Origin of the sequence: Candidatus Vallotiella adelgis, from assembly GCF_020541305.1 — a bacterium.
Classification (GTDB): domain Bacteria; phylum Pseudomonadota; class Gammaproteobacteria; order Burkholderiales; family Burkholderiaceae; genus Mycetohabitans; species Mycetohabitans adelgis.
In genome coordinates this window covers 1,038,087-1,153,429 of record NZ_CP047396.1, presented here as the reverse complement: position 1 = coordinate 1,153,429, position 115,343 = coordinate 1,038,087, and the positions used below count along the sequence as shown (strand labels likewise).

Below are 115,343 nucleotides of genomic sequence, written 5' to 3'. Positions count from 1 at the left end.
AAGGGGTGCCCCGATGATAAAGAAAGATACTCAACATAGCGCGCTTGTACTATTTTCTGGTGGGCAAGACTCAGCTACATGCTTAGCATGGGCTCTTTCTCGTTATGATCGCGTCGAAACAATTGGCTTTCAGTACGGGCAGCGGCACTGCATCGAGCTGGAATGCCGTGAGAGGTTCCGTGATGCGTTGATTTGTGCGTTTCCTCAATGGAAACCAGCAATTGGCGTCGACCAGCGTATTGATCTTTCGGTTTTGGGGGCGATTAATGAGTCAGCAATGACGCGCGAAATACGAATCGAGACACAGATTAATGGGCTGCCAAATACATTTCTGCCTGGTCGAAACTTAATATTTATTACCATAGCAGCAATGGTTGCGTACCAGAGAGGGCTAAGTGTGCTAGTGGGTGGTATGTGTGAAACGGATTTTTCCGGATATCCGGATTGTCGAGATGACACAATAAAAGCACTGCAAGTAGCGCTCAATCTAGGCATGGACCAACATTTTGTGCTTGAAACCCCACTGATGTGGATGAATAAGGCAGATACTTGGCGATTTGCACAATCAATCGGCAGCGAAGCACTAGTGGAGCTAATTCGTGTCGAAACACATACATGCTATGTTGGCGAGCGAACTGAATTGCACGATTGGGGATTCGGTTGCGGTGAGTGCCCGGCATGCCAATTGCGTGCGCGTGGATATTATATATTCCGACATGCCGGGCACGTTAATTCTGCATCGCTTTCACTTTGACCCTTTTAGGGCAAGACAGTGAGATGACGTACTCAGTCAAGGAAATTTTTTACACATTACAAGGAGAAGGTGCCAATACTGGTCAACCAGCAGTGTTTTGCCGATTTTCTGGTTGTAATCTATGGTCAGGTCGCGAACAAGACCGCGCAGATGTTATCTGTCAATTTTGCGACACGGATTTTATTGGAATAGATGGCGAGAACGGCGGAAAATATCGTGATGCTAATTCACTGGTAGCGAAAATTGCGTTACTGTGGCCATCTGGCGAGACAGAAGCGCAATACCGTTTTGTCGTTTGTACCGGCGGTGAACCAATGTTACAGCTTGATACTGCGTTGATCGACGCGCTGCATCGCGAGAAATTCATGATTGCAATCGAGACTAATGGCACTTTGCCAATACTACCTGGCATAGACTGGGTTTGTGTAAGCCCAAAGGCTGGTTCAGCTCTCGTAGTGAAGCACGGAAACGAACTAAAAATCGTGATTCCGCAAGACAACCAGCAGTTATCGAATTACGCGCAGCTAGATTTTGAGCACTTCCTCGTGCAACCGATGGATGGTCCATCGCGCACACTAAATACAAAGTTAGCTATAGATTGGTGTAAACAGCATCCAAAATGGCGCCTTTCGATTCAAATGCATAAGTACTTGAACATTCCCTAAACCAGACGTTAGACTATCGTGCTGACTATTACGCGAAAACTGGAATTCGATGCAGGCCATCGAATTCCAGATCACCGAAGCCAGTGCAGGAATTTGCACGGTCATCGATATGTGTTAGAAATAACCTTGCATGGTGGACTTATTAGTTTAGTAGGAGCGTCAGATCGTGGAATGGTAATGGACTTTTCGGACGTGAAGCGGCTAGCGATAGAACACTTGGTGAGTGTATGGGATCACGCGCTGATTCTCTATGAGAAAGATATAATAGTCCGTTCTTTTGTTGATACACTGCCCGGGCACAAGACAGTCGTGTTAAACGAGATTCCGACCGTCGAGAATTTGGCAGTTAAAGCATTTGAGACTCTAGACCATGTCTATAATGTACGCTACGGCATTAACCTTCAGCTAGTGAAGGTACGTTTGTACGAGACGCCTAATTGCTGGGCTGATATTACTCGCGACTAAACTAAACAGTCGTATAGTCCTATTATGATCACTGGCAGCACGAATAAACATACTGACTCATGCATTGACACCCTAAGAACCTCGGACGAGGATAACTAAGACTTATAATATACTGATACAGTGTATTACTTGATAGTTAACTTTGCATTAAGCGCTTTTGTCGCGCCACGCTCATCATCATTCCAGTGGCGATTCCGAGTGTGATTAGCGCAGTTCCGCCATAGCTCATAAATGGTAGTGGTACGCCTACTACAGGTAGAATACCGCTGACCATCCCGATATTGACGAAAGCATACATGAAGAAAGATAGTGCCAACGCCCCGGCCAGTAATCGACCGAACAGTGTTGCACCGTTGGCCGAAATGTACAGGCCACGCGCAACGAGAAGTAGGTACAAAAATAATAGCACAAGACTGCCGGCTAGGCCAAACTCTTCTGAGAAAACAGCGAAAATAAAGTCGGTATGTTTTTCTGGGATAAACTCTAGATGCGCCTGTGTTCCATTCAGCCAGCCTTTTCCGAAAACTCCACCAGAGCCGATCGCAATGACAGCCTGAATCGTATGAAATCCTTTGCCCAGCGGATCTGAACTTGGATTCAGCAGCGTGCAGACCCGGTGTTTTTGGTAGTCGTGTAGCAGAATCCATTGCGTATCCGGAAGGCAAATCCGGTCTGCAGTTGCTACTAGTGAGCTAATTCCCGCCACTAATACTAGCATTAGTGGCACAATTAGTCTGAAACTTAGACCAGCGAAATAAATTACAAATAATCCTGTGGATAATACCAGGATCGCGGTACCTAAGTCTGGCTGTTTAGCGATCAGCCCTACTGGGATTCCTAGAATGATTAGACCAATTACATAGTCGTACCATAATATAATGCCGCCGTGTCTCTGATAATACCATGCCAGCATTAGTGGCATCGCAATTTTCAGGATTTCAGATGGCTGGATTACGACGCCGATATTAATCCAGCGCTGCGCACCCTTCTTCGTTACACCAAACAGCGCTACAGCAATAAGTAGTGCTACGCCGAACGAGTAGGCTGGCACAGCGCAACGCATCAGCGTCTGAGGCGATACGTTTGCGACTGCCCACATTAGTACAAGCGTCAGTAGGATGTTACGGATCTGCTCCTCAACACGTACAAATGTATTCATGCTAGCGCTGTATAGCGTAAGCAGGCCGAGACATAGTAATAAGAAGACGAGCAGCGTAAGCGGCTTGTCGAATCCAGAGAACATCCGTTTTGCACGTCTAATCAGCATATAGGGCTCCGATAGGCATAAATGCTGGGGTAGTGGATCGATGCGCAACTAATAGGTCTGAGAGAAGTGTATAGGGATTATATTTATGATTGTTGGGCGGCCGACACGTTATCTATATGATTAATTTCTAGGTTAGAAGTACCATTTGCTTCACCGCAGCGTCTCTCACAAATGTGCCCGCTGTGTTTAGTGGGGATAGCATTAAGGCATAAATTCCGCTAAGCTCAATCAGCGATGCTCGCATTTCGAAGGGGTAGTTTCAGCATTGGACTGGACGCGGTTGATTAAGTAATGATCCAGCACTCTGCGAACAATCGGGCCGCCTGCGCGGGCTCCCCAGCCGCCATTCTCGACGATCAATGCAAGTGCAATCTTCGGGTGATCGACTGGCGCGAAAGCGATGAACAGCGCATGATCACGCAGGTGCTCGGCTAGCGCATGCGTAGGGTATTTCTGGCCCTGAAGAGAAAATACCTGGGCTGTACCAGTTTTGCCGGCTGACGTGTAGGATGCGTTACTAAATATTTGGTAGGCAGTTCCTGAAGGGGTATCCATTACGCTTTTCATTGCATGCTTGATGACGTCGATATCCGCTTGCGTAATACCCTGAATATAGCCAATAGGTTTGGGAGCCGTCAGCCGGAATTCGTGTGTGCTGGGGTTTACAACAGCCTTCACTAAGTGTGGTTTCATAATTACACCGTTATTCGCCAGCGTCGCGACAGCGTGCGCAAGTTGCAGCATTGTATATGAATTGTAGCCCTGGCCGATGCCGAGACTGATCGTCTCGCCCTCATACCAGCGCTGTTGCTCAGGCTGATGATAAACACGTTTTTTCCAGTCGGTAGATGGCAGTACGCCGCGTGCCTCACCTTCGACATCAATACCGGTTTGCTGACCAAATCCCCATTGCTTCATAAAATTTGCAATCGTATTGACGCCAAGATCATGTGCAAGCATGTAGTAATAAGTATCGTTAGATACAACGATCGAACGGTACATATCGATCCATCCCTGCCCCTGTGGCACGTCATTATGGAATGTGTGGCCACCGAATGTGTACGAGCCTGGATCCTGAAAGCTCCAGTTCGGTGTCCGCTTATGCGTGGCAAGAGCAGATAGCGCCATGAATGGCTTGTATGTCGAGCCCGGCGGATAGGTACTGCGTAGGGGTCGGTTTATCAGCGGTCGGTCGAGTGATGTGCTGAGCTCGTTCCATGTTAGTTGATCAATGCCTTCAACGAATAGGTTTGGATCAAAGCTAGGTGACGATACGAACATAAGCACGTCACCGGTTGACGGTTCGATAGCAACCAGTGCACCGCGCTTTCCTGAAAATGCCTGTTCCGCGCTTTTTTGCATGTCAATATCGAGTGATAGCTGCAAATTGTTGCCACATCTTCCCCGGGAATGTGACAGAGTGCGTACCGGACGGCCGCCAGCAGTTACCTCGACCTCTTCGAAGTTAGTTACGCCATGCAACTCAGTTTCGTAGCTCTGCTCAACGCCAATTTTGCCAATATAGTCGGTCCCACTGTAGTTGTTCGCATCAAGCCGAGGATCATAGTGTTCTGGGTCGCGGTCATTTTTCTCGCTGACCGCATCGATACGATCTTGGTCACGTTGTGAAATGCGACCGATATAGCCAATTACATGTGCCGCAGTTGTACCAAGAGGGTATTGCCGGAACAGGTGTGTACGCACCTCTACTCCCGGAAATAGGTAGCGCTGAGCGGTGAAGCGAGCCACCTCATTGTCGGTCAGTCGCGTGCGAATTTGTAGACTCTCAAAGTTTTTCGAATCTGCATACCGTCTTTTAAAGCGTCGGCGATCGCGCGAATTAATACTGACTACACTCGATAGCCGATCGATGAGTGGATCTAATGCTCCATGGATTGCCGATGGCATAATCTCTAAAGTGTAGGCCGAGTAGTTCCTCGCAAGTACCACACCATTACGGTCGATAATCATTCCGCGATTTGGTACGACTGGCGCAATCGAGATGCGGTTTTCATCAGATTGCAGTGAATATTTATGATAATTCCAAATCTGTAAGTATAGAAACCGACAGCTAATCATCATGAAGCATGCGAGTACGAACACGCGAGCGGCGGCTACGCGAAGTTTGAAGTTTATCAGTGCCTGTCGAGGATTATTAAACTCCGTCATCTTTAAAGGGGCTTGGTTAAAGCGATCAAATTGATCGCGTATCATCGAGGCTGGCTGCACGTTTCTGTGGTAACTGTAGCAACAGACTTGACGGCGCCCATAGCAGCGCACTTGCCAAGCTGTCCAACAAGCGTCCCCAGCCTGGAAACGCGCTGCCAGCTATCAGCTGAATTATGAAAGGCACGGCCTGCGCGACTACTAGCAGCGGCATGACGACGAAGATCTGCTGACCTAACGATAGACACAGTACGCGCCGTTGCATCATAATTGCGCTGTACGATAGCAGTGTATAAGCAAGTGCGTGCTCACCAAGCAGACTAGCATCGTGTACGTCAATCAACAACCCAAGCATGAATGCGATACCAATGCCGACTTTATGCGGTTGATGCATATTCCAGAACAGCAGAACAATCGCAATAAAATCAGGTACGATTATTCTTTTTTCATACGGCAGTAGATGCAGAAAAAACGCAGAAGCTAAGCTGAACGCAATGAAGTACGGATTAGCCGGTAGCAGGATATCATTGGGTCGATTCATGAATATGCTCTAGTTCGCGCAAGCGAAGGATCTCGGTCGGGTTTTACAGTGCCATGTTCAACAACTTCCTGCGCATGTTTCTTATCTATTCTTGAGTGGTAACTGCTATCTCGCTAGTGTTTATGTCTGTAGGGTGCGGTGGCATGCGTGCATCGTAGTGCAGTATCAACAAATAGCGAGCGCTCCGTACGGGCGCTAGCGGCTCGCAAATCACTCGGGCGAACGTGGTATCCTCTTGGTGGTCAACTCGAATTACTTGAGCTACTGGTAGTCCAGGCGGATAAATACCGTCCAACCCGTTAGTCACAAGTTTGTCACCGATTTGTACATCAGCACTAGTTAAGACGAACCTCAGATCTAGCACATCACCCTTAGGGGTGCCGTAGATTACGCTTCGAATGCCGGTACGCACAACCTGCACTGGCACTGCCAGGTCTTTATCAGTTAGCAATGTGACTTCAGATTGTAACGGGAAAACGCGTGTAACTTGCCCGATTACGCCTTGCTCATTTACCACTGGTGAGCCCGCTTGTACATTCTGCTGTCGGCCGCTGGCGATGATTATCTTCTGCGTGAATGGATCACGGGCTTCATATAAAATCTCTGTGGCCATTATCTGTATTGTTGAATTTTTCTGCAATTGCAGCAGCCTGCGTAGATGTTCATTCTCTGATAGTAATTGGGCTACTTTCGATGCATTTATAGATAATTTTAGGTTTTTGTCATGCAGCGCTTGATTTTCGCTGCGCAATAAATGGGTTGTGACGAGTAGATCAACCCCCTTAACAATTAGATCTCGCGGTACCAGAGCTGCGTGTTGTAAAGGATAGAGCGCTGTTCTGATTACTTCGCGCATAATTTCAAGCGTTTGGAAGTGCGCGTCGGTAATTAATAGAATAAGCGCGAGACTGACAAACACAAAAAAACGCACAAGAGCCGAAGAACCTTTTTTGAATAGGGGCGGCGAACTATATTTCATATTCTATTGTCGACGCCCAAAATATCGTTTACTGCAGTCAAATCATTCGTATGAGAAAATGCTGCCCAACTTGTCTATCCGCTCGAGCGCTATTCCGGATCCTCGCACTACGCACGTGAGCGGATCCTCGGCTACTAAAACTGGTAGCCCAGTTTCTTCTGCAAGCAGCCGATCTAGATCGCGCAGAAGTGCGCCACCTCCAGTGAGTAACATGCCTCGCTCAGCAATATCAGCACCTAGTTCTGGTGGAGTTTGCTCCAGTGCGATTTTGACCGATGAGACGATTTGATTCAATGGGTCCGTCAGTGCTTCTAGTATCTCATTGCTTGAGATCGTGAAGCTACGTGGAATTCCTTCGGATAGGTTACGACCCTTAACCTCTACTTCCTTTACTTCAGAGCCCGGGAATGCCGAGCCAATCTCTTTCTTGATTGCCTCGGCAGTTTGCTCGCCAATTAACATTCCGTAGTTTCGGCGAATATAGTTGACGATCGCTTCATCGAACTTATCTCCACCAACCCTTACCGAACCCTTGTATACGATACCGCCGAGCGAAATCACACCTACTTCGGTAGTACCACCGCCAATATCTACGACTAACGAACCAGTGGCTTCGGAGACTGGCAAGCCAGCGCCAATTGCCGCCGCCATCGGTTCTTCGATTAGATACACTTGCGATGCGCCTGCGCCGAGTGCAGCCTCGCGGATCGCCCGGCGTTCGACCTGCGTCGAGCCGCAAGGCACGCAGATGATAATCCTCGGCGATGGTGAGAACATCCTTGACTCATGCGCGGTTTTAATAAATTGTTTAATCATTTGCTCGGTAACGCGGAAATCGGCGATTACGCCATCTTTCATTGGGCGGATTGCTTCGATATTGCCCGGCACTTTACCAAGCATTTGCTTAGCTTCTCGGCCTACCGCCTGGATTGTTTTTTTTCCATTAGGCCCGCCTTCCTGGCGGATCGATACAACTGATGGCTCATCAAGAACGATGCCTTTGCCGCGCATGTAAATCAATGTATTAGCGGTCCCTAGGTCGATCGCCAGATCGTTCGAGAAATAGCTGCGGAGAAAGCCGAACATTAAAAATCCTATCTCGCGAATGCCGGTCGTGGGAAATGTACGCATGCTGTGCGTACGCGCCGGCAACGGGTAAAACAATAACCTCAGTGGGGAAGTCCCGGAAAGACGCGTCTACGCAGTCACGAAGCTGCGGAATAAAATTTTCCCGGCGCAAACAGTGAGCGTATCTGGGTAGCGCGAATTCCCCAGCCGGAGCAGTATGCACGTTTGAAGAACATTACTTAAGGATGATAGTACAAGTAGCTAATTTTAGAATGAACTGCTAATGATACCTTATAATCTGCTCTCATTCGAGGAAAAGCAGGCGATGTTTCGCCCACTTTTCCTCTACATTCCGGGTAGTTATATGATATTGACTTCTAATGACGTAAACCATATCGCACATCTAGCATGCATTGAACTTGGGCAGCTCGAAGCCAAGCATACGTTGAATCAACTTAACCAGTTCTTCAGCCTTATTGAACAGATACAGGCAGTTGATACGACGAGCATTGCGCCACTTGCGCATCCGATCGAGCAAATTGAGGATGTCACGCTCAGATTACGGCAGGACGTTGTGACTGATCGAGTACGGCGCGAAGATAACCAGCGCTGTGCGCCGTTAGTGCAAGATGGCTTGTATCTAGTACCAAAGGTTATCGAATAATACCGAAGCATAGAAAACCGTACAATGCATCAGAAAAACCTTACCGAATTGCGAACCGCTCTTGATACGAAACAGATATCGGCCCTCGAGCTTGCGCAATACTTCCTGCGACGTATAGAAAACGAGCATGAGCTAAATGCGTTCCTCGACATCAATCCACAACTGACACTAGACGCTGCAAAGGCAGCCGAGCAGAAGATCGCGCGCGGCGAGAAGGGGCCTCTTCTGGGGTTGCCAGTTGCGCACAAGGACCTTTTCGTGACCCGAGGATGGAAGTCTAGCGCTGGCTCTCGAATTTTGGCTAACTATGTGAGCCCGTTCGACGCAACAGTTGTCAAGCGGCTGTCATCAGCAGGTATGGTCACTCTAGGCAAGACTAATATGGACGAGTTTGCTATGGGCTCATCCAACGAAAATTCGTTTTTCGGCCCAGTACATAACCCGTGGGATCGTAATGCGGTGCCGGGTGGGTCCTCGGGGGGATCAGCCGCTGCAGTGGCTGCTGCACTAGTTCCTGTCGCTACCGGCACCGACACCGGCGGCTCAATTCGCCAGCCGGCGTCACTAACCGGTATCACTGGTATCAAGCCAACCTACGGCCGCGTTTCCCGTTATGGGATAATCGCATTTGCATCGTCGCTTGACCAAGGAGGCCTGATGGCGCGTTGGGCAGCTGATTGCGCACTCGTGCTAAACACGATAAGCGGTTTTGACCCGCGGGACTCGACAAGCGTGAAACGTGATGCAGAAGACTACACGCGCTATCTTAGTAAGCCGTGGCAAGATACCGCACCACGTACCGACGACCGCCCGCTTACCGGTTTGCGAATCGGTTTACCACGAGAGTATTTTGGCGCTGGACTGTCGGGTGATGTTAGAGCGGCGATCGATGCGGCTCTTCAAAAATATGAAGAGCTTGGTGCAATACTGGTAAATATATCGCTGCCTCAAACAGAGCTGTCGATTCCAGTCTACTATATAATCTCCTCAGCTGAGGCATCGTCAAATCTATCACGTTTTGATGGTGTACGTTATGGTTATCGAGCAACTGAGTACCGCGATCTACTAGACATGTACAAGAAGACACGCTCAGAGGGCTTCGGCGCTGAAGTAAAGCGACGAATCCTAGTCGGTACATACGTGCTATCACATGGGTACTATGATTCTTATTATCTGCAGGCTCAGAAGATTCGGCGGATGATTGCGCAAGACTTTCAGAATGCGTTTACACAATGCGATATGATCATGGGCCCAGTGTCTCCGAGCGTCGCTTGGAACTTGGGCGAGAAAATCAATAATCCACTGCAAATGTATCTAGCGGATATCTATACGCTGTCTACAAGCCTTGCCGGATTGCCGGGTATGAGCGTGCCATGCGGCTTTGGCACTGGTGCTCATGCAGCGCGGCCGGTTGGCCTGCAGATTATTAGCAACTATTTTAATGAAGCGCGGATGCTACAAGTCGCCGATGCGTTCCAGCGTGTCACCGACTGGTGCCAAAAAGCCCCTATAGGAGTCTAATGCATGCAGTGGGAAGTAGTAATTGGGTTAGAGACACACGTGCAGTTGTCTACTAAGTCTAAGATTTTTTCCGGGGCCTCTACCCGCTTTGGAGCCGAGCCGAACACACAGGCTTGTGTAGTTGATCTAGCTTTGCCTGGGGCGCTCCCCGTCATGAACTGGGGGGCTGTTGAGCGAGCAATACGATTTGGGTTAGCGATTTTCGCGCCGATCGCGCCGCGCAGCGTATTTGTACGCAAGAATTATTTCTATCCGGATTTACCTAGAGGTTACCAAATTAGCCAGTATGAGTATCCGATTATACAAGGCGGCTCAATTACTATCCAAGTAGAAGCAAAAAAAAAGACTAGTAGCTACACATACGAGAAGACTATTAGATTGATGCGCGCACACCTTGAGGAAGATGCTGGCAAGTTGGTACACGAGGATTCTACTAGAATGACCAGTATCGATCTGAATCGTGCTGGTATACCGCTACTAGAGATTGTAACTGAGCCAGACATGTGCAGCGCCGCCGAGGCAGTAGCCTATGCAAAGGCGCTACATGCACTTGTTGTCTGGCTGGATATTTGCGACGGAAATATGCAAAATGGATCGTTTCGCTGCGATGCGAACATATCAGTTCGCAGGCCTGGAGAGAAAGAATTCGGTGCGCGCGTAGAAATCAAGAATCTGAACTCGTTTCGGTTTTTAGAGGAAGCTATCCAACATGAGGTGAGTCGACAGATTCAGTTAATCGAAGAAGGCGGCACTATTGTGCAGGAAACCCGACTATATGACGAAAATCACGGCGAAACACGATCGATGCGCAGCAAAGAAGACGCACATGACTATCGTTATTTACCCGATCCAGATCTGATGCCGTTGATTATAAATAAAGAGTGGATCGCAGAGATTCGCCATACGCTGCCTGAATTACCGGACGCAATGAAGAAACGCTTTACCAATCAGTATGGTTTACCTGGTTATGCTACAGGCGTGCTTACTACATCACGGGCACTGGCTGTATACTACGAGCAAGTGGTATCTAAAATAGGTATTGCGAATGCAAAGATGGCTGCAAACTGGGTAATAGGCGAGCTTTCGTTTCAACTAAACCGCAATAGATTAGAAATTGGAGAGACGTTAGTCTCTGCCACACAATTAGCATTGGTGCTTCTTCGGATTGCCGATGGCACGATCTCGCATAAGATTGGTAAAGAGATTTTTTACACAATCTGGGAAGAAAAAGCTATCGATGATGCGGCAGCCGACCGCCTTATCGAGGCTAAGGGGCTCAGGCAAATATTAAGTAGCGAAACTCTTGGGGCTATCTTAGATGAGGTGTTCGCCGCTCATCCTCATTTTGTCGACGAATACCACGCCGGCAAGAACAAAGCTTTTAACGCGCTGATCGGTCAAGTGATGAAAGTTACACAGCAGCGGGCAAATCCGAAACAAGTGAGCGAACTGCTGAAAAAAAAGCTGTCCTAACCATATACATTAGTGCTGCATACCAGCAGATTTAAGCATTAATCTCGGCCTGATGTTTGTTGAAATCCTACTAGGATCACTATCGAGATTAGACCCTGCGATATTCTTTGGATCAGTATTCAACCAGATTCTCACGAGAATCTCTGGAGTGTTCTGAATATAGATGGGACTTTCTTGCCTTATCTGTCAACAAGGAAATCACAAATTGTGCTACGAGTTATAACTGCTAATCTAAATGGCATACGTTCTGCCGCAAAGAAGGGCTTTTTTGACTGGTTTAGTAAACAAAACGCCGATATCGTCTGTGTGCAAGAAATTAAGTGCTCGCCGGATGATATGATGCCCGGATTTCTTACGCCGCATGGCTACACCGGATATTTCTTGCATGCGCAGAAGAAAGGTTATAGCGGCGTTGGACTTTATACGAAGCATAAACCAGATAAGTTTATTACTAGCTTTGGAAGCAAGGTGTTTGATCATGAGGGGCGTTATAGCGAACTGCGCTACGGTAATTTGTCACTAGTGTCAGTCTATGTACCTTCAGGTTCAAGTGGTAAAGAGCGACAAGCAGTGAAGTACCTCTTTATGGACGATTTTTATGTACATCTAGATGAGCTTCGGCGGAATCGAGAAGTAATTCTCTGTGGTGATATTAATATTGTACACAAAGAAATCGACATTAAAAATTGGAAAAGTAATCAAAAGAACTCTGGGTGCCTACCTCAAGAGCGTGCGTGGTTAAGCAAGGTATTTGATGAGCTTAATTACATAGACGTCTTTCGCAGACTAGATTCTCGTCCAAAACAGTACACGTGGTGGAGCAATCGAGCTCAGGCTTATGCGAAAAACGTTGGATGGAGAATCGATTACCAGATTGCAACGTCGGGCATTGCTACAACAGCGAGGTGTACATCGATCTTTCGTGATATTAAGTTTAGCGATCATGCGCCGCTGATCATTGACTACGACTATGCGTGGAGGAGCTGTAAGGATTCCTGCTAAACAGTACCTTATCATCAGAAAACCCTAAATACGATTTAGGGTAACTATGCGTTATCAATTTGAACTGCATATATCGATTTTACTAATGACTAAAACAAAGATTATTCTCATTTGGTAGTCATTGACGGCTATCCCTAGTGCTTAGAACTATAACCTGATGCTCAAGTAGAATCGTAGTAGAATTGAGTTACGGAGCGTTTTTAAGATAACAAAAAGCACAGCTTTAGTCGAACGGTGTGGATCTAGAGCTGTTTGCCCTCGTCTATATGCCTATGTTTCAGTATTTTGAGTTACATATATACTATATCGATTCTGTAGTTGCTAGTATCTCCTCCATGGCGCAATCCGCGGAAGCAGCAGCATACCTGGGATTGCTAGAAGCGCGCACAGCAGAAAGAACTCAAACCATCCGATCTGGGCAACGATATATCCAGCTCCTGCATTAGCAAATGTGCGAGGTACTGATGCAAGACTAGTGAACAATGCAAACTGCGTTGCGGTATAGCGTGGGTCGGTAGTGCTAGCAATATACGTAGTAAACGCTGCCGTACCTAAGCCCGTGGCAAATGCCTCAAGACTAATAACAACAGCTAATCCAGGTAGTGTGTAGCCCGTCCTCGCAAGCGCTGCGAAACCAAGAACGGCAACTATCTGCGCGACCCCAAAAATCCACAGGCCACGCGCTGTGCCAATACGCATTAACCACATACCCCCAAAGATACCGCCGGCAATACTTGCCCAGAAGCTGCTAGTCTTAGACACTAGTCCTATCTCAGTTTTTGTGAAACCGATATCCAGATAGAACGACGTCGCTAGCGACGTCGCCATATTGTCACCGAGCTTATATAAAAAAACGAATGCTAGTACAATGAGTGCTTGTTTTATACCGTCTCGTGCAACGAATTCGCGGAACGGCATCACTACAGCCTCCTCTAACGTAGGGGGAAGTGTGCCGTGCACCTGCGGCTCTTGTACAACGAGAGCTGTCACTACGCCAGGCAACATGAACGCTGCGGTAACCGCAAAGACTGTTGACCATGCAAAGTGGTCTGCAAGGATCAACGACAGCGAACCGGGAACGAGAGCAGCTAACTTATACGCATTAACATGGATTGCTGTGCCGAGGCCTTGCTCAGTATCTTGTAGCAACTCACGTCGGTAGGCATCGAGTACAATATCTAAGCTTGCGCTAGCAAATGCCAGCGCAGCCGCAAGCACAGCTACCGTGCGAATAGAGTTGCTTTGCGACATAAAACCCATAGCTGAGACCAGCGCCAGAACACTAAGTTGAGTCAGCAACATCCAGCTGCGTCTACGTCCAGGGCGCCATGTACCAAATCCGGGCACGAAGCGATCCATTAACGGCGCCCATACAAACTTCCACGTATAGGGAAACTGCAGCAATGCGAATAGGCCAATGGTTTTAATATCGACGCCACCGCTACGCAGCCACGCCTGCATCAGATTGAGCAGCGTAAACAGCGGCAGGCCCGACGTAAATCCAAGAAACACGCAGATTAACATGCGCGTATTAAGATAGGCTTTCCATCCCGAGTGAGGATCGGGTGGAGCTAGTGTGCGGGCTTCGTGAGGCGGAGTGGACATAGGTCTGCGTTAAACGAAGGGAGCCGGTCAAATTGTCTTGAAACAATAACTAATAAAACTAGTACGACAGTTTTGTCTCAACCGGATCGGTTGATTGCCATGTAGTACATCTCGGCCCAAGGCTCTAATGCTACTCGCTGGAGCGAGTGATTGTAAGTTGCAGATCGTCAGCGCATGCATGTTTAGTGTATTGAATCTTTAATAAGAAAGTGCTTTTAGAATCAGCATGTTTTTATGGCGTACTACTATAATACAAGGCGATATTGCCAGGAGCTGAAATTTAGAAAAAATAAATATATTAGCAGGATTAGTTAAAACGTGTGTTTGTGTCTTTAAACAGGCGCGCACTGTTTTTTGAATTTTTCTGGATTGAGTCTATCATATAGCTGCGCTTTGTAGTTGCGCTGTAGCCGGACGAATACGTTATGCCTGATCATCTGCGATTTCCTCAGTCTTTAATACAGATTGACGCCGCAACCATAATAGCATACTAGTTTTCAACTATGGAAATTCCGATCTAGCAGACGCATCGGGTGGGCGACTTTGTTACCTCTATTTAGGGCCAACAATCCCACAGCATCGAGAAGAAGACTGCACAATATAAAGTGCGCTGCAAATATAAGATACTTTGGCCAGTATACGCATTCCGCCGAGCGAACAACTCATTTTTGCGGTAAAGCACTCGGTGTTGAAGTGATCGGCAACGAGCGCATGCATATCGCGATAGCTCTTTATCATGACCAGTGAAAATCGGCCCCCATATGGGGGCCGCGACTAAATAGGTTTTTATTAGCTCAGTAAAATCGAAGCGTGAAATCAGATTTTTTTCGTTAACTACGAAGAATTGATTTCTGTCGAGGGATTGGATTCGATTCAGCATATTATGCTAACAACATAGGTTTTGGGGCTGGTGTTTATACACCCTCGCTAGATGATGCTGCTCGTTTGGCACGTGATAGACAAGAGCCGAATTAAAACGTATAGCGTTAAAAACGCCATAAGTTTTAATCGATAGATCATAGCTGTCAAGTGACAGCTAATTTGGGGATGTTGGTGTTTCAGGGTGAAGTGTTTTTGAACAATGATTCCAAGAGAATCATATACAACTTATTTTCTTGTTGGTATTGTTTTTTGTTTCAGCAGGCGTGCGGATAGCAAGTCATGCTGAAATGTAATAGCGCTGTGTGTGTATTAACAAACATTCAGGAGTACTGATGACTGATTTAGTCAGATCTACAATGAACCACCCAAGTTCTCACACCTATAATGACGCTACCTAATTAGTTCGCAGTAGATAGTTTGCATGAAGGATCTTCAATATAAACAAAATTTTCTTATGGTGTAGACGGAATAGCATGCAGCTATTGAAGCAACAACTTGCCGTGCATTGGGTTTTCGAACACCTTATTAAAGCAGCTGTATACTAAAATTTTCTAGTATACAAGCTGAAGATAGAGTTCATGAGCGCGATGCTAGATGATTAGCTAAACAGCAAAGTATCAGCGAATCAGCGTATGCCAGATTTAAGCTCTAGCGCACTAATTCGTCTATACGTTCAGTACATGGCAGGTATCGAGCGTGATGCTGTACTAGCTAGCTGCACTGCGATCGAGGATGGTGGTGAATAGCGTTGTCTGACAGTATAAATTGTGTACGACTCAGATGATATGCTCAGGCGAAGTTACTATCGACTAGTCGATAATAGTACTCAGTACCTGGCCGGAATTCTTGAGTATAAGTGATGTGTCCCAGACTATTTCATAGTTTGTAGTTCTAAGAGCATGTAGAACTTTAAGAATAGATGACATGGTTATGCCACGCGAAGCAGTATGCTGCTAACTGCGCGAACTAGCATAGTTTAGTGAGATTAGATTATCGTGCCGAATAGCTGCTCATGCAGAATGTCGAGCAACACCGAGATACTGGTGCGTGATATGTCCGTTAATGATGCGTACGGAGCGGGCGCCGTTTTTAGTTGTACACAGCGCGTCGACATCTCCGGCCGCACACTACCGGGATTGTGCCATCGGGGAATAGTATATTGATACTATAGATAGATCGTAGGTAACATACCGTTCTTGTCTACGATTCCTGAGATGTTCGTCATTATCACTAGTCTTTCTGCATTCAACATGCTTGCTAGTTTAGCCACAACTAAATCCGCGTTAATATTATATGCGGCGCCCTGTTTCGCTGCAGCCAATCGGCAATATAACTGGGATAAATGCATCGTTCTGCAACGCTAGAACAACTGCTGGATTAATGAAGGTAACCTCGCCGACCCGACGCATGACAATAAATTTTCCTGGTTTTTCCGGATCCGCCAACCGAAGCCTGCGTGTATGGATTAATCTGTCATCTTTTTCAATTAAACTCACTATGTTGCTGCCAGTATGATGAATGAGTGTGACGATATCCTGTGGCACTTCTCCACCGCGCACCCATGCGACGACCCACATCGTTTCCTTATCTATCACTCGCATGCCTTACACCAATGTGTTTTGCTTGCCGATTTTCTTCAGCGCTTGGTCAATCTGCGGGCTGTCCCCTGGACTGTAATTGGATTCATGCCCACTAACTTTAGTAATGCCACGTCGCGTGCCAAGCTTCTCTTTAAGCTCTCCTTGGTTATTGCGTGTCCACCATACTTAATTACGACTATCTTGTCGTGGTATCGGAAGATGTCAGGAAAGCTCCCGCAAGGATATCGATCCTTAGATAGATGGAGTGGCATGCATATCATTAGCGATGGATATGGCACGAGCAGTCTGAGCAAAAAAACAACATGAATTTTACGAGACTAAAGTATCGACACTATGTCAGCATCTGGGCTTTTTCGATATGCCGATCGTTTTGACGTATTGTAGATAAAAAGCACTGATACACTAGCCATATGGCAAGTAATCGTGCCAATATTGCAGCATTGCGATGCTGGTCTGTACGAAATTTTTGTGTTTGCCTTGGCGAATACGCACTTCTTACTATAGTGCGCTAGCTTTTTCGTCATGGTATCCGTCCTCGAGAGTCATCGAGTTTCATTAGGCTTGAGGAATGATGCGCTCTAGCTGAGTTTCCCTGGATAGCATTGGGACAACCATTAGCCAGCGCCGTTGTATACCAGCCTATAGTGGAATTCTCTGCTCACCAAGACACTTATGATCATCACAGTAGAAGTAACTTTCACATTCTAAGGTAGATCTAGTCGACTTCAGTTAAGTTCGAATACATATCGAGCTGATAGGGTAGCTATGGGTTGACCTAGGTATGCTATCTGCGCTGCTTTTCTTTCTTACCCCGTTCGTATCACACTGTACCTGCTCCTCGTTAGCGATTGCGGTGGCAGTTTTGTCTAGGCGCCTGCCCTCCACAGCTCATATCGTTCGCCGTTGCCTAGCTAATTAGCTGCTTAATTTCAACTTATTGCTTTTAAGATAGATAGCTCTTGGGCGGCCCCGTTTAATTACTACCGAGCCAGATATAGGTAAACTGCATGGTCAGTGTCGGACTGACTTTATGGTTGTCTCTCACAATGTTGTCCGCACCGCGCTAAGGGCTCTGCAGCTTTAAAAAAGGTGTAGGAGAAGCTGTTTCACGATGAGTGGGTGGATGGCGCAGGAGTGTGGGTAGCTAAAAGGCGCTGCGCGCAAGATTGATGCCTTATTTCGACCATTATAAAAGTAGCCGAAGAATTGCATAAACTATTATATGCTGATTGGCTCTTTCATCTTACAGGCTCATTTTGACCTTCTTGTATAACAGCTAGAGTTGTGCGAGCTTAGCGCTCGCTCAGCTCCCAGTATACCGGCGCTACTTACTACCACTTGCTGGCCAGAACCCGGTAGATAAGTTAGCTAGACGCATTTATTAAGCAGCGGTAGCTGCGTTACCCTGCATGCAAATTTCTTGCAAATCAGCACCGCGGCTCTCCGACGTATCGGTCGCTGATGCTGTGGCCGATCTAGATAGATCTAGACTGTTTTGTTAGATGATAGAGCTCAGCTTAGTTACAAATATGAAAAGAATAAACTTCCTCAAGGTCGACGATGATTGGGTATTTGCTAGCGCGCTTACACGCGGTCTGAACCAGCGTGGCTAATACTTGTTCACTAGATAAATGACCGCGACAGCATGCTTTCAGCTGTACTGCCGTTCGGGCTAGGTTCTGGCTAGGTCACCATGGATTTAAATTTAGGCAATGATTCGAGGCTGTATTTCATTGAACCACTGCATAAACTAAAGCCTAAGGCTCGGATCAAGGAAGGAGCAAGCAGTTATCTCGCGAAGCTAGCTCGAGGTGTGCGCGATCGAGAATCTGATACTGTTTTCGGTAACTCAGCTTGAATTAGAGCATATTCAGCGCATATTGTCTGATAACAGTTCTAATATTCGGCGACCGCGCGTGCCGCCGATGAACCTGTATTGCCGTACGTTGTAACGCAATCTATCGAGATAACCGGTAAAGGCGATTGATAAGCTGTGCACGCATAGTGGAAAGCAACATTATAGCACATAGAGTGACAGATCTTCATTTTGCGAGGTATCGCGCAGTGCGTTATCTGCGTAAGCAGCATCAATCTTGACTGATTGACCAGGATGGCAGCCGGCCGAGAATGCAATCTCTTCAAGCAGTTTTTCAATCACTGTATACAACCGTCGCGCGCCGATGTTTTCAGTTTTTTCATTAACCGAAAAAGCGATTTCTGCTAGGCGCTTGATGCCATCTTCAGTAAACTCGAGTTGTACATGCTCGGTTGCAAGCAGTGCTTGATATTGCTTGACTAAGCTAGCGTCGGTGCGAACTAGGATCGATTCGAAGTCATCAACCGATAGTGAATCGAGCTCGACCCGGATTGGAAACCGCCCTTGTAGTTCGGGAATCAAATCGCTCGGTTTAGCTAAATGAAACGCCCCGCTAGCAATAAACAAGATATGGTCAGTTCTTACCATGCCGTACTTAGTATTAATTGTTGTGCCTTCTACAAGCGGCAACAAGTCGCGCTGTACGCCCTGACGTGATACCTCGTTATTGCCAGCCTCTTGACGAGATGCAATTTTATCGATTTCGTCGAGGAAGACGATGCCATTTTGTTCGGCGTTCTGCACGGCACGGATCTTGATATCCTCTTCGTTGACCATCTTAGCAGCTTCTTCGTCGGTCAATAACTTCAAGGCTTCTTTAATTTTGACTTTGCGGTGCTGTTTTTTTCCACTACCGAGATTAGCAAACATCGAACGAATTTGCTCTGTCATTTCCTCCATGCCGGGCGGGCCCATAATGTCCATATTAGCGTGTGGTGCCTCAATGTCGAGCTCAACTTCTTTATCGTCAAGCTGACCCTCGCGTAGCCTTCTACGGAATGTCTGACGGGTTGCGCTCTCGCAATCACTTTCCTCACTACTGGTCGGGCTAAAGTCGACAGGACGTGCCTCCGGTAGCAAGATATCCAAGATGCGATTTTCCGCCCGGTCTTGTGCTTTTGTGCAAACCTTGCGCATTTCTGATTCGCGTGTTTCCTTGACTGAGATATCAATCAGATCACGCACGATGCTATCAACATCGCGACCGACATAGCCAACTTCTGTGAATTTTGTAGCCTCGATCTTAATAAATGGTGCATTAGCGAGCTTAGCCAGGCGTCGCGCGACTTCGGTTTTGCCTACGCCAGTCGGTCCGATCATTAGAATATTTTTCGGGGTGATTTCCTGTCGCAATGGGTCTGGAACCTGCTGACGTCGCCAGCGGTTGCGAAGCGCGACCGCGACGGCGCGCTTAGCTCGGCCTTGGCCGATAATATGCTTGTCTAGCTCGGAGACAATTTCAGGGGGGGTCATAGTAGTCATGTTCGACATCCTTTAGATGGCACCAGGTCTAAACTGGCCCTTAAGCCTCGATGTAAGGGCACAATAGGCTGTGTATAGTTTCCCGGCTATTTATTCGATGGTTTCAATGACGCGATTGTGATTTGTATAAATACACATATCGCCGGCAATCGCGAGAGATTTTTCGACGACGTCGCGGGCGTTTAGCTGAGTGTTTTCTAGGAGCGCACGGGCTGCGGCCTGCGCATATGCGCCGCCCGAGCCGATGGCGCATATGCCATTTTCCGGATCTAGAACGTCACCATTGCCAGTAATGATCAGCGTCGTTTTCGCATCTGCAGCAATCAGCATTGCTTCTAAACGGCGCAGCATACGGTCGGTGCGCCAGTCTTTGGCTAATTCAACGGCGGCACGGGTCAGATTGCCTTGGTGCTTCTCTAGTTTTCCCTCAAAACGGTCGAGTAGCGAGAATGCATCTGCGGTGCCACCAGCGAAACCTACCAGTACCTTACCGCCGTAGATGCGCCGCACTTTTTTGGCGCCACCCTTCATAACAATGTTACCCAGAGTTACTTGACCGTCTCCGCCTAATGCAACATTATTGCCTCTCCGTATCGAGATGATGGTTGTGCCGTGATATTGCTCCATATACAATTTACAATTCCTTTAGGGCAGAGTTTCGCGCCAGTAGACGCGGGATAAGACCAAGATAATAAATTTCAGACTATCTTAGGGCGTCTGACGCAATGTCAAGGTGTAAGCGCACGATGCGGTACCGATATGACATATCCGCATGCAATAAATGCCACTATAAATAAAAAGCACGCCTATCGCGTGCAAAAGTAATCCGGACTGTACCGCTTTCGCTCAAGCAGCAATTTTTTAGTCACTAAACAGCTTTTGGCGCAGTTCACGGCGCTCTTGTGCCTCGAGCGATAGCGTTGCTGTGGGCCGCGCAAGTAGGCGACGAATACCGATAGGTTCGCCTGTTTCCTCGCACCAGCCATATTCAGCAGCCTCGATTCGCGTAAGTGATTGCTGAACCTTCTTTAGCAGCTTACGTTCACGGTCACGTGTGCGCAGCTCAATTGCGTGCTCTTCTTCAATCGTCGCGCGATCCGCCGGATCGGGAACAATCATCGTTTCTCGGAGATTTTCGGTCGTTTGATCGGCATTACGTAGGATTTCGGCCTGTAACTGTTCAAGCCTATGTTTGAAAAACGCGATCTGATCCTCATTCATGTAATCCTTATCGCTCATCTTCAAGATTTCTGGCTCGGTTAAAAGTTGTCTCGTCGTCATCTGGCTTATGTTCTTTATGGTCATGCGATACATTGAGCGTTACTCGCATCTACGTACGTTGTGGCAGGTTGAGTAGCTTTTGCAGGAGCCAAAACTCTTTTTGGCGTCACGTTATTATCCCCCCAGTGGGCGCGTATTGTAACTGAAGTATAACGAGTGCCAAAAGCAGTAGAGCTACTTATCAAAGTGATATTCAGCTCTCTAAGAGATATACTAGCGTTTTTGTATATTTTTTCAATATATGCTAATGCATATGCAATCTAGACGAAGATAACTCTCATTTTTCCAGATAGGTGAAGCTGATACGCTGAGAAAGCATGCTCAACTTAGATTGAGTCTGATATGAATTAAGTCATCGATACCATATTCTGTAATGTATTTCATGAACAGCATGTATCTATAACATGATAAGCGCCCGCAGTAGATTGTCAGAATTCTTCCAAAAAATTCTCCAACTTTTAGGAAGTGAGTAGGTCTATACTGGTCTATATACAGAATTTATTTGTATCGTAATATACATAGTAGTGATTAATCCAGAGAGCCACGCCCGCCCGTGAGCGCCGACTTATAGATAATAATTACAACCCTGCTACTACATCTATATCGCAATACAGTTACTTTATCCCATATGCTGTTAGATCTATAGAAAAAATTGGAGATAAGCTCAAGTACGAGAGGGGTACTGATCAAGACTATAAACTTTCTTCACTGGCAATGGCTCACTTTGGGTTGATGTGCAACACGGCGAAACTTGACCTAATGGAAAAAGCTATACCTACCGATCTACGCTATAAACTATTTCAGATGAGCTCGAGGGTATAATTTAGATGGTTAATTCTAGTCAAGAAAATATTGAACTGGCGCGGTTTGAACTCGAACACGAAGCTCGAAATTGATTCTAGCAGGCCCCACTAAGATATGAAGCGTAAGCTCAACCACAGTACAAGTTATGTTCATTGGGAGTCTATAGATGATAGCATTCAGCAGGTCTATTATGGCAGTATACTAGGACAGTGGTATTGTCCGTCACTAGCGAAAATACTACAGGAAAAATTCGCTATTTCATCGCGGAAACGGCGTGAGTGTAGTAAGTCAAGTATTATTAAAAGCTGAATACACTTTCTATATTGGCCTCCTCAAATCTGCCACTATCTTTCTATACAGATTCGAGATTTGGACCAGAGAAAACAGCTTACCTTCGCAGCTGAAGAGCGGTAAATAAGCTAGTAGGGTAATTAGCAACTTTATAATTGATCATGATTGTTTCTAGATTAAGCGCAATAGGGCAGGCGATTTAAAGGAGTCTTATTTAACACAATACATATTGTACAGTAGATAAAATAACACCTTATTATCGTTAATTTATAGAATATTTTGGTGTATTGATCTCGGTCACGCAGGTAACTCGTCGGGCACATCAATTTCACCTTCGAACACAGTGGTTGCCGGGCCGGCCATCATTACCGGATTCTTACTGTCACATCTGCCGTTCCAAGAGATAGTTAACGTGCCGCCACGTGCTCGCACATACACCGGAGAATCTAGCACCCCTCGACGGATGCCGGCTACAACTGCCGCGCAAGCACCTGAGCCGCATGCGAGCGTTTCGCCTGCGCCACGCTCATAGACACGCAATTTTATCTCGTGCCTTGAGAGAATCTGCATGAATCCTGCGTTTATACGATTTGGAAAGTACTTATGTGACTCGATGAGTGGACCATCTCTGAGTACCGGTGCGGTGTTAGTGTCATCGACGATTTGCACGGCATGAGGATTTCCCATCGAGATGACAGAGATCCATTGTGTTGAGCCATTTATATTGAGTGGCCACAGTATATCCCCACCATCGTATTCTGGCTTTAGTCCCGATACATCAAACAGCGTCTGTGACGTAGTGAATGCTGGTGCACCCATATTAACAAGTACTTCACCATTATCCTGAACGCTTAACATAATTAGGCCGCGCTGTACTTGCACGCAAATCGTGTGTGCTCGACTTAGGCCGGTATTAAGTACAAACTTCATAAAGCAGCGTGCGCCATTTCCGCAGTGTTCGACTTCTCCACCATCGCAGTTGAAGATTCGATACTTGAAATCAGCCCCATTAAGCGTAGGACGCTCAACCAGCAATAACTGGTCCGCACCGACGCCGAAGTGGCGGTCGGCGAGATAGCGCACCAACGCCGGTGTGGGCAAGATCATGTTTCGCACGCCGTCAAGAACCACGAAATCATTACCGGCGCCATGCATTTTAGTAAATGTGAGCTTCATAGAACTATATTGTAGTTAGGCGATAGAAAAAGTCTCTGTTTCATCTAGTTAGCAAGTTTTTCAGCGTGCGCACGCTCAATAAGATTACATTTGGGATGCGCGGAATTTTCTACTTGGACTTAAAAAAATTAGCCTGCTTTAGTGTTGACGCGTAGCGTCGGCGGCTGGTTTGAGTTATGCAGGTACAGCACGCTATCGTGCTAGATCCATGTATCTTATTACCCAACACACTTAACCACAGCGCATTGTGCTCAACATGACTGAAAATTGTATGGCGGAAATGCTATAGCGACCTACCTGCGATAGGCTGTTATCTATCATAGGAATGGGTTTTTAAGCAGCCGCTCCGGTGATCATAAGATAATTCTTAGAATTCTTAGTATAAGCTAACATCGTGAATCTTGAAATTTTAGCTGTGGCCGGCGGAATAAGGAAAATAACGATTCATCTCTTATAAAAGATGATAGAAGTTATTATAATATAGACATCGCCAAGTTAATGAGCCCACTTGCTGGGCGATAGCGAGCGGAGTATCTAGCAAAGCAGCGTCCTGGAACGTAGTCTGTTAAAACACCGCTGCTTCGATCAGGGGCCGGCAATGTGAAAACGTAACCGATTTCACTGGAACCACCGAGTGGCGAATAACTATCTTTTTACTTCTGAATCCGTCTCTGAGGGTCATCCCGACAAGGTGGCTGACCAAATTTCAGACACGATCTTGGATGCAATCCTAACCCAGGATCGATATTCGCGTGTAGCGGCTGAAACGTTATGCAATACTGGTCTGGTAGTGCTGACGGGTGAAATTACAACATATGCAAATGTTGATTATATCCAGGTCGCACGCGACACGATCCGCCGAATTGGCTATAACAATACTGATTTTGGCATTGACTACCGCGGATGTGCGGTGTTGGTTGCTTACGACAAGCAGTCGCCGGATATTGCTCAAGGCGTAAACAATGCGCACGATGACAATTTAGATCAGGGTGCAGGTGACCAGGGTTTGATGTTTGGCTATGCGTGCGATGAAACACCCGAGTTGATGCCGTTACCAATCCACTTAGCGCACCGACTTGTCGAACGACAAGCGGATTTACGACGAGCCGGGCGTTTGCCGTGGCTGCGTCCAGATGCGAAGTCGCAAGTAACAGTGCGTTATGTCGATAGTCGTCCTGATTCGATCGACACAGTTGTTCTTTCTACGCAACACGCGCCAGATATCGATTTAGCTACGTTGCGCGAAGCGGTGATTGAGGAAGTCATAAAGCCAGTGCTGCCGAGTGATCTAATTAAGGACAATCTAACACTCCTTGTTAATCCGACCGGCCGATTTGTGATCGGCGGCCCTCAGGGCGATTGTGGACTCACCGGTCGCAAGATAATTGTTGATACGTACGGCGGGGCCGCACCACACGGTGGTGGGGCTTTTTCTGGTAAGGATCCGTCTAAGGTAGATCGTTCTGCTGCGTATGCAGGTCGTTACGTTGCAAAAAATGTCGTTGCCGCAGGCCTTGCATCGCGATGCCTGATTCAGGTGTCATACGCAATCGGGGTTGCTCGCCCGACATCGGTGATGGTCAATACTTTCAAGACCAGCCGAGTGCCAGATTCAGTGATTACTGAGCTTGTGCAGCAGCATTTTGATCTACGCCCAAAGGGTATCATTCAAATGCTAGACTTGCTGCGCCCTATTTATGCAAAGACTGCTTCCTATGGCCACTTTGGTCGCGAAGAAACCGGATTCTCTTGGGAAGCTACTGATAAAGCAATTGCTCTGTCCGAGGCGGCTGGCATTGAGCTGGTCAATATTTTTACCTAACCATACAGACTATAGTTGGTAACATACCTATATACTGATTCTCTTTTAATATACAGGTAAGCAGTATTTGGGATGTCACTTATATATTCTGAAATAGAAATAAAGACGATATTACTGCCATCTAACGGGATGAATAGAGTTATGCATGACGCGCTTTGAGAAGTCTTTCTATATTGCGCAGACAAGCTTTTTAAGGTTGATATTAATAACTTGTGCGCACGTAAGCCTGATAACCAATACTGGCCTAGCAGGCACGGATTGAGATTGCACCCGAGAAAATAGGCCTTCTGATGCGAGCGTTTCTGCATCGATAGAAATGTTTGCACATAAACTCTAATTTATTTGGCAGCATTTATTTTGTAATCAAAGCAGTCATCTGCTTTGATTAGCAATCCAATATTGTAAGCCAGATAGCTGACTTACATACATAAAATGTGTATGTAGTGCAGTCTTACTCAGCACGAGTGCTAGCCGTGCTCCGGATTTAATGCGAGCTTCGAATGCTGCCTAGAATAACTGAAGTAGACGGTCAGTCCTAGAGCAAGCCATGTCATGAATGACACCCACGTTATTGTTCGCAAGTGGGCCATTAAAAAGAAACAGGATGCGACAGCACATATCGGTACAAGTGGTACACCAGGGCACCTGAATGCGCGCGGTAGCGCGGGGTGTGTGCGGCGCAGGATTAGCACGGCAATAGAAACCATCGAGAATGCCGCTAACGTGCCAATATTAGTTAACTCTGCTAGGAGGTCTAATGGGACTAAGGCACCAATTAACGCAAAAAAGATGCCTACTAGCCATGTAGTAATTAGGGGTGTCTGAAAGCGCGGATGGACACGTGAAAGCGGTGCAGGAAGCAAACCGTCCCGTGACATCGCAAAGATGATACGTGTTTGGCCGTACATCATGACTAGAATTACTGTCAGCATGCCAAGTACCGCACCTAAATCAACGAGGCCAGCCACCCAGTCTACGCCGATTCTCTTCAGCACATAAGATACCGGATGCGATACATTCGCAAACTCACTGTAAGGCACGATGCCTGTGACAACGGCGGCAACTGCCATATACAGCGTTGCGCAGACGGCGAGCGATGCAATGATACCGATTGGTAAATCTCGCTCTGGGTTTTTAACCTCTTCCGCTGCCGATGATACCGAGTCAAATCCAATAAAGGCGAAAAACATGACTGCGGCAGCCCCGAATACACCTGCCCAGCCCATAGGCATAAATGGATGCCAGTGCGCAGGCCGAACATGGAATACGCCGACTGTAATGACTAGTAGGACGACAGCTACCTTAATCGAGACCATTACGTTGTTGACTCGAGCGGACTCACGCACGCCAATTGACAACAGGAGTGTAACAGCCATCATTACGAGAAAGGCTGGTAGATTGAACCACGTTGCACAGCCGGGCACGGTGCCTGGTGCTGCAGTTAGAGCGTGCGGCAGCGTAATTCCGAAGCCGGACAACAGTGACTGCAGGTAACCGGACCACCCAACTGACACTGCCGACGTTGCGAGCCCGTACTCAAGCATTAAATCCCAGCCGATTATCCAAGCAGCAAGCTCTCCTAGAGTCGCATACGAATAAGTATAAATCGAACCAGCAACCGGGATTGTCGACGAGAATTCGGCATAAGCAAGCGCTGCGAAGCAGCAAGCGATTGCTGCAATAACGAAAGACATTGTAAGAGCGGGACCAGCGATGACTGCGCCGGTTCCTGTTAGAACAAAGATGCCGGTACCGATAATCGCTCCGATACCGAGAAGCGTGAGATCTAGGGGTCCTAGTACTCTAGACAAGCTATCTCCGGTATTGCGCCGGGCCAGCATGTTACTAATATTTTTTTTTCTAATCAATGACATAAAGTATTACTCGGCAGCCGGGGATCGGCGAAAACGATTTTTATAAAGCAAGATATTGTAACTGAATAGTGTTACTAGTTGTCCTGTAGTTAGACTAATTAGTCTATAAGCGCTTATATGACTCAGTGACTAAGCACGTTGAAAGATAGAAAGCATCTATGCATAACATTCGGTATATAGCATCAGGCTTCTAGAGAAGGGCTGAGGATGACAGCTAGCCCGACGCGAAAAGTAGCATTGTATTCATGTGAAAAATCAGTTTTTATGAAACTATTCAAAATTCATTTCAGTTCATAAATTCAGTTCAGTTATTTTGAATATGCGCCTTGCGGATACGATATGTATCGAATAGCGCACCTTAAAATAAGATGAAGATCATGAAGTAAGGTAATGAAAGTAGATGCGATTACACATTCTAGTTATATCTCAATGTTGAGTGACATGGATATTGCATGTGCATTCTAATTGACATGATGGCGATAGTAGCGTGGTTCGAGAGAAAGATAATTTATTTAGGTAGGAGTAGCAACGTTTGCAACTCAATGCCGTGATAGCGAGAACCTGCTGCATATTCTACACAAGCAGGGCTACATCTCTCGTCTAGGTCTAAATGCGTCGTCCTCCGCTTAACCATGCTCTACTTCAACATGACAGCTTGGATTGGCCATAGTGATGGCAGATTCAAAAATCTCTAGCGCCTGCAGGATAGTACAGTTTTTCCTAGATAAAGCCTGTGAAGAGTAATGAGAGTGCCTTTAGCAGGGCACGTGGCAAGATGTGTTTATTTCGCAGACAGTTGATCATGTAATCTTAGATGTCCTAGCAATCTACGTTTGATAACTATGTGCTGCATTAGATCAACGGTTTCCGATTCGCACTGTTAAAGCAGCAGAGCCAGGATAAGGATGCTAGGGATTGGGTGAAAGTGCCACTAGTTCAGCTAGGATTCGTAAAAGTGTAGGTCTATAAGGCAAGTTGGTACTGGAAGCGGTAGTGTTCTGCTTTTAACTCTGCATATGATCTGGAGTATGGGTATCGCATAAACGCGTCCTGTTACGAATTTCGAGTTTTTTTATCTATGCAGCTCTATCTGTTGTTTCCACCAACTAGTGTCGATCATGTTGGTCTAGTTATCCGCAATATGCGATTCGCTTGTTTTTTTCAAGATCTGAGCGGAGACGTCTTAGTACATTACAATGCTGGATGTGTGCTGTTGTTCTATTTTGATATAACATGCATAGCTTTATCAGCTTATTCTGGCCGATATTAAACATTAATTTTTTAGTATCACTGGCTTTCTAGTAAGCCATATCAGTGACTCAACTCGAGTCTAGCAGTGAGATAATAAGTACAGAAAACGTAACGTCCACGGCTAAGATCTACTTTAGATTTGCTGCAAGCACTCACCGAATAGGGTAAAGCATGGATGTACTTCGGTTTCCGCATTAGCAATACGCAGCGCTGCCTCAATCACAAGGTTGCGTACGGTGATCTGTAAACTAATATACACAGACTATCGTAGTCGATCCTAGCCAGTCTCATTATCTATCGATTCAGTATGCCAAAGGCGAGTAACTATTGACGTTAAATAACCAGCGCCATAGCGCTGGTATGGATACTAGCTAGCCCTTACATTTCCGAAGAAATTATCAGTAGCTAATGCTACTGATATTGTTAGTTTATATTGTCGTAGGTGCGCAATCCGGAGGCGTCGATTGTTTGCGCTAGTATGAGCAGAATGTTAGTAGCTCCTACTGCTTAAAGGCTAATTGACGCAGGGTCGGGGACCGTTCTAGGACTTGTCAGTCAGATAAGAAAGCTCTTATTGCCAATCCGAGCCGTGGTGATGCCACTTTTAGTCCGCCTAGCTTAATTGAGCGATATTCCGAATCCGAATTTTTCTATAATAAGGTTCATTTTGAGAAGCGTTGAGATGGTTAGGTGGTCACTAAACTTAAAACGCCTCAATCTTGTGCATGCGGCCGGCGTGCACTCGTCGCTACAACGGCACTTACGTTTTTTATTTTCTTGAATAGGAGGGGCGCGATGAATTCAGTGGTTTATGCAAAAAACCCATTCAGAATAAGCCATCGCCGATTCGCCACTGCCCGCATTGGTATGCCGAGAGTTAAATATCGCCGGAACCGAAATTCCTAGTCTGCTATAGATCTCGCTATAAGTACTAAGCGGAACAGCTGCTAAAAGGTTTCCAGTATTGCTGGCTCGCTGTATATGACGATCCAGACAGGCGTCTTAATCAAGATAGCCAAGGGGTGGCCTAAGCGCCGATATACACCTGGGATTTTTGTCGAGCAACGTCTTCTCGCCACAAGATTTGCTGCAGCGGCGATTGCCAAAACCGGTGCGCCAGTATTTTCATATAAGTGTAAATCGCTAGACGAATATTAGGAATTTGCGCACTGGATCTTCGAATAACCTAACAACTGTTTACCGATATGATCTTGATAACGGCGGTGGAAGCTATACTGCCTCTGATCTGCTTCTAATTCTTAGCACATAGGCTGAGCAGGATGACTCGGTGATGGATCGGCCGCCAACGAAGAAGAGGTCGTTCCGTACAGAGCCGATTACTCGCTACCTAGACGCAAATCCGCGCTGGCACTCGATACGCTTAGCGCCTATTCGCGGAGTTACCAAAGTAACCACTACAACCGGTGTACATCGACTATACCAGTTAGGGTAGAGAGCCGACTACTATCTCCCCGGCTATTGATATGCGCGATTCGGTAACTAAATCCAAGTTTGATAAACTGTTAGTTTCCGTGTAACTCTAGTTACTAGAAATTTGACGGACCTGATAATTGTCGATAAGACTACCGTGGTAGCTAGCTATGGTGGTGTTATCAAGAGCTGCATACAATCCGGTGTGGGCTCGGCGCGCTAGTGTATGTCGCTGAGATTAATCTAATATGCGCATTTTAGGTGGCTATTAAAGAACCATAGTGCATCACACTAGACTACGCGACGCATAAAGCCAATATTTTTGTAACGATATCTTGCTATGATCATATGATCAACTGCAATCACATGCAGGCGATGCGCCATAATACGATCGCTGGTAATATTGATTACTTCAATTTTAAAATTGACGAGGCGTCCACACAGACAGTACCGGAAAGAGAATATTAGGCCATAATTATTTTCTATGGCAGTAATCGGGTAATTTTTCTTGACTGAGAAACGATTCGTGAATCTTGGGTGCGCAACCGGACACCCGTCGTTTGTTGTATCTCATTCGCTTACACATTAAGCGTTTGCACAGATCGAGTTATTCAGATTCCGGTGATCGGCATCTGAATAAAAGACTACGTATTGCCTAAGCGTTTATTTAAATAGAAAAGTTATGCGGTTATATCTAACGCGCATCGACTTGACGCTAATCGAACTGAGCGATACGCGGACGCGTGTATATTATCGTGGACGAGAACAGTTCATGCAAGGATGCACCACTACCATTACTAAACTAGGTCTGTGCGCACGCTAGAACATGGTCATGATAGCATCTTCTAGCGCACACCGGCTGTATCATGGAGCTACTAATGGCTGTATTACTGACTTGGTTGATGAATGGGCTTGCGCTATTAATCATCGCTTATGTGATGCCGTCGATCCAAATCAAAAACTTTATGACCGCATTGATCTTCGTGCTCCTGCTCGGTTTGATCAATGCGATCATCCGGCCAGTTGTAATCCTGTGCACACTGCCGCTAACTGTGCTTACCTTAGGATTGTTCATCCTAGTAATTAATGCGTTATGCTTTTGGTTGTGTGCAACTTTTCTTAGAGGGTTCGAGGTTTCCGGTTTTTGTTCGGCACTCTTTGGCTCAATTTTATATAGTACTTTATCGTATTTAATGAGTGCGCTGATCTTTAGACAGCGATTTACTGTCAAGCACTGGTATTAACATACGCCGATAAGAATTACTCTACTTTATTACCAATACATATGTCTTTGCCAAAAATCTCGTTCGAATTCTTTCCACCAAAGACAGCCGCAGGAACGGAAAAATTACGCGCAACGCGTGTGCAGCTGGCACCGCTTAAGCCAAAGTTCATGTCGGTGACATTTGGCGCTGGTGGTTCGACGCAGCAGGGCACACTTAATACTGTCCTCGAAATGGCGAGTGAGGGCTTTGAAGCGGCGCCACACTTATCGTGTATTGGTGCATCGAAAGAGAGCTTGCGCTGTATTCTAATGCAATACCGTGCGCATGGTATTCGGCATATTGTCGCACTACGCGGCGATTTGCCTTCTGGCATGGGGGAGATCGGTGAGTTGCGCTATGCGTGCGATCTTGTTACATTTGTACGCGCCGAGCATAGTGACTGGTTTCATATTGAGGTGGCCGCGTATCCTGAATACCATCCACAGTCAAAATCGCCTCGTGCAGATCTAGAGAATTTCATACGCAAGATGAAGGCAGGTGCAAATTCAGCAATTACACAGTATTTCTATAATGCGGATGCTTATTTCCGCTTCGTTGATGATGCGCACAAGCTTGGAGTCGACGCGCCGATTGTACCTGGAATTATGCCAATCACAAATTATATTCAGCTCATGCGGTTTTCTAAAATGTGTGGTGCAGAAGTTCCAAAGTGGATTTCTCGTCGACTAGAGGGTTTTGGTGACGATCGTGAGGCTATTCGTGCATTTGGACTAGATGTCATGACCGCAATTTGCGAGCGGTTAGTTGCGAATGGTGTTCCGGGATTACATTTCTATACATTGAACAGCGCAGTGGCTAGCAAGGTGATTTGTGAGCGGCTAAGCGGTTAAGTACAATAAAAACATCCTAGTGTTACGTGCATGAGCTCTTCCTGGTGTATCGAATATACGCTTTGTCGATCTTGCCGGTTTAGTGGAGTCTAGTGCGCTTGGGGGTTATGCTAGAGATACTCAGATAAAAATTTGGAGAAAGTATGCTATATAGCGCATATTACCCGAAAAAATCCACCTTGCGATCTACAGTGTTGTATTTTCCGCGTGCTTGCGCTGGGCACCAAGCAGTACCTGCTGATTCTGCCGCTCCGATGGAGACCTGATAGGTTATAAATCGGATTAATAGACGGCTGGTTAATTTTTCCGCTAATATCTACGCTACTAGTAATCGTCTTGTCTTCTAGATTTTAGGTGTAGTGCATAAAGATCAGGCAAGCCTAACTAAAACCTGGGGTGTGTTTCTGGATGGCCGTAAATATACTGTTGATTTATTAAATCATAGAGTTTTACTCGCACGATATAAAAAACAGATATGTGATTTTTAATACTAAAGCAAGGTATACTATTAATCTTCAAGAAGATGCTCGATCTAAAGATCGCTGCCAAACAAGTCGTATAAGATCAAGTTTTTATACATCTTCGATTTAAAAGTTAATAGGGGTAATAACAAAGAGTAAAAATATTGATTTACATAACAGCTCAGTGTACCTTGAAAAAGCAGTGCGTTGTTCTTGACGAATTTATAAGTAGAGTTGATTTCAATTGAGTTAACTAAATACGACGACTTGTTACTAAATAGTAATCCTCGCGCTATACTTAAATTAGAAACAGATCGACTGTAGATCATTTATCGTAAAAATTATATAAAGAATGCGCTAACGCATTTCTATAGCCATCACAATTACAGGACAGCCTGGAGCTGTTAAGATATTTGTGAGTATCATCCAGGTGTTTGGGTCTAAAAGCTTAAGCGTGGTGAATGCTATATTATGGTCTATTTGCAACTATCTAATATTAAGCTGATAAAGAGTAACTGCATCATGCAATTGCGGCACATGTTGGATATAGTGATTAATAAAAAGTGTCACATGCGTTGATGTGCCAGAGTGCGGTTAGCTCGCAACTGATCTGATCCTGTCGACATAATAATCGTACGCTATCCTAATCGGGATAGTGCCATATGATACGGAGCAAGCTAAAGTCCCGTGATTGTAGACAGGAAGGCGTCAAGAACAGATCTGAGGTGACATTGTGGGCTATTCTCGTGCAACCTTTGTGCTATCCGAATGATAAATTGATGACTAAGATAATGGGAACCTACTAAGAAATAATTGGTGTGTAGATCAAGATTATTCGAAAGATTGTACGCATCAATGGCAATAATATCGAGCCGGCGTCAGGATCGATATTATTCTTAGATGTGACGCGGTTTAGGTAATAATTGTGCCAAGTAGTTGCTAAAATCCCTGTAACGATTGAATTATTACTCAGAGCTAGACCATGAATCAGACGCGGTATGCAAAGCTATCACGGGGGGAGATCATGATTGGGCAATGCACTAGCCGACTGTGAAGACCGTTGTTTACTGCAAGACAACCCGTGAGTGATATTAACTGTAACGGCTTAAGCTTGCAGTAAGCGTTTCGACATCGTACCGCGTGATGCTAATAATTATATATCACCCACTCATTGGCACCCACAAAAAGCTTTCATGATCCGTTTTGTCTTGCACCGCTTGGGAATGGTTATACCAACATTTTTTGGCATTACTATTGTCACGTTCGTGCTTATTCATCTGATACCCGGCGATCCTATCGAAGTGATGATGGGCGAACGCGGTATTGATCCGCAAGCACACGACGAGGCGCTACATCGATTAGGACTTGACGAAGAGCTGCCATTGCAATATCTGCGCTATGTTGGCCGTGCGCTGCACGGTAACTTAGGCACATCGTTGATAACGAATACTAGTGTGGTGCACGAATTTCTAGCGCGTTTCCCTGCGACAATAGAGCTGTCGAGCTGCGCTATGGCGTTTGCGTTGCTACTCGGCTTGCCGGCGGGCGTTGCTGCGGCACTCAAGCGCGGTTCATGGCTCGATCATACGGTGATGGGAATCGCACTAACTGGGTATTCGATGCCGATCTTCTGGTGGGGACTGCTGTTAATAATGCTGTTTTCTGTCACCCTCGGTTGGACACCGGTATCTGGGCGTATCGCAGTGGAATACGATATCCCATATATAACCGGTTTTATGCTAATTGATTCGTTGCTATCTACCGATGAGGGTGCCTTCAAGTCTGCAGTGCCACATCTAATCTTACCGGCAGTAGTATTGGGCACAATTCCGCTGGCAGTAATTGCACGGATGACGCGATCGTCGATGCTCGAGGTGCTGCGCGAAGACTATATTCGCACTGCACGCGCCAAAGGCTTATCGCCGGCTCGGGTTGTCCTTGTGCACGCGATGCGAAATGCGCTTCTTCCCATTATTACAGTGATTGGGCTGCAGATCGGCACTTTACTTGCAGGCGCAGTGCTAACTGAGACTCTATTTTCCTGGCCTGGAATTGGAAAGTGGTTCATTGAGGCAATCGCGAAACGCGATTACCCAGTTATACAGGGTAGCATCTTACTAATTGCAACGTTGATTATCCTGGTCAACCTGTTCGTTGATTTACTGTACATCGGATTTAATCCACGTATTCGCTATACGAGGTAACGATGGTAGAGTTGCTCACTTAGCCTCCCTCCTTTTAGTAGGTGATGAAGTTGCTGCTATCTAGACGCTGGCTAGCGGTTCGTGAATTTTGGATTCAGTTCTCGCGTAACTACGGTGCCGTCGGTGCACTCATAGTAGTTATACTATTAATCGTAGTCGCGCTGTCTGCGCGACTTCTCGCACCGCATAGCCCGATCGAGCAGTATCGCGAGTTTATTAAGTTACCACCAGCGTGGCTCACCGGTGGTAACTGGAAGTTTGTTCTGGGCACTGACGAAGTGGGTCGCGATATCTTATCGCGACTCATATTCGGTGCACGTCTATCTTTCTTGATCGGCCTGGTATCAGCCTCGTTGGCATTGGTGCCAGGAATTATACTGGGCCTTGCTGCTGCATTTTTTCCGCGTTGGGGTGACGCGCCGATCATGCGTCTGATGGATGTGCTACTCGCACTGCCATCGTTATTGTTCGCAGTGGCGATCGTTGCTGTAATCGGTCCAGGACTCACTAATGCAATGTTCGCTATTGCAATCGTCACGTTGCCTGCCCACGTTCGGCTTACACGTGCGTCCGCACTCGGTGAACTGCAAAAAGAGTATGTGACAGCTTCGCGCGTGGCGGGCGCAAGCACGCTACGTCTGATGTTCTCCCAAGTGTTACCTAACTGCATCCCGGTATTAATTGTGCAAGCTACGCTTAGCTTCTCGACCGCGATCCTTGATGCTGCCGCGCTCGGCTTTCTCGGCTTGGGCGTGCAACCGCCCTCCGCCGAATGGGGTACGATGCTAGCCTCTGCGCGCGACTACATTGATAACGGTTGGTGGATCGTCACGATGCCAGGCTTATCAATTCTAATCACTGTGCTGGCCATCAATATGCTCGGCGATGGGTTACGCGATGCACTCGATCCAAAATTAAAAAGATTATCATGAACCTGAATCCTAATATACCGTGCAATGTAGGTGCGCCGTTGCTGACAATTCGTGACCTGCGCGTCGAATTTAATGGACTAGCTGCGGTAGATCAGGTAAGTCTATCGGTATCCGCCGGTGAGGTGCTCGGTATTGTAGGCGAGTCTGGTTCTGGAAAGAGTATCACAGCGATGGCCTTGATGGGGCTGATTGACCCGCCGGGGCAGGTCAGTGCTAACGAACTGCGCTTTAACGGTGTTGATCTGTTGCATACGTCACCGGCTAAGCGCCGGCGTATCGTCGGAAAGGATATTGCGATGGTGTTTCAAGATGCCCTTATGAGCTTAAATCCAAGCTATACAGTCGGCTTCCAAATCAAGGAAGTGCTCTCCTTGCACGAGGGGTTGCGCGGTGCAGCCTTAGAACGCAGTGCGCTAGATCTCCTCGAGCAGGTTGGCATCCCGGATGCAAAGAACCGAATAAACGCATTTCCTCATCAGATGTCCGGCGGGATGAACCAGCGCGTAATGATTGCTATGGCTGTAGCATGCAACCCGAAGCTGTTAATAGCCGATGAGCCCACTACCGCGCTAGATGTAACGATCCAGGCTCAGATTATGGATCTGCTCATGAAATTGCAAAAAGAGCGTGGTATGGCGCTCCTTCTAATCTCGCACGACCTAGCTGTGGTATTCGGGGTGGCGCAGCGGATCGCGGTAATGTATGCTGGCGAGATCATTGAAATAAATCGTGTACCGAATATTCTATTAGCGCCACACCATCCGTATACAGAGGCTCTTCTAGCGGCGATTCCCGAGCACAACCGCGGTATGCGACGGCTTTCTATACTCTCCGGTATAGTGCCTGGTTGCGAAAATCGACCTAGTGGTTGCCTGTTTGCGCCACGTTGCAAGTATGTAATTGACAATTGTTGGAAGACTCATCCTGCGCTTGCATCAATCGATGCGCGGGATGAGGTAATGTGCGTCCGATGCATCCGTGCTCTAAATATGGAAAACTTCGAATCGTCGCAGTCATGGCCGACGACTATTATGATTCGTACACGCGCAGCGCGTATGAAAACAAAGGTGCAAGATGAACACTACGGCGCATGCTCGCGATACGAAGACGACCACCGAGGATGCCGTGCTGATTACGGACCAGCTGACCAAGCACTACGAGGTGCGCTGCGGCATGTTTGGCACAGCCACAGTAAAAGCGCTTAATGGTATATCTTTTGCACTATCTCCTGGTCGCACCCTAGCAGTTGTTGGTGAGTCGGGATGCGGCAAGTCAACGCTGGCGAGGCAACTGACGATGGTCGAGAGTCCGACATCGGGCCGCCTATTCATTGATGGAGCTAATGTTGCGACTGCTACACGTCGACAGCTTGCCGAGTTGCACAAACGGGTTCAAATGGTCTTCCAGAACCCGTTTTCCTCATTAAATCCGCGAAAGACGGTCGAGCAGACGCTAGCTGAGCCGCTTTTAATTAACACTAGAATGAGCGCCGGAGAGCGGGCATCACGTATCGCCGAAATAATGCGCATAGTTGGATTACAACCTGAGCACGCGAAGAGATATCCGCATATGTTCTCGGGCGGGCAGCAGCAGCGTGTGGCAATTGCGCGTGCAATGATACTGACGCCGCAGATCATTGTGGCTGATGAGCCGGTATCAGCGCTAGACGTATCGATGCAAGCACAAATATTAAACTTATTTATGGAGCTACAAGATAAGTTCCGCACTAGTTACGTCTTTATTTCTCATAACCTTGCAGCGGTAGAGCATGTTGCTGATGACGTGATGGTAATGTACTGTGGTCGCATTTTAGAGCGAAGGGACAAGGAAACAGTCTTTGCGAGGCCGTGGCATCCGTATACGCGCGCATTAATGTCCGCTACACCGGCTATTTTTTCATCCAACCGATATATCAAAATTAATCTTGAAGGTGGGTCGCCATCGCCCTTTAATCCCCCCCAGGGTTGCACATTCTATCAACGCTGTCCCTACCGGGTAGAGCGGTGCGTATCCGAAGAACCGAGTTTGCGCGATATTGATAGCGGGCAGGTGGCTTGTCATCGCGCTGAGGAGTTATGCTAAGGAAATCGGTTGTAGATAGATAAATAGTATAGCATTATAGGCGCACTGAATATATATGTGCGTCTATAATGCTATACTAAGGATCGAAACCGTACTAATCTACTGCTGTTTTTAGCACATGTGTCTAGCACAATACAGGCCGATGTTGGAATGTATCTAACTAACACAGCGCTAGCGGAAAATTTTTAGGCTACAGATGCTCATACTGACAGGGGCAGGTGTTCACACCAAACACGTACACATTATATCATAGATTAGAGGTGTTTACTCTACTCTCATCTTGAGTATTGCGGCATTCAACTAATACTACTCGATACCTATGCATCACATACTACGTGGAATTACAGTGTGTTCGTTATATCAATATTATCTACAAGGATTACTAGCGCAGCCGGTACCCCTGTCTTGATTATCATATTATGCTGCGGAAGAAGCAGGCTAGAGCTTTGCAGTCCGGCGAACTATTAAGCAAGTGTCACTTCTATATTCTGTGAAGCAGAAAGGCGTAGAGTGCGGTTAGAATACACAACAATTCTTATAATATAGTGGAATCACATCCACTGCCTGATTTATATAGGAAATAAATAGTTATCACCACAAATATGCTCGATAGCTGTAAGGAGTACCTGAATTCTATATCGCCCTTCAGTTATAAGCGAGATGAAGTTTACTGTAATGCTCACTTCTCGAATCAACATAAGTGCCAAGCAGGTATTCTACTTATAATAGACCTGATTCCGGAACGCACTATTAAATATGCCAATATCACACGTAGTGAGTCAACTCGAATCTGGATTTGCTAGCCTTAGGGAATGCTTGCAAAACTTATTAGTTTGAGTAGTGCTATACTATTAGCATATCATTCTCTACGACCAGACAGAAAAGTTAGTAGATTATTATTGATATTAGCTGATATATCCAACCTGTATGATAAGGCATCAACGCGGAATAAGCTGGAAAATATCTGTTGCTCATTAAGCGTTATAGATAAGCATATGGTAACGTGCTGTGCTGTAATATTTATTCTCGCGTAGTAAGTTGCTAGAAGGAGATGTTTGTATCTTTAAATAAGGCTAGCTTCTACAAAGTAGATCACCTTAGATACTGTGTGCCCAGTTAGAACTTTTCAATATAGTTGTATGTGCTAAGCAGTGATTAATAGCAGTTAATATTTGTAACAATAATATCTAGTGGTATATCGTGCGTTTCGTGCGGAATCAAGTTTACTTTCGAACATTCATATGCGATTCCAACAGTGACCGGCAGGCTTGCGTGTGTTGGCCATGCTGCCAATGTCCGGTCAAAATAGCCACCGCCGTAACCAAGTCGGTACCGTGACGCATCAAATCCAAGACATGGCACAAGCAGCATGTCTGGTACGACACTATTTTTGTGTATCGGAATAGAAATCTTATATCGCCCTTCCCTCATCGGCGAGTCGGGTGTCCACGTATGGTAGATCATCGGTCTACGCGGCGCGACGATCACTGGTAATGCTGCCCGACGAGCCGTGTCTCCATACAGCCAGTGCGCAATTATGTATCGCGCGTCAAACTCTCCATAAACCGGGCAGAACAGCCCCACGCAACGTGGGGCATAACGCTGTAGAATATTAGTTAGTTGCGCCGCCAATTTAACATCGACACGCGTACGCTCCGCCATGCTAGCGAAGCGTACGCGTTCAGCTAGCAACCCTGCGCGCAACGCTATCTTCAGCAACGAAGGAAGTGCTTCTGCGATCAACAAGTCTGGTTTGCGTTCTATGCACTGGATCATTGTAACCCTCCTTCTTTAAACGCAAAGAGAAATAGTCATATATACTCGACTAGTATATCGTTTAAACGTAGTCGAGTTGCCAACGATGTTTTTTGCTATGTATAGCAGCACTTGGCAGCACAGATTCGTCTACTCAAGAGAAAATACTTGGAATTCGTTCAGTTTCGCAAGGGTAGTGCATAGAGAGAACTAGGTCGGCGTTATATGTTCCTATCGCTCAAAGTTTCAAATGCTCGATAATTAGGGGGTTATACACATATCGATGTGAATGAGGTGCTAGTACTGCATCTCATTACACTAGGGTGGCTCAGCAATTACAGAGTAGGATGCCTTATCTCTCAGCGATCAGCACGCTGCATAAGAGAGATGGTTTGTTGTGATTAATATTCGTAGCCTATACTTAAGAATATATAAATGTCAACGTCTTCAGGCTCGAGTAGTTAGCTAAAGCAACAGTCTAATTTACTTAAGTACTTATCTGATGTAGCACGGCTAGTTCGAAGCTGATGATATATAAGGGTGATGGTAGATCCGACTATAATTAAGAAAAATTACTAGAATCTAGTGTTTAATCTGGTTAAATCGCCCCTAGCGACGACTAAGCTGTTAAGTATATAAGAGAGATGGTTGCCCTCTCTTTATACTACTGTATCTAGGGCGCAAAATACATCCTAAACATCAGCACACTCAATGAAGCGCCGGTTATAACGATATTCGTATTGATGAGCGCATCCGCTCACTTTTTAAGTGTATATGTTTTGCTGGAGAATTAATGTCATATCAGATCAGGTGCTATTAACGAATACCAGCGGCTATGGGGTGCATTGATAGTCGGTCACCAGATTAGTGATATAATAAGAAAATCCTACTAAGTAGCTACTACTAACTTTTAGTCTCAGCTTATATAAGTCTTCATTATACTCGCGCTATGCTTACGAGAGGTAGCGATAATAGACTTCTGCACAGCAATACGAATTGTATTTGTATTTTACTTTTACCTCTATAGCTAATTAGTCTAAGAAGATTCATTGGGAACTCACGCAGTTGAGCGTGAAGTGTATACTCAGCATTGTCGAGTAATAGTTCATCTCTCATCCGGAAAAACACAATTTCTGCCGATCTACTTATCGTTGTTCTATCAGATAAACGAGTACAATACGTAGGCGTAGTAGGCTGAGATTAGCCATCAATATGGGATGGCGAAGTAAGCATGATGTTTTATTAGTAATTATATGCATCAGTAATACTATGCCTTAGTTTCCGCTTTCCGCTCAATCGGCTAGATGTTTCGATGCCTAGTCAATACATAGCACGATAATTCTGAGAAAATTTTCTTAAGCACACTACTAATATTCGGATAACAGTCGCTTACAAAACTATTGTCGATAATCTATCATTAATTTTTAGACTGACGGTTCTTATAACAACCGATCAAACCGCCAAACTCGGCAGTAGAATTAGAACATTAGCCTAGTAGAGATTATAATCTTCCCGGAAACGATTTCATTTCCGGGGGGCACGCGATCAAAGAGTTGTATTAAATACGACTTACTTCAATGCACTATTCGACGGTTTAGACTCAGTTACTGAAAGCGCGCTTGGCTTGATACAACTTATTCCGTAACAAATTAGGGAAAAATCAGGAAAATAGAGTATACATTATACGTCATTTTTTATTGAAGCAGGTGCCAGTCATTTTACGTGCAGGTAACGAGGCGTTTAGTATATTTGAGTTTATGAGTCATTATTTTATAAACTCAAATAATTTGTGCAGATATTTTTCTAGAACCTACGTACCTAAATCCATGAATTTGCAGTACATAGTACTTCTCTGTATGACTAGAGTGACGCATGAAGCGCATGACCGCAAGAGAGTAAATGACTAATGAACATATATGCAGTGGGCGGCGCTATTCGTGACGAATTACTAGGCAAACCGGCTACAGATCGTGATTATGTAGTAGTCGGAGCGACGCCCGAGCAGATGATATCTCAGGGTTTTCGCCCTGTAGGCAATAATTTTCCGGTATTCCTACATCCACGTACACAAGAAGAGTATGCATTAGCACGCACAGAGAAAAAGATAGCAGCTGGCTATCATGGCTTCCAGTTTTTTTGTGCGCCAAATGTGACACTGGAGCAAGATTTAGCTCGGCGCGATTTAACTATTAATGCAATGGCACGGGCAGTGTCGTTCGATGGTACGTTGTACGGACCCGTGATCGATCCATTTAACGGCCAGATCGATCTGCAAGCGCATGTTTTTCGCCATGTCAGTGGCGCCTTCGTTGAGGACCCAGTGCGCATTCTTCGGGTGGCGCGCTTTGCTGCGCGCTTCACCGATTTTATTGTTGCGCCGCAGACGCTGAGGTTAATGCAGCAGATTGTTGCAAATAACGAAGCCGATATGCTAGTACCTGAGCGTATATGGCAGGAACTCTCGCGTGGATTAATGGAGCATGAGCCATCGCGGATGTTTGATGTGCTGCGTCAGTGTGGTGCGCTAGAGCGCGTGCTACCGGAGGTAGCACGGCTATTTGGCGTACCACAGCGTGCTGACTATCATCCGGAAATCGATACTGGCGTACACGTGATGATGGTCATCGACTATACGGCGGCACAGCAGTATTCGCTTCCGGTACGTTTTGCTGCACTCACACACGATCTTGGTAAAGCTGATACGCTACCCCATGTACTGCCACGCCATATTGGACATGAGGTACGTAGCCTAGAGCGGCTTTTTCCACTATGCAAACGTCTCAGAGTTCCCAGAAATTGCCGCGACTTAGCTGTATTAGTAGCACGCGAACACAGCAATGTGCATCGCGTGATGAGGATGGGGCCAGATGCGCTAGTTTGTATGCTAGAGCGCAGTGACGCGCTGCGTAAGCCGATTCGGTTTGCGCAAGCGATCCAGGCTTGTGAGGCCGACTTGCGCGGTCGCTTAAATTTTACATCTCATCCTTATCCACAGGCAGAAAGACTACATATCGCGCTAATAGCTGCTCGCGGCGTTGATATCGGTGCTATTATCGCGCAGCGTGCAGCCAGCGAGACATACTGCATTAAAAATGCTGTATATGCAGCACGCGTGCAGGCTGTCGAGTCTGCAATACGCGAAGAGGAGGCGGCGCTGTAGCGCGCGGCGGCGGCTAACTTCCCCAGGATTTTACTGATCGCAGTATAGTATACTGCGATCAGTGTTGTTGAAATATAACAATCAAATCCTGATAAAATTAATTAGTTATACTTGTTTATTTTACCCCTGCACAGACATTCCGAAAGTTAGAGGAACAGCTTTTCTCACCTAAGTTTTCACCTATAAAATCGATCCGGCCATAGTAGACAGGGCAGAGATGCGCAGTAAGCTAGGGTTACTAAAATTGTACACTCTATAAAGCAAAGAAATTAACATACCTCCTGCTTGGAGGGGTGAAGCAGTCCGAATATATTTATTGTCGATTTTTTCTGTGCGTAGGACTATATAGCGGTTTCAGCTCGTTTTTGTAAAATACTGACCACAGTAACCAGATTAGCTTTGGGTGTCGATGGTTTATATACTAGTTGCGAACTAGAACCTGGTTGCAGCTCCGATTTTTGCTACTTTAGCGCTATATCGTGACGCTGACGAAGCAAGATTGGATCCTATTTAGTGGTAAAAGTAATCTACGCCGACCCGCTACTCCACGTACTACTCTATTCCGCATCTTAGTTGGCTAAAGATGCTCGACTAGAAAAGTTAGCGTACGTCCATGAGCTAACGCTGCGGCGCGTTGCTGGTAAGTCGCTCGATGTGCGCAGTTAAAGCCATGATATGCGTTGGGATACAAATAAAATTGAGCATTATTGTGGCCTTTGAAGTACTCCTTTACTTGATATGCCGCAGATAGAGGGATATTCGTATCTTGCTCAGCATAGTGAAACAGTATCGGTATATCTATCTGTGACGCATGATCTAACTGGTTCTGTATACCACCACCATAGTAGGCGACTGCAGCATCTATTAATCCGTGCGAGGCCATGTTGTAGGCTAGCATTCCACCAAAGCAGTAACCTACTGCAGCGATTTTGCCACTTTGTTCCGGTAGCGAACGCAATGCCCGCACGGTTGCAGAAAGTTCTTGTAGCGTCTTATTAAGATTAATCTGCTCCATGAGTGCAATGCCCCGTCTGCAGTCTGCATCTGCATATCCGAGTTCAATATGTGGCTTGCTACGCCAAAAAATATCCGGTGCCATTACTAAATAGCCGTCTGTCGCGTACTGGTCAGCAACTTCACGGATATGCTGATTAACCCCAAATATCTCCTGGATTAAAACGATCCCTGGACCTTTACCTGTATGAGGAAGTGCGAGATATGCCTGAAACTTTCCATCTTCGGTATCAATATCATGCCATCTCGAATGTGTAGTCATATTTGACTCTGAGTCGTTCAAAAGAATCGAATAGAAAGGATAATATAGTGTTCATTATTTCAATTTTTGAGCATGCATCGTCAGTGCATTATTTAGAGGTGAAATAACGAAGTTAATACGCTATTAACAGTAAAGCATGCATGCAAGCACACCCTGGCTTAGTCAATGTTAACATAGCCACTCTTAACAGAATATATTTTTCTGATGTTTAACAAAAAGTCTATCTTAGCTGTTGCTCCCGCTATTTTAGAAATTCTTATCAGAAAAATATGTCGTCCAGGCTTGCTAAGTGCGCAAAGAGAGTTAACTATTCTAATATTCGCGTGTCAATATTAGAATAGTTACTATTTGCTATGCGAGATATTAAGAAGTATCTCGCGCGGCAACAGCTATAAAATATTATTATCTAAGTACATGAGGATATGTTAAGCAACATAAGTTAGAATTAATAAATTATTAGATAATAGTTCGATACGATTTACATCCTGTAATGAGCGCTTCGAATAGAAAAAAATGGATGTCGAGTATCTAAATAAGATAGGTGGCTAGAATGAGTAGCAGAAACGCGCTAGTACAGAGAGGCTAGTGTTCTAACCGAGAGGTGAGAAACTACTGATTATCTAAAAATCATACAATAGCTGTTCTGGCTAAACATAACTCGTATACTCTCCCCCGCTAAAAAGCGGGGGAGAGTTAGTGAAATTATTGCGAAATTAATAGTCTTTCAATTATATATTGAACCCTCGCGATTGCCTATTAAACTTAATACTATTGCACTCTCATCGAGCAATACGGGTATGGCTAGTAGTAAAATTCAGGAGATATAGTATAGAAGCATGAGTAGGATGCCTGCCCACGGCTGAACAGCCAGGTACCTAGATACACGCACCAAATATCTACTCATGGCTAGCTATACTCGAAACAAGATATTACCACTATCAAACCTCTAGATACTGAAAAGTAGTGCGCTATGTAATGTTACAATGCCTAGTATAAATATATTGCGTACCGTTCATGTATTTGAATTCAACAACATATAAGATAATGCTTATAAAAAACTATCATGGTTTATAGTTGCGGTGTGCGCCCTACTATAGGGATGCATGCGGTAATTACTACGTAGCGTGGGTGGATGTGTCAGTGTCAAGAAAATTCGAGGCGTATTAATTTCTAATGCACGTGCATTCAGCAGAATGCCTTCTCACTAGAAGAGCGAAGCTGGGGTTAAATTTTTCTGCGTCTAAATCGCTTATTTTGCGAATTCTTGATACCCGTATGCCTGTCAAGACGCTAAAATCATCGAGTATGATATTGACTAATTCTGAGGAGTTGGAACAACAGTAACATACCTAATAAAGGTAATTCTGAATATCCTAACTAATCACTCGCATTTATTTTTACCCCTCGCTGCTTTCTGTCAGTCTTATCCTGCGCACTCAATCTGTACCATGGTTCATTAAACTGTCTAGTTGTCCGACCTAGCACACATGTAGTTTTTCGCGCATTTTTCGTGTGGAACTATATCGCCTACACTCAGTTAACGTGTGAAATACCACACAAGTTATAACCGTTATACATTTAAGCCAATAAATCAGGAATTGAAAAGGCTGGTGAATTCGTGGTTTCTTTATTACGCTGAGGTTGCACGACATCTAGAATTTAGCGATTTTGTGTTTTATTTGATTGGATCGCAGAACATCCGACATATAAAAATATTTATTTTAATAGTACGACTTGCGTACATGTATAGCGCTTGAATCAGCTCAACAATAATTTTCAGGTATTAAGTTCAGAAATTGATATTGAACTATGTCTATTCAACTGATTTCCCGGGTAGCAACAAGTTGTTTTATATACAATTATTCGCAATACGAACGTATGCGTAGTCTTCTACTTAATGGGTTACATCCGGGTGCATGAATTAATATAATTATTCATCGCCAACTCGAACGGCAAGTTACTTCTGAGTGACTTAAGAAACCTGGACTAATAAAGACACGAGGGTACAGATCATAGAGATTCATCTAAAACATTGAACCTGAGCATCGATTTCAATAGCTTCAGGATGATTTTGACTAGTGATTCTATACTGCGTTGATCGCTGTAACAGATAGTTGAACAAGCATTCTTTTGTAATATAATATCCATTAAATACTAAATCCTTATATCGACTATTCTTCTTAGTCACATCTTGTGTTAAATTTGTAGAGTACTATTCCAAAGTAAACCCTATTAAAACGACTTAACAGATAAAAATCGAGTCGTTCTACCATTCAAGGACCCCTACCCCTATGTCATCGTACAAAGAGCTTCTTGCGCAGCGTGAAAAACTGGAAAAGCAAATAAAAGAAGCAAAAGCCAAAGAGTTTGATGAAGTTGTTAGTGATATCAAACAAAAAATGGTGGATTATGGTATAACTCTGACCGATATCGGCTTTATCCGAGGAAGATTAGCGAAGACAGGACGGCCCCGTATTGGTGTATCTCCAAAATATCGCGATCCTGTCAGCGGAAGTACATGGTCAGGTCGCGGAAAACCGCCGAAGTGGATTGCCGGAAAAAATCGAGATCAGTATTTGATACTGCCATAAGTCGAAGCCTAGTACAATCAGTTTTATCCGAAAGACAAACATGTCAAACCACGGGCTTCTATAAAGACAGGCCATGCACCCAATAAAAGATACTGGCTAGATATTCTGGAAAATACAATCAAATTGCATATGACGGCTCTTGCAACGTTCTACGGACATGGGCAAAAATTCCTCATATCATCGTCATCCAAAAATTTTTCTTGATAGAGAGCTTTAGGTAGCGCGCATCAGATGCTGTTCATAAGATGACTATTTAATCAACAGTCTTCTCTATTCTGATATATTTTCATGTCCCGCTTCGTTGCTTGAGCGCCAGGTCCGTCACATAGCAGTTTATACTTGCAAGTATCATGCTTCATGCGGTACTAATACCGACACAGATTATAGTTAGTATGCTGGTCCTATCCAAAAGTTGATTTCTAGTATAATACATTCATTGGCTAACCCAATTTTTAATCAGAAAAATAGAGTAGACATTAGAATAATATGGCACAGGGCGAAGCCGATCGTTGCTCTAAATACTATCCTATCCGGGGATAAGTCTATGTTCGTCATGGCTATAAGTTAGCTTTAGATTAACCGCATGAGCTAATTTTTAGAATAAGAATACGATCCCAAGATTCGTAGAGTGCTATTCTAGATAGCTGACGTATAAACGTAGTGCATAATTTGAAAACCCGTAAGATAGAGCAGCTTGGCATGAGTCAATTTCGTATTTTCTCATGGAAACTCCGCGTCTTTGCGGAAGACGGTCCGTCTATTCTTAAGAAGAAATCTACATTGATTCCGAGAATAGCAACACTTGTGCTTATACCGAAGGGTGATAGCCTGGCCGATTAATCTTGATTTTGTTACCTGGCAGCTCAGGGCATGCTGGATTTCTCCTCAGAAGAGAAGTCAGTTAACGGCGGATTCGTTATTACTGTATACGGTGAATTGAGGATAAGTTGTGATTTTTCTAGATAGTATTTTTTATACTACCATGTAATAAACTTTTATAAATATAAATATAGACAGGATATAATATATATCCTGTCCGAGATTTTTTAGTATAGTGTTCTAAAGCAACGGCTTTAGTTTCTCAATCCACTGCAGAGCAGCATATTTAATCAACCGACTTAATAGGAACTTTTCTACCGATTTAGCTAGTAGCTAGCTCCCAAAAAAACTCTGGGAGATTGAAAATATGCATTCAGTACTAAGAGTTCCGCTCTCTATTGCATTTTTTAGTAATAGAAGGTCATAAATCAAACGTAATTGTATTTATTATAATAAGCGGACGTACCCTCCCATCAAGCCTGCAAGCATAAAGCAGCACCCCTACTGATTATACAATGCATCGATGTGCGGGAGTCTCCCGGATACGCTATTAGCGCTAGGTAATTGTAATCAAAAAACCCTTTGCATCGACTAACCTATGCGGTTAGGATGAAGGTATTTCTCAGTCGTGCAATTTACCTGTCCAATTGCACGACTGAATACACTCAACATTATAATTTCTGCGACTGCATCAAACCGCCTTCTTATCACGAAGGCGGGGTTCCCTGTACTTTCTTAGAAACGAGAGAGATAGTAAAACTGCTAGTGGTAGTGCAAATAATCAAATTAGTGGGAATTAATAGTTGCGAGCAAAACTAAGTTGCTTCTCCTTCCCAGGAGAAGTCGATGACTCGCTGCGCGAACTTTAGAAAATTATGAAAGTAAGAGACACGCACACGCGAAAAAATATTAAGCTGTCTCCTATGATAGACATAGTATCATGGGGCGTCTACCCAATAGCGGGACAGTCAATTAGTGAAGCTAGTAAAAGATCGCTGATCTAACAATACCATACCGACACCGGTATAGTAGCTCAATAGCTTAACAACCCCTGGCATATTGGGGGAGATGTTACGTTCGAAAATTCATTGTTTGTTCGATCCGCTATCCATTGAGTATGCATTGCCTGGCGGACGCGTAACTCCGAAAGTATATTACAGAATAATGCCCCTTGTTCGATTGCATCGTCGAGTGCGATATGCGTATGCCGATGGGTATCAAACCAGTGCTTTGGTAGGCGCGGCTTGATAGTTTTTCGGTAAGGAAGTCCAGTTATCGAAAATGCAAGCGTTTTGATATCTAGTGCCGACCAAGAAAACGGACAGCGGCCAGCAAATCGCATCATATACCAAAACATGAACGTGAAATCAAAACCAGCTGGATAGGCTACGAAAACAGGTTTGCCCGGCAGAGCTTCAACCCACTCAACATAGGTGGGAAGTGCTTCTTCTGGTGAACGTGTATCTATACGGCATGCCGCCCAGGCACGAGGTTGTGTTTTCCACCACGCATCCTGAAAAGGATGCGGAGATGCGCCTGGCAGCGTGTTTAGGTTGACCGAGAACGTTGCAATAAGTTGTTTGTCTGCAGTATAGGCTGCAGATGCGCAGCTCAGCATTGAATGCGGACCAGGAATCGGGCCGTCAGCCTCGATATCGGTACTAACATAAATTTCATCCATTGAGTATCCCGTTAACTGGCAACAACGTGATCAGCTACGTATGGGTTCGTGCGCCGCTCCTGGCCAAAAGTCGACATCGGACCGTGTCCCGGGACGAATCGTACGTCATCACCAAGCGGAAATAGTTTTTTTCGGATCGACGAGATCAGGTCTAAGTGATTGCTGCGTGGAAAATCTGTTCTCCCAATCGATCCCGAAAACAGTACGTCGCCGACTAGTGCAAGTCGATGCTTTTGACTGAGAAAAACAATGTGTCCCGGTGTATGTCCGGGACAATGAAGAACCCTCAGCATCTCATTTCCGAACTGTACGATATCACCATCGTGTAGCCAGCGGCTTGGCTGGAACGCTTGCGTTGTCGGCAATCCAAAATACGCGCTTTGCTGCGGCAGCAATGACAGCCAGAATTGCTCATCTGGATGCGGCCCTTCAATCGGCACGCCGTAGTAGCTTGCTAATGTAAAGGCCCCTGCACAATGGTCAACATGGCCGTGTGTCAACAACACTTTTTCTATGCTCGCGTTGAGATTTTTTACCTGGGCCTGGATCAACTCTAGATCTCCTCCCGGATCTACAATAGCAGCGCTGCGCGTATGTTTGCACACAAGCAGCGAGCAGTTTTGCATGAGGGCAGTGACAGGGATTAGTTTAACTTGCAATTAGTTTAACTGGTGTCGAGTTAAGAAACCAACTGAGCCACAGCTGAGTAAAGGACACATTATAGTTTCTATACTCTAGTCTACGCATTCGAATAATCATAGAAGCATACCGCAAAAATGACGATCTGAATAAATAAGTTTTAATAAGATAAATGCACCTTCATGGCGCCTAAAAACTTAGGCATGTACTGTGAAGGAAAATAAAATGCGCGCGCCTAGAAACAATACCGCATATAGATAACAACAATATCCGGCATCGCAAAGCGATGTAACACGTTCCATATAGCTAGGCAAGTAGTCACCTGATTCCTAGCTTGGCTTGTCGATGGCAAAGCTTTACAGCTGATTAATATAGTGCTATTCGTTTCTTAATCGTTTACCCACCTTACATAGGTTAGTCACATAGGAACTGCAGTGGTAGCTCTTTACTAGTGACAGTTTTCAATAGTAGTGAAGTACTTATAAAAGCTCGAGAAGCTTGAGGCTATGAGATTTTTCTCCTTATATAGTTGATTCTACAATCAAAAGTAGTTTAACAAGCTATAATGACGGTACGTTCAGCGATAGAAAATGAGGAGAGACAAGCGATGCATCGGCTGATACGGTTGCATGTCGTTTTCTGTTTCTTGACGCTTCCGAAATGAGCATGTCGGAAGCGTTTAATGTACTACAAGCTTAAGTAAAAAATGGTTTGACTACAAGTTACTATCTACTCAGTATTTTTGCTGTCTCAATTTATATGTAAGATTAATGTTGTATATAAGAAATGGGCCATGGTTGAGAATAACAATTGTCAACTGTACCATAGAAGAATAAGTTACAAACTTGTCGATTCATTAATAAATACACTTGGGCTAGCCGGGATTCTGGAAACCGCAAGAGCCATCCCTTAAGAGAGCTGTTTTTCAAGAGACTTAGTAAGAATAACTGCGTAATGCATATCGTTTTGTATACGGTTTATAAAAACTATTAAGAGCACAGTTTTTTATCTTCTTATTTACCTTCTATCAATTTTAGCGCACTTGTATAGAGCACACTACGTGATACGCCCGTCAGCACGACTGCTAATTTGACCGCGGTTCTGACCGGCACTTCGTTTAATAATGCTTTCAGTATTATGTCATAGTGGTGTACATCGCTACGTATGGGTAAACTGGTAGCACCTTCGACAACAAGGACAAACTCCCCACGTAGTCGGTTCGGATCTGCAGTAAGCCATGCAGGCGCCTCAACAAGCCTGCACTGGTGCAGGCTCTCGTGTAGTTTAGTAATTTCTTTTGCAATTAATATTCGGCGTGACGAGCCAAGTATTTCGGCTAACGCACGTACGGTCTCGAGTGTGCGGTGCGGCGCCTCATAGAAAACAAGAGTTTCTTGATGTGCCGCTAATTCTTGGAGCCGGTCGTTCCGCTGTTTCGGCTTTGTCGGCAAAAAGCCAGCGAAAGTAAACGTATTCGCTAAATGCCCAGTTACACTTAGCGCAGCAGTTACTGCACTAGCGCCTGGTATTGCTACTATGCTTAATCCTGCATTTTGTACCTCGTCGACCAATCGTGCACCTGGATCGGAAATTCCGGGTGTGCCTGCGTCCGACACGTATGCAATACGCTCACCTAAGCGCAAGAAATTAATAATTTTCTGTGCAGCGCTCCGTTCGTTATGTTTGTGAACCGCTAATAATGGGCGTGTGATTTGGTAGCGCGCAAGTAGTTGTGCTGTGTGGCGTGTATCTTCTGCTGCAACTCGGTTTACCAGTGCTAGTACATGTAATGCACGAAGCGTGATATCGGCAAAGTTTCCGATCGGCGTTGCTATCATATACAGCGCTGATATCGGATAGTGCTGATTCTCGGCAAGTACAATGGGATTAATCAAGAAATGCCTCATGAGAAGCGATGAATAATAAAGCTATCGGTCAATAACGCTACGACGTAAAAAAACCGGGCTGGTACCTGCTTTAACTGACAACACAGCAGATGTGCAGCCTCTAGGGCTTAACAATTATGTGCCGCGCCTTAATATGCTACGGGTTGGTGTTATGAATACGCAATATATAAATGTAGAGAGAAATTTTGTCATACAGATTGCTGAATGGGCTACTTTTATTTATCGAAGTTTGTGTTTGCAATTTTTGTAATGATAGTAACTTACTTTTTAATGTTGATTGGCATAAGTGATATCTCTCGTAGATATCACTAGAATTTTCTGGTTACCTCCCTAGAAAGTAGTCATCTGTAGTGACTACTGCAATAGTATCGCGTTAATAGTAGTCAACTAAAGTAGTGAGTTTGTTGATACCTACAACGCGAATGTACAGCTTCAGCAAATGTGTTGTCTAAGAGCGAGTAATAAAAATGCATGTCACTCGATAGCAATTGACAAAAGAGCGCGAAGTTGTAATTGACTGCCGCATTAGGTGAGTTAGGGAGAGTAAAAAGCTAATTGCCGTAGCAATTTATAGCAAGATTGTTATATGCAGGAGGACGGCGCATGCGCGTCAGATATGCAGCGCATCACCAGAGGTGGCTCGTCGGTTACTTCAATCGCGCGATTACCCCTTAGGCTGTTAGTGCTTTCAATTGCTGGGGACGCGCTTGCTGCAATAATGTTGATTGCAGCTGTTGCTACTGTGCATCATCAAAAAATAATCGTCGTATCGTTAACGAGAACTGAGTCGCCTTCCCGGGCACTGACTAATGTCGATATTCATATATGTATGACAGCGCCGCATGAGACGGGTTCATGGGTTGCAACTGCTGATAAATCTATTGCTTGTGTAATAGAAATCGACACAATATTTCTGAGGAAGAAGGCTAACCAACTCAAAGAGGAGCTTGTCTATGACTGTTACTCGATTCTGTAAAACACTTATGCATATTGTGTTAGCTGTAGGCCTTTCTTCATCGCTTCAGGGCTGTGGCTTATTACTACTGGGGAGCGCTGCTGGCGGCACTCTGATGTGCATGGACCGACGCACATTCGGAGCTCAGACGGAGGACCGTGAGATTCAAATTAAGGCATGGAGCCGGCTGAGTCATGCGCTACCAGATTCCACCCACGTTAATCTAACGGTCTATAACCGTCGTGTGCTATTAACAGGGGAGGCGCCAGATGCAGCTTCGAAGAAAAAAGTCGGGATGATAGTACGTGACATCACTAACGTAACCGGTATCATTAATAAACTAGCAGTGCAGCCCGAAAGCACACTTTTTTCGCGCACTATCGATACATATATTAGTGGCAAAGTGCATGCTGTGTTGATTTCTAGAAAAGATATTGAGTCGAATCATTATAAATGGACTACAGAGCGTGGTATTGTGTACTTAATGGGTTTAGTGACAGTCGATGAAGGTAATCGAGGAGCAGACGCTATCAGTTATATTACGGGCGTTAGGCAGGTCGTGAAACTTTTTCAGTATGTGCAGCCCGAGAATCTACAGCTACTAGTGATAACGCCGATATTTCACGCTAATAGCGATTTTATACTCGAAGGAGAGCAGCCAATGAGAGCAGCGGTAGGCGAAGTGCCTCTAGTAGAAGTAACCGTGCGACCGCTTGACCAATAGTTGTTCATACGCTATTCGACAATCAAACCTCATAACATGCAGGCATCTTAATTTATAAGAGAGAGTGAGTGAGGTGGGTTTGCACAAAGCTTGACTGCAAGACAAAGTGAGTTGACTTAGCAGGGTGTTATTTTATTCTGCGGATGCGGTCTGCCTACTGGTGCGTAGGCATGACATACACTGTGGGTATAAGAAAGATTTTGGTAGCTTTTTATGCTTAGCCAAGAAAGCTGTGTAAATAGTATATTAAACATATTAATGCTATCGCTTACTTAGCTGAGTACAGCTAATGCGAAATTATTGGTACTATTGTTCTAGTGCTGGTCATACGCAAATAAGGAAAAACATCTTAGTTTCAGTTACTACTGTAGTACTGCTATAATCAAAACTTTATAGGGGCGGTAGCTCAGTTGGGAGAGCGTCGCGTTCGCAATGCGAAGGCCAGGAGTTCGATCCTCCTCCGCTCCACCATAAAGCTTAGCTGATTGCTAAGCTGTTTTTCTTTAGTAAATTTAGTCTATTCCAGTAACTTTTGTTACTTGAGCTATTAAGTCTAGTCGTAATACTTCATCAGTAAGTGGTATCCATCGCCCCTTAGGGCGAGCTTTAGTAAAGAAACCTTGTTTATTAACAAGGTTATCTTGTATATAAACCAACTGCCAATAAAAAACAGAATCCCCCGTGTTTTAGAGTGTAGCTATCCTCTCCCGCACCGTAAATATCGCCTATAAAGAATATGGAATAGAATATTTTGATCCCGTTGACTGATTATTAAACCGCCCAAAAATACTATGCGTACGCCGGTTTAGGTATTGCGCCGTTAGTTCTAGCCGCTCTCGCGTGAAACAAGACCTAAAAGAGTTTAATTATGTTTAAGAGGGAAGGTGCATTAGCTTGTACGCTAAGTTAAAAAGAACTGGATTGCCGTATAAACTTGCTGACCTAGAATGACCTGGATCTACTCTGGTGAGTAGATCATCAATCGATTCTATCGCGCTGATATCTAGTGTGCTCAGCGGAGCAAGAATCTGCATATGCTATAGCGTGAATAGTATCAGTTGCGTACGACACTTACTTGCATCAGGGCACGTTAAAGAGATCGGGTTGCTAAGGACCGTAATGTGCAATCCTAGGATTGCACATCTTAATCCCCTGAATAATTTTTCTGATAATTTCAGTCATTAAGATTGGTATACAGTAACCTATTTAATACGCCTCATGCAGCGTGCCGGGCCAGTAGATCACATATCTACTGGCCCGATATTTTCCCGTCAAATATACTTTACACGTGAGGCCCTGTTTACAGCACGGTAACATCACATGTATACAGTACAGGTATATCTACTCGTAACTATACACTATAGTATTTAAAAAGTAGTCTTCATTCTTTCAGTGGAAAGATCATATATGGGGGGTAACTATAGAATCGGCTATTCAATCTACTTTAGTAGAACTTGCGTTTTACATTACTTCATATTTTTGGCCAGCATCGTCTCACGGGACAGGCTAGGTTTTTCTAGAAGCAATACTAAAAAGTTGTCCACGGTTCGTATTCTATCTTAGATCGGGTTAAAACAGTAAATTGGCATATCTCTCATGCTAAAGAGGCTAGCTAAAAGACGGAAAATCCAATCCAAATTTTTGCTTCTAAAAAATTTGTTAATACGCTTTATACTCTCTCTGCTAAAACCGGGAGAAACGTGCACTTCTTCATAACGCTAATATAATGTGAATTCTGCGGAGTATGTGGCGATGGGATGCGGGCGTGTAAACACATGCGGTCATACTAATACCTTCTAAATGAAGGTGAAGCGTACCTAGCACCTAGAGACTAGAGCGTTAATAAGCCTCGCATTCGCTCAAGCAGCGTGTCGATATCAATATATCGTGCTGCTTCATCGGCGCGCTGACTATCTATGCGTGGAATAGTACCGAGCAGCGGCGCACTGTATTTTCGATCTAATCGCTGTTGGATTGCCTCAACATTCGCAGTGGAAAATTCCATGTCTGGGTCAATGATATTGGCAATCCACCCCACTAGCATGAGACCGCGTGTCGAAATCGCTTCAGCGCTAAGCAACGCATGATTGATGCAGCCTAGTCGTAATCCAACAACGAGTATGACAGGAAGCTGGAGGGAGATCGCAAGATCCGCGGTATCCTTCATATCATCTAGAGGAACACATACGCCTCCTACTCCTTCGACGACAACGATATCGGCGAGCTGCTCGGCAGCGCGATGGCAGGCCACAATATGCGCAATGTCTAGAGATACACCCTCGTATGCCGCTACAATATGAGGAGCAGCCGGCTTTCGAAGCATATAAGGCGTGGATAAGTGAAGCGGTAGTACGATATTCGATGCGTTGAATAGCAGATCTGCATCTTCATTATGCAGAATCTCGTTGTGCAGTTGTGCGCCAGTAGAAATCGGTTTGAGAGCCGTAGCGCGTAGAGCTCTTGCACAAAAGCCCTGCAATAAAGCACATGACACAAACGTCTTGCCAATTTCTGTATCAGTGCCAGTAACAAATAAAGAAATCGCTTTCATTGACTTGATTTATAAACAGAGATCATATTTTCAACCACTCAACCTAGAAAGCACTGTCGTAAGTGTTGTGCGCAACCGCATGGCGAGCAGCATTTGTTCATCCTCGCTCAGTATATAAGGCGGCATTAGGTAGACAGTGGTATCGATGGGACGCAGCAGCAGCTCATTAGCGAGCGCGCACTCAAAAAAACACCGCGAGAATTGGCGCGCTGACGCAGCCGGTAACAATATATCGAACGCGAATAGCGTTCCGCACCGCCGCAGATGCTGTATCTGCGGATGCTCACGCAGTGGCTCAAGCAATGCGCCCAGCGTGTCTGATTTCGCACGGTTGTTTACTAATACGTCGTGTGCGTCGAACAATTCGAGCGTGGCGAGGCCTGCACGACAAGCGAGCGGATTTCCAGTGTACGAATGTGAGTGCAGGAAGCCGCGCGCGGTTTCGTCGTCATAGAATGCCGAATATATCGTATCGCGCGTGAGCACTATCGACAAAGGCAGATAGCCACCACTGATGCCTTTGGATAGGCATAGGAAGTCTGGCCATGCGTTCGCCTGTTCGCAGGCGAAGAAAGTCCCGGTGCGCGCACAACCAACTGCGATTTCATCAGCAATCCAGTGTATCTGGTATTGGTCGCACAGCGTACGCAGCCCGGCTAAGTACGATGGATCATGCATCACGAACCCACTAGCACACTGCACTAGTGGTTCGACGATTAGTGCCGCAATTTGTTCGCCACGCTCGACAAATAACCGCCTCACATCATCTAATGCGCGAATTGCTACATCTCTTGCCTGTTCACCGATACGGGCTTGTCGGGCATCTGGTGACGCGACTACATGTGCGGTGCGAATTATTGAATCGTACGTACCCTTAAATAGCTCAATGTCGGTTACACCCAATGCACCGATTGTTTCGCCATGATAGCTATTAGCAACACAGACAAACTCACGCTTACAACTGCGGCCGCTGTTGCGCCAGAAGTGGAAGCTCATTTTTAGCGCAATCTCCACAGCTGATGCCCCATCGGATGCAAAGAACGCATGGCCGAGCACGTGGCCGGTCAGCGTTGATAAGCGCTCGGCTAACTTAACTGCCGGCTCATGCGTGCAACCGGCAAGCATTGCATGCTCTAGAGTGTCTAGTTGTTCTTTCAATGCATCGTTGATATGTGTGTTAGCGTGACCAAATAAGTTTACCCACCAGGAACTAATTGCATCGAGATAGCGCTTACCATCCAAATCATATAGCCATGCTCCGGCGCCGCGCGTAACAGCGAGTAATGGCAACTGCTCATGGTGTTTCATTTGTGTGTATGGATGCCACACCGCGCGCAGGCTGCGGGAAATTAGGTGAGAGGAATTGTTTTTCAAGGGTTATACCGAATTACCCGGCGTCAGTTTGTCTAACAAAGATCTAGCCTGAAGATTATCGTCGCTGACACATACGACTGATCTGTTCAAACCAGTCAGAGGATTAGTATTGCAGCTGAGATCGAGTAGATAAATACTCGATCTTGGAAAAATAGTTGAACGCATGCGTGGTATAGGTAGTGTGGGGAGGCACTCATCCAATCAAGCGAAGAGAGTACCACTGCGCCATCTTGTATGAAGCGCATGCAGCAAGTCAAGCAGTGCTGTAATTTATGAGTTTAAACAATACCGTATGTTGCGCACACGGTCTATGCCGGGATGCTATTCAAGAGCATCCTCTCTTTATAGAGAGTGAATTCGGCAATGATATGTGTACCGAAAGCACTGTATATACAGTACGTTATTTAATAAAATTAAAACTAACAGTTAATATATAAGCAATCAATTATGATGGATCTAATATTTCTAATATTTTCCTAGTTAATCTTTACGTTTGAATAGTCTTGACGGCCGAATAAGCTCGGCCGGTAGCCGCTCACATTATTGCGCATAAGTACAGCCGTACTTGGGTACGCCAAAGGAATCCACAACGCTTTATCGTGAATCATTTTCTGCGCTGCAACGTATAATTTTGTTCGCGTAGGTTGGTGGGTGGTGCGCTTTCCATCTGCAATCCACTTGTCTAGTTGTGGGTTGCAGTAGCGAGTAAAATTAATGCCAGCCTTTGCTGATGCGCATGAGAACTGCGGCGTCAGGAAGTTGTCTGGATCACTATTGTCACCAGACCAGCCCATGAAAAGTAGATCATGTTGGCCTTGCTTAGCATCCTGAATTAATTGCCCCCATTCAACGACTTTAATCTGTGTTTTTATGCCAATTTTGTTAAGGTCTGCTTGCAAGAGTTCCGCGCCGGCTTTTGGATTAGGATTCAATACACTACCACTTGATCTTACCCAAATCGCCGCCTCGAAGCCATTCGGGTAACCCGCATCGGACAGAAGCTGTTTCGCTTGTTCGATATTGTACGTATATGGTTCGATTTCTTTATTATAGCTCCATGTGTTCGGTGGATACGGATTAACAGCTGCAACTGCGGTGTCGCTGAATACCGTTTTGATGTAAGTTTTTCGATCGAATGCGATGTTTAATGCTTTTCGGACTTTATTATTATCTAATGGCTTATGCTGTGTGTTTAATGCAACAAACGCAGTCATGAAGGCTGGTGTTTGGACAACCTTCAGCAATTTATCTTCTCTAGCTGCGAGTACATGCTGCGGTTTAGGCGAAAGTGCAATTTGGCATTCGCCTGATTTAATTTTTTGCGCACGTACAGCTGCATCAGGTGTGATTGAATAGATCAGCTGGTTGATCTGTGGTTTTCGACCCCAATAGGTTGGATTAACATCGTATCGAATTACTGCATCATCTGTGTAACTTTTGAGTATGAATGGACCAGTGCCAACCGGTCGTGAATTCATACGATCTTGTCTACCTGCAACTTCTAATTGACTCGCGTATTCTGCTGAGTAGATTGATGCGAACGGCATTGTTAGGATTGAAACAAACGCTGCGTTAGGCTCAGAGAGTTCGAACTTTACCGTTAAATCGTCTATCTTCGTGACCGATTTGATTAACTTTGGTAGATTCATGGATTGCGCATGCGGAAAACCGCTGTTGCCCACGATCTTATGCCACGGATGATGTGGATCGAGCATCCGGTGAAATGTGAATAACACGTCATCAGCGTTCAGTGTACGGGATGGTTTGAAGTATTCCGTAGTCTGAAACGATACATTAGGATGTAGATTAAAGATAGCAGAAAGCCCGTTTGGGCTGACTTTCCACCGGTCAGCGAGCGATGGCGCGAGCATGCTAGTCGCCTCGTCATAGCGAACTAGTTGGTTAAAAATAACGTCACCGGATGCGTTGGAGGTGGTTAGTGAGTTGTACCGCACAATATCGAATCCGTCCGGACTAGCCTCGGTACACACGATTAACGGCTTGGCCTGCAACCAGGCAGGTGCGGTTATTAGTAGCATAGTCACTATGCTAAGCCATATAGATGTGCCACGCCGCCTACTGAGCGTACTAATAAAGTACTTCACATACATACTGCCCCCTACGGCTTGTTTGTTTATCATTTCTGATAGTAATCTTGACTTCCGATCGATATAGAGAGATCTTACTATTTTTGATCTGATGGGATTTTCTGATATGTCGTTCTATAGCAGTACTTCAAACGTAATACCACAAAGCTGGCTGGCAGAATGTGCTGTAGCGTAGTCAGTATTCGTACTGGGTCGGAGAAAATAGCCTAGTACTTTTTAACAGCGATCATCGTTTCCGCATGATCAACAAATAGTTGGATGGGATCGTGATCATACTATCATTCATGGGCGCGCGGAACACGGGTAGATTATTGTGACCAGTAAGTATGCAGGTGTGTGTAGTTGTAATACTCGGCATATTTCACCTGTTCATAGACTACTTATGCTGCAAGTGCTAGTGAAAATGGTATTGCATGCATCCGCCACATAAATTAACACGATTATATGTGGGAAGTGCCAACAGCATAAATTAGAAAGGTGAGCTATAGTTTTGCTGAAGCGCGCGACGAACTTCATTTACTATGACTCGCGTATTTTAGTAAGTAAACATCATTGAGTTAATGTTTACTTACTAAACTCGATACACTATATCAGCTCGATACACTAGACAATAACGATCTTTTATAGAACGGACTTCGCTTACCAAAAGATGACCGGGTATAAAACCAGGCCATTAGAATCCTGCTACATCTTCTGCATAGCTACTTGCCCGACCAGATATTCGAGCACGTGAACGGTACCTTCAAGGCTGTTCGTCGCCGCTGGGCCAGTCTCATACTTGCCTTGTACAACTACCGTAGGCACACCGGAAATCTTATAGTCTTGCGCCATCTTCGATGCGCGACTTAGTTCTCTAGTGACAGCAAACGAATTGTACGTATCAAGGTACTTTTTCTTGCTCACACCTTGCCTTGCAAGAAAGTCTGCTTGCGCGTCTGGCTGCAAAAGGTAGTTTTGTTTAATATGTATCTCGTTAAAGATGGCCGGCGCGAGTTTATCGCCAAGACCGAGCATATTCAGCGCAAGTAGCATCTTAGAATGTGGGATAAACTGGCTGCGAAACGTGACCGGCACCCGCCGGAATATAATATTTGTACCTTGCTGCGCCTTCCACCTCTCCATGTAGGGATCGAACTCGCTACAATGCAGGCAGCCATACCATATGAATTCTATTACCTCGACTTTGCCGCCTTGGACTTCCACCGGGTGGGCTGCTGTAAGTACTATATAGTCTTTGCCTAAAACCGGCTCGGATGGTAGTGCCGCCTGGGTAAAAGGGATTAGACTAAGCTCGACAGCGGCGGCGAGCAGAGCGGTACTGAGGATTTTTTTCATAGCTAACCGTGGCAAAAAACTATTAAACTAGTTCGGATACCGTCCGGTTTAAGAAACCTCGATACGTGTACATATTTCAGGACACAAGGCTATTTTTTCATAAATCGAATTACGATGGAGTTGATACCATTATTAAATAACTTCTTCCGGGTGCTGTTTAGATCCTCGAGTAACACGAACGGGCCAATACGCACTCGGTAGTACACCATCACGCTAGTGTTATGCTGCGTGATCTTAGACTCGAATCCCTGTAGAGCAAGCCGTGCGCGCTGTTGCTCTGCATCCTGTTTCACGCGATACGTGCCAATCTGCAGAAAATAACCAGTGCTAACCTTGCTCGTCAGAGGATTTTTTGTAGTCGCATGGAGGGTGCCATCGCCTGATTCAGTTAATACTGGCGGCGCTGTTTGACTAGAGGAATAGCCGACCAGCGCCCGATTTGGATCAAATGTTGTCCCACTCTCTTCTCTCTTAGAAGTTATCGGTAGAGCGTTACCCTTAGATATAAATGGCCTTGGTGATTCTCTAATATAGAGCGCTAACATAATTGCAATTGCTAGCCCGATAATTAATCCCAATACGATGCCAAGTAACGTACTGCCACGTTGTCTCGAATTCGGAGGGGAAAATTGTCGTGCTTTTACCATCGTATTGCATTACCTGTCGTTCATAAATACTGCACAGATAAAATCGAGACGATCACGCTGTTGACGCGTTGTCTACGTCATCCCTGATTAGTCCAGTTCTGATTATTCGGTCTATGCACCGTATTTTATTTCTACATCTTGGTGGGTGCCGACACCCCGATCGTCGCGAGGCCGTTAGCTAGAACCTGGCGAGTTGCGGCTAGCAGTGCTGCTCGAGCTAGTCGGTTACTCGTATTATTAACGAGAACTCGCTCGGCACGCTTGTTATAGAATGAATGGAATTCGCCCGCAAGGTCGCGCAGATAGAATGCGACCGAATGAGGAGATAGTTCGTTTGTTGCATTCTCCAGTATTTGGGGATATTCAGCTAGTTTTTGAAGCAATGCCTTAGATGGCTCAGTGCTGAGCGGTGTCAAATCGATATTCGACCAGTCTCCGAGATCGTCGGTATAGCGTGTTCGTAGCTCGGACAGCACTGAGCAGATTCTAGCATGTGCGTATTGTACATAGTAGACCGGATTTTCGTCGTTTTGCTTCAGCGCGAGGTCGATGTCGAATGTGAATTCAGTATCTGCTTTACGCGAAATCAGAAAGAAGCGCACGGCATCACAGCCCTTACGCAGCATATCGTCATCTAGTTTTTGCACGCTTAGTATATTGTTGGACTTGTCCGGATTGCCGCCGCCCGACCATACGATAAGATCACGCATCGTCACATAGCTGCCCGCTCGCTTCGAGATCTTGATCTCATGGCCATCGCGCATTACAGTAACCATCTTGTGTAGTATATATTCGGGATAGTCGCTTGGTATGCCAATGCCAAGGGCCTGCAGGCCAGCTCGAACTCGCGCGATCGTGCCATGGTGATCTGAGCCTTGTACGTTAATTGCTTTCGTGAAGCCACGCTTCCACTTGGTGACATGGTAAGCGATGTCCGGTACGAAATAGGTATACGTTCCATCTTTCTTGCGCATCACTCGGTTTTTATCGTCGCCGTAGTCCGTTGTGCGTAGCCACAGCGCATCATTTTCCTCGTACGTCTTTCCGGCGCCCTCTAGCGCCTGAACTGTGCGCTCCAGGCGACCTTCATCATACAGCGATGATTCCAGGTAGTATTGGTCAAACTTAACGCCTAATGCCCTTAAGTCGATATCTTGCTCACGGCGCAGATAAGTTACGGCAAAGCGCCGGATCGCATTCAGGTCATCGACCTGACGGCTACTTGTTACTGAAAAACCATTGCTGGCCGATACAGTTTCGCCAGCTAGGTAGGCGTGCGCAATGTCTGTGAGGTAAACGCCGTTGTAAGCGAATTCTGGCCACTTCATATCGCCTGGCTTATATCCACGTGCCCGCGCTTGGACCGAAAGTGCAAGCGCGTTGATTTGGGCACCGGCATCATTGTAGTAAAACTCACGGTGTACAGTCCAGCCTTGTGTTTGCATCAGTGTACCGAGGGTGTCACCGAGTACTGCCTGCCGGCCATGGCCTACATGCAATGGCCCGGTCGGATTAGCTGATACAAATTCGATCAGCACTCGCTTACCATGGCCACCGCACCCTGGTAGTGCACAGCCAAAGAGCTCGCGCTTTTCTAGTATCACACGCGCGGTTTCCTGTTTCGCAGCATTGGTTAGCTGGAAGTTTAGAAAACCTGGTCCGGCGACTACAGCGCTAGAAATTAGCCCAGCAGCTCGCGGGTGCGCAAGAACTGCCTCGATTAGTTGTTGCGCTAGCACGTACGGCTGCATGTGCAGCACTTTTGCTAGAAGCATAGCTAAGTTCGATGCGATATCGCCGTGTGCAGCAATTTTAGGTCGGTTTAATGTAATAGTTGGCTTCTCGAATGCTGTATTGCTGTTTCCGGGAGAAGCCTGGACAACTGCAGTAACGGCATCTACCAAGATGGATTCGATGATGTATTTTTGTGCAGGTAGCATAGCATGACGGCAGTTATGGAAAGACGGTTGAGGTGATCTGATGATGGTCGGCCTGGTGCGGGGAGTACGTTACAAAGTAAAAGCAGTGAATTTTAGCAGGTGTCACACACATTCAGGACCTTCGACGCTGTGACAATCAGATCAACAAATCGAATATAAAACCGTCTTTCTAATCATGTTGTAGTTGTTAATTTCGGGCGATTGTATATATAGCAGCGCTCGGCAATCTTAGACAGCTTCTTTTCGAGATTATCGGCAGGCATTCGGCGGCATAGCGTATCTATATGTTCCTCAACAGGTTGCGGTAGGTACGGAAAGAGGGCGCGAACGTGATTTTGGGTGTTGAGGTGCGAATCATATCTGAACAATGCAGACTGCTCCATCGCATACCACGTATAGCCTAGCGTTGCGAGCCGCATTCCGGCCTATTGCGTGGCAATTAAGTAATTATTTCCCCGGGGACCTATCGTCCGTATAGTGCTATTCCTAGAGTGGTAATCGGTAGAGCGCATTTCTCTAGTGCATTAAGCATATTGCAGAGTATTTTCAACCAGAGCAGGTTTACGATGCTACTAAACAAAATTTATTCTGAGGCGTAGTGGCTGTTATGCAATGTAACAAACAAGAGTGCAGCAGTACATACCTAGGCCGTTGATTCTTAACGAGATACTTGCGGTTTTTAGAGTTTAGAGTTGACCTAATCGCTTTAGCGATTAGGTGCTGCTTTTTTATCTGGCTGTGGTCGTGTACTAGATAGCAACTCTTCGCCCTAAACTTTATATTAGGGCGAAGAGTCGTTTAGCTCATTCAACTTGGTTGGATGGCTATGGCATTGGCTCATCGTAGTCATAGTGACAGGAGCTTCTAGTACTAAGGCGCAACACGCTACTCCCTAAGTAGGCCGTGTTCATTTTTTTATGGGATGAATCTATGAATGTCAGCTATCTATATCATGTGTTGAGGTCAGCCAGCCAGCGTAGATTAGTGCAGTACAACGGGTTGATTCATTAGGCTGTCAAATTGCCCAAGGAATTCATCGATTTCCTCCAACGAGGGTTGCTCTTGGATCAAGCGCTGTACGTGTTCGCGAAACCGAGCTGCCATTGAGCCATCGATAAATATTTCGCGCTGAGCATTTTTGTCAACAATTTCGAAGCCCCCGGATAGCATTGTGCCGTGTTCGGCTTGGGGGGAGAATTCAACAACGCAGTAATTAGGGCTGTTATAAATCATTTGCATGGCGACATTCCTCAATTCTTTTTCTTTGCCACGGTTCGCACCGAAGGTTGAGAGATTTGATCAGAAATTCAAGAGGTCGATTCAGATTAGGCGCTCTCTCTGATTATATTGGGTTCTTAAGATAACCGCTGCTTTAAATCTATTAATTTAGCCTACCAAGCGTAGAACACACAGGATTCTAACGTCTGGGTTCATGCTCCGAACGGCAAAATAGCAGCATCCGCGTTACGCGGTCTTTCGGAGTCGGGTGCATTATCGTTCGTAAGTGAAAAGCGCTGCCGCTCTGGCTCGGATGTCGATTTTCGCGCCACGAGCATTCGATTCGTGTATCGTTTAGTTCAGTTTATATTAACCTGATTAGCAATCAATCAATTATAGAAAAAATGTGTACAGCGATGCGCTTGTACGGTTCGGAAAGTAGATGGAATATAATGCATTCAGTATTCTTGTTGAGTCCGTACTAATTTAGTGGCGATCATCTTCTTAATGAAATAAATCTCATGACTTGCGCTTTCGGCGAAGAAAAACAAACATATAACGCTTAATTTTTTTAGGCTGATAGGTCACCCGTGCATACTAGACTAGCCCATGGAATCACTATTCGGTGGGTCACGCTCACAGCGTGACCCATGCCTCTGTACTTTTAGGTATTGCATATGGCATTGCAGAGGGTAAGCCTGAATCAGGCGGCGTGCCTATATCATGTTGGTTCGGGGCTTATGTGCTGATACATAGGAGCAGTCATTAAGACGACTATCTGGGTCATACGAGCCATCAGCAATCCAACGGCAAAGCGTTAGTTTAATTTTTCGCGCTGTTAAAAAATATCGTATCGGACCATCCCCGATCGGGGATGGTCGGCGAGTTTCGACACTAAAGCATCAGCGGTGTGTGGAGGGGGGCTGGCGATAAGGCTAGTAAATAAGGCCAACATATCTAAGAACCAGAAATAGCCGAGGCATTCGGTGTGCTCGAGGAGACGCCTTTGCTAGCGTTCAGTTGCTAGCTTACGCTGTCTTTGCCGGAAAAAATTTAGTCGGCTGCATCGGCCTTACTGCACATAGAGCAAGGAACGCGTTCAGCTGTGACGTGACTGATTATAAGACCTTACACGAAGCGGGTAGAATCGCTATGATAGCCAAGAGAGAACCGCGACGCGCTAGCATATTGCTAGACACTAATACAGCATGTTTAATTGTGTATGCTAATAAAAGAATATTAGTAGCAGTTTGAGACAACTCGACACATAGCTAGCAGCGATTTTTCGGCGTGTTGCCTGCGAAATCGCTAAACGCGACGGATAACAGATGCTTCTTAGTCATGCAGATTCCTTTAGAAGACGTTCCCCGACGCGATATTTTTCGCATTCGGGTCTACGCTGTGCTCACATAGAATCTCTTATCTGCTAGTTTGTCAGGCAGAATCATATAGCACATAACATAATATCCATGATGAGTACGAAACGCGCAGTCTACGTTTTTCGGGTTGATAGGGTAGCACTATGAACACCATGCTGTATCCGGAACTCTACCGCTCACTCGAATCAGTTCGCTGGAATATGGAAAAAGATATTCCGTGGGAGGAGTTCGATAGTTCGATGTTGACTGACGAACAAGCAAATACGATTAAGATGAACGCGATCACTGAATGGTCCGCATTGCCGGCTACAGAGATGTTCCTACGTGATAATTATAACGACAGCGACTTCTGCGCATTTATAAGCCTCTGGTTCTTTGAAGAACAAAAGCATGCGCTAGTATTGATGGAATATCTACGGCGCTTCCGCCCTAAGTTCTTACCGACCGAGCAGGAGTTGCATGCAGTACGTTTTCCATTTGACTCGGCGCCACCACTAGAAACATTAATGCTACATTTCTGCGGCGAGATTCGGTTGAACCATTGGTACCGATGTGCAGCTGAGTGGCATACGGAGTTAGTGATTAAGCATATCTACGAGACGATTGCACGCGATGAGGCGCGCCATGGCGGCGCTTACCTTCGGTATATGAAGAAAGCGCTGGCCACGGCTGGTAACTCTGCACGCACTGCATTCGCGAAGATCGGCGTACTGATGGCGTCAGCTCGGCGTACTGAGAAACCGCTGCACCCAACGAACCTGCATGTGAATCGGCAGCTATTTCCTCAGGACACCGTACAATCACGACTGCCAGACTCAGATTGGCTTGAGCGCTGGCTAGATGAGCAAATTTTATTCAACGACATGTGGGAAAAAAAAGTCATTCAGCGTATTTTACACAATCTATCGGTGCTGTTCGAGCGTCCGTTTGCGACAGCGCAAGAACTGAATCGTTATCGCAAAGAATTAGCAGTATGAATATGGCTCGATTCAGACTTAAAAATGTCAGAATGACTGCTATAGTCTAATGTCAGCCTCGTTTGAGCGCAAGGTTATTGAGCGGCATATGTTATTGGCGCATCGCGCGAAGCTCGATGCGCCTGTCGTATTTACTAATGGTGTATTCGATATCTTACATCGTGGGCACGTAACGTATCTAGATCATGCCCGCGCGTTAGGCGGGTGCCTAGTCATTGGTGTTAATAGCGATTTATCGGTGCAGCATCTCGGCAAGGGAAATGACCGACCAATCAATGTGGCAGCCGACCGCATGATCTTGCTTGCTGCGCTGGAAAGCGTCGATTATGTTGTGATGTTCGAGGAGTCAACGCCAATCGAGTTAATCCGTGTTTTGTGCCCAGATATCCTCATCAAAGGCGGAGACTACGACATGGATAAGCTTCCAGAATCGAAATTAGTGCGCAGCTGGGGTGGTCGTGCACTAGCGCTTCCGTTCGAGCATGACTATTCGACGACAAAACTGCTGCAGTGCGTACGCTCTCGGTCTCTCAGTGCAACATCTCCCTAGGATCAAGCTAGCCGGGGCTTGGCTAAAACTTCTACTGAACGTCATGAATCCGAGCATGTTTTCTATCATCTTAAAATCAAGCAGCGCAGCATCTGTAATACTCTGTTCTTCAAGCGGTACTCATATTAGGTACCATGCTTATGTACTGTCACCTCGTCTTGCGCAATCAGCGCGAGACCCGATAGTATTAAATGATCGTGCCGTGTATACGGCACGGTTAGCGCTGCCGCTAATGCGTCACCGCCGCCACCGCCAAGCACCATTCGTATCGGTGCATCGCCTAGTTCAACGCGCCATGTTAGGTAAGCATGTTTGATTAAGCCGGTTTGCGCGAGCGCACATCCGGCGCACAGCGATGCAGGTGTGTCGGTGCCAAAGTCCAAATCTCCCTTACCGGCCAGGACGGAACGTGCGCTAGCTAGCGTTAGTGTCGGCAATTGTGCAGTATGCTCTCCAAGCGAACGCATCATCAACGACCATCCCGGTGCAATAAAGCCGCCAATGAAGATGCCATCAGCGCGCAGCGCTTCAATAGTCGTCGCAGTACCAAGCGTAACAATCAGCAGATGCTCGCCAGGATAGGCCGCGCGCGCGCCGATCATGCCAGCCCAGCGATCAGTACCAAGTTGTGCTGGCTCACTATATCCATTGATTACTCCACACTGCGAGTGGCGCGATACAATAGTCGTGCGTTTGATGCTTGGCCAGCGTGCGTCAAGCATGGCTGACAGGCGAGCCGCGACGTCATGGCCAGCAGCATTAGAAATCCAGATATCAATTGGTGTCGGAAAATCATCCCATTGTAGCTGTTCTCTGTGTGCGGTGAGATCGCTTTGCGTGTCGTCAAGTGGATTGTTGTGCGAAAACGCGCCAAGTTGCTGCCAACTACCATCGGTTCGCACCAGCGCCCACTTGGTACGGCTATTTCCAGCATCGATCACTAGACGGTGGCCAACCATGCCAGCAAGGTTAGGATCGATCATGTCGGCTTAAGTGTTGTCGTTGCGCAGCTGTTGTTCACATGCACATCCGGCGGCTGGTCGCTTGCTAGCTCCCGAAAGCGAGGTATCAAATGCTAGAAGGCCATCGGTGGGCAATCTAGATAAATATAGCGCCACACCGGATCCGGAAGCTGTTAACAGTTCGTTGGTACGACCGCTAGAAGTAGAGGTATCGAAGTTTGCGGCAAGCCGAAGAGATACATCACCCGTAGAAATTACCCGGACTTCTTGTGGCGTGTATATTAACAATTGTCCCTGTTTATTGACGTCATATGCAATACCGCGTGCTATTTCGTTGCCTTGTTCTAAGACGACGACCTCCTGTCCTGCATAGGCATGCCCGGCAATCCAAATATCGCGGAACGGCTCAAAGCCATGCTGGCTGAAGCGATCTAGCCCAATTGCCAGTGCATTAAGCACTGCGCTCAGAACCGGGGTCAGCGCAGCATTCGGCCATGCGAAGGACAGTGTGCTGACTATAATTGGTAATGTAGTGCAAGGCGTTTCATCTAATAATGCGATCTGCTGTTGTAACTCATGAGTGCCATTGATGTTCAGACCTACGCCGACTACCAGCGCGGTGGCATCACGTGTACTCCATGCGGTTTCTACGAGAACGCCCGCTAGCTTTGCACCATCTAGTAAGATGTCATTTGGCCACTTAAGCGAGAGTCGTCCGCTATCATCCAGCGGCAAAGTGCGTAGTCCGTCTACGATTGTCGCGCTAAGTGCTAGACTCAATCCAGCGAGTTGGTCCGGTGAGCGCGGCATCAAGTGTCCCAGCGAAAACAGCAGCGCATTATTTGGGGTGGCTAACCATGGCCGGCCACGTCGTCCCCGTCCAGCCGTCTGAGAATAAGCAACGCGCACGCTCGGCTCAAATGGTATGCCACGCGCTTTCTTCAGCTGTGTAGCAAGATCTGCATTAGTCGATCCAGTCTCGCAAACTACCTCAAGTAACCAGCGCGAGGGTTGCGGGTCAAGCAACTGGAGAAGCCGCGCGTTTTCAATACGACGAGCTGTTGCCAGGCCAGTATCGTTGCCAGAAGCAGTCTCATCCAGAATGCCGTACGAATTTTGGTGGGGGAAATAGTCGGACATCTTGCTATTATGGCGAGGCTATACTGTGCCTTCCGATACAGTGGAAGCCATCTTAACCCTTTACTCTTTAAATTTCGAGGCGTTGACAACTGCTTATCATCAATTCGGAAGAGCCAAGACATGAACTAGCCTTGGTGATCAGGTATAGAATTTTCTTGACTATCCAACAGATTATACTCTCCCGCTAGCACTAGATCGGTCGCAGGGCAGTCTAGGACTGGTCGGCACGCTGTTAGACTATATTCATCTATGACGTGTGTAGTAGAGTTTGTATGAGATATGGGAAAGCAGCAGTTTATCATTCATGATTATCTGGACTAGTGCACAGCTCGAGATTTTTGACTGGATTTTCCTGCTTCAGGCAATAGAAAAATCATCTAAGCTATGACGTAAAATTGAACCAGTCACACTGATTAATCTAGATAAGCCACCGCACAGGCGAAACCGCCACATTTCTATGCTAAATCGTACGATTGTATTTGTCTATGTAGGAACACGATTATTCGGCGAGAACACCTACATTGTTACCGGCCCCGGGCTGTCGATTATTAACGATGCTGATCCGGGAAGATCCTCATGCTCAAGAGGAGGGCCTAAGTTTAGGCACATCGCGTAATATACGCACCATTGTTAATAATGGTCTTTGAGGATATCACACAGCTATTCTGTGTATGTTAGCTCTAGCGTTGTAGAGCTTACTCCCTCCAAAAAGAAATTCGTCTTTAGATACTGCCAGCATCGCGCTGTACTAGACGCTCGTAGACCGCACCAGAACCAATAACCAGAGACGACACATTTCTTGAAGTCAGGTACGCGCTGCCCAGCAGCTAGATTATACTGATTGCATAGCTTAACAGGTGCTAGTGTTTCAGAAATCTAGTATTAGAGCAGAATCTTGTATTCTGGGGTCGATTATTTGCGATCTGACTACCTATAAATATCGCGCTAACAATCGCTTTCCATATAGTTTTTCGCCATAACTAATGCAACTAGCTTATGCGCCGATACAATCAGTACGCTATTATCAACTGACGGTCGACAAAGTGCAGATATTCACTTTGATAGGTACTCTACCCCAGTCAGATCGCAATTTAGATCCTTATAGACAGGTAGACGAAGGTAGCTAAATTAAGGTTAGAGTTACTCAGTTGGTAGGATGTTGCTACGCTGAGTTTGGCCGTAAGTGTGTCCGGCCTGATAATATCAGTGATAATCATATATCTATGAAACTGTCTTGATAAGAAAGTTGTATAGATATGGATCAATCTATCTTATTCTATTATAGCATTAGAATAATATAGATTTATTCAATCAAATAAAGAAAATCTTGATTAATCCGTAGAAAATAAATCACGAGCTCAACCCGGCCAACATGCTAGTGACTAGAGGCACGTTTTATTGAGTCCACTTCGTTTAATCTGCATCTGTATTAGGTAATTTCCGATAGTTAGAGTGTATAATAACCTTTAAAAGGCGTACTCGTTCACAGCGTGTCAACATCAATGCTTAATGCGATCGCTATAGCATAATTCGCTGCGCAAATTTTTACTCTTGAATATTGATTCAATTTTTATGTACGTGACTATTTTCCGAGGTGTTGTTACGAGTGCAGCAACGCTCGCGTGTGTACTGCCTACTACGCTGATTTTTGCCACCGACGACGTGCTCGCACAAGTATCACCGCCTCCGGCGGTACATGCGCGCTCGTGGGTCCTCATCGATGCCAATAGTGTGCAGACGCTTGCCTCAGCTAATGCTGACGAACGGGTCGAGCCTGCTTCACTGACTAAGCTGATGACCGCATACTTAGTGTTTGATGCATTAAAGACAAAAAAAGTCTCGATGGAGCAAACTATAGTACCGAGCGAAATAATACGTCGCGTTCACACAGATGAGTCACGTATGTTTGTCGAGGCGAACAAACCAGTAACTGTGCATGACCTAGTATATGGAATGATTGTACAGTCAGGTAACGACGCGGCGATCGCACTGGCTGAACTTGTTGGCGGTAGCGAATCACACTTTGTGCAAATGATGAATGATGCAGCACAGAAGCTTGGCATGAAGAATACGCACTACACCGATGTGAATGGCATGCCTAATCCCATGCACTACACGAGTGCGGCTGACTTAGCTGTGCTGTCGATCCACTTGATTCGGAACTATCCTGAGTATTATTCTATCTTTGGGGTTAAAGATTTCACATACAATAAAATTAAGCAACTAAACCGCAACCGGTTACTATGGATTGACCCAAGCGTAGATGGACTTAAAACCGGCCACACAAAAGCGGCTGGCTACTGCCTAATTGCCAGTGCAAAACGGCCGCTACCAGAAGCGCCAGATACATCTCGCCGGCTTGTGAGTGTAATGATGGGCGCTCCAAAAGAGTATGACCGTACAAAAGACAGCTTAAAAATGCTAAACTATGGCTATGCTGCATATGACACAGTACGTTTATACAAAGCCAATCAAATCATCAATGCGGCGCGCCTTTATAAGGGCCAGCAAAACTACGTTCCAGTTGGCGTTAAAAGCGATCAATACATCACGGTTCCGAAGGGATGGCGCAATAAAATCAAGATAATATTCAAGCGTCATAATATACTCATTGGTTCAATTACTGACGGGCAGATAGTCAATACAGTACAGGTCGTCGCCGATGGCAAAGTTCTGACGCAGTTTCCAGCCGTATCGTTGAAGGCCGTACCGAGAGCAGGCATCTTTGGCCGCCTATGGGATTCAGCGTTACTGATGCTAGTTAAAAATACGTAAGTCCAAGATCAAATAATCAGCTTAATAAGCTGAGCTACTCGTGGTGGTGGGTAAGTTTAATCAAACTAAGGGACAAAGCAATGCTGTTATGAGCTTATCTAATGAAGTCTTGCTGAAGTTTCCTCAGGACTTTCCGATTAAGATTATCGGCAAGGTGAATTGGCAATTCCAGCAAGTTATCGTTAAGATAATTCAGGAATTCGATTCCGAGTTCGACGACAGCCGAGTCCAAAGTCGGTTCTCTAAGAAAAGCAACTACATCTGCCTTACTGTAACTGTCCATATAACTAGTCGTGTGCAACTCGATGACCTATATTGTGTTTTAACCGGACACCCAATGGTCAAGATCGTGCTCTGATAAAAAATGAGCATTATTCTCAAATAATTTTCTAAGCCCAATTATCATACCCATCAATTCGCTGCTTTCTTTAGTCGTTAAAGCTTACCATCTAATAAAGCGTATATTTTGATGTCGTTGCATATCATCGAAAAAAACTGACTGTTATTAAAATTGGGTGTATATGCGCCGTGCAAGTACAACCTATTATCAAGCGATAGCTAAAACGAATCAGCTCAGATAATTAGCGCCGTGCAATTCGAGTCGCGTGGGTAGTAGCGGAAATTTCGGAAATATTCAGGTGGTAGAACGCTTATCAGGTATTAACGTATTCTACTTTCTTGTACGCTTAAGCGGTATTTAGTTGGGTTTGAACTCTAGCTGCGCGTAGTTTTAATAACTACGCGCAGCTGCTGCATATGATAAATAGTTCCTCTAAAGGAGAGGAACCGCTATGGAATTAGTTTGTCAAAATCTAAAATACTTTAAAATATATGAGATTATATAATATTATTAGATCTAAGTAGGTTCTTTACTAATATACTATAGTAGTATTTACTGTATTAGATGTACTAATTAAATATTTTTAACATCTGGAAATCTGGAAAAAATGTTTTTTATCGTAAAAAGATACTACTACGATTTTAGTTATCTTTGCATATTCTGGTGTGTAGCGTATAGATATACGATGAAACTTTTTTATTCAAATATCAATGGTATGTTCAATTTAGATAAACTATGTGATAGTATCATCGGCTCAGCACAGCCACTTATCATGGAAAATAGTTAGTGTTAATTAACTACAGCACTAACAAGGTTGTCAATTAGGTGATGCTAAGCGCATCGTTATCGCTTCGGTCTGATAAATTATATGATAGTCATCAAGACTATTCAGTATGACTTCCGATGAAAAGCATAGTAGTAGTTTTTGGTCTGATAGTTATAGTCACTAGAAAACCAACTGGCTTTTTAGTAAAATGATGAACTATGCCTACTCCGTCCATTCAATTCAACACTGAGATCAGTCGCTGTGGCAACAGTATCTAACGATATTATCGTACGATGGCGCGGTGTTGATCCCTATGAAGTAAGCTTCGATGCAATGCGTGCGTTTACAGCTAGACGTACACCACTCACTCCAGATGAAATCTGGTTAGTTGAACACCCGCCAGTCTACACCCTAGGACAAGCTGGTGATCCAGCTCATCTGCTAGCCGCAGATAACGGTATTGCTCTAGTTCGAGCTGATCGAGGCGGGCAGATTACCTATCACGGACCAGGTCAGGTTATCGCGTACTTATTAATCAACCTACGGCGCCGGCATTTATGGGTTCGTGACCTAGTAATGCGTATCGAGCAGTCAGTGATTGACACACTGGCGGAATATCATGTGACTGGCGAGCGCCGCCCAGGTGCACCGGGCATTTATATTGCTGCTGGTTTCGCGTATCGCCATGCTGGCGCGAAGATCGCAGCACTTGGCCTAAGAATCCGTAATGGCTATTCGTATCACGGCGTGGACCTTAACCTGAGGATGGATCTTCAGCCATTCCGTGATATTAACCCATGTGGTTACGTCGGTCTGGAAACGATTGACATGGCCACGCTTGGCGTGGCAGCGTGTTGGCATGACGTAGCACAGACACTCGTCGAACGGTTGGCAGATAATCTGCCGCCGGTCGGCGTTACCACATAGCTGGATATAGCGCCTGTAATGAGAAACTCCATGGTTTCCTGAGCAAAAAGTTGGCTGCTTTTACACTGAATTTTAACATGATAATTTCTGTTTCTAATCTAGCTATGACCTCCGATGCATCTGAAATGCATACCTCTCTTGCTATCTATGACGCGAACGAAAAACAGAAGGCTAAGGCTAAGACTTCCCGAATTCCGATCAAGATCGTGCCAATTGAGAAACTAAAAAAGCCAGATTGGATCCGAGTGAAAGCCGTAACAGGAAACTCACACTTTTATAAGGTAAAGCAGATTCTACGAACATATAATCTGCACACAGTCTGTGAAGAAGCAAATTGCCCGAATATCAGCGAATGCTTTGGCAAGGGAACGGCAACATTTATGATCATGGGGGATAAGTGTACGCGCCGTTGCCCATTTTGTGATGTTGGGCACGGGCGACCGGATCCACTAGATACTGAGGAGCCAGTGAATCTAGCGCGTACCATCGCCATTCTCAAACTGCAATACGTTGTGATCACTAGTGTAGATCGCGATGACTTACGCGATGGTGGCGCCTGGCATTTTGCCGAATGTATTCGGTGGATCCGCGAGCTGTCGCCGAAAACTCGGATCGAGATTCTAGCGCCGGATTTCCGGGGGCGGTTAGATCGTGCCCTAGCAATTCTTAACTCATCTCCCCCTGATGTAATGAACCACAATCTCGAAACTGTGCCACGATTATACAAAGCAGTGCGTCCAGGCTCCGACTATGCCCACTCATTAAAGCTATTGCAAACTTTCAAGGCACTACATCCAGATGTTGCAACTAAATCAGGGTTGATGGTTGGGCTCGGTGAAACTGAAGAAGATATCCTATGCGTTATGCGCGACTTGCGGGCACATGATGTAGATATGCTGACGATTGGTCAGTACTTACAACCATCCGAGTACCATCTACCCGTTCGCACGTATGTGCATCCAAACACTTTTAAGATGTATGAGAGAGAAGCCTATGCCATGGGCTTCTCTCATGCGGCTGTTGCTGCTATGGTACGCTCTAGTTATCATGCAGATATGCAGGCGCAGGGAGCAGGTATTATCGAGAGCTAAAAAGTGGGTAGTAACGCTTATGCCATAGTAGAAAACATGAGGTTGTCTTCGACAACTTATGTTCTCGCGGGAGACTCGTCCGCTGGCTGCTCCGTAAAGACACTGCTAGGCTGTTAGGTATTAGGACTATCTTCCCTCTCTACTCTAAATGCCAGTTTCGGAATTTTAGTATAACGTACTACGCAAGCATTAGGTTATATTCCACATCATGTAGTAACAAGCGCATCTGCAATAGATTAGAGGAATGTAGGCATGTAGTAACGCTGACTCACGAATTTTGCGACTGATATGACTAGCTGTTATCGTAACTATGCGCTATGATTTTATCATTCATGAATGATACCCCATGAGGCGAGTTATGCTCGCTATAACTAGATCAACTTATTATAATCCGTATTATTTTATTTAGATAGTCACTCATCGGTCACTCATCGTAGTGGAGGTGAGATTGCTATCTTGATACTAAATTAGTATTTCTCCGGGTAACTTAAATTGATAATTATTATGCGCTACGTAATTTTACGTCGCATAGCGTGTAGTAATAAGAACTATTATAAATATGCCACAGAAGCAGCTGTAAAAACCACTGTAAAAAGTGGTGTTAGTTATTTATTTTTAATATATATTTTTCAGTAATCTGTAGAAGATGCGAATATAATGCTTGTGATTTTTTCAGGATATTCATCCGAATGATATATTACTTTATTAAAAGTCACATGACTATATTATAAATAAATTTCTTATATTTTTATTAGGTTAATATAAAAAATATACAGTTTTTTAACTATAGCTATAGAGAGGTCTCTCTATTGGGACGCATGCGTATAAGCACAAAATTTATTTTTTACAAAGGTGAGCTATAGCTTAATTCTCATATGCCGGCACTTAACTTAAGATAATTATATACTCATATGTAACTAGTGTTACAGTTGCGAGTCGCTGGCAGAATTAGATAGTGGCGATTGAAAATCTACCATTCTACCCGCCTCGCCGAGGCGAATAAATATCATCACCCAGATTAAAATCGATGATAATACGCTAAAACATGAAAACCTTGTTCATAGCATATTCCGATTCTATTTCCGAATGCTATTCGTATCGTTTGCAACAGGGTGTGTAGAGTAGTACCGAATAGGTAGGGTATTGGCGCGATGCAGTGCTAAGTATCAACACGCAATTAGTTATGGGTTAGCATATAAATTAGCATTTACACTACTGATGTAGTGAGGCCATCTTAGCAGATGGCCGCGAGGGCACCCTCGATAACAAGGTGCTCTGAGTGATCCGATGTCCGGATAGCTACGCAAAAACCTCAAGAAAACGAGTGAATGGTAGAAACTAATACTAATAATTGTTTTTCGGCAGTAGAAAACTTGAGTCTATTCTCAGCAGACCGAAAAATTATAAAATTGTAATTTGACTAGTGTAAAGTAGCTTGCTAGGTGTCTCATGCGTCTCTGTGCTGCTGAACGGATAGCCTTGTCAAGGAACAGCACTAAGATGCTTAATACTCTAATATTAACTTTCTGGCACTGGGGTTAATTATACAATTAATATATGATGTGCGACAAACAGTAAGCGATTTCTAGTGCTGAGATATTCCATGAGGAATATCTACTGTAGATGTATGATGCGGATGACTAGATAGGTGACACTATACATTGCTACTGCCCTTCCTTAGCTCTAGCTTTGCTTATCCGCGTGTACGCACAACCCCCCTCCTTATAGTTGATCTACACGCCGCTCTAGTGCCTCGAGTCTAAGTCGTGTGCGAGAAAGAATCTGGGATTGAGTGTTAAATTCCTCGCGCGTGACCAGATCTAACCTAGAGAGACCTTGCAATAAAATTGTCTTGACATTGCGCTCGACATCTTTTGCTAGTGAGTTTTTTAGTACCTCTCTGAGGTAAGCCTTCAGATCGTTCAATGTACTGTTTCGCTGTTTCATCGTTATTCCTAAAGCTAAAATATGGTATAAAATCCGTGTACGACAACTTATTTTCACTATCGTGCAGTACGATAGCGCATAGTTGAGCGAATGCGTAGCTTTAATGGGTTTAAGTCTCGGATATCCCCTGGAAATACCCTGGAATATTTGATAACACTTCATGACTATCTAAGGTACTATTAATCAGTTAGTTAGTGCCGTGAAATTATAGTAGTCAAATTTAAGAACTTTGATTACCAAAGGTAGAATGCCTCAGCACATTGCAGCGCGAAGTATATTGTTGATTTTATTAAGTCAAACGAGTGAACACGAAGCACTTACCCGTGACCCTGGGATAGCTCGTTTCGATCACCTATCCAGATAATGATTTAAGCAGTGCTTGGTTATCGCTTATCCCTCGTACCAGTAACTTGTTTATCGGTTGGTTTTGATACGCTTTGATATTAGTATGAGTCTTGTCGGTGAAAAACCTATCAAGTTGATAGCAGATGTTCACAGCTACGAAGATCGCAGAATTTCTTTATCTAGGCCACTCCAGATCACTTTTACGATCATTACACCGGCATTGATCTGCGGTGTATGCGCAAACTAAATAAATTTTTAGCGATGCTGGTGTAAATGACTCCATAGTTCATTATGGTGTATTTTCTTATCACATCTATGGTGCGGGCAAAGAACGGTTAACTATACAAAGGAGGAATTCTGAATTATATTAGTAATAAAGTGATGCAATATTAATAGAGACTCACTACTCCCCTCCCGGGTAATACGGCAGTGACAGTAAAGAAAGTATTCTTTACGCTGATCTACAGCGCGTCGTATTATTCATCTTAGTCAAGATAATCAGATATAGATCATCGATCGATATCTGATCGATGCACAAGAACGCGAGTGTATGGATAGATGCTATACGACAAGTATTTTATAAATCTTGAGCATGCCTAGTAGGCATCAGGAATGCCACTGCGGGTCTTTGATATCTGATTTCCGCTATTAAACTTTAGCTGCACCTAGTAATATCTGTTCTGCGGTTATAGCAGTAGGGGTACAGCCATGCTGAGTAAAATTTTGCAACGCAGAAAAGTATTCTGATCCGAACCGAATTAACGAATCTTCTATATTCGTTTTATTGGTCTTGAAGATCTCAAGTTACTAAGGTTTTACACTTCTTTGCTACATGAGATGCTCTCTGGGTCCACCTGGGTGGACCGATTATATACGGGTATATCCAGAAATCGAGAGCTAACTAAACATGCATAAGATATACGACATTATTTACATGTCTAGCATTGCTGGCTGCGCGATTAACTATAGATAGTTAATCAGTGCCGAAACAACCCATAAATATTGATCCAATTTGGAGGAGTTAAGGTACTTCGTATATGCATGAAATGACGTCGGAGATCAAAATGCGATCTCCTTTAATCGTCGATATAAATAACTACTATTTTATAGTGCACTCATCTTAGTGCCGGCTCAGTAGCGGCTTTCTGCTAATTTGTATGAGCACATAATTGCTAATTAATTGGCAAAGATCAAGGCAACGATGAACACTTGTGTTCAAGAGTCTTCCAAGTAGCATAGTTAAGTATTGCCACTGATACTTATCGGTAAAATGGAAAGAGCGACTGACTAAAACAAAGTCAAGACATAATTTATCCTGATACACTATTAAAGTTCATGTTGATTCTGGCGCAGACTGACATGGCTGGCATCTTGATTATCGCCCACGTACCACTAGCATCGGCGTTGCGAGATTGTATTGTACATTTCTATGGCGATCTACCACCGAGTATCGGAGTGTTAGATGTGACACCGGACTGTGACCCAGTGGTGGCGTTGGCCGACGCGCACGCACAGCTACAGCAGGTGACCAGTCATAATGGTGCACTGGTATTAACTGATATGTTTGGTGCAACACCGACTAATATTGCTGTTCAATTAGCAGCATTGCCACACGTTCGGGTAGTCACTGGCGTCAATCTTCCGATGTTAGTGCGCGCGGTGTGTTATCGGACGCTGCCGACCGATAAGTTAGCAGAAAAAGCACTGCAAGGTGCCGCTAATGGTATTCATAGCGTCGTGCTAGGTACGTCTTCTACGGCGGTTTGTGTACACTCACCCGTTCCGCAATGGCTTTGATTATCGGGGACTCGCGTTAGTGCCTCTCAGTTCGATTTGCTGGCAGATCCTGAGACGAGTGTACTGTGTATCCCCACTTCTTGCCCTATATAGACTCTTCATCGCTTTAATTCTGACCTAACCAGCATATGATTCAAAGGGAAGCAACGATCATCAATAAATTGGGGCTCCACGCACGGGCGTCAGCTAAGTTGACGCAACTAGCTGGCAGCTTTCGGTGTGAGATCTGGATGACGCGTAACGGCCGACGGATTAATGCAAAGAGCATCATGGGCGTTATGATGCTCGCAGCAGGTATCGGCACTATAATTACCCTTGAGACCGAAGGTCTCGACGAGCAGGCAGCAATGAATGCGATCCTTTCGCTAATTTCAGATAAATTTGGCGAAGGGCAATAATACTAGCCAATTGGTACCAATAATTTGAACAGGCATCGATGTGTGTCGCTATCTATCGCTTTGATATTGGGCTGTATTTAAATAAAGCAGAACCCATAATGACTTTGAAGATCTCAGATAGACTGAGTCTGCGTTAGACATTTTCTGGGAAGCCCTGATAGCGCCCCTGGCGCGGGGGAGGTTGTTTTCTACATGCGCTGATACCCCCTACATTATCCCAACACAACTCTAGAGGAGGTGCGCGTGTCGTTTACGCTGCATGGAATCTCTGTATCTCAGGGCATTGCGATCGGCCGTGCGTACCTAATTGCGCCTGCCGCGCTAGAAGTTGCCCACTATTTGGTTGAGCCTAACAACGTTGAGGCTGAAGTGATCCGCTTTGGTGTGGCACAACAGACTGTTTATGATGAACTCGTTGCATTACGTGCAGAGCTGCCGCCGGATGCGCCGAACGAGATGGGCGCATTTCTAAACGTTCATATATTGATCTTGCACGATGAGCTGCTTGTCAAAGAGGTCATAAAATTGATTCGAACTCGGCGCTACAACGCCGAATGGGCACTCACTGAACAACTAGAGTGTCTGGCTAAGCATTTTGATGCTATACACGATGAGTATCTACGCGAGCGAAAGGCAGATCTTGAGCAGGTTGTTGAACGTGTGCTGAAAGCGCTAGCTGGATTACCAGCGACTGTTGTAATAAATAATACTATGAAGCGCGACACTGATGAAATGATCGTAGTTGCACATGATATCGCACCGGCCGACATGCTAAAGTTCAAAACTCAGATATTTCGCGGGTTTGTCACAGACCTGGGTGGTCGTACTTCGCATACTGCGATCGTCGCGCGCAGCCTTAGCATTCCGGCAGCAGTAGGAATGCAACAGGCAAGCTTGCTAATCCGTCAAGATGATATGATTATTATCGATGGCGACTGTGGTGTGGTAATTGTCGATCCCGCGCCGATTGTACTGGAGGAGTATGCATGCCGACAAAGTAAAAAGCTGCTTGAGAAACGTAAGCTGCAGCGCCTAAAGTTTTCTCCGGCGAAGACTATATGTGGCACAAAGATCGATTTGCTGGCGAATATTGAGTTACCAGACGATGCGCGTGCTGCCCTGGATGCCGGCGCCGTCGGTGTCGGGCTGTTTCGCACCGAATTTCTATTTATGAACCCACATGGCGATTTACTCGAAGAGGAACAGCAATTCAATGCGTATCGATATGTCGTACAGACGATGAATGGTTTTCCGGTAACAATCCGTACAATCGATGTTGGTTCTGATAAATCGATTAACTCACGCAACGAATTCGAGGTAGCGCCTAACCCGGCTCTTGGGTTGCGTGCTATACGCTGGAGCTTATCTGAGCCACAGATGTTTCTCACGCAGTTGCGATCTATCCTACGTGCCTCGGTGTTTGGGCCTGTGAAGATTCTCGTACCGATGCTCGCCCACGCTTGCGAGATCGACCAGACTCTAGCTCTAATCGCGCAAGCTAAGCAACAGCTCGATGATGCAGGCCTGGAGTATGATCCGCATATATTAGTCGGCGCAATGATCGAAATTCCAGCTGCCGTGATCGCGCTTCCCCTATTCCTGAAGCGATTTGACTTTCTATCGATCGGAACTAACGATTTAATTCAATATACATTAGCAATTGATCGCGCGGATAATGCGGTCGCACATTTATATAATCCGTTACACCCTGCGATATTGAGACTCATTAGCATGACACTATATGCAACCAGGCAAGCGGGCATACCGGTATCGGTGTGCGGAGAAATGGCTGGCGATCCAACTCTGACGAAGCTATTGCTCGGGATGGGACTGACCGAGTTCTCAATGCATCCAAGCCAGTTACTTCTGGTCAAGCAAGAGGTACTTCGCACGCAATTAAAAAGCCTAGGAAAGCCGGTAGAAGACATTCTAGCATCATACAAGCCCGAAGAAGTTCAGGCAGCACTTGACCGGTTGATGCAAGCGTAGAGGATGATGGATTACACTGCATCGCGCCACAAACCGAGCAATCGGCTTGACGGCTAATACACATTGTTTGCCAGCTCATTGTCATCGCGTCGAACAACATGAGTCGCCCGGCTAGCGTACGTCCAATGCCTGCAATCAAGCGCAACGCTTCGGCTGCTTGCATTGCGCCAATGACGCCGACTAACGGGGAAAATACGCCCATCGTCGAACACGAAACTTCATCGAACGGATGATCTGGCGCGAATATGCATGCATAGCATGGTGAGGCGGGATTACGCGCATCGAAGGTACTTATCTGCCCGTTAAAGCGTGATGCCGAACCGGATACTAGTGGCACACAGTGTTGTACGCATGCGCGATTCACTGCATGGCGGGTTACGAAATTATCGCTGCAATCGAGGACAACGTCGGCATGCAATACGCATTGCTGAAGCAGCATATCATCAGCGCGTACACTAATTTCATGTACGCATATATCAGGATTAAGACGCTCGAGTGTTGCACGTCCCGATCTAACCTTAGCTTGTCCGATAGTATCGCTGGAATGTAAGATCTGTCGCTGCAAATTGGTCAACTCAACCGTGTCGGAATCGACTAATGTTAACGTACCAATACCTGATGCACCAAGGTAAAGTGCAGCTGGCGAACCAAGGCCGCCAGCTCCGACAATTAGCACGTGAGCTGTTAGAAAACGCTGCTGCATCTCAATACCGATCTCATCAAGCAGGATATGTCGAGAATAGCGCAGCAGTTGGTCGTCGTTCATTGCAGTCTTTATGAGAATGCGCGCAGAGGTGTACCAGAAATATTACCAAAGAGCCTCGACCGGTGCGTCGAGTCTCTCCTAAAGAGACTAATGTAATATATGCTCGGAGCCGGATAGTCTGTTCTTGCTTAGTGTCTTGGAAACTTGCACTGGTTCGCCTTTGAGCTGGTGTATCGCCTGTTGCAACATAAAATCATTGCTGCTGCCGAATTCAATAAGTGGGCGGTTTCGTTCTTGCTCGCATTGTTCCGAAATATCTCTCGAATTCTGTTCTTCGAGATGACGTAATTGATCAAGCCGGTTTTTCTCACGTTTTTCTTGCTCAGCCTTTTCGTTGGGATCTTGCGTGTTGGCTAGGTGATTTGAATAATCAATCTCACGCGTAACTAGAGAGTGATTTGAATCTCCTTCTATGAATCTGTCGACTGGTATATCAGGAGAGATACCCTTGTTCTGGATAGAACGGCCGTTCGGTGTGTAGTAGTATGCGGTTGTCAGGCGAAGCGCGGTATTTTCGGTTATTGGACGTACTGTCTGCACCGACCCTTTACCGAATGTGATTTCGCCCATAATCAGCGCACGATGCTGGTCTTGCAGTGCGCCGGAAACAATTTCAGAGGCCGATGCTGAGTACGCATTGACTAGCACAACCATCGGCACAGTTTTGTATATCGAGTTCAGATTCTTCAGCGGGTTATCGCTAAAAGTCGATAACCGATAGTTTGAAAATGTGTCTCGATAAATTTTCTTGGCCTCATTAATCTGGCCATTAGTCGATACTACTACAGAATTCAGAGGTAGAAACGCGCCTGCTACGCCGATCGCGCTTTGTAGTAAACCGCCGCCGTTGTTACGAAGGTCTAGAATTAGGCCTTTGAGCCCAGGTTGCTGCCGTGCGATATCTGTTAGTTGGGTCGCTAAATCTGGAACTGTGCGCTCTTGGAAGCTTGTGATCCGTACCCATGCATAGTTTGGCTGCACAATTTTTGCCTTCACACTTTTGACTGTAATCACTGCACGGCTAATAGTGACCGGGAATGTGCGCTCGTCGCTTTTCCGATAAATGGTCAGTGTGACCTTAGTGTCAGGCACGCCTCGCATGCTCCTAACTACCCGGTCTAATGTCATGCCACGTACCGGTTTATCGTTAACTCGCATAATTAAGTCACCTGGCCGAATACCGGCGTGAAATGCTGGCGTGTCCTCGATCGGCGAGATGACTTTTATAAATCCATCTTCTTGCAAGATTTCAATTCCCAGCCCGGCGAAGCGTCCTTGGGTCTGTTCTTGTAGCTCTTGATAGTCAATTTTGTCCAGATATGATGAGTGCGGATCTAGGCTGGACACCATACCCTTAATTGCTGCAGTCAACAGCTCTTTGTCGTTGACTGGTTCAACGTACTCATGCTTTATTTGGTTGAATACCTCAGCTAACAGCTGCAATTGGTCTGACGGTAATGATGCAGCTACGCTAGTTTTAGCAGACGCCGAAAATTGGAGCGTGATGAACATGCCGGCCGCGAGACCGGCGGCGATTAGACCTGCGTTTTTTAAAGTCTTACGCATAAAGTGAAGAATAATTGCGGTAGCATATTATAGTGCGTGGCTAGCGAAAAAATATGAGCAAGTATAACCGCTCTTAGATGGATCTATCTAGGAAATAGATTGAAAAATTAGATAGCCTTACCCTGATTGACAATTGCCATCTGTGCGTTAGCGAGCGCCCGTTCATCACCCAGATAGTAGTGCCTAATGGGCTTAAGCTTTTGATCTAACTCGTAGATGAGCGGCACACCGTTTGGGATATTCAGCCCGACGATATTGATATCTGAAATATTGTTCAGGTATTTGACTAGTGCTCGGATCGAGTTTCCATGCGCGACAATGAGTACATTGCGACCTGACTGGACGGCTGGCGCAATTGATTCGTTCCAGATTGGCAGTACCCGAGAAACCGTATCTTTAAGACATTCTGTGAGTGGCAATAACCCGCGCGGCACCTGAGCATAGCGCCGGTCATTATGCGATGTACGTGGATCGGCCGGCTCGAGCGCTGGTGGAGCTATAGAATAGCTGCGTCGCCATATTAATACCTGTTCGTTGCCATACTGGGCCGCTGTTTCAGACTTGTTCAGTCCTGATAATAATCCGTAGTGCCGCTCATTTAAACGCCACGAAGGCACTACAGGGATATACATTAAATCCATTGCATCCTGCATATGCCACAACGTACGAATAGCACGCTTGAGTACGGACGTATACGCTACATCGAACGTATAGCTGGCATACTTGAGCAGTACGCCAGCTTGCCGCGCCTCATCTATTCCTTTGTCGGTGAGATCTACATCGACCCAGCCAGTAAAACGGTTTTCCTTATTCCATGTTGATTCGCCATGGCGGATGAGAACGAGCTTATACATGTTAATGTGAAAAATAATAAGAAAATAGGCAGCTGATTTCGTACGCTAATGAAGCATCGTACGTGAGTATATTGTTCAAGTATTTTATAATAGTCTAATTCTTTTTTAAGTACATTTTATCCGTGAAGTTTTTTTCTGAGTTAGTGAACCTTGTATTAATTGCGATTGCCTTCATCTCTGGCGCGCTTCTGCTATGGCCAGTTTGGCTATTACGCAGAGCTACTTTATCCTGTGCGCCATGGGAAGCTACACAATTAATCAATCGCCATAACGCTATTATCATCGACCTGAGAAGTGCTGATAAATTTAGGCAGGGTCACTTGCCACAAGCGCGTCATCTGCCGTTTGATGAATTAAGGAGCAAGGTTGATTTGCTAGTCAAAAATAAAAACACGGCAGTGCTGCTAGTCTGCCAAAACAGTAAGCTTTCATCTAAAGCGCACTATATTTTGAAGAAAGCCGGCTACGTGGAAGTGTTTACATTGCGAGGTGGTATGAACGCGTGGCAGCAATCTAACATGCCGGTCGTCAAGCAAAAAGAGTCGAAATGAGACGGGTAATAATGTACAGTACCCAGAACTGTCCGTATTGCCAAATTGCCGAGAAGCTGTTGAGGTCGCGTGGTGTACAGCATATCGAGAAAGTTCTAATCGATCGCAATCCTGAGCGCCGGATAGAAATGATTGAGCGCACTGGCCGGCGTACGGTGCCACAAGTATATATTGGCCAGATACACGTCGGCGGCTACGATGACCTATCTGCACTCGATCGTGCCGACGGTCTTATACCGCTTCTCGAGGCTATCTAATAGTCCTCATATGAGAGGATGTCTGGCCGAAAGCCTATGGCTTAATAGAAGGTGCCTGGTATTAAGGTTACAGTTGATTCTCAAGTAGATCGACTTTCTAGTGGCATGTTCGAAGTAGTCGTGATAGATACTGCTTACAGCGAAAGTGGCTGCTAAGGTTGCGTTTCTGTCGACGCGAAACAAGTTTGAATGCGCTATATATAATATTCCGAACAAGAAGATCGATCCGTCTACAGAAATCGCATGCCCAACGATTATTTTTCGATACCTACGTTCGAGCATCACTGATAAAATCACTTGAGCAGGCTTTCCACTAATTCACTTAGTTAAAATTAATTTACAATCATTAAACGAGAAATGTATTATTCCTAGCCATGGATAGCTAGGCAACGGCGTACCTAATGAAGATTTCACAGCTACACATTCAATACTATTAGAAGATAGTGGGGCGGGGGGGCAGTAGTAGAAATAAAAATTTCCATACTTAACGCTAGTACGTTGGGCACTACGAATTAGACCATCATTCCGAATAGATGGGGAAGCCTAGGTGCCATACCCAAGCTGCCGCATATTGTTCAGCCTATTCTGTTTTAGGACATAGCTGATAAGAGGCGGTTTACCTGTGAAGAGGTCGTTTACCTGTATTGCGCTGGCCGCTGTCAGCGCAGGCGGCGCATAAAGGCAGTATTCCAGCTTACGTAATTCGGTGCGTGGCTATGACTAGACTAGATTCAATCATTATTGATATCTGATATAGTTGCAGGCAAGAAAATGCTGTCGACTCCCACTGGCGTTACCAAGGAGTAAGTAGTAGAAATTATTTCCCAGTTTATCCAAGCTAGATGGGTCTTAATTTCTGTCCGCTACTAGCGCTATGTCATGCAAGTGTCCCTGCGGGGATTACAGCTATAATCCGGATGCACGCTGGGATTAATTGTATTGGGATATATTTCCACGTGGGTGCAATGTACATGCAGAATATTATCTATAGTCAGTTTTATCTATATAGCAAACTCGACCTACACAGTTGTGTTCGTTATATGTGAAAATAAAAATGCGAGTCCTAGTGTTGTAGCATTGGATGTTCGGCAACTAATTGTAGAGTTTATAACTCTCCGGTGCTGTTTGCTACAACGATCGATAACTCAATCGTTAGCGATATGTAGCACGCTGTTCTAGCGCCCAACCTTGTCTATTTGATTGCTACGCCTTGCATTCAGTGATGCGCAGCAAGCTTCTCTTCCTATTGAGCAGGTTCGAGCTACAATTGTTCTATTCCTAAATACAACACCAAAATCAAGATTAGTACAGCGTATCTTCGCGTTATTTACAGAACGTCTAGCAGCTCGACCAGGTGAAAAGTAGTACTAGTTTACGCGCAGGCGCATAAAGTTTTCTATATGTGGCACAGTTTCGAGTTCGACTCCAATAACTTTGAATATAGAATAAGTTGGTGGGGCGGGCGAGCTGATGCAGGTGTTAATAGGCAGCGCCAGTCTCTCCTAAACATTTATGTTAGCGAATCGAGCCGTTTTCCTAAATATCTATCCTATTGCAGAACAATGTATGCGTGTTGATCTAAGACCGTCTTGCGCAGTGCGAATGCACCAGCTTATAAATTTACATGCTGGGATGGTTGTGCCGAGTACCGTTGTATATACTACAAGAGTTATGTAGATCAGCATGTCTGCCAAAGAATAGTTGGCCGAAAAAATTGCATCCGAGCCAGATGCCAGATATAAGAAGGAGATTTTAAGTGAATTGCTAACTGATGAAGCGGCTCACTAGGACTGAAAAGCTTTAAAGCTTAATAATAGTATTAAGCGCTGTATGTAAAATATGCATTGCGTTTTAATATTACGCTGCCATAGCAAAATTGCTATGCTTTTTAATAAATCTCACTTTAAGTATCGAACAGTGTGCTGTGGTATATACTTTAATCATACTTATCAAGTATCAGCTGCAAAATAATATGCAGTTCGACTTGAGCAAGGCGGAATGCAGTTGTTATAGTTAGCAAATATATTGTTATCAGATTTCGTAAACAGCATAGTAACTCCGCTGCATCAGAAAGCAAAAGAGATGCTAGTTCGATAAGCTCAAAAGAATACAATATAGCTCTTTCCGAAAGCTTATGATCATGCTCACTAATCATGACCAATCGGCAGGTCAACATACTCAAGTCGCATACAGTGCTCCTAGGTTGCGCCAAATCAGACAAGTTTTTGATCGTCGTGCTGCGAAATTTTGCGATGTAGCATTTCTACCCCGCGAGATCGCGCAACGCATGTATAAACGATTACAGTATATTAATCTTCAGCCAGATCAAGTGCTTGATGCTGGGTGCGGCTCGGGCGAAGATATCGATTTACTCCGCGCTAGATATGCGCAGGCAACCATTTATGGCGTAGATCTATCTCGTGCAATGCTTTGTGCCAAGTACTCGTCGGGTTGCGGTAATGCCAATATAGCAACCGGTTGGCGTCGTTTATTACCGGCAGCCGTTCTGCGTTACCTCGCGCGGAGCTGTGTTCAGATGAGTTACCGAGTACAAGCCGACTTTAGCGCACTTCCATTTGCACCGGAGCGATTTGACTTGCTATGGTCAAACCTGGCTCTGCACTGGCATGTGCAGCCTGATTTAGTTTTGACTGAGTGGAAACGAGTACTAAAAACTGGTGGGATACTCATGTTCTCCGCGCTCGGCCCTGATACTTTGCGAGAGTTGCGTAGCGCAAAGTCAGCCGTAGATAGCAGCATCGTGCAGTATATGCTTGATTTTATCGATATGCACGATTGTGGAGATATGCTAGTTGCTAGTGGTTTTGAGATTTCGGTAATGGATATGGAGACACTCACAGTGATGTACTCATCCCCAAAAGCTCTGCTAGCGGATGTGCGTCGCTGGGGAGTGATACCATCGCAAGCTACAAAGAATGCTAATGTATCGCACGTCCCAATTTCGCGCGGCATATATCACCGCCTTCTTAATGCACTAGAAGCACAACGGACGCCCAATGGTATGATACCGCTTACCTTTGAAATAGTGTATGGCCATGCACAAAAGGCAGTGGCCCAAATGACTCCTGAGGGCTATGGACTTGTTCGCGTCAATGAGATTAGCCATAACTGGCGTGCCACACGCAGGATGTCTTCTTGATGTCTCAGTGTTCGTCTGCCCAGAAGACGGCGATATTAATATATTATGATGTATATTCTTATCAAGTAAAGATTTAGTACGGCTTGTTTGGCTTTGCTTCTTTTCTATGAATTTATATAGCACATAATGCTTTATCGATTAATATTCTGCGCTATTAAGATGATAGAAACGTAAGACGAAAAGTAGAAAAAATGGAATTATATAGTCAACCGATTCCATGTTTGGTATTAAAAGACTAGATGTAGAAGTGTATATATTCGGCTTTTTATAATGCTAAAAACTCTTTGCGGTGGAACATCGCATATTTACCATAATACATTATATTCGGTATGCCGCATGCAGGTTTATGTAGTTATGATGCGTAGTTAAATAGTCAATACACTCAAGATCCCGTTTTCAAGATTGACAAAGAGCGAATATATTCTACGTACTGCGATACGGATTCTCATTTTTACGATAATCTTTTCGATGTTTTTTATGTCTGCATGTTTGATTATGTTTTTTTAATAAATTAAAAAAACTTCAAATGCACTCGACTATATTACAGTACTACTCATAAAATTATTTTTATTTTCGGTGCTATTCTTGATGTGTTGTGCAAGAGAAGACGGTGGTATTGCGATATAAAGCACATTATCATGGATTTGATATTACTCTTCACTAACATTTCTTGAGAATAAGAGTAACTGTGTATAGTTACCTCTCCGGGAGATCTGTCTTCTATATATTTCCGATGCCGTGAAAAATAATTAACAGAAAGATCTAATTCTAGATACTCTATCTACTCGTATACTAGTTAGTAATACATAGAATTATCTTATTAACGATAGATGTTATGCACTTTTTATATTTTTTATATGTGAGTGATATCAAAACAGGCCCAATTCCTGGAATTATACCAGGGGAAATGGTGTGATGTAGTGCCTTCTGGCCTAAGGCAGTGGATTCTACTCGGAATCGGTTTTATTTTTGTTGGCGATGAGTAACTTGACCCGATGAATTTTTTTAATTATATCACTCAATACTCTTTACTAAAAGAGAAGTATAATAACGGGCTGCTCGTTACTACATGCAAGCCCGGTTTTTATATTAGAAACTAATGAACATGCAGCCCTCCGCATCTTACTATGTATTGATATACAACAAGATACTAGTTATGATGATGCGTACTTTATGTGTTATAAAACATGTTGTATAGTGATCTATACGCTATTTATATGAACTAGTTTAGTACAAACCTCCTAAATCTGTTTTGAGAGGTAACTAAATCGTTTCACACGTATTTTTCGAAAATAATTGCACAAATAGCCTTGATAATACGATGGGTTACTCTGACTTGAGTATACATGCCATGTAATATTTCCAATACACTATAACTTTTTTATACTAGAATAATAGAGTATAGTCTGTGGGCTTTACAACATTAAATTTTTTAATAGTTATACTGAAATACCTTGCTTAAAATAAGCTTTCCAGAAAGTACCGTGGGTTGCTTCTTGTGGCAGAGGGTATGTTGAGATGTTTCATGGCGTCGACAATAATTTGAGCAAAGCTCAAAAGCTTACTAAATCTATTAACTGATATAAGTTATTTCGGCTTACTGCTGCTCTGTATTTGGCTCTGTAAATCTTTGTGCGTGACTATGCGACTCAAGCCACATTCCATTGATAATGCCGAATGCGAGTGCAAAGCCAATACCTAATATCCAGCTGAAATACCACATGTTATGCTCCGTTAGATCAGTTGGTTAAAGTCAGCACTGATTAATACATCGAGTGTGTATTATTTTGAACCCCTTGTTCAGTGACTTTGCCTCGCATTATACTATAGACCCAGCTAGTATATAGTATAATTAGCGGAACAAAGACAATTACCAGAATAAGCATAATACCTAGAGTACGAGGACTCGACATTGAGTCCCATAACGTCAGGCTGCTGGCCGGGTCTAGTGAAGATGGCATAATAAACGGGAACATTGAAAGTCCTGCAGTTAGGATGATGCTAGTTACTAACAGTCCCGTCATAATGAAACCTAAGATGGTAAGGTTTGATGCGGCTAACACTATCGCGATTACACCAGCTGTAATACCTAGAACCGGCGCGAGCATAGTCCACGGGTAGATGCCGTAGTTAGCTGTCCACAAACCTGGTGCTGAGGCTACCCGCTTGAGTAGCGGATTAGCTGGCCCGGCCAGCGGTGCCATGTAAGTGATCTCAAAGCCAGTTATTCGGGTATTCACCATAATACCGGCTATGATGAACAGTATAACTGTAATGAGTGCCGCGATGCGTAACGCATATGCAGCGCGTCGCGCTATTACTCCTTCAGTCTTAATGCGTAGGAATGCAGCGCCATGCGCAATCAGCATACTGCTGCTTACTATACCGCATAGTACCGCAAAGGGGTTCAGTAATGCAAAGAAGCTACCATAGTAGCTCACGCGCAGCTCATCATCAAAGCGAAAAGGCACGCCTTGTAGCAGGTTGCCAAATGCAATGCCAAATATAAGCGCTGGAACTATGCTACCAGCAAACAACGCCCAATCCCAGCTCGTGCGCCACCGGAGACTCTCGCGCTTAGCGCGATACTCGAAGCTCACTGGTCGCATAAATAACGAGAACAACACCAGTAGCATCGCGCAATAGAATCCGGAGAAGGAGGCGGCGTATACTAGAGGCCATGCGGCGAACATTGTGCCAGCAGCTGTGACCAACCATACCTGGTTGCCTTCCCAGGTGGGGCCAATTGCGTTGATAATCACACGACGCTCGGTATCGGTTTTACCGATAAATGGCAGTAGTGCGCCAACACCCATATCAAAGCCATCAGTGAGCGCGAAGCCAAGCAGCAGGATACCGATTAGTACCCACCAAATGACCTTTAAAGTTGGATAGTCAAACATAGTGATGATTCTGAGTCAAACGATTGTTGTGTTGTCATACGGCTGCAGCTGCTCGTGGTGATAGCGTTTAGTATGTAGTGACGATGGTCCAAGCTTTGCATACTTAAACATTAGCGTAATCTCGATGACGAATAGCGCTGTGTAGAATAAGATAAAGCCGCCAATACTCAAATACAGATCTAAGGGCGACAAGCTAGAGGCTGATAAAAATGTCGGTAGCACACCGGCGATTGTCCACGGTTGGCGGCCCATTTCAGCGACGATCCAGCCAAACTCAGCGGCAAACCACGGCAATGGAATTGCTAGAACACACCAATGTAGAAACCAGCGCCGCCTCTTATGTGTGATGCTTCGAGTAGCGCATAACCAAAAAGCAAGCACGAATGTTAAAAGAAATAGGAAACCTAGCCCGACCATCAGTCGGAATGACCAGAATATCGGCATCACGGGAGGAATTGAGTTCTTAGCTGCCTCGGCGATTTGCGCGTCATTCGCGTGTGGGACGTCTAATGCATAGCGCTTAACAAGCATTCCGTAGCCAAGATTGCTTTTGTGAGCATCAAACACAGCATGCGTTGTATCAGATACGTCACCCTGCTTCATCTTTTGCAGCGCTCCATATGCAATAATACCGCTACGTATACGCTGTTCGTTTTGAGAAATAAGATCGCGCAGTCCAACTACAGGCTGGTCGACCGAGCGCGTGGCAATGAGTCCTAGTGCGTATGGTATACGCAGAGCGTAGTCAGTACGTTGCTTATCCTGGTTCGGCAATCCGAATATAGTAAGAGGGGCAGGTGCTGGCTCGGTAATCCATTCCGATTCAATTGCGGCAAGCTTAGCTTTCTGGACTTCACCAGTCGTGTAGCCTGACTCATCGCCAAGAACGATGACGCATAGTGTTGAGGCTAATCCGAAGCCAGCTGCGACGGCAAACGAGCGCAATGCAAAGTCAACATCGCGTTTTTTTAAAAGATACCACGCAGATATTCCGAGTACAAACATCGCTGCCGTTACATAGCCTGCCGATACAGTATGAACAAACTTAACCTGCGCAACTGGATTAAACACTACTTCAGATAAGCTGGTCAGCTCCATACGCATCGTCTTGTAATTGAACTCAGCGCCGACTGGATGGTTCATCCATCCGTTAGCGATTAAGATCCACAACGCAGACAAATTGGAGCCGAGTGCGACGAGGAATGTGACTATAAGATGCCTAGCGCGTGGCAGGCGGTTCCAGCCAAAGAACATCAGTCCAACAAATGTCGATTCAAGGAAGAATGCCATTAAACCTTCTATTGCAAGCGGTACACCAAAAATATCGCCGACATAGTGTGAGTAGTATGACCAGTTAGTTCCGAACTGGAATTCCAGCGTGAGTCCGGTCACTACGCCCATCGCAAAATTGATGCCGAACAGCTTGCCCCAGAACTGGGTCATATCTTTATAGACCTGATTTCCAGTCATCACATAGATTGTCTCCATGATGACTAACAACCAAGAAAGACCCAGGGTTAGTGGAACAAAAAGAAAGTGGTACAGAGCAGTAATGGCGAACTGCAGTCGCGAGAGATCGACGACTTCGCTATTTATCATAATGATTACCTGGAGCAGGTGGATGTGATGTAGACACAGATAACAACGCTTGCGCGACCTGGTCCGGCGGCAATGCCATGTGCGATGCCTGGGGATGACTGAAGAGCGTGTACCTGAAGAAGAGCAAGAACACGATCTTAGCTATTATAACCAATATCAACTGGCTAACTAATCCAGGGCGGCGTAGAACCGTAGTTAGCACATTAGGGTGCTGCGCATGGCCGGCACAGTCAATATCAGTGCTATGGCGAACATTATGGCTGGGCATAGTTTTTTCGTAGGTTTCGCGCGGTAGGCGCGACTGCAACGAAACTGATTTTATAGACCAGGAGTAATAGGGAGAAGCTATTACGGCGCGTTAAGTCGCCGGGTTTTCGCTGTGCTACAGCCTCAGGCATTGGTATTGTATCGGTTTTTATAGCTTAAAAAGCTCTGGAATAGACTGGATTGAATCAATAGTCACAGAAATATTTTCACGCGTAGTGTTGCAGTGTGCCACGCATCTTTTTTAGTGCACTCGCCTCGATTTGGCGGATGCGTTCGGCTGACACCCCAAACTCATCAGCTAGCTCGTGCAGAGTCGTACCGCCAGATCCATCGTCTTGTACCTGCAGCCAACGCGCATCGATAATGCGACGGCTACGCGAATCGAGAGATTCGAGTGCATTGGTTAGGCCTGCAGTATGTAGTAAGTCGCGCTGGCGCGAGGCGAGAACCGCTGTTGGCTCGGTACGTGAGTCGGCTAGGTAGCCGATCGGTGCAAATGATTCTCTACCGTCTTCGAACTGTCCTTCAAGCGCGATATCGCCACCAGCCATTCGCGTTTCCATCTCGGCCACTTCTTCACGCTTGACATTCAGCTCTTTCGCTAGTCCTGTAATCTCGTCTGGTGTGAATGGCTGCATTCCCTGTTTATGGCTGCGCAGATTGAAGAACAGCTTACGCTGAGCCTTCGTTGTCGCAACTTTTACCATACGCCAGTTTCTCAGAATGTATTCATGGATTTCGGCCTTAATCCAATAAATCGCATACGACACTAGCCGTACATTCTGGCGTGGATCGAAGCGCTTGACAGCTTTCATCAGGCCGATATTTCCTTCTTGAATTAGGTCTGCATGAGGTAGACCGTAACCTATATAGTTGCGCGCTATCGAAACAACTAGACGTAAGTGAGATAGCACAAGATGACGTGCAGAATCCAAGTTGTTTTGTTCGCGGTATTCGGCTGCAAGACGCATTTCGTCGGCTTGTGATAAAAGCGGGATACAGCTAACCGCCTGAATATAAGCATCCAGATTGCCTAACGTACCCGGCAGCATCGACTGTAGAGCGAGCGCCCGCGTGCTAGTACTAGCTAGGCTTGCAGGGATCGGTAAGGTCATTGGATTGCTCACTGATGTTATTCCTTGTGTTAACGGCGTCATGCTTTGTTGCAAAAATAGAACTCTGATACATTTTAGCACTCAATACCGATGAGTACGAAACCGTCAGGCTGAAGAAAGTTACAACGGGTCTTCCTGACTTGTTTATTTTCCTGGGCATTCTAATAGTTATTTATGACCCCAGGAAGTAGGTAAAAAAAGTTTTATTTTCACGCCCAGGTTTAGTATCAAGAAGCAAAGGGAAAGGGAAGATATGGATTTGCGAGCTATGCAGAGACGAAAAAAAATAGCGAGTGTAATATATGGTAGAGTAATGAGTACGTTTACAAAATAATATGTCTCAACAATGCTGGTGCACGGTATCGATAAAACATAGACCTAGCATTTATACAGAACCCAGATCTGATGTAATTACGGGACATGGTACTATATACGCGACAGCGGGATGCATATCCCGCCTCGTTTTAATAGATAAATCACAGAGAAGTTCATTATAAAAATTAGCTACGGATTTTTTTCGTAAAAGATTCTATCACGTGCTCGATATTCTGGTTATATGCCTAAGTAATAACTCGGACGTAATTATTTAGATCAGATGTGATGATTCAGATCACGCTGAAATTAAGTAAGATAGGCTAGGCTATATAATGCTATCCGCTAGTCTACCCAAGTAGCGCGTCAGTAAATTCGGAAGCAACGAACGGCTGCAGGTCTTCGACTGTCTCACCGACACCGATAAAGTATACTGGAACCGGGTGTTGGTGCGCAATTGCAGCTAAGATCCCACCCTTCGCGCTACCGTCTAACTTTGTGACAATGAGTCCGGTCAACCCTAGCGCTTCATCGAACGCCTTGACCTGGGCTAACGCGTTCTGGCCTGTATTTGCATCGAGCACTAATAGTATTTCGTGCGGCGCTCCATCCATCGCTTTGCCTGTCACTCGCTTAACTTTGCGCAGTTCTTCCATCAAATGCGTCTGGGTTGGTAAGCGTCCAGCAGTATCTGCTATTAGCACACCGATGCCGCGCGCGCGTGCGGCATGAACCGCATCGAAGATCACTGCGGCTGCATCACCAGTCTCTTGTTGGATGACAGAGACGTTATTTCGTTCGCCCCAAATTTTTAACTGCTGGCGCGCAGCAGCACGGAATGTATCACCAGCAGCTAGCATTACTGACTGATTAAATGACTGTAAGTGCTTAGTAAGCTTACCAATGCTTGTAGTTTTTCCGGCACCGTTGACTCCGGCAATAATGATCACCAGGGGTTGTGCGCGACCAAGCACTATCGATCGCTCAAGCGGCGTGAGTAATTCGATCAATAACGTTCGCAATGTCGCTTTAATCTGTTGCACGTCAGTCAGTCGCTCGCTGTAAACCTTCTGGCGAAGTGTGTCAAGCAGGTAAGTGGTAACGCCTACACCAGCATCAGCCATTAACAACGAGGTCTCGAGATTCTCAAATAGCATTTCATTTACCTTCATGCTAATGAAAATGCTAGTTAGGTTCGAACTTGTTTTGGTCAACCCCGACTTTAATCGACTGAGCCAGGAATGCTTAGCGGTTGGATCAGGAGTAGGAGGCGGTATGATCTCAACGATCTCTTGATCTATAGCGCTGACAGACTGCTGTGTAGCGATTCCATCAGGATAGATGGGCACAGGTTGGGATACTGCGCTAGACCTGCATCTGGCTACAACCTCTTCAAGAGGTGCCGGGGCTGCAGGTGATGCACTATTGGGCCAGTCAATGGATACTGCAGTAGGTGTGATGGTTATTGGATGGCCCTTCGCTGGCGCATCTATCGTTGTTGGTGTAGTTGAGGTGATAGGCGATAGTGAAAATGATGACGTTCCGGATGCAGATGAATTATCTGACTGGGTAGGTCCGATAAAAAAGGGTGCAGATCCTTTCTGGCTTATTTCAGTTAGTGTGTCTTTTGATATCAGCATATCGGCTGATTCTGGTGTTAGTGGTATAGCGGGTTTAGCGAATTCGACATGTGCGGCCGGCCCAATCGGCGTATTACGTGTCTCTTGTTTTTGGCTAGACACATCGCTTTTCCGGAATTTTTTTAAAAAGCTGAACATAGTTCGCAATGTGGTACGACGCGCACGTCGCCTTGGATAGGCGACATTAATGCCACAAATTAAGCGCTGATAGTAAACCTACTCTGAGTATTTTAGCAGAGTGCCGCATATGGTTCTATAACTATAGAAAGGTTAACCATACGCTAATACAAAGGGTATAGTAGCCAATTCTCTGTGGCAATATTGTTTGTTTCTCTTATAATGGTTAAATAAATTGAATTAATGAGCCATTTATTTCGACCACGTGTCTGTAAACCTTTTTCTAATAGTGCCGAAAAATCTCGCTGTATTGCTACGGCGTATCATGCATCTCACCAAGTTCGCCTCATCGGCGGTATCTGGAAGCGTACGCGGTTGCCGGTCCTGAATCTGGCTGAGCTTAGGCCGACGCCAGCCCTTGTGCGTGAAACCCTGTTTAATTGGCTGGGCCAGAAATTAGATGGCTTAGTATGCCTAGATCTATTTGCGGGCACCGGAGCGCTTGGTTTTGAAGCTGCATCGCGCGGCGCACAATGTGTTATAATGATCGAGCGCGATGCGCGCGCAGCTAAACAACTAAATGCGATCCAAAAAAAATTGGATGCACAGACTATTAAAATTGTGCAAGCTGATGCACTGCGGCTGGCCGCTAGGCTTACGCCGGCAGCGTTTGATATCGTATTCCTCGACCCGCCATTTAATATTAGTTTGCTAGGTCGCATGCTGACACTTGTATTACCTCTGGTTGCGCCCGGTGGGGTGATTTATGTTGAATCTGGTACGCCATTAGCTACAATTTGGGACGCTCAAGCGCAGCAGCGTTTCGCTGCTGTGCCATACCGGTTATTGCCTCAAGATTGGTGCATCGTGCGTCAATCCCGCGCTGGTGCGGTGCATTTTCATTTGTTAAAACAAGAAAATAGTCATTAATACGAATTAAAGCTGGCGGCGGTTCTCCTGCTATAACGTTACGCTCGCGCCTGCCTGCACCGGGGTTGCGCTTGCCGTCTAGCTCTCTAGCATTAGCGACACGTAAAGCGAGAGGGGAATGTATGATCGTTGCGGTTTATCCTGGTACATTTGATCCGCTTACCCGCGGTCATGAAGATCTTGTGCGCCGTGCTTTGTGCATTTTCGATACACTAGTGGTCGGAGTCGCCGATAGTTGTAACAAAAAGCCTTTTTTTTCATTGCGGGAGCGCTTGAGAATTGCGCAGGAGGTACTGGGTCACTATCCGACTGTAAGAGTGATGGGCTTCTCTGGGTTGCTTAAGGACTTTGCTCTCACCAATAATGCTCAGGTAATTGTGCGCGGTTTACGTGCTGTATCAGATTTTGAATATGAGTTCCAATTAGCTGGAATGAACCGATACTTGTTGCCTGATGTGGAAACGATATTTATGACACCGTCTGAGCAATATCAATTTATTTCGGGTACGATCGTCCGGGAAATCGCGCAGTTGGGAGGCGATGTCAGTAAGTTCGTATTCCCTTCGGTTGAAAAGTGGTTTCAGAGTAAGCTTGCCAAAGCCTCTTCGCTCGTTAGCTGACTTCTGAAAAGAAGTAATGCTTTGCGTCTACTCATGCAGCAACGAGTATACTTCTTGAAGTAGAACTGAGTAATTATATCTAGTCTAGGAAACTACTGAGGCGAACTTACCTTACGGAGAAAAGACCCTGCAGAGCGAGGGGGGTGGCTACAAGAAGTTATCTTCCGCTGTTTTTTTAGAAAGTTGGTGGTCGTATGGCTTTAATAATTATTGACGAGTGTATTAATTGCGATGTCTGTGAGCCCGAGTGCCCAAACAGTGCAATTTCGATGGGGCCTAAAATCTATCAGATTGATCCAAATAAATGTACTGAGTGTGTTGGTCATTTCGACGAGCCACAATGCGTTGATGTGTGTCCTGTCGGATGTATCCCAGTTGACATGGCTCGGGTTGAAACCCGCGAGCAATTAATGAATAAATACCGCGCACTAATAGCGCTCAATGAGCCTTCCGACAGCGGCGAACGCTAAGGGCTTTAGTTATCTCAGCCGTACCAGCCTACTTATCTTATGCTGCCGTTAAAGTTTGTATATCGAGCTAGACTCGGTGTAGTTGCATCATTGCATGATCTAACTTTCCGCTGACAATAAGCGGCATTATTGTCAGACTTTTTTGGGTAGCTGAATTCATGAGTTGCTGTTCTTCTTTGCAGGGCGGTTGCAGAACGAAATTAGCTACATCGGAATTGGTCAGCCGAACACCTTTTGGAATCAGATTTCTTGGATGGCCAATTCCGATATGCAGACGCCAATATTGCTGCATCGATAAATGCAAAGAAATATTTTTTAATCCGTTATGCCCACCACTGCCGCCGCCTAGCTTCAGTCTTGCAATACCTGGCACTAGGTCTAAGTCGTCATGAACAACAAGAATAGATTGTGAGGAAATTTTAAAGAACTGTGCCATAGATATTACAGACAGCCCAGACTGATTCATAAATGTTTGGGGTTGCAGTAAGTAAATTTCTTGGCCATGCAAGTTTCCTTTTGCATAACTTCCATAGAAACGCCGCTCAGCTCGCAGAGTCAAGCCTATTTCGCATGCGATCTGGTCGATGAACCGGAATCCTGCATTGTGCCGCGTACCTGAGTATTGAGCACCTGGATTACCGAGTCCGACAATCAGTTTTATCATGATAGTCGTGCTCGTTTGTGGATTTAGTTAAAAACTACTTCTTGGGCGGGACCTCACAGCAGAGTTATTTTACTCGTAGACGGAGAGTAATTATTGTAATATATGATGTGTAATAGGCACTTTATGCTGTTTTTTATATAAGTTCTATGCTTGTATTATACAGCGGGCGTACTGCCCTCCGTCAATTCGTTATACCCATCTGATACTGCACCAGCAGGCTGCGTAGCTAACACAATTACTGGATTTTCTTGCTTGACATGTAATGTCAGTTCGACACCTGCTGGTAGATTGACGTCTTTTGCATGCAACGAGTGGTTCAACCTAAGGTCAGTCAGGTTGACTTCGATAAACTCGGGTAAGTTGTTCGGTAGACACGATACTTCGATTTCATTTAGCACGTGGGTGATTACACCAGCACCTAGTTTTACCGCCGGCGAACGTTCCTGGTTCATATAGTGCAGTGGGACTTTCACCGTAATCTTTGTCTTTGCATCGATACGCTGAAAGTCTATGTGGAGCACTAGCCGACGGAACGGGTGGTGCTGGACATCGCGCATCAAAACTTGCTCGGTCGAACCGTCGACTTCGAGATCGAGAATCGATGAATAAAACGCTTCTTTATTTAGGGTATGGTAGAGCGTATTATGATCTAACTCGATCAACTGCGGTTTAATACCGGCACCGTATACGATGCCGGGCGTCTTTCCGGCATTGCGTAGGCGGCGACTTGCTCCTGTTCCATTCTGGGTACGTTTAAAAGCGACTACTTTCATGTTATCTCTCCGATGACTACCCGCAGCCAAGAATTAGGGCCTGGCAAATTCTCGGGTCATTAAAATGATGACATCAGATCTAGCGCGGATCTGATGTCAGCTCTACCATATATGGTAGTGCCCGCCTATGTGATTGCGAGCTACGGGCCCCACAGCCCGACGCGTCACTCGATAGCGGCTCTGTGTTAGAATATAGTTTCTCAGTGTTCAGCGAAAAGCGACATCACTGAGTCGCCGCGACGAATCCGTGAGAAAGTCTCGGCTAACAGGTCGGCGCATGACAATACGCGAATCCGTGAGCAGTCTAGCGCATCTCTGCTCAGTGAAATCGTATCTGTCACAATCAGCTCATCAAGCGCTGAGTTTGCAATGCGCTGGATTGCACCACCAGATAATACTGGGTGTGTTGCATATGCGAATACTTTTTGTGTACCCCGCTCTTTCAGCACCTGTGCAGCTTTGCATAGCGTGCCGGCAGTATCGACCATGTCGTCCATGATCACGCACGTTCGACTTTCTACTTCGCCGATAATGTTCATTACCTCAGCAACGTTTGCTTTAGGTCGGCGTTTATCAATGATTGCTAGATCAGTGTCTAGTTGCTTTGCCAACGCGCGCGCGCGCACTACGCCGCCAACGTCAGGTGAAACGACTAGTAGATCGTTATACGCTTGCTTGCGTAAATCGCCTAGCAGTACCGGTGTCGCATAGATATTATCAACTGGAATATCAAAAAAACCTTGGATCTGATCGGCGTGTAAATCCATCGTAATAATCCGCTCAACACCAGCGATTTCTAGCATATTTGCGATGACTTTTGCAGAGATCGCAACGCGCGCTGAACGCGGTCGGCGGTCTTGCCGTGCATATCCAAAGTATGGAATGGCTGCTGTAATACGTCCGGCCGACGCGCGTTTGAGTGCATCGACCATAATCATTAATTCCATTAGATTATTATTTGTCGGTGCGCAAGTTGACTGCAAAACAAATACATCTTTGCCGCGAACGTTTTCTTGGATTTCGACCTGAATTTCCCCGTCCGAGAAATGGCTAACCATCGCCTTACCAAGAGGTATGCCTAAGGTTTTTACGACTTTTTGTGCAAGCGATGGGTTCGCGTTGCCAGTAAATACCATTAGGCCATCACTGTTCATCTTGCACCTGCTACTCGGGGGGGGGCGATATCATATAGGCCATGCGGCGCTAAGACAAGAGGATCTTACCTGCGCTATGGGTAATTGGCAGGGGAGGAAGGACTCGAACCTTCGGAATGCCGGAATCAAAATCCGGTGCCTTAACCGACTTGGCGACTCCCCTACACGAACTATTTGTCTGGACCGGACTCTTGAACCCGACGCGAAAAAAATTTCATGACGCAAAATCGTATAATGGATGACGATCTAAACTCGATGCTATCGCACTTTTCCACTTAGCAAGAATTTTTGCTTGCATGGCTTCTGCTTTGCTGGAAAATGCTGCGAACACACAGGAACCTGATCCTGTTATTCGGGCTGGTGCGATTGTCGAAAACCAATTTAATACTTGTGCTACGTCTGTATATCTGCTTGCGACAAGCGACTGCATATCATTTTGACCAAAATTATATGGCCAAGTTACTTTATTTACATTATCGTTGTCAGCGATGTTTTTTTGCATAATAAAGTCTTCAATTGTTATGGGTTTAGTGTCTCTTGTCAATGTATCGGAGTGAAAAATTTCGGCGGTTGGTACATGCGTTGCGGGTTTAATTATTAAAAACGTGCCTGCTGGCAATTGAACTGGCTGTAGTTGTTCACCAACTCCTTGCGCAAATGCATTTCGCCCAAATACGAAGAACGGTACATCGGCTCCTAATGCTAGTGCTAAGGCTTGCAGCGTTGCACGTGGCAGATGTAGTTTCCAAAGTCGATTTAATGCAAGCAGTGTAGTCGCTGCATCTGAGCTACCCCCACCGATGCCGGCCCCTATCGGCAAACGCTTGTCAATATCGATCTCTACGCCATAGCGGCAACTGCTATATTGTTGCAATAACTTTGCTGCGCGAACGCTTAGATTAGTCTGTTCGGGAATCCCGTTTAGTGGTCGTATATGGCGTACTATGCCGTCGTCACGGCGCCGGAAATGCAATATATCGCTCCAGTCTAGCAACTGAAAGACTGTTTGAAGCTCGTGATATCCGTCCCCACGGCGGCTAGTTACATGCAAAAAAAGGTTCAGCTTCGCGGGGGCTGCGCAGTTATATAACACGTTTTTAGTTTCAGTCATGGGGGATTATGTGATGTCGTAGATCCCTATGCGCGTTTATAGCTACTCTAATACAAGCTTAATTAACGTCGGTGGTACTTGTCGCGTCAGATTTATACGTTTTCCGTGTACTGAAGGCGTGTCATCGTATGTTACATATTCAATTGTCCAGCCATCTTGTTTCAAACGACTTAGAAGCGTAGTTTCGTCAGTTGATATCAATGTATGCGAGTCCGGCGGCATGGATGTCTGAAACCAATATCGCAACCCTTCGATGGGCACCGAGAAGCCCAGCGTAGCTTGCATTAGCTCTGATACACTTAGTGCTATCTGTGGCCTCTTATTTGGTAGCTCAAGAGTAGCTAGTCCTGGCGCCGATATAATGATGGCAAGCGTTTGCTCGAACGGGTTAAGCAATTTTAACGTGACTGTTTGATTGACCTCTTGCCAATCGAAATTGCCATATACATTGCGAGGCCACCCATTATGGTCCTCATAGCTGACTGCGAAGCGACCATGGCGTGCGTGCACCGCGTGCCTTATCTGTTCACCATTAGCCCTACTGGCAGCAGGTGCAGTATACCGCTGCGGTGCCGTACATGAGGCTAGCAGTGTAGCCATTCCAATCACGCTACACCAGCGGGCTATGGCGTACGACTGAGACAAGCCATCAATAGCACTGCGCAACACGCAGTGAATAGACCGGACGCGTATGCCGGAAAGTAATATGGCTCGATTCATTACGGGTCATTAATTTAAAGTCGTTTCAGCACTTTGACAAACGCGTTGTGATGTAGTGAGAACTTCCGTTCACCTTGCTCAGTGCGTCTGGGTTAGGCTCACTGTATTTTCACAAAATCTTATCCGGATATGCGCTCATTTCTATGTTTAGTGAAAGTAAAACGTGCAACGCAGGACCCTGTAGGATCTTCATTAAACCGAACTTATCACCGATATGGTGCTGCATTTAAGCGATTTAGCCTATGCTGAATCGAATAGCGCAGTACCTTTGAGACGGCTTGTTATCTAGTTACGGCTGCATTAGATCGCGCACTTGCTTTTTCATTGCCTCACGCTGATCCCTATACTTAGGGGGGGGCATCGTATAGTCGCGGGCTAAGGCTGATCTTTATGGAACTCCTTAGTTTCTTACATAAACCTTACCTTAGTGCAGTATTTAGCATCTAATAGAGTCATGCTGTTGTTATGTGCTATCAGCTCCCCACTGTGCAGCACATCGCTGGCTTGAGCTCAGCGAGCAAGTTTCGCGCATCAACTAACCTTACTGTTGCAGCCACAACTCTGTATACACGTAATTTGTCTTCTGCCAGGTATTGCATACCTTCTTAAGGTATTTTTCAGATATTTGTAAGGTAATCTAACTTACTCTTTTTAAGATTGATATTTGCCGAATAGAAGTACGTCTAGCTTAGTACGGCATATAGCCTAGTGCTGAGCGGCGGCGATATACTATTGAAAATATTTTTTACTCAAAAATGTTGTTGCTAAATTTTAAGCGACGCAAGTATCATTAATATTATCAATAATAGTAAGTCATGGCTATTATTATGAGCTAATCGTGCGCACTCAGCTTTGACTGCATCCAACTAGATGCGGCTTAGATGTAGTTGAGCAAGCAATATCCGGTGTCTCGCGCGCCTACGGATTCTTCCGTATATATTGTGAAAACCGCTGAATGACTTCTTCGTACGTCACATACAGATCCGAATTGGAGTTTAGGCATACTCGCCAGGCAGTATGCTCTCTGGCTAATTAATACAATTTCGCAAAAATATAGAGCGACTTGTATTAATTATTGTGCTAGTAGAATCTTAGCTTTCTTAGGTTTCCGATGCAAGATAGCATAGAACTATCGATTTAGAGGTATATACTTTTTTACAAAAATTTCGCCTGAATCGGGACAACATAGCTTTTCGTAAACAGCTCAACTTTTATTGAGCGTTGCGCGCAGTACAGAGCAGCCGTATTTCAAATCAGCGCTAAATAAGATTAGATATCTAGCATTAATTGGTTATAGCGTAAAGCGCTGTCAGTAGCTAATGCTTAGTAGAAATCAATCAGCTGACTACTCAGCAGCAAGTTCTACAGCGTTTCGCTGCTCATTTTGCATTAGCGTGCAGACAATATTTCCTCACGCTTGATAAGAAGTTGATTTATAGAAATCAAGTGATATATTTCGGCAGATTGTAGCGCAGACAGCTCTAAGAATCCGTGCAAATCCAATATTTTTATTAGCCTGATGAGCTATTATCTAGATTAAAACTGCTGAAAGTTTAAATCAGTAACATAAGATAGAATCTTAAATTTATAGCCGAATCAGATGGTACATGAATGTACATGATTTCGCATAATAATTATGCGCACTAGACATGCTATCGCGCAAACGCGGTAGGTACCTATTTTCCTAAATAGGTAGTCTATTATGCTGCTAAGGATAGCTAGCTAGCTAGATAAATTGATTGTAATATTCGATGAGTTTATTATAAATTTTCGTTATCAGTGCTACTTTAGTGCGATAGTGTCTCGCTTGTACGTGTCGAACGACATTCTGACAATCTGTTGCTGACTAGCCCCCGAAGAAAAACCTTTTCAGGTATGCTATTGCAGCGGCGCGAGCAAGTAAGCGCGAGCAAGTAATATTCTTGATGTATGAATAATATCCATACATCAAGAAGTATATTTTTCTCTGACATTCGTCTCAAGTACGCTAGGTGAGCCCGGCTTATAAGCTTCTAGCTGGTGCTATTCGGCCGATACTTGTGGCAGAAGTTGATAAAGATGATATACGACTTATTGCTGTACGAACTACTGACCAGCACCGTATTTATTCGTCGGAGGCCGACATAGAGCTGGCTGACTTTGCGCCACATCTGATCGAATGGCAGCGGACTCATGGGCGGCACGACTTGCCGTGGCAGCGTAGTCGAGATCCATATCGAATTTGGCTTTCTGAGATTATGCTGCAGCAAACGCGGGTTTCAACGGTAATTCCTTATTATTTGAGGTTTCTTAAACGTTTTCCGAATATTCATGAATTGGCGTCCGCTTCAATTGATGACGTCATGGCGCTGTGGAGTGGACTGGGATATTACGCCCGCGCTCGTAACTTATACCAGTGTGCTCAGCGCATCGTTCAGCAGTACGGTGGAGCGTTCCCAAAAACTATTGAGCAGCTCGTGTTACTACCAGGCATCGGCCGTTCGACGGCGGCAGCGATTTCCGCATTCGCGTTTGGGGTGTGCTCGCCGATTTTAGACGGAAATGTCAAACGGGTGCTTGCTCGAATGTTTGGGATTGACGGCTTTCCAGGCGGGAAACAGGTGGAGACTGCAATGTGGAATCTAGCCGAGTCGTTACTGCCGACGGCTAGTAAAAAGCCTCACAACATATGCTCGTGCGATAGCGCACTGGTCGAGCCCATCGTGGCGTATACACAAGGATTAATGGACTTGGGAGCAACGCTATGCGTCCGCAGCAATCCTAATTGCGATTGCTGCCCATTTATGCACGTGTGTGTGGCTCATCTGACTGGGCGGCAGTGCGAGTTACCAGTCGCTAGGCCTAAGAAGGCTATGCCGACGCGGCAGACGGTGTTGTTGATACTGCGCAGTGCCAATTGGGTTTTGCTTGAGAAACGCGCCTCGTCGGGTATCTGGGGTGGGCTATGGAGCTTACCCAATGCGCCGGACGTAGACAAGCTCGCCGCACGCGCGGCACAACTTAGTGGTACACCAGTCGCGCTAACCCCTCTTGCTCCTCTGACGCATACATTCACGCATTTTCGACTCGAAATTGAGATACGGCTCGCGCAATTATCAGACGAACTACGAGCCACGGTGTCTAACGTATATGCAGACACCACGGCATGGGTACAGCTCGATGCTATCGGCGAATATGGTCTGCCAGCGCCAGTGCGCAAGATTCTTGATATGTTAAGCTAAGCGTTATTATGGCTTGAGCTATAATGGCTAATGTTATATGAACTAGCAATGCTGCCGTGTACACAGCGATTTTCAGTACTTCAGTAAGTGGGTTAAAGAGCCAGATGAGATTTTTGCTAAATTACGACGCCGCTGTTCTTAAGTAGGGTATAGTTAAACGATACTTAATTGTGCACCTAGTTTCCGCGAGAGTTATGTCTTAGTACAAAATATCAAATACTCTTATAATATTAGATAACCAACAGAAAACAGATGCCGTGCTCAGTTTAGTGCGGTTATCCCGGTGTTTAAGAAGATATGCTAGCAAACACAGCGCTAGCGATGTCACGATGACGAACGAGGACGTTGGCGTCGCGCACGAAGCGCGCAGCGAGTGTCTCGGCAATGTAGACTGAACGATGTTGCCCGCCGGTGCAACCAATTGCTATAGTTAGGTACGCGCGATTGTCATTGCGGAAATGCGGTAACCACTTGACTAGATATTCAGCGATATCATCAATCATTGCACCAACCAGCGATATAGCAGTAAGAAAGTCAATCACCGGCTGATCGAGCCCCGTTAGCAGTCGCAGCTCCCGGTTATAATAGGGATTGGGAAGAATTCGCACGTCAAATACCAGATCGGCATCCAGTGGAATACCACGCTTGAATCCGAACGACTGAAACATGAGCGCAAGACCGCTCTGGTCATATTGGATAAACTGCTTGACCCAAGCTCGGAGCGTATTCGCGTGCAGGCTGCTAGTGTCGATCTGATGCCCGAATTCCACTAAGTTTTCTACTAACTTCCGTTCATGTTTAATGGCATCGGCTAAAGAGGCTTGTGTGCTATTCAGCGTATTGTTATCCATTGATATGGATAACGGGTGCTTTCGGCGTGTCTCCGAGAACCGTTTGATGAGTGATTGCGTACTTGAATTCAAGAATAGAAGGCGAACATCGTGATGTTCGCTGAGTGCACGGATAATTGCCGGCATTTCGTCTAGCGAGCGAGCTGAGCGCGCATCGATCGCGACACCTAGCCGTGTTTGTCCCTCGTGGGACAGGAAAGCCACGAGTTCTAGCAAAAACCGTGGTGGTAGGTTATCGATACAATAGTATCCAGCATCCTCAAGCGCCGCAAGTGCTACCGATTTACCCGATCCGGACATGCCGGTAATAAGGATAAGTCGCATCGAGTGAGAGTGCATGCGTTTCATCATATGAGCACTGCGGGCTGCTTTAGATCGGTTTGCCTGGAAATTGTCCGTCTGGATCCTGCATCGCGATTCGCTGGCGTTCCATAAAATCACGCAACGTATCAATGCCGCGCAATTGCAAAATCGTGTTTCGCACAGCTGCTTCAACCAGCACAGCTAGATTTCGTCCGGCTGCAACCTGAATCGTAACTTTACTAATTGGCAATCCCAGGACGTCAACTGTCTGGCTCTCTAGCGGTAGGCGTTGGAATTCACCATCAGGGCGACGAACTAACTGCACAATCAGTTTAAGCTTCATTTTTCGACGCACAGCGGTTTCGCCGAAAATTGTTTTTATGTCGAGCAGCCCGAGACCACGCACCTCTAGCAGGTTTTGCAGCAGCGGTGGGCATCGGCCTTCAACAAAGTCTGGGCCGAGCCGTACAAAGTCAACCGAATCGTCCGCAACTAGTCCCAGGCCGCGACTGATCAGCTCAAGCCCAAGCTCACTCTTGCCCAACCCCGAATCACCAGTTAAGAGTACGCCCATGCCAAGGATATCGAGAAATACGCCATGCAGCGTTGCACGCGGTGCCAGGATACGCGACATGTATAGCCGAAGGCTATCAATCACGGCGGCAGCGGACATCGAAGTCGTGAACAGTGGTGTTGAAGAGCGCATGCAGCGTAGCACTAACTCTGGTGGTGCTGCTACGCCGCCGGCTACGACAAGAAACGGAGGCTCAAGAGCGATCAGTTCGGCCATGTTACGCGATCGATCCTCATCGCTTTGCCGATGATAGTACTTAACTTCAGCCTCCCCCAGCACTTGGATCCGGTTCGGATGAATTAGATTCAAGTGACCAACTAAATCGGCGCTCGAGGTCGCATGGGCAACAGTTTCTGTTGAGAAACCACGATCCCAGCCTTCATGACCGGTCAACCAACTTAGCTTGAGTGAGGCGGCGTTGTCGTCGAAAATGCTTTGCGCGTTAATGCTGGAAGCATACATGATAACCTTCTCGGGTTGCGTCGCGCAGCGCTGCTCGATACGATGCAGTTCGTATACGCTGGAGTATATAGTGTTGTGCCCCCCCGAATAAGTCGCGACGATCAGGGTTGCCACTGAATCAGTAATTGGTGCAACGCGTCACAATCTAGCTCGGTGGATAAAATTTCTCGTACGCATCGGTCTGATAACAGCTGCGCGATTTCATACAGGATGTCGAGATGTTGTTGAGTTGCCTGTTCTGGTACAAGCAGAAAGATCAGTAATCGCACCGGCTTGCTGTCCGGAGATTCAAATGGAATTGGTTCGGCAAGACGTATAAATGCTGCGATTGGCTGTTGCAGTTTTTTTATGCGTCCATGCGGGATCGCCACGCCTTCGCCGAGACCAGTCGAACCGAGTTGTTCGCGTGCAAATAGGTTATCGGTAACCACTTTACGAGTGATACCATGTTGATTTTCAAAGATCAAGCTGGCTTGTTCGAAAACCCGACTTTTACTGGTAACAGACAAATCCAGCACAACATTTTCAATCGGCAGGATTTGGGCTAGACGATTCATATGGACAGGCAAAAGGCAGTTGTATCGCGCATGGGCTGTTAGTCAGCACTTAGGAATAGCGCGACGACTTACAACAGATGCTGTCCGGCCAATAATTATATAGGTAGAAATGATAGTAATCAAAATATTATAGATTAGCCAAGTTGTGCATAACGCGCCGCGCTCAAGCAGGTCTTATCTATATAATATAATGCATATGAGTCATGGAACACTTACCTGTTACGAGCAGTCCTACTAGGGTAGATCATGAATGTGTAGGTTACTTTCTACTGTATTCTGTTTCCTTATTGTGTAGGGGGGGTAGGCTGCAGCTAGCAGAATAGTTTTTATCGATTATTTACTTAAAATCCCTAAGTACGCATTCAAACTGCGTAATTTCATACTTACGTAGGGGCAGTGTAATTTCTAGGAAATCTATATGGATTTCGAAACTTAGAATTGCTTCTTATGCTCAATAGCTGCGTGTTATAGTATGATCTGACGCCACTTAATCTCCATCATGCCGTAGCATATAGCGTAATTGTACAAAACAAAAAGCGCAGAGCTAATATTAGCTAGATTCTGACTATATCTCATTAATCACCGAGATAGGTAGGCTTACTGTAAGATAAAGTAATCTACAACGATTTACACAGAGTAATAGCTAAAATATTTAGTGCTTCGCGATATTGCATTACATCTCGGCGATCGAGTATTAGTGGGGAGAATTCGGTTGTATAAAAGATACAGAAGGTTATTTCCAGTTTTTATCTCATATTCATTTCGCGATGAGCGCTCGGATAGCAGGTAGATACCTACTGTTGCCCTCTTCGTCTACACGTGTACGATGCCAAAGAAATACTGAAACTTCGCGATCTATCTTGCGGGGTATAGAGATGTACTTCCAGTCACATTCAAGATGTGATGAGCTTACAAAAATTCCAGCATTATAGAATCATCGTTGGGACTCTTGCCGAAATTTAGGTGTTGACAAATGTAGTTACTAGATCAACCGCTATACTTTTGTAGCTTAGCGCTACATACCTCCATAGTCTAAGTAAAGACTTGCTTAATAACAAATTGCTGTGCACAGTCAAAAGTCTGTGCCATGCATGAAAATGCGCATCCAACCGCTATCTCGGTAGTATTGCACTGTTAGTGCTGACTGTAGGTGGTGACGGGATTACATACAGAAATGTTCGCCTAAGTAGACGCGTCGTACGCTCTCGTTCATAATGATTGTCTTGGGTGAGCCATGCGCAAGAACACTACCATCGTTGATAATGTACGCGTGATCACAGATGCCAAGAGTCTCTCGCACATTATGATCTGTGATCAAGACGCCAATTCCTCGATCTTTTAAAAAACGTACGATCTTCTGGATTTCTAGTACAGCAATTGGATCTACGCCAGCAAATGGCTCATCGAGTAGGATAAAACTAGGGCAGGTAGCAAGCGCGCGTGCGATCTCCACACGGCGCCGCTCACCGCCGGATAGCGATATTGCCAGATTATCGCGCAAGTGCGCGATCTTCAGCTCTTCGAGCAACGCATTGGCACGTTCAGCTATCGCTCGCTTAGACAGCGGTTTATCATGCTCTGCTAGTTGTAACTCCAACACTGCACGGATATTTTCATTGACGGAGAGCTTACGAAATACTGACGCCTCTTGCGGTAAATAGGATAATCCCATCTTGGCACGCTTGTGGATCGCTAGCATACTAATCGGCGTGTCGTTTAGTATGATCTCACCAGAATCAAGCGGAATAAGTCCGACGATCATATAAAACGAGGTTGTCTTGCCAGCGCCATTCGGTCCAAGCAGTCCAACGACTTCGCCGCTTCTCACGTTAAGAGATACATCCTTGACGACGGTACGTGCACCGTAACGTTTTCGCAAGTTTCGCACAGATAACTTGCTAGTTATAGCCTCGGTAAATATGGGAAGAGCTGATACACTCATGGCTGAGATGCTCTGTGCAGCATGGTAGATGGCGCTAGCTTTACGGCGCTGTCCAGCTGGGTTAGAGCCTGCCCCGTGTCGGACGTAAGCATTGCACGTACCCGGCCGCTCGGATTATCTGGTCCTGTAATATCTCTACCAGACCGCGCGGTATAAAAGTCTTTCTGGCCATCAAACGTGAGCACGTTGCCACGTACTTCATCGATAACTTTGGAAAGTCCATGTAAGCGCCGTACAACAGCACGCATGCTTAACGTTGTTAGGTCCCGTTTACCATCGTAGTTGATACGAACCGCATTGCCTTCGATATATTCATCTATGCCATCGCGCTTTTGCCGAAAATATGGCAGAGTGATTCCATTACTGCTACCCATGAAATGGCGGTATCCTTGCGGATCTTGCCTGATTTTTGCACAGTCTGCGCGGATCAAGATCGTACCTTTGGTAGCGATAACGTGGCCAGTAAAGATTGTAAGTTTCTTTAGATCATTGTATGTCATATTGTCCGCTTCGATATGTAGCGGCTTGTCGCGGTCAGCACGCTCAGCGTATGCAATCGGTAGAAAAAAAATAAGCGGAATCGCGGCAGCTAATAACAACACGATCTTTTTTCCTGACGTAAAGACACGTTTATAATATCTAGAATGTTGTATATATTTAGAGGCGAGGCTGCCCAAAATTAGATTCATACACGCGTTGTACAAGAAAAAAGTGCCTGTCAGTAACTAGTCAGTAACTAAGCGGTTCATGGGTTACTGTATTAGGTTCAGCAATTACGCCGTGTACCTGGCCCAGTAAACGAATTTCACGAGTTGCGTGGTTGTAAACCATGCCATTTCCTGTCATTTTTGACAGACCGCGCACCAGTTTAACTGGTTGCTCAGTTTTAATGACAGCGCTGTCAGTCATAACTCGAAAGTGCTTGGAGTCAGCTTGTATCGAATAATCGGTCAGACCTGCGTTGCGCACTATGCGTGCATCGTCGTATAAGTCTATGATTGAACCATCCGCATTAATACGGCCACACTTGCTAGTGGCAGTGACGACCGGCTGCCCCGGTAAAAATATACGGATTGCCGGCAGCGTCACATACGTTGCAGCATCGTCTTCGTAGTGAACCATCGATTCGGCCGCAAGCCGGTACTGCGTTATGTCACTTCCAGCTAGAATCGAGATAGAAAGATAGTCGGCGAAATAGTCTGGTACATGAACTTTGGCTACTGATAGTAGTTGCGACGGATGTAGAAACGCGTTTTGCAGAAGCCAGTATGTGCCGGATGTGAGTGCCCCTATGATTACGAGTAGCATCCAGGAGGATGAGCGTATCTCAGGCATAGTTTAACTTTGGTACGCCGCGGCAAGCAGACTACCATATCGGTCTTGGGCACGCAGTATTATATCAATAACCTCTCGAGCAGCGCCGTGCCCGCTACGTGCGGTGGTGACCAAGTGCGCGCGATTGCGTACTTCGGGGTGAGCGCCCGCTGGCGCGGCGGAAAAACCAATGCGTAGCATAATTGCTAGATCAGGCCAGTCGTCGCCCATGTACCCACATTCGTTCGCGCTAACACCAGAAATATTCAGCAATTTATCGAATGCGATGAGCTTGTTGCTCATACCTTGGTATAAGTGTGACACACGGATCTCGCGCGCGCGTAATTCAACGATTTTCGAATTGCGTCCAGTGATGATCGCGGTTGCGATGCCGGCTTGCTCGAGCAGTTTTAATCCATGCCCATCCATCGAGTTAAAGCCCTTGATTGCATCGCCGTCTGGCGTGAAGTACAACGTGCCATCGGTTAGCGTGCCATCCACGTCGAATATCATCAGCTTAACGCGTGCGGCGCGCTCAGTTATTGTTAGGGTCATAGTTAAATTAGATGACTTTGGCGGAAAAAAGGTCATGCGTATTAAGGGCGCCGATCAGAATGCCATGGGCGTCGACGACTAGCATCTGGTTAATATGGAATCGCTCCATCAGCTCCAAGGCTTCTACAGCTAATTGCCCTGCGCTAATCGTACGTGGCTTGTATGTCATGATGTCGGTAATCGGCAGGTTAAATATATTGCCTGTGTGCTCTAATATGCGACGCAAATCACCATCTGTGAAAATACCTTCCACACGCGAATCCTGGTCAACAATTGCGGTCATACCAAGCCGTTTTTCAGTAATCTCAAATAACGCATCCCGTACCGTTGCAGATAGCGACACAAGAGGTACGTCACTGCCGGTTCGCATTACGTCACGCACATAGGTTAACAGGCGGCGTCCTAAGGTGCCGCCTGGATGCAAGCGAGCGAAATCATCGCCGGAAAATCCGCGTGCGTCGAATACCGCTACCGCCAACGCATCGCTAAGTGCTAGCGTAGCTGTAGTGCTAGCTGTAGGCGCGAGGTTTAACGGGCATGCCTCTTTTTCTACGCGCACATGCAAATTCGCATCAGCTAGCCTAGCTATGCTTGATTCTGCCCGTCCGGTTACTGCGATTAATTTTACGCCGAGTCGCTTGACTAGCGGCAGGACTGCAATTAGTTCCTCTGATTCGCCGGAGTTAGATAAACCGATGAATACATCTTCAGCGGTAATCATCCCTAGGTCACCGTGACTCGCTTCGGCTGGATGCACGAAGAACGCGGGTGTGCCGGTGCTTGCTAGAGTTGCCGCTAGCTTGCGCGCAATGTGACCCGACTTTCCGATTCCAGAAACGACCACACGTCCCTTGCAAGCCAGTAACATTTCTACAGCGATGACAAATTCGTCGTTTAGTCCTGCACTGAGTCCTCGGATCGCATCTGACTCGATGTTGAGCACGTGTTGTGCTATCCGCAATACCCGAGTGCCATTGATGTTTGCTATCATTTTTAAAGTATAGCAAACAGTATTCATACATGCCTTATACTAGGCGATGCAGTTCCCGGAGAGTTAATGGTACTATTAAGTGACTTGAGAGCTCTCTGATTGCATGGTAGTTCTTAATACGCTATAGTAAACGACATGGATTAAAGAGTGTTGTAAAAACAGTCTTAGAGATTTCGGCAAGCTGTTTGATTCTGGCTAGCGTACTAAAAAATTAACAACCCATAAAGTAAAAAGCTACAGTCATTTCTACGACAAACGATCTAAGAACTAGAAGTTGGTATTCGTCTTCAGCAAACACTAACATCGTGCTAGTTGATGCATTTAATGCTATCCCAGTCACTGTAGCGTTACAGTGAGACCGAGGCCAGATTTTAATAATCTTTTGAACTGGTGGCACCGGGAACGGTACAATATATTGATAGATTATAAATCGCCGCGATACGACACTTGAACAATTTCTGTGTACTAATAATACATTAGCTATCAGCCGATAGAATCTGACTCAGATTTTTGAAATTCGACTATAACGAAAGCATAGAAAACCGAGTGACTGCCTACCATCTGATTACCGCCTAATAATTTTGGATTGTGCAAATCTAGAAAGAAAATTGTCGAGCTGATTGTCTAATCAGATACGGGGCTGCTTGACACGATCCTGGTAGGGGTATGTTTTATAATGTAGTGCTTCCGCTTCCAGACCGAATCTGGCTAGATGTTTCCACTATACTTTTCAACTGATAAATGAGTGAAGCAAGATTTCCTATGCTATGAATAGGCCAAGGTATCCTGCATATTAGATTCTCTTATTTCTGTAAGTAAGATGGAAAACCTTCGAGCCCGCACGCGGACTCGAAAAATCCAAATGTGCGAACATTTGGTTATTTAGCAAAAATTCTAAACTACGCACATTACATAGTAGTTTTGTTATGCAAGCTTAGAATTTCCTGATACTGATTTTTATTGAGTGATCTATTAGCTAATAGCGCGCTGTAGGCTAAGCTGGAACAATACCTCATTTTAAATCGGAAAAGTACTAAGCATTGGCTTCTCATTATACTGGAATAGTATATTTAAAGACTATCGAGCTAGCTGCGCGAAAGGTTAGCTCGCCGGGGCGGCGTATGTACAAAATTTTTAACAAGCCTTAAATATAGATAAACCGTATAATTGTATACTACGCGATCTAAAGTTTAGACGAAAGTCCGCCACACAAGCAACAGTTGAA

Annotated in this window: 83 protein-coding genes, 2 tRNA genes and 5 pseudogenes; 39 read left to right on the top strand and 51 right to left on the bottom strand. The window is 45.5% G+C overall.

The genetic code is table 11. The annotated features are described in order from the left end of the window. Positions 1-13 precede the first annotated feature (13 nt). The 3 genes from queC to GJV44_RS04220 are packed head-to-tail and all read left to right on the top strand — an operon-like array spanning position 14 to position 1,884. Positions 14-754, top strand: a complete 741-nt coding sequence (gene queC / locus GJV44_RS04230; protein ID WP_226806473.1) for a 7-cyano-7-deazaguanine synthase QueC — start codon at positions 14-16, stop codon at positions 752-754. A gap of 23 nt (positions 755-777) precedes the next feature. Further along, positions 778-1,419, top strand: a complete 642-nt coding sequence (queE, locus tag GJV44_RS04225; RefSeq protein ID WP_226806472.1) for a 7-carboxy-7-deazaguanine synthase — start codon at positions 778-780, stop codon at positions 1,417-1,419. 21 nt (positions 1,420-1,440) lie between these two features. Next, complete coding sequence (locus GJV44_RS04220; RefSeq protein WP_226806927.1) at positions 1,441-1,884, top strand: 6-pyruvoyl trahydropterin synthase family protein; 444 nt, start codon at positions 1,441-1,443, stop codon at positions 1,882-1,884. A gap of 136 nt (positions 1,885-2,020) precedes the next feature. On the opposite strand, the gene rodA is transcribed toward GJV44_RS04220, so the two are convergent. From rodA to GJV44_RS04195, 5 genes and pseudogenes are all read right to left on the bottom strand, one after another. Further along, positions 2,021-3,151: a rod shape-determining protein RodA gene (gene rodA / locus GJV44_RS04215; RefSeq protein WP_226806471.1), complete on the bottom strand. Its 1,131-nt coding sequence runs from the start codon at positions 3,149-3,151 to the stop codon at positions 2,021-2,023. 258 nt (positions 3,152-3,409) lie between these two features. Continuing rightward, positions 3,410-5,320 (bottom strand): annotated as a pseudogene (mrdA, locus tag GJV44_RS04210) (penicillin-binding protein 2); the annotation flags it as partial. A gap of 25 nt (positions 5,321-5,345) precedes the next feature. Then, the gene (gene mreD, locus GJV44_RS04205; RefSeq protein ID WP_226806470.1) at positions 5,346-5,858 is read right to left on the bottom strand and encodes a rod shape-determining protein MreD; all 513 of its coding nucleotides are present in this window, start codon (positions 5,856-5,858) and stop codon (positions 5,346-5,348) included. A 124-nt stretch (positions 5,859-5,982) separates the two neighbouring features. Continuing rightward, positions 5,983-6,837 (bottom strand): annotated as a pseudogene (gene mreC, locus GJV44_RS04200) (rod shape-determining protein MreC); the annotation flags it as partial. Between the two features lie 42 nt (positions 6,838-6,879). Continuing rightward, positions 6,880-7,923 carry a rod shape-determining protein gene (locus tag GJV44_RS04195; RefSeq protein ID WP_226806926.1) on the bottom strand — a complete coding sequence of 348 codons (1,044 nt, stop codon included), beginning with the start codon at positions 7,921-7,923 and terminating at the stop codon, positions 6,880-6,882. Between the two features lie 346 nt (positions 7,924-8,269). Between GJV44_RS04195 and gatC the strand changes: the two genes are divergently transcribed. From gatC to GJV44_RS04175, 4 genes are all read left to right on the top strand, one after another. Beyond that, positions 8,270-8,569 carry an Asp-tRNA(Asn)/Glu-tRNA(Gln) amidotransferase subunit GatC gene (gatC, locus tag GJV44_RS04190; RefSeq protein WP_226806469.1) on the top strand — a complete coding sequence of 100 codons (300 nt, stop codon included), beginning with the start codon at positions 8,270-8,272 and terminating at the stop codon, positions 8,567-8,569. A gap of 24 nt (positions 8,570-8,593) precedes the next feature. After that, positions 8,594-10,090, top strand: coding sequence for an Asp-tRNA(Asn)/Glu-tRNA(Gln) amidotransferase subunit GatA (gatA, locus tag GJV44_RS04185; RefSeq protein WP_226806468.1), 1,497 nt, complete (start codon positions 8,594-8,596; stop codon positions 10,088-10,090). Between the two features lie 3 nt (positions 10,091-10,093). Next, the gene (gene gatB, locus GJV44_RS04180; protein WP_226806467.1) at positions 10,094-11,563 is read left to right on the top strand and encodes an Asp-tRNA(Asn)/Glu-tRNA(Gln) amidotransferase subunit GatB; all 1,470 of its coding nucleotides are present in this window, start codon (positions 10,094-10,096) and stop codon (positions 11,561-11,563) included. 207 nt (positions 11,564-11,770) lie between these two features. Further along, entirely contained in the window at positions 11,771-12,565 is a 795-nt protein-coding gene (locus GJV44_RS04175) for an exodeoxyribonuclease III (protein WP_226806466.1), read from the top strand. 321 nt (positions 12,566-12,886) lie between these two features. Here GJV44_RS04175 and GJV44_RS04170 read toward each other — a convergent pair whose 3' ends face one another. Together GJV44_RS04170 and argB are read right to left on the bottom strand one after the other, a co-directional pair. Further along, positions 12,887-14,170, bottom strand: coding sequence for an AmpG family muropeptide MFS transporter (locus GJV44_RS04170; protein WP_226806465.1), 1,284 nt, complete (start codon positions 14,168-14,170; stop codon positions 12,887-12,889). 1,867 nt (positions 14,171-16,037) lie between these two features. Beyond that, positions 16,038-16,913, bottom strand: a pseudogene (gene argB / locus GJV44_RS04165) (acetylglutamate kinase). A gap of 1,433 nt (positions 16,914-18,346) precedes the next feature. Here argB and GJV44_RS04160 point away from each other — a divergent pair. Continuing rightward, positions 18,347-18,511 carry a response regulator gene (locus tag GJV44_RS04160; protein ID WP_226806464.1) on the top strand — a complete coding sequence of 55 codons (165 nt, stop codon included), beginning with the start codon at positions 18,347-18,349 and terminating at the stop codon, positions 18,509-18,511. Between the two features lie 159 nt (positions 18,512-18,670). Here GJV44_RS04160 and hslU read toward each other — a convergent pair whose 3' ends face one another. From hslU to dapF, 4 genes are all read right to left on the bottom strand, one after another. Beyond that, on the bottom strand, positions 18,671-20,011 hold the full coding sequence (gene hslU / locus GJV44_RS04155; RefSeq protein ID WP_226806463.1) for an ATP-dependent protease ATPase subunit HslU: 1,341 nt from the start codon (positions 20,009-20,011) through the stop codon (positions 18,671-18,673). 90 nt (positions 20,012-20,101) lie between these two features. Then, positions 20,102-20,638: an ATP-dependent protease subunit HslV gene (hslV, locus tag GJV44_RS04150; RefSeq protein WP_226806462.1), complete on the bottom strand. Its 537-nt coding sequence runs from the start codon at positions 20,636-20,638 to the stop codon at positions 20,102-20,104. Between the two features lie 234 nt (positions 20,639-20,872). Further along, complete coding sequence (dksA, locus tag GJV44_RS04145) at positions 20,873-21,292, bottom strand: RNA polymerase-binding protein DksA (protein ID WP_226806925.1); 420 nt, start codon at positions 21,290-21,292, stop codon at positions 20,873-20,875. 1,392 nt (positions 21,293-22,684) lie between these two features. Next, positions 22,685-23,563, bottom strand: a complete 879-nt coding sequence (gene dapF, locus GJV44_RS04140; protein ID WP_226806461.1) for a diaminopimelate epimerase — start codon at positions 23,561-23,563, stop codon at positions 22,685-22,687. Between the two features lie 634 nt (positions 23,564-24,197). Between dapF and metK the strand changes: the two genes are divergently transcribed. After that, complete coding sequence (metK, locus tag GJV44_RS04135; RefSeq protein WP_226806460.1) at positions 24,198-25,385, top strand: methionine adenosyltransferase; 1,188 nt, start codon at positions 24,198-24,200, stop codon at positions 25,383-25,385. Positions 25,386-25,852: 467 nt separating this feature from the next. Here metK and GJV44_RS04130 read toward each other — a convergent pair whose 3' ends face one another. Together GJV44_RS04130 and GJV44_RS04505 are read right to left on the bottom strand one after the other, a co-directional pair. Then, positions 25,853-27,259 carry a branched-chain amino acid transporter BcaP gene (locus tag GJV44_RS04130; RefSeq protein ID WP_226806459.1) on the bottom strand — a complete coding sequence of 469 codons (1,407 nt, stop codon included), beginning with the start codon at positions 27,257-27,259 and terminating at the stop codon, positions 25,853-25,855. A gap of 1,384 nt (positions 27,260-28,643) precedes the next feature. Beyond that, entirely contained in the window at positions 28,644-28,769 is a 126-nt protein-coding gene (locus GJV44_RS04505; protein ID WP_276310870.1) for a hypothetical protein, read from the bottom strand. A gap of 579 nt (positions 28,770-29,348) precedes the next feature. Here GJV44_RS04505 and GJV44_RS04580 point away from each other — a divergent pair. From GJV44_RS04580 to GJV44_RS04090, 7 genes and pseudogenes are all read left to right on the top strand, one after another. Beyond that, a pseudogene (locus GJV44_RS04580) lies at positions 29,349-30,742 on the top strand (adenosylhomocysteinase). Between the two features lie 77 nt (positions 30,743-30,819). Next, positions 30,820-31,185, top strand: a complete 366-nt coding sequence (locus GJV44_RS04115; protein ID WP_226806458.1) for a phage holin family protein — start codon at positions 30,820-30,822, stop codon at positions 31,183-31,185. Positions 31,186-31,226: 41 nt separating this feature from the next. Continuing rightward, entirely contained in the window at positions 31,227-32,057 is an 831-nt protein-coding gene (gene metF / locus GJV44_RS04110) for a methylenetetrahydrofolate reductase [NAD(P)H] (protein WP_226806457.1), read from the top strand. A 1,654-nt stretch (positions 32,058-33,711) separates the two neighbouring features. Continuing rightward, positions 33,712-34,722, top strand: a complete 1,011-nt coding sequence (locus GJV44_RS04105) for an ABC transporter permease subunit (RefSeq protein WP_226806456.1) — start codon at positions 33,712-33,714, stop codon at positions 34,720-34,722. 44 nt (positions 34,723-34,766) lie between these two features. Continuing rightward, a complete protein-coding gene (locus GJV44_RS04100; protein ID WP_226806455.1) occupies positions 34,767-35,654 on the top strand; it encodes an ABC transporter permease subunit in 888 nt (295 codons plus the stop codon). After that, positions 35,651-36,859, top strand: a complete 1,209-nt coding sequence (locus GJV44_RS04095; RefSeq protein WP_226806454.1) for an ABC transporter ATP-binding protein — start codon at positions 35,651-35,653, stop codon at positions 36,857-36,859. Before GJV44_RS04100 ends, GJV44_RS04095 begins: the two co-directional genes overlap by 4 nt. Then, positions 36,780-37,736 (top strand): dipeptide ABC transporter ATP-binding protein, encoded by a 957-nt coding sequence (locus tag GJV44_RS04090; RefSeq protein WP_226806453.1) that lies wholly within the window; start codon positions 36,780-36,782, stop codon positions 37,734-37,736. The genes GJV44_RS04095 and GJV44_RS04090 overlap by 80 nt, the downstream gene beginning before the upstream one ends. Positions 37,737-38,891: 1,155 nt before the next feature. Here GJV44_RS04090 and GJV44_RS04085 read toward each other — a convergent pair. Continuing rightward, entirely contained in the window at positions 38,892-39,512 is a 621-nt protein-coding gene (locus tag GJV44_RS04085) for a 5-formyltetrahydrofolate cyclo-ligase (protein WP_226806452.1), read from the bottom strand. A gap of 1,885 nt (positions 39,513-41,397) precedes the next feature. Between GJV44_RS04085 and GJV44_RS04080 the strand changes: the two genes are divergently transcribed. After that, positions 41,398-42,651 (top strand): multifunctional CCA addition/repair protein, encoded by a 1,254-nt coding sequence (locus GJV44_RS04080; RefSeq protein WP_226806451.1) that lies wholly within the window; start codon positions 41,398-41,400, stop codon positions 42,649-42,651. A 577-nt stretch (positions 42,652-43,228) separates the two neighbouring features. Here GJV44_RS04080 and GJV44_RS04075 read toward each other — a convergent pair. Beyond that, positions 43,229-43,927 (bottom strand): dienelactone hydrolase family protein, encoded by a 699-nt coding sequence (locus GJV44_RS04075; protein ID WP_226806450.1) that lies wholly within the window; start codon positions 43,925-43,927, stop codon positions 43,229-43,231. 2,291 nt (positions 43,928-46,218) lie between these two features. Between GJV44_RS04075 and GJV44_RS04070 the strand changes: the two genes are divergently transcribed. Next, positions 46,219-46,518 carry an H-NS histone family protein gene (locus GJV44_RS04070; RefSeq protein ID WP_226806449.1) on the top strand — a complete coding sequence of 100 codons (300 nt, stop codon included), beginning with the start codon at positions 46,219-46,221 and terminating at the stop codon, positions 46,516-46,518. A 1,852-nt stretch (positions 46,519-48,370) separates the two neighbouring features. Here the strand turns inward: GJV44_RS04070 and GJV44_RS04065 are convergent. From GJV44_RS04065 to rsmI, 3 genes are all read right to left on the bottom strand, one after another. Further along, on the bottom strand, positions 48,371-49,018 hold the full coding sequence (locus GJV44_RS04065; RefSeq protein ID WP_226806448.1) for a 3'-5' exonuclease family protein: 648 nt from the start codon (positions 49,016-49,018) through the stop codon (positions 48,371-48,373). A gap of 11 nt (positions 49,019-49,029) precedes the next feature. Then, positions 49,030-49,677: an MBL fold metallo-hydrolase gene (locus GJV44_RS04060; protein ID WP_226806447.1), complete on the bottom strand. Its 648-nt coding sequence runs from the start codon at positions 49,675-49,677 to the stop codon at positions 49,030-49,032. Positions 49,678-50,670: 993 nt separating this feature from the next. Beyond that, positions 50,671-51,495: a 16S rRNA (cytidine(1402)-2'-O)-methyltransferase gene (gene rsmI, locus GJV44_RS04055; RefSeq protein ID WP_420885758.1), complete on the bottom strand. Its 825-nt coding sequence runs from the start codon at positions 51,493-51,495 to the stop codon at positions 50,671-50,673. 685 nt (positions 51,496-52,180) lie between these two features. Here rsmI and GJV44_RS04050 point away from each other — a divergent pair. From GJV44_RS04050 to GJV44_RS04040, 3 genes are all read left to right on the top strand, one after another. After that, positions 52,181-52,540: a hypothetical protein gene (locus tag GJV44_RS04050; protein ID WP_226806445.1), complete on the top strand. Its 360-nt coding sequence runs from the start codon at positions 52,181-52,183 to the stop codon at positions 52,538-52,540. Then, positions 52,518-53,243 (top strand): BON domain-containing protein, encoded by a 726-nt coding sequence (locus GJV44_RS04045; protein ID WP_226806444.1) that lies wholly within the window; start codon positions 52,518-52,520, stop codon positions 53,241-53,243. Before GJV44_RS04050 ends, GJV44_RS04045 begins: the two co-directional genes overlap by 23 nt. A 395-nt stretch (positions 53,244-53,638) precedes the next feature. Continuing rightward, a tRNA-Ala gene (locus tag GJV44_RS04040) sits at positions 53,639-53,714 on the top strand. Positions 53,715-55,074: 1,360 nt separating this feature from the next. Here GJV44_RS04040 and bioD read toward each other — a convergent pair. The 7 genes from bioD to GJV44_RS04005 form a co-directional block, all read right to left on the bottom strand. Then, complete coding sequence (gene bioD, locus GJV44_RS04035) at positions 55,075-55,794, bottom strand: dethiobiotin synthase (protein ID WP_226806443.1); 720 nt, start codon at positions 55,792-55,794, stop codon at positions 55,075-55,077. Positions 55,795-55,824: 30 nt separating this feature from the next. Continuing rightward, positions 55,825-57,168 carry an adenosylmethionine--8-amino-7-oxononanoate transaminase gene (gene bioA / locus GJV44_RS04030; protein WP_226806442.1) on the bottom strand — a complete coding sequence of 448 codons (1,344 nt, stop codon included), beginning with the start codon at positions 57,166-57,168 and terminating at the stop codon, positions 55,825-55,827. A gap of 476 nt (positions 57,169-57,644) precedes the next feature. Beyond that, on the bottom strand, positions 57,645-59,207 hold the full coding sequence (locus tag GJV44_RS04025; RefSeq protein WP_226806441.1) for an ABC transporter substrate-binding protein: 1,563 nt from the start codon (positions 59,205-59,207) through the stop codon (positions 57,645-57,647). A gap of 753 nt (positions 59,208-59,960) precedes the next feature. After that, positions 59,961-60,611, bottom strand: a complete 651-nt coding sequence (locus GJV44_RS04020) for a thiol:disulfide interchange protein DsbA/DsbL (RefSeq protein WP_226806440.1) — start codon at positions 60,609-60,611, stop codon at positions 59,961-59,963. A gap of 89 nt (positions 60,612-60,700) precedes the next feature. Next, the gene (locus GJV44_RS04015; protein WP_226806439.1) at positions 60,701-61,258 is read right to left on the bottom strand and encodes an SPOR domain-containing protein; all 558 of its coding nucleotides are present in this window, start codon (positions 61,256-61,258) and stop codon (positions 60,701-60,703) included. A gap of 131 nt (positions 61,259-61,389) precedes the next feature. Beyond that, positions 61,390-63,198: an arginine--tRNA ligase gene (gene argS / locus GJV44_RS04010; RefSeq protein ID WP_226806438.1), complete on the bottom strand. Its 1,809-nt coding sequence runs from the start codon at positions 63,196-63,198 to the stop codon at positions 61,390-61,392. A 981-nt stretch (positions 63,199-64,179) separates the two neighbouring features. Beyond that, entirely contained in the window at positions 64,180-64,437 is a 258-nt protein-coding gene (locus GJV44_RS04005) for a BTH_I0359 family protein (protein WP_226806437.1), read from the bottom strand. 1,501 nt (positions 64,438-65,938) lie between these two features. Here GJV44_RS04005 and GJV44_RS04000 point away from each other — a divergent pair. Next, positions 65,939-66,772 (top strand): ferritin family protein, encoded by an 834-nt coding sequence (locus GJV44_RS04000; protein WP_226806436.1) that lies wholly within the window; start codon positions 65,939-65,941, stop codon positions 66,770-66,772. Between the two features lie 49 nt (positions 66,773-66,821). After that, positions 66,822-67,322, top strand: a complete 501-nt coding sequence (rfaE2, locus tag GJV44_RS03995) for a D-glycero-beta-D-manno-heptose 1-phosphate adenylyltransferase (protein WP_226806435.1) — start codon at positions 66,822-66,824, stop codon at positions 67,320-67,322. A gap of 125 nt (positions 67,323-67,447) precedes the next feature. On the opposite strand, the gene GJV44_RS03990 is transcribed toward rfaE2, so the two are convergent. Both GJV44_RS03990 and GJV44_RS03985 read right to left on the bottom strand, forming a co-directional pair. Then, positions 67,448-68,305, bottom strand: coding sequence for a type III pantothenate kinase (locus GJV44_RS03990; RefSeq protein WP_226806434.1), 858 nt, complete (start codon positions 68,303-68,305; stop codon positions 67,448-67,450). A gap of 6 nt (positions 68,306-68,311) precedes the next feature. Then, positions 68,312-69,424 (bottom strand): biotin--[acetyl-CoA-carboxylase] ligase, encoded by a 1,113-nt coding sequence (locus tag GJV44_RS03985; protein ID WP_226806433.1) that lies wholly within the window; start codon positions 69,422-69,424, stop codon positions 68,312-68,314. A gap of 457 nt (positions 69,425-69,881) precedes the next feature. Here GJV44_RS03985 and GJV44_RS03980 point away from each other — a divergent pair, with 457 nt between their 5' ends. The 5 genes from GJV44_RS03980 to lipA all read left to right on the top strand — a co-directional run bounded on the left by GJV44_RS03980 (position 69,882) and on the right by lipA (position 75,323). Then, entirely contained in the window at positions 69,882-70,040 is a 159-nt protein-coding gene (locus tag GJV44_RS03980) for a hypothetical protein (RefSeq protein ID WP_226806432.1), read from the top strand. A 956-nt stretch (positions 70,041-70,996) separates the two neighbouring features. Next, a complete protein-coding gene (locus GJV44_RS03975; RefSeq protein ID WP_226806431.1) occupies positions 70,997-72,199 on the top strand; it encodes a D-alanyl-D-alanine carboxypeptidase family protein in 1,203 nt (400 codons plus the stop codon). Between the two features lie 88 nt (positions 72,200-72,287). After that, on the top strand, positions 72,288-72,557 hold the full coding sequence (locus tag GJV44_RS03970; protein WP_226806430.1) for a DUF493 family protein: 270 nt from the start codon (positions 72,288-72,290) through the stop codon (positions 72,555-72,557). A 1,009-nt stretch (positions 72,558-73,566) separates the two neighbouring features. After that, entirely contained in the window at positions 73,567-74,232 is a 666-nt protein-coding gene (gene lipB / locus GJV44_RS03965; protein ID WP_226806429.1) for a lipoyl(octanoyl) transferase LipB, read from the top strand. 104 nt (positions 74,233-74,336) lie between these two features. Further along, complete coding sequence (gene lipA / locus GJV44_RS03960) at positions 74,337-75,323, top strand: lipoyl synthase (protein ID WP_226806922.1); 987 nt, start codon at positions 74,337-74,339, stop codon at positions 75,321-75,323. Positions 75,324-77,045: 1,722 nt separating this feature from the next. Here the strand turns inward: lipA and GJV44_RS03955 are convergent. Further along, positions 77,046-77,270, bottom strand: a complete 225-nt coding sequence (locus tag GJV44_RS03955; RefSeq protein ID WP_226806428.1) for an accessory factor UbiK family protein — start codon at positions 77,268-77,270, stop codon at positions 77,046-77,048. Positions 77,271-78,974: 1,704 nt separating this feature from the next. Here GJV44_RS03955 and GJV44_RS03950 point away from each other — a divergent pair. From GJV44_RS03950 to ptsP, 3 genes are all read left to right on the top strand, one after another. Continuing rightward, a complete protein-coding gene (locus tag GJV44_RS03950; protein ID WP_226806921.1) occupies positions 78,975-79,412 on the top strand; it encodes a PTS sugar transporter subunit IIA in 438 nt (145 codons plus the stop codon). 128 nt (positions 79,413-79,540) lie between these two features. Next, complete coding sequence (locus tag GJV44_RS03945; RefSeq protein WP_226806427.1) at positions 79,541-79,810, top strand: HPr family phosphocarrier protein; 270 nt, start codon at positions 79,541-79,543, stop codon at positions 79,808-79,810. A gap of 243 nt (positions 79,811-80,053) precedes the next feature. Continuing rightward, positions 80,054-81,799, top strand: a complete 1,746-nt coding sequence (ptsP, locus tag GJV44_RS03940; RefSeq protein ID WP_226806426.1) for a phosphoenolpyruvate--protein phosphotransferase — start codon at positions 80,054-80,056, stop codon at positions 81,797-81,799. A gap of 22 nt (positions 81,800-81,821) precedes the next feature. Here the strand turns inward: ptsP and GJV44_RS03935 are convergent. The 3 genes and pseudogenes from GJV44_RS03935 to gpmA form a co-directional block, all read right to left on the bottom strand. Then, positions 81,822-82,565 (bottom strand): annotated as a pseudogene (locus GJV44_RS03935) (HesA/MoeB/ThiF family protein); the annotation flags it as partial. Between the two features lie 87 nt (positions 82,566-82,652). Then, positions 82,653-84,131, bottom strand: coding sequence for a S41 family peptidase (locus GJV44_RS03930; RefSeq protein ID WP_226806425.1), 1,479 nt, complete (start codon positions 84,129-84,131; stop codon positions 82,653-82,655). A gap of 107 nt (positions 84,132-84,238) precedes the next feature. Further along, positions 84,239-84,985 carry a 2,3-diphosphoglycerate-dependent phosphoglycerate mutase gene (gene gpmA, locus GJV44_RS03925; protein ID WP_226806424.1) on the bottom strand — a complete coding sequence of 249 codons (747 nt, stop codon included), beginning with the start codon at positions 84,983-84,985 and terminating at the stop codon, positions 84,239-84,241. Between the two features lie 122 nt (positions 84,986-85,107). Between gpmA and GJV44_RS03920 the strand changes: the two genes are divergently transcribed. The 3 genes from GJV44_RS03920 to GJV44_RS03905 all read left to right on the top strand — a co-directional run bounded on the left by GJV44_RS03920 (position 85,108) and on the right by GJV44_RS03905 (position 88,953). After that, positions 85,108-85,536, top strand: a complete 429-nt coding sequence (locus GJV44_RS03920; protein ID WP_226806423.1) for a rhodanese-like domain-containing protein — start codon at positions 85,108-85,110, stop codon at positions 85,534-85,536. Continuing rightward, a complete protein-coding gene (grxC, locus tag GJV44_RS03915) occupies positions 85,533-85,793 on the top strand; it encodes a glutaredoxin 3 (protein ID WP_226806422.1) in 261 nt (86 codons plus the stop codon). Before GJV44_RS03920 ends, grxC begins: the two co-directional genes overlap by 4 nt. Before the next feature lie 2,134 nt (positions 85,794-87,927). After that, a complete protein-coding gene (locus tag GJV44_RS03905) occupies positions 87,928-88,953 on the top strand; it encodes a methyltransferase domain-containing protein (RefSeq protein WP_226806420.1) in 1,026 nt (341 codons plus the stop codon). 1,597 nt (positions 88,954-90,550) lie between these two features. Here the strand turns inward: GJV44_RS03905 and cydX are convergent. The 6 genes from cydX to ftsY form a co-directional block, all read right to left on the bottom strand. Then, positions 90,551-90,676 (bottom strand): cytochrome bd-I oxidase subunit CydX, encoded by a 126-nt coding sequence (gene cydX / locus GJV44_RS03900; RefSeq protein ID WP_226806419.1) that lies wholly within the window; start codon positions 90,674-90,676, stop codon positions 90,551-90,553. 40 nt (positions 90,677-90,716) lie between these two features. Then, complete coding sequence (gene cydB / locus GJV44_RS03895) at positions 90,717-91,856, bottom strand: cytochrome d ubiquinol oxidase subunit II (RefSeq protein WP_226806418.1); 1,140 nt, start codon at positions 91,854-91,856, stop codon at positions 90,717-90,719. A 15-nt stretch (positions 91,857-91,871) separates the two neighbouring features. Further along, positions 91,872-93,455, bottom strand: a complete 1,584-nt coding sequence (locus GJV44_RS03890) for a cytochrome ubiquinol oxidase subunit I (protein ID WP_226806417.1) — start codon at positions 93,453-93,455, stop codon at positions 91,872-91,874. Continuing rightward, a complete protein-coding gene (gene cydP / locus GJV44_RS03885; RefSeq protein WP_226806416.1) occupies positions 93,445-93,723 on the bottom strand; it encodes a cytochrome oxidase putative small subunit CydP in 279 nt (92 codons plus the stop codon). Before cydP ends, GJV44_RS03890 begins: the two co-directional genes overlap by 11 nt. Before the next feature lie 205 nt (positions 93,724-93,928). Beyond that, positions 93,929-94,849, bottom strand: coding sequence for an RNA polymerase sigma factor RpoH (gene rpoH / locus GJV44_RS03880; RefSeq protein WP_420885757.1), 921 nt, complete (start codon positions 94,847-94,849; stop codon positions 93,929-93,931). A gap of 650 nt (positions 94,850-95,499) precedes the next feature. Continuing rightward, complete coding sequence (gene ftsY / locus GJV44_RS03875; RefSeq protein WP_226806919.1) at positions 95,500-96,609, bottom strand: signal recognition particle-docking protein FtsY; 1,110 nt, start codon at positions 96,607-96,609, stop codon at positions 95,500-95,502. Between ftsY and GJV44_RS03870 the strand changes: the two genes are divergently transcribed. The 4 genes from GJV44_RS03870 (at position 96,491) to GJV44_RS03855 (ending at position 98,926) form a co-directional block, all read left to right on the top strand. Beyond that, positions 96,491-96,967, top strand: a complete 477-nt coding sequence (locus GJV44_RS03870) for a hypothetical protein (RefSeq protein WP_226806929.1) — start codon at positions 96,491-96,493, stop codon at positions 96,965-96,967. The two genes, ftsY and GJV44_RS03870, sit on opposite strands and share 119 nt — an antisense overlap. 182 nt (positions 96,968-97,149) lie before the next feature. After that, a complete protein-coding gene (gene rsmD, locus GJV44_RS03865) occupies positions 97,150-97,836 on the top strand; it encodes a 16S rRNA (guanine(966)-N(2))-methyltransferase RsmD (protein ID WP_226806415.1) in 687 nt (228 codons plus the stop codon). 122 nt (positions 97,837-97,958) lie between these two features. Next, positions 97,959-98,456, top strand: coding sequence for a pantetheine-phosphate adenylyltransferase (gene coaD / locus GJV44_RS03860; RefSeq protein WP_226806414.1), 498 nt, complete (start codon positions 97,959-97,961; stop codon positions 98,454-98,456). 194 nt (positions 98,457-98,650) lie between these two features. Continuing rightward, entirely contained in the window at positions 98,651-98,926 is a 276-nt protein-coding gene (locus GJV44_RS03855) for a YfhL family 4Fe-4S dicluster ferredoxin (protein WP_226806413.1), read from the top strand. Between the two features lie 67 nt (positions 98,927-98,993). On the opposite strand, the gene pth is transcribed toward GJV44_RS03855, so the two are convergent. The 6 genes from pth to lolB form a co-directional block, all read right to left on the bottom strand. Beyond that, positions 98,994-99,590, bottom strand: a complete 597-nt coding sequence (pth, locus tag GJV44_RS03850) for an aminoacyl-tRNA hydrolase (protein WP_226806412.1) — start codon at positions 99,588-99,590, stop codon at positions 98,994-98,996. A gap of 155 nt (positions 99,591-99,745) precedes the next feature. Then, complete coding sequence (locus GJV44_RS03845) at positions 99,746-100,363, bottom strand: 50S ribosomal protein L25/general stress protein Ctc (protein ID WP_226806411.1); 618 nt, start codon at positions 100,361-100,363, stop codon at positions 99,746-99,748. Between the two features lie 200 nt (positions 100,364-100,563). Beyond that, entirely contained in the window at positions 100,564-101,517 is a 954-nt protein-coding gene (locus GJV44_RS03840; protein ID WP_226806410.1) for a ribose-phosphate pyrophosphokinase, read from the bottom strand. 85 nt (positions 101,518-101,602) lie between these two features. Continuing rightward, positions 101,603-101,680, bottom strand: a tRNA-Gln gene (locus tag GJV44_RS03835). A 51-nt stretch (positions 101,681-101,731) separates the two neighbouring features. Further along, a complete protein-coding gene (gene ispE / locus GJV44_RS03830) occupies positions 101,732-102,628 on the bottom strand; it encodes a 4-(cytidine 5'-diphospho)-2-C-methyl-D-erythritol kinase (RefSeq protein WP_226806409.1) in 897 nt (298 codons plus the stop codon). A 42-nt stretch (positions 102,629-102,670) separates the two neighbouring features. Continuing rightward, positions 102,671-103,348, bottom strand: a complete 678-nt coding sequence (gene lolB / locus GJV44_RS03825; RefSeq protein ID WP_226806408.1) for a lipoprotein insertase outer membrane protein LolB — start codon at positions 103,346-103,348, stop codon at positions 102,671-102,673. A 2,102-nt stretch (positions 103,349-105,450) separates the two neighbouring features. On the opposite strand from lolB, the gene mutY reads away from it, so the two are divergent. Beyond that, complete coding sequence (gene mutY, locus GJV44_RS03820; RefSeq protein ID WP_226806918.1) at positions 105,451-106,569, top strand: A/G-specific adenine glycosylase; 1,119 nt, start codon at positions 105,451-105,453, stop codon at positions 106,567-106,569. Positions 106,570-106,856: 287 nt separating this feature from the next. Here the strand turns inward: mutY and rapZ are convergent, their stop codons facing one another. The 8 genes from rapZ to GJV44_RS03780 all read right to left on the bottom strand — a co-directional run bounded on the left by rapZ (position 106,857) and on the right by GJV44_RS03780 (position 114,118). Continuing rightward, the gene (gene rapZ / locus GJV44_RS03815; RefSeq protein ID WP_226806917.1) at positions 106,857-107,744 is read right to left on the bottom strand and encodes an RNase adapter RapZ; all 888 of its coding nucleotides are present in this window, start codon (positions 107,742-107,744) and stop codon (positions 106,857-106,859) included. A gap of 46 nt (positions 107,745-107,790) precedes the next feature. Further along, complete coding sequence (gene hprK, locus GJV44_RS03810; RefSeq protein WP_226806916.1) at positions 107,791-108,759, bottom strand: HPr(Ser) kinase/phosphatase; 969 nt, start codon at positions 108,757-108,759, stop codon at positions 107,791-107,793. A 101-nt stretch (positions 108,760-108,860) separates the two neighbouring features. Continuing rightward, positions 108,861-109,316 (bottom strand): PTS sugar transporter subunit IIA, encoded by a 456-nt coding sequence (locus GJV44_RS03805; protein ID WP_226806407.1) that lies wholly within the window; start codon positions 109,314-109,316, stop codon positions 108,861-108,863. Positions 109,317-110,478: 1,162 nt separating this feature from the next. After that, positions 110,479-111,258: an LPS export ABC transporter ATP-binding protein gene (lptB, locus tag GJV44_RS03800; RefSeq protein WP_226806406.1), complete on the bottom strand. Its 780-nt coding sequence runs from the start codon at positions 111,256-111,258 to the stop codon at positions 110,479-110,481. Further along, a complete protein-coding gene (gene lptA, locus GJV44_RS03795; protein ID WP_320412814.1) occupies positions 111,255-111,860 on the bottom strand; it encodes a lipopolysaccharide transport periplasmic protein LptA in 606 nt (201 codons plus the stop codon). Before lptA ends, lptB begins: the two co-directional genes overlap by 4 nt. 127 nt (positions 111,861-111,987) lie before the next feature. Continuing rightward, positions 111,988-112,593, bottom strand: coding sequence for an LPS export ABC transporter periplasmic protein LptC (gene lptC / locus GJV44_RS03790; protein ID WP_226806405.1), 606 nt, complete (start codon positions 112,591-112,593; stop codon positions 111,988-111,990). Between the two features lie 3 nt (positions 112,594-112,596). Further along, the gene (locus GJV44_RS03785; protein ID WP_226806404.1) at positions 112,597-113,127 is read right to left on the bottom strand and encodes a KdsC family phosphatase; all 531 of its coding nucleotides are present in this window, start codon (positions 113,125-113,127) and stop codon (positions 112,597-112,599) included. Positions 113,128-113,134: 7 nt separating this feature from the next. After that, a complete protein-coding gene (locus GJV44_RS03780; RefSeq protein WP_226806403.1) occupies positions 113,135-114,118 on the bottom strand; it encodes a KpsF/GutQ family sugar-phosphate isomerase in 984 nt (327 codons plus the stop codon). Positions 114,119-115,343: the final 1,225 nt, after the last annotated feature.

Bases quoted from the DNA above. Each gene is read 5' to 3' on its own strand.
- GJV44_RS04065 (WP_226806448.1), bottom strand. From the start codon at position 49,018: ATGGATGAAATTTATGTTAGTACCGATATCGAGGCTGACGGCCCGATT.
- GJV44_RS04170 (WP_226806465.1), bottom strand. From the start codon at position 14,170: ATGTCCACTCCGCCTCACGAAGCCCGCACACTAGCTCCACCCGATCCT.
- GJV44_RS03975 (WP_226806431.1), top strand. From the start codon at position 70,997: ATGTACGTGACTATTTTCCGAGGTGTTGTTACGAGTGCAGCAACGCTC.
- GJV44_RS03930 (WP_226806425.1), bottom strand. From the start codon at position 84,131: ATGCGTAAGACTTTAAAAAACGCAGGTCTAATCGCCGCCGGTCTCGCG.
- hprK (WP_226806916.1), bottom strand. From the start codon at position 108,759: ATGTATGCTTCCAGCATTAACGCGCAAAGCATTTTCGACGACAACGCC.
- GJV44_RS04000 (WP_226806436.1), top strand. From the start codon at position 65,939: ATGAACACCATGCTGTATCCGGAACTCTACCGCTCACTCGAATCAGTT.
- hslU (WP_226806463.1), bottom strand. From the start codon at position 20,011: ATGACTACTATGACCCCCCCTGAAATTGTCTCCGAGCTAGACAAGCAT.
- queE (WP_226806472.1), top strand. From the start codon at position 778: ATGACGTACTCAGTCAAGGAAATTTTTTACACATTACAAGGAGAAGGT.
- GJV44_RS04105 (WP_226806456.1), top strand. From the start codon at position 33,712: ATGATCCGTTTTGTCTTGCACCGCTTGGGAATGGTTATACCAACATTT.
- gatA (WP_226806468.1), top strand. From the start codon at position 8,594: ATGCATCAGAAAAACCTTACCGAATTGCGAACCGCTCTTGATACGAAA.
- rodA (WP_226806471.1), bottom strand. From the start codon at position 3,151: ATGCTGATTAGACGTGCAAAACGGATGTTCTCTGGATTCGACAAGCCG.
- lptC (WP_226806405.1), bottom strand. From the start codon at position 112,593: ATGCCTGAGATACGCTCATCCTCCTGGATGCTACTCGTAATCATAGGG.
- mreD (WP_226806470.1), bottom strand. From the start codon at position 5,858: ATGAATCGACCCAATGATATCCTGCTACCGGCTAATCCGTACTTCATT.
- dapF (WP_226806461.1), bottom strand. From the start codon at position 23,563: ATGAAGCTCACATTTACTAAAATGCATGGCGCCGGTAATGATTTCGTG.
- GJV44_RS04080 (WP_226806451.1), top strand. From the start codon at position 41,398: ATGAACATATATGCAGTGGGCGGCGCTATTCGTGACGAATTACTAGGC.
- coaD (WP_226806414.1), top strand. From the start codon at position 97,959: ATGATCGTTGCGGTTTATCCTGGTACATTTGATCCGCTTACCCGCGGT.
- cydB (WP_226806418.1), bottom strand. From the start codon at position 91,856: ATGTTTGACTATCCAACTTTAAAGGTCATTTGGTGGGTACTAATCGGT.
- GJV44_RS03785 (WP_226806404.1), bottom strand. From the start codon at position 113,127: ATGACCCTAACAATAACTGAGCGCGCCGCACGCGTTAAGCTGATGATA.
- GJV44_RS03905 (WP_226806420.1), top strand. From the start codon at position 87,928: ATGATCATGCTCACTAATCATGACCAATCGGCAGGTCAACATACTCAA.
- grxC (WP_226806422.1), top strand. From the start codon at position 85,533: ATGAGACGGGTAATAATGTACAGTACCCAGAACTGTCCGTATTGCCAA.
- gatB (WP_226806467.1), top strand. From the start codon at position 10,094: ATGCAGTGGGAAGTAGTAATTGGGTTAGAGACACACGTGCAGTTGTCT.
- GJV44_RS03845 (WP_226806411.1), bottom strand. From the start codon at position 100,363: ATGAAAGTAGTCGCTTTTAAACGTACCCAGAATGGAACAGGAGCAAGT.
- lipA (WP_226806922.1), top strand. From the start codon at position 74,337: ATGACCTCCGATGCATCTGAAATGCATACCTCTCTTGCTATCTATGAC.
- GJV44_RS04115 (WP_226806458.1), top strand. From the start codon at position 30,820: ATGGCTGTATTACTGACTTGGTTGATGAATGGGCTTGCGCTATTAATC.
- GJV44_RS04075 (WP_226806450.1), bottom strand. From the start codon at position 43,927: ATGACTACACATTCGAGATGGCATGATATTGATACCGAAGATGGAAAG.
- GJV44_RS03870 (WP_226806929.1), top strand. From the start codon at position 96,491: ATGGGCACAGGTTGGGATACTGCGCTAGACCTGCATCTGGCTACAACC.
- lolB (WP_226806408.1), bottom strand. From the start codon at position 103,348: ATGAATCGAGCCATATTACTTTCCGGCATACGCGTCCGGTCTATTCAC.
- metF (WP_226806457.1), top strand. From the start codon at position 31,227: ATGTCTTTGCCAAAAATCTCGTTCGAATTCTTTCCACCAAAGACAGCC.
- GJV44_RS03890 (WP_226806417.1), bottom strand. From the start codon at position 93,455: ATGATAAATAGCGAAGTCGTCGATCTCTCGCGACTGCAGTTCGCCATT.
- GJV44_RS04095 (WP_226806454.1), top strand. From the start codon at position 35,651: ATGAACCTGAATCCTAATATACCGTGCAATGTAGGTGCGCCGTTGCTG.
- GJV44_RS04015 (WP_226806439.1), bottom strand. From the start codon at position 61,258: ATGGTAAAAGCACGACAATTTTCCCCTCCGAATTCGAGACAACGTGGC.
- GJV44_RS04005 (WP_226806437.1), bottom strand. From the start codon at position 64,437: ATGCAAATGATTTATAACAGCCCTAATTACTGCGTTGTTGAATTCTCC.
- ispE (WP_226806409.1), bottom strand. From the start codon at position 102,628: ATGACTGAAACTAAAAACGTGTTATATAACTGCGCAGCCCCCGCGAAG.
- GJV44_RS04050 (WP_226806445.1), top strand. From the start codon at position 52,181: ATGCAGCGCATCACCAGAGGTGGCTCGTCGGTTACTTCAATCGCGCGA.
- GJV44_RS03955 (WP_226806428.1), bottom strand. From the start codon at position 77,270: ATGAAACAGCGAAACAGTACATTGAACGATCTGAAGGCTTACCTCAGA.
- GJV44_RS03985 (WP_226806433.1), bottom strand. From the start codon at position 69,424: ATGTCCGACTATTTCCCCCACCAAAATTCGTACGGCATTCTGGATGAG.
- GJV44_RS03970 (WP_226806430.1), top strand. From the start codon at position 72,288: ATGAGCTTATCTAATGAAGTCTTGCTGAAGTTTCCTCAGGACTTTCCG.
- GJV44_RS04045 (WP_226806444.1), top strand. From the start codon at position 52,518: ATGACTGTTACTCGATTCTGTAAAACACTTATGCATATTGTGTTAGCT.
- argS (WP_226806438.1), bottom strand. From the start codon at position 63,198: ATGCTACCTGCACAAAAATACATCATCGAATCCATCTTGGTAGATGCC.
- GJV44_RS03950 (WP_226806921.1), top strand. From the start codon at position 78,975: ATGGCTGGCATCTTGATTATCGCCCACGTACCACTAGCATCGGCGTTG.
- lptB (WP_226806406.1), bottom strand. From the start codon at position 111,258: ATGAGTGTATCAGCTCTTCCCATATTTACCGAGGCTATAACTAGCAAG.
- GJV44_RS04070 (WP_226806449.1), top strand. From the start codon at position 46,219: ATGTCATCGTACAAAGAGCTTCTTGCGCAGCGTGAAAAACTGGAAAAG.
- GJV44_RS03980 (WP_226806432.1), top strand. From the start codon at position 69,882: ATGCTAAATCGTACGATTGTATTTGTCTATGTAGGAACACGATTATTC.
- rfaE2 (WP_226806435.1), top strand. From the start codon at position 66,822: ATGTCAGCCTCGTTTGAGCGCAAGGTTATTGAGCGGCATATGTTATTG.
- GJV44_RS04025 (WP_226806441.1), bottom strand. From the start codon at position 59,207: ATGCTACTAATAACCGCACCTGCCTGGTTGCAGGCCAAGCCGTTAATC.
- GJV44_RS03990 (WP_226806434.1), bottom strand. From the start codon at position 68,305: ATGATCGATCCTAACCTTGCTGGCATGGTTGGCCACCGTCTAGTGATC.
- bioD (WP_226806443.1), bottom strand. From the start codon at position 55,794: ATGAAAGCGATTTCTTTATTTGTTACTGGCACTGATACAGAAATTGGC.
- gpmA (WP_226806424.1), bottom strand. From the start codon at position 84,985: ATGTATAAGCTCGTTCTCATCCGCCATGGCGAATCAACATGGAATAAG.
- GJV44_RS03805 (WP_226806407.1), bottom strand. From the start codon at position 109,316: ATGAATCGTCTAGCCCAAATCCTGCCGATTGAAAATGTTGTGCTGGAT.
- gatC (WP_226806469.1), top strand. From the start codon at position 8,270: ATGATATTGACTTCTAATGACGTAAACCATATCGCACATCTAGCATGC.
- queC (WP_226806473.1), top strand. From the start codon at position 14: ATGATAAAGAAAGATACTCAACATAGCGCGCTTGTACTATTTTCTGGT.
- cydX (WP_226806419.1), bottom strand. From the start codon at position 90,676: ATGTGGTATTTCAGCTGGATATTAGGTATTGGCTTTGCACTCGCATTC.
- GJV44_RS04160 (WP_226806464.1), top strand. From the start codon at position 18,347: ATGGATTTAAATTTAGGCAATGATTCGAGGCTGTATTTCATTGAACCA.
- GJV44_RS03855 (WP_226806413.1), top strand. From the start codon at position 98,651: ATGGCTTTAATAATTATTGACGAGTGTATTAATTGCGATGTCTGTGAG.
- GJV44_RS04085 (WP_226806452.1), bottom strand. From the start codon at position 39,512: ATGATCCAGTGCATAGAACGCAAACCAGACTTGTTGATCGCAGAAGCA.
- cydP (WP_226806416.1), bottom strand. From the start codon at position 93,723: ATGCCCAGCCATAATGTTCGCCATAGCACTGATATTGACTGTGCCGGC.
- GJV44_RS04020 (WP_226806440.1), bottom strand. From the start codon at position 60,611: ATGAAAAAAATCCTCAGTACCGCTCTGCTCGCCGCCGCTGTCGAGCTT.
- pth (WP_226806412.1), bottom strand. From the start codon at position 99,590: ATGATAAAACTGATTGTCGGACTCGGTAATCCAGGTGCTCAATACTCA.
- GJV44_RS03780 (WP_226806403.1), bottom strand. From the start codon at position 114,118: ATGATAGCAAACATCAATGGCACTCGGGTATTGCGGATAGCACAACAC.
- GJV44_RS03945 (WP_226806427.1), top strand. From the start codon at position 79,541: ATGATTCAAAGGGAAGCAACGATCATCAATAAATTGGGGCTCCACGCA.
- rapZ (WP_226806917.1), bottom strand. From the start codon at position 107,744: ATGCGACTTATCCTTATTACCGGCATGTCCGGATCGGGTAAATCGGTA.
- GJV44_RS03840 (WP_226806410.1), bottom strand. From the start codon at position 101,517: ATGAACAGTGATGGCCTAATGGTATTTACTGGCAACGCGAACCCATCG.
- GJV44_RS04100 (WP_226806455.1), top strand. From the start codon at position 34,767: ATGAAGTTGCTGCTATCTAGACGCTGGCTAGCGGTTCGTGAATTTTGG.
- dksA (WP_226806925.1), bottom strand. From the start codon at position 21,292: ATGACGACGAGACAACTTTTAACCGAGCCAGAAATCTTGAAGATGAGC.
- hslV (WP_226806462.1), bottom strand. From the start codon at position 20,638: ATGGAGCAATATCACGGCACAACCATCATCTCGATACGGAGAGGCAAT.
- rsmI (WP_420885758.1), bottom strand. From the start codon at position 51,495: ATGATAGCAACGCCGATCGGAAACTTTGCCGATATCACGCTTCGTGCA.
- rsmD (WP_226806415.1), top strand. From the start codon at position 97,150: ATGAGCCATTTATTTCGACCACGTGTCTGTAAACCTTTTTCTAATAGT.
- GJV44_RS04195 (WP_226806926.1), bottom strand. From the start codon at position 7,923: ATGTTCGGCTTTCTCCGCAGCTATTTCTCGAACGATCTGGCGATCGAC.
- GJV44_RS04130 (WP_226806459.1), bottom strand. From the start codon at position 27,259: ATGTCATTGATTAGAAAAAAAAATATTAGTAACATGCTGGCCCGGCGC.